Origin of the sequence: Roseivirga pacifica, from assembly GCF_900111145.1 — a bacterium.
GTDB lineage: Bacteria > Bacteroidota > Bacteroidia > Cytophagales > Cyclobacteriaceae > Roseivirga > Roseivirga pacifica.
The window spans coordinates 1211100-1326442 of the sequence record NZ_FOIR01000002.1; the positions used below are offsets into that span (position 1 = coordinate 1211100).

The window sequence follows — 115343 nt, forward strand, 5'->3', positions numbered from 1 at the left end:
TTAGAATATCCATCTTAAATTTTTCGCATAAAAAAAGGTTGTCTCAAAAGTTGCACGCCATTCTGATGCTTGAACCGGAGATACCTGAGTTTTGAATTCCAATGATAACCCCAAAAGTTCAATTTCTGAAATCCCCCACATAATTAGGGGGCAAAATGGCCTACTATCAACCTTTAAGACAACCTTAACGAAGGTTTATCTGTATTAACTTCTCTTATTTATTTCATCTCTAATCTTGGCTGCCTTTTCGTAGTCTTCTGCATTCAATGCCTCGTCTAACATTTCGTTCAGCTTATCTACAGAAAAGTCTTGCAAACGCTCGCCTTCCTTTTCAACCACCACTGGCTCGTTTTCTTCTTCCAAAACCTCTTCATCATCGGTTAGAATAATGCCGGCTTCAGAGAGCACCTTTTCATAAGTATAGAAAGGCACTTCGAAACGAATACCAATCGCAATGGCATCGGATGGACGGGCATCTATTTCAACGTCTTTAATACCATTGGAACAGACAATTTTTGCAAAGAACACACCTTCTTTCAAGTCGGAAATTATGATTTCCTGCACTTCAAAATCAAACCCATGAGCAAACGACTTGAACAAATCATGGGTCATGGGTCTGTTTGGTGTTATCTTTTCAATTTCCAAGGCGATGGCTTGAGCTTCGAACATACCAATAATAATTGGCAGCCTTCTTTCTCCCTCCACTTCGCCTAAAACCAACGCAAACGAACCAGTGGTTTGCGATTGGCTGGAAGACAACCCGAGAATTTCGATTTTAATTTTATTCAAAACTTAAGCGTCTACAACGCCTTTTTTAGCGCCTCGTTTAATTTAGGAACCACATCGAAGGCATCTCCAACCACACCATAGTCTGCGGCTTTAAAGAATGGAGCTTCTTCATCTTTGTTAATCACTACAATATACTTAGAAGAATTGACTCCGGCCAAGTGCTGAATAGCACCTGAAATACCAACTGCGATGTACAAAGAAGGGCTCACTTTTACACCTGTTTGGCCTACGTGCTCATGGTGAGGCCTCCAGTCCATATCAGAAACCGGTTTAGAACAACCTGTAGCTGCACCAAGTGTTTTGGCCAGATCTTCAATCATTCCCCAGTTTTCAGGACCTTTCAATCCACGACCGCCAGATACTACAATGTCAGCTTCAGGCAATAGCACATCACCTTCTGCCTTTTCAGTAGCGGTAATTTTGGCTCCGAACAAAGCATCATCTAGGCTAACAGAAAGTGCCTCTACAGCGGCAGCCCCACCATCTTGCTTTAGGTCGATAGCGTTTTTCTTGATCGCCAATATTTTCTTGTCGGTAGTTACACTCACATTGGCAAATGCTTTACCGGTATAAATACTTCTTTTTACTACAAAACCATTCGAGGTATCGGGTAATGCTACCACGTTAGACACCAAACCGGCACCTGTTTTAGCAGCCACTCTACCTACTACAGCATCGGCCAATGAAGACTTGGCAGTAACCAAAACCTCTGCCCCGGTGCTTTCCATAGCAGCAGCGATTGCCTCTGCATACGGCTGAATCAAACCGGCATTCAATCTATCGTCTGCTACGTGTAGTACTTTTGCGGCACCGTTTTGCCCAGCTGTTGCTAGCTCTTCTTCTGAAACGCTACCAAGCGCCAAAGCGGTAGTTTCACCCAAAGCAGCACCGAAAGAGATTGCCTCGCGAGAAGACTTTTTGATCTTACCTTCTTCTGTCTCAATAAATACTAAAATTGACATATTCTTGCTTTAGAGTGTTTTAGATTACTTTCGCTTCGTTTTTCAACAGATTCACCAACTCGTCTAAGTTGTCGGCATCTACCATTTTAACTGCACCTTTGGCCGGTGGCAACTCATAGTTGCTCAACTCAGCATGTGCTGTATTATCAACTGGGTCTTTCACCTCTAGTGGCTTAGTTCTGGCCGACATGATACCACGCATGTTAGGAATTTTCCACTCTGCAATTGGTTCTTGGCAACCGGCAACAAAAGGAAGTTTCACTTCCAATTTCTCTTTACCGCCTTCAATTTCGCGAGTAAGTTTAGCAGAATCGCCTTCTACTTCAAGCTGCATCACTGGCGAAAAAGAAGGTAAGCCTAAAAGCTCGCCAACCATGCCGTGCACCATACCACCGTTAAAGTCGATTGACTCGCGGCCCATCAAAATCAGGTCATATTCACCTGCTTTAGCAACAGCTGCAATCTGATTCGCCACAAAGAACGAATCTGATGGGAACGCATTGATACGTACCGCCTCATCTGCTCCAATAGCCAGCGCCTTACGAATAGTCGGGTCAGCATCTGCCTCACCTACATTCAACACTGTAATTTTTCCTCCATGTCGTTCCTTCAGCTCAACCGCTCTTGCCAATGCATAGTCATCGTAAGGGCCAATAATAAATTGTACCCCAGTTTTATCGAATTCCGTATTGTTATTGGTAAAAGCAATGCGAGAAGTAGTATCAGGAACATGTGTGATACAAACTAAAATATTCATTCTTGCTTTGCGATTTTTTGTGATATATAGTTCAACTAGTTGCCGGACAAAGGGTTTTAGAAACATTCCCTTTTCGGCTATAAAAAATAGGGAGAAGCCCCTAAATTTGCTCGAAGATAGTTAATAATGAAGGAAATAAAAACGCCTGCAAACGAATGAATACAGCCAGAATTGAACTTCTTAAAAAGTATATTGAAGAAGAGCCGAACGAGCCCTTTAACTACTACGCCTTAGGCTGTGAATTAATGCACGAAGCTGCAGATGAAGCCCTTAACTACTTTGAACATCTGTTAAACAACTTTGCAGACTACCTGCCAACCTACTATCAGGCAGGCTTATTGCAAGCAGAATTTGGCGAAGAAGAAACTGCCCTGATAACTTACGAAAAAGGCATTGAACTCGCCAAAGAGCAGGAGAATCACAAAACCCTTCGCGAACTACAAACGGCTTATCAGAACTTACAGTTTGAAATGGATTAGGTTAGTTCAGGGTTCAATGTTCCTGGTTCATTGAAGTTTAGATGTCCATCCCTAAATAAGATTGACTAATTTACCAATTCACCATTATACTAATTCCCTGAAAGTTGCTTTAACACCCAATGTTTACCCCACTCCTGCTTTTCTTCTTCACTCCATAATTCAGGGAAGAAAATTACTTTTTGAAAACGTGGCGGCAGGTACTTTTGCCAATTGGTTCCACCTGTGGCCGCAATATCTTCAGGGTCGCGCTGCAAATAGCGAACAGCGGTTTTAAAATGCGCCAAAGGCCAATCGACATTCGCCAAAAGGTCGAGTCTTCTCAATTGTTTCACAACCTCCTCTGCACCTTCCAGTGTTTTGTAATGCTTAAGGTATAGCTGATAAAAGTTGGTGGTTTTGGTGTCTTCCGCCAAGTGCAAAAACTCTTTCGAATACTTTTCTTCAAATTGTTCTAACGTAAGTGTTTTCTTACCCGACTTTAACTCCGTAGCTCCGGTTTTCCAGTAAATACAATCGTACAATTGGTCTAAAGAAGAATAATCGTCAAAGTCATCGCGATGCTCCATCCCCACCAAATTGATCATATCTGTTGCTCCAATCTCAATCATTCGGTATTGACCCGACTGGAAGCCAGATGATGGCAAAAGCGACATTCTAAACTGCAGAAACTGCTCCTTCTCCATCCCTTCCGTCATAATCACAAAAGAATGGCAAAGGTGCTCTAGGTAGTTATTAATACGGTTTAAACGTAGCGTAAACTCTTTTACATTGGGATGTTCACCTTCATGCACTTGCTTCATTTCCCACCGAATAAGCTTAAAGTAAAGCTCGGTGATCTGGTGATAGATTATAAAAATCATTTCATCTGGAAAACCTGTTTTGGGTTGTTGCAGCCCAAGCAGCGAATCCAGGTTGATGTAGTCCCAGTATTTCAGATAATCGGCATGCAGTAAGCCATCCAAATAAGAGGCAAGGTCCTGCCCCATAGCATCATACTTATCTGCGAGTTGCTCAATTCTGTCAAGTATCTTTTGGTCGATTTCCGACTTGTTCATACGTTTGCATGGATTAAAAAGTGGTTGCAAATTTGACCACAAAACATTCAGAAACCAAATACCTATGAGCAGCGATAAGGCACCTAACATCCAAAAATCATCGAAACAAGATACTTTTGAGCACCCTGACTTCTATGGCATGGACGCATTGCTAACAGAAGAACACCTTATGATTCGCTCTGCGGTACGCGATTTCGTTAAACGCGAAATCTCTCCTTACATAGAAAGCTGGGCTGAAAACGCCTACTTTCCTTACGACATCGTAAAAAAGTTCGGAGAAATTGGAGCCTTTGGTCCACAGTTGCCAGAAAAATATGGCTGCGGTGGCCTCGACTACATTGCATATGGTCTGATTATGCAGGAGATAGAACGCGGAGATTCCGGAATGCGTTCCACTGCATCGGTACAAGGTTCGCTTGTAATGTACCCTATCTACAAATTCGGCTCTGAAGAGCAACGCATGAAGTACCTTCCGAAGCTTGCTTCGGGCGAATGGCTTGGTTGCTTCGGCCTAACGGAACCAGACCACGGTTCTAACCCAAGTGGCATGACGACCAACTTTAAAGATATGGGCGACCATTATTTATTGAATGGTGCCAAAATGTGGATCTCGAATGCGCCACATGCTGATGTTGCTGTTGTTTGGGCTAAAAACGAAGAAGGTAGGATTCACGGACTGATCGTTGAGCGTGGCATGGAAGGGTTTTCTACCCCAGAAACGCACGGCAAATGGTCGCTAAGAGCAAGTGCCACTGGTGAGTTGGTGTTCGACAACGTAAAAGTGCCGAAAGAAAACTTGCTGCCAGGCAAAAGTGGTTTAGGTGCACCTATGATGTGTCTTGACTCTGCGCGTTATGGCATTGCTTGGGGCGCAATTGGTGCCGCTATGGACTGCTACGAGTCGGCTAGAAGATATACGCTTGAAAGAGAGCAGTTCGATAAGCCAATTGCTTCCTTCCAGTTGCAGCAAAAGAAGTTGGCTGAAATGCTTACGGAGATCACAAAAGCACAGCTCTTAAACTTCCGTTTAGGTCAATTATTTAATGAAGGCAAGGCCACTACCCCACAAATTTCTATGGCCAAAAGAAATGCCGTAGAAGTAGCACTAAACATTGCCAGAGAGGCACGCCAAATGCATGGTGGCATGGGCATTACAGGCGAATATCCAATGATGCGCCATATGGCGAACTTGGAGTCTGTTGTGACTTACGAAGGCACACACGACATTCACCTATTAATTTTAGGTGCCGATATTACGGGTATTCCTGCATTTAAGTAAGCATTCAAAAAGTTTAGATTGAATGAAGCCCTTGCTGAAAAGTGAGGGCTTTTTTGTTCGTATATCTATCAAGCTTAATTATATGTTATGTCATTGAATCAAAAATAATATATGGACTTTGGGTTCATAACTTTTTCAATTCCCTCATTTTTAAGACCGATTTTCAAAGCTTGATGTATCCGTAAAAATGACGGGAGCTCTACTAAACCCTTTTTATCCCTGAGAACCATCGAACGGCATTGAATAATTAAGCTATCCTTAGTACAATTAAAAGGAAACTGGTTCACATCAAAAGTAGGTATGTGCTTTAGATATATCCTTTTCCGTTTTTTAAGCACATTCATAATTGTGCTCACTAACCATCTATCAAGCTCTTTCATTTGCTCTTCATCATTTATCAATGGATAAAAACTCATGATCCCTTTAAAAGACAGCCTTTTGTATGCCCCTGAAATATATCTTTTTAGAGTAACCTCAGTCATATTTCCATATAGATATCTCCTTATTTGCATAATTGCAGTGACAAAATCCTTATCCATATTATTGGCTGGTTTGTTAGAAGCTTTAAAAGGTATTGTCGCAATTGGTTGAATTAAATTCCTATATAAAAGGTAGGAGATTTGGTTCTTGATTTTGTGAACAGATGAATCTTTTATACTAATTGACTTAGTAGATATTTTATACCCTAAAAACTCAATATATCTCTTAGTGGCTAAAAACTCTGATTTCAACTCCTCTCGTTGAAGTATACTTATACCATCTGATTTATTATAGTTAATCTCTATGCCAGTCTCCTTTGAAAAAGAAGTAATTATATCAAATGCTTTAACTATCTGATTATAATCCTTTGACCAAACTATTGTGTCATCTGCGTATCTTGCAAACCTGACACCCTCATCCTCAAACCTCCTGTCCAACTTCCAACAAATAAGATTTGCTATAAATAATGATATAGATGTACCTAAAGGAATTCCAACTTGAAAATCCTTTAAGAACGCTTCTATAACTTGCTTTTCTAGGTCTGAAACAAGAAAAGAATTTTCTTCCAACTGTTCGAAAATGTAATCATGCCTTATAGAGCCAAAGAAATTGCTAAAATCAAACTCCGCCACATATATCCTAGGAACTTCTTTTAGCTCATGAGCTATATCTTGAATAGCAAAGTGTACATTCCTATCATTCCTATATGCATAAGATAGAGAACTAAACCGATGCCTATTTTTTGCAAGTAAGTTAGTATAAAACCTGTCAGAAACCGCAGCGTCAGGTATTTGGTAAATACTTATTTTACGGATTCCACCACCCTTTTTGGGAATTTCCTTTTGAAACGGCTTATTTGGTTTGTACAAACCGTTTAACAACTTGTGAGTTATAGAATTAACAATTTGATTTTTCTTTTTTAGAACATAAAAAGGGTTATGCTTTGGGTCATCGTTCCATTCTAATGGAATCTTTATTTCCTTATCGGGAGCATTATCTAGTCTACGTTGATTACGCTGATACGATATCTCTTGATAATTGTGGTATAAATGAAATCTTCTAGCTTTTTCAGAAGCCTCCTCTATTAGGTCTTGAAGTAATATGTCTTTCATAGTAAAAACAAAAAGCACCAACAAGTGGTGCTCCTCACGTATATCACAATTAAAAATAAGTTTTCATTTTTTAATGATGAGCTGAAAAACTCTTCACTAACCATCTCCAAGCGTCTCAGCCTGGGCGTTGAGATATCCGTTCACCTCCTTAAGGCATACATGCAATTAAAGAAAAATATTTTTAAGGCAAAACAATCTCTTCAATTCGCTACAACTGTATTATCATCTCTCAGGCCAAACCAGTGCCTCAGCCGGGTTATGTTTATTCGCGGTTAAGTCAATCAGGTTATGAAAGGTGCTATTGAGTCTTTTGCGGATTTTTTTGATAATGATACTGTTCAGGTTCAGTAGCATTTTTACATCCTGATAAACCCCGGTATAAGTAACGTCTACATTGTTTCCTGACTGCTCTAACTTCCATTGGGCACAGTAATAATCTACCGGGTCGTAATCTTCGTTGCGTTCATAGTCTTTAACCTGAGTAGACCTTGTTATAAACACTCCATTTTCGTAGAGCACGTCTACTTTAACACGGCCTGTCTTCTTCACAAAAAGCCAGGGAATGTTCACAAAGAAATCGAAAGTGAATGTAGAGTCAGCACGGTTTACCTTCAGCATTTCTGTTTCGCTCTCACCTTCCACCCACTCATAACTATCAACATCGAGTATCAAATTCATCACTTCATAAACGCTGGTATTTTCAATAACAAAAGCACCTTTAAGTACTTCGTAGCCTTCTAGCGAATCGAGCTTGGTAATTGTTACCTCATCATCTACCCATACATTTTGTGCTTGCATGGCATAGGCAAATGGCCAACAAAACAGCAGCATAAGCAAACGTAACCTCATATTGGAGCACTCGGTTAAATGCCGCCAAATACATAGAATTTTAGTTTTTGGTGAGTTAAAGGTTGATAGCATAAATGAAAAAGTGGTAAAAGCTTAATCACACAATATACTAAAACATTGGAAATGGCTTTGGCCTATAAAAAAATAGCCATGCCTACAAGAACAGTTAGGCATGGCTAAGTAATCTTTTTTTCTAAATAATTCTATTGCAGCAACTCCCCTAACAAGGCCTTGAATTCGTTGCTTTGATACATGCCTTGTCCATCGTGGCCGATGCCTTCAACTATGGCTTTGGTCGAATTGTGTTGTCCGGCATACTCCGTTTCCAACCATCGGAAAATATTTTCTCCACGAGAAAAACGACTAGAACCAAGCAACACAGCCGCACAGTTTGTGGTGTTCAAAGCACCGTCTGCTTGGTTTCCATTTCCCAAAAAGTAAGTGAAACTTCTACCCAATAAGTTGGCATCAATTTCAGCATCGGAACTGCTACTTACATAAGCCGGAGCACCTGAGTAACCCATTGGCCACATGTTGTATGTTCCGCAGTCCGTAGGCGTATAGAATTGATTGTTCTGCTCGTCATAACGCTGATTATCCGGATAGTAGAAATACTGGCTGTTCGCCACCACATATTCAAACGAGAGATGCGAATCGGCTTCAACTTTATTAGCTGTACCATAAACCTGCGCGAACAAAGCTCCGGACGAATGCCCAGTAACAATCACTTTTTTAAGGGCTGGAAACGCCTCTTTGTCCGAAAACTGTTGGATTAAAGCATCAATAGCCTCAAAAGAACTGAGTTTTGCAGTACTATTCGAGGCCTGCCCTTCGCGCCAATTGCTGCCCCAGGTTAAGTCAGTAGTACTTCCTCCCTCTTTAAATTCAGGTGCAATCAAGACCGTACTGGTCTGCAATTGCTCCCCACTCAATGTACTCGATAGATAGGTGAAATAATTGTCGGCATCGCGATTAGCACCGTGCACTACAATTATTGCTTGCTCCAAATCTTCCCATTCGGCATTTTCCAAATATATTGGGTAGTTAGCATAAAAGCCCAAATCGCCTGTCGCATTTGCATTATCCTGCAAAGTCACCGTTCGGTAGCAATCTTGAGAGGCGGATGTACAAGGTGCCATGCTTCTAACCACATCATCTTCTTGGGTGGTAAAAGTATAGCTAACATCAGACTGTAAAGCCTGCCCGTTACTGCCAAAGGTACCTGCCCTGACAGCCACCGTGTAGGCGGTATTATAACTTAAGTCTGTAAACTCCACCACCACTTTTGACGAGGCATTAGTGTACGTAATATCATAGGCCGGCTCACCTGCCGAACTCGAAATGCTAAAGCTGCTTTCGAATTTCGTGACATCCAATGCTACCGAAAAAACCAGCTCTACAGTTGACTCTACCGGCACACCTGCAGCTCCATCTACCAAAGTGCCACCATTAATATTGGCTGCTAATAGTGTAATAGCAGGTTTGGGATCATCATTATCTCCACATGCCACAAGGCAAAGTGCCAACATAAGGCACCATATATTTCTCAAATTCTTCACTGCTCAAATTTAATCATCCCAAAATGCTCAAGCACCCAAAGGCACTTGAACAAATCGAGATCTCACGTTACGATCTAAAAAACAATCTTAAAAATCAGTTCCATCCACTTTCTTTCCAGGAGAGAAAGCCAAGCTTGCATTTGCAGTTTCGTGCAAAGTATAGCCACCAGTTATATCAGGTGAGCGGGTAATCGACTGATCTGAACCAAAATCGAGGCCGCTACCATCAACAGCCGTGTCGAAGGTCAGGTATTCATTTCCGGAAGCATCCAGAATAATAATCTTGTCACCAGCATTATTCAAGTTCATGTTACCTGTGGTAGTAACGCCCACCATAGCATTGCCAATTGTAGCAGCGGGTGCTCCACCACCAAAGAGGACGTATACGCCATGTGCCGGAATTACCGTACCAGCTGGAAAAGTGTGTCTCGGTGTATTGATAGCGAAATTATCTTCATCGTACAAGGTGAAACCACTCAAGTCGATCGGGCTATCGCTATCATTAATAAACTCTATGAACTCGTCTTCCGAAGCACTTCTGGTGCCGTCCAAATTTGCATCACCAGCATCGCCAGATGGTGGATCAAAAAGCACTTCGTTTATGATCAAGCCAAGGCCTGTATTACCTCCGCCACCTGCTTCGAAGTTGGTTCCATCGTTCATTTTTCCCGGAGAGAAGGTCAAGCTTGCATTGGCTGTTGTGTGCAAAGTGAAGTCGCCCGTTATATCAGGTGAGCGAGTTACTGACTGGTCAGCACCGAAATCAATTCCAGCACCATCAACCTGCGTATCGAATACCAAAAACTCATTTCCAGTAGCATCTAAGATAATGATCTGGTCATCGGCATTATTCAAATTCATGTTTCCGGTGGTTGAAACGCCCACCATTGCCGTACCAAAGTCTCCGCCAGGATTACCTCCACCAAACAACACATACACACCATGAGCAGGAACAATTGTACCAGCAGGAAAAGTATGGCGCGGAGTATTTGTTTCGAAGTTTGTTGCGTCATATAGCGTAAAACCACTCAAGTCCATCGGCACATCGCTATCATTAACAAACTCTATAAACTCATCTTCCGAAGCACTTCTGGTTCCATCGCCATTGGCATCACCGGCATCGCCAGATGGTGGATCAAACAATACTTCATTGATGATAAAGCCTCTTCCAGCAGAATCATTATCGGTAATGCTCAAGCTAACTTCTTGCGGAGTTGCCTCAATAGCATTCGTAATACTTTCAATGGTTATCAGAATATTTTCGAGGCTTTCAACTTCTACATCATTTACAGCAGTAATGGTAATTGAACCCGTCAGTTCGCCAGCAGGAATAACAAAACTGGTAGCGCTTGCCACAAAATCTGTTGCAGCAGCTGTACCTGCAAAAGCAAGGTTTACGGTTACATCATTATTTACTGGTTCGCTTAAAGTCCCAGTGATAGTGGCTACTTCGCCATCTTCCGAAATGCTCGGTACGTTTTTGGCAAGCGTAACATTTGGCGGCACAAACTCCTTTACGGTAAAAGAAAAGGCAACAGCTTCATCCAGTTCGTTACCTGCTTCACCATAAGCGCCAGGTTCCATGGCAACTGTGTAAACCGTTTCGTAGTCCAGTTCATTTACATTAGTAATGGTTACAATGGAATTAGAGTTGGAATAAGCAAAATTGAGCGCTACTTCTCCGCTACCCGAGCTTACGCTCAAAGCACTTTCAAAGGCAGTTGTATTCAAAGTGTGAGAAAACACAAGCTCTACACTCACCTGTTGTTCGACACCCGTTGGTTCATCCTTCAGGTTTACATCGTTAACCTTGGCTGTAAGCACACGCAAGGCATTAGAAATAGGCATATCATCCTCTTCTTTACAGCCACTGAGTGCCACAAAAATCATTGCTACCAAAAGCAAGGCGGTATTCAGACTTCTGTTTTTCATGATAGTATTTTTAAGTGTTTTTGTCTTCATAGCAGTTTTATTTACCTACCAGGTTAGAATACTGGTCGGGAATAATTCCCCAAACCACTGGCAGCAAAAAGTAAATCATTAGCGTGATGAAGCATATGGAGATAATATTCATCCATACGCCAGATTTCATCATATCCGGAATTCTGAGGTAACCGGAACCAAACACCACCGCATTTGGCGGTGTGGCTACAGGCAACATAAAAGCACAAGATGCCGCCAATGTAGCCGACACCATTAGCATATAGGGGTTCATATTGAAGGCCACGGCCATTGGCGCCAACACTGGCAACAACATGGCTGTGGTAGCCAAATTGGAAGTAAGCTCTGTAAGAAAGTTCACTGAGGCAACCAGCACCAAGATGATCATGATCATGGATATGCCATCAATCATCGATATCTGCGAACCAATCCAGAGTGCTAAACCAGTTGAGCTAAAGCCACCCGCTAGGGCCATTCCTCCACCAAAAAGCAGAATAATACCCCAAGGCATTTTCACGGCTTCTTCCCAATTGATAATTCTTTCTCCCTTTTTACTCGAAGGAATGATAAAGAGCACTACCCCGGCAATAATAGCGATTATGGTATCGTCTAAGGCAGGAATAAATTTCTGCAGAATAAATGAACGGGTGATCCAGCAGAATGCCGTTGCCGCAAAAACGATCAACACGCGCTTTTCTTCCACACTTAGTTTACCAAGCTCTTTTAATAAGCGAGAGATTTCCTGTTTACCACCCGGAAACTCAGTAGCCTTGAGTTTGAAAGCATACTTTGTTAGGTACTTCCAGCAAACAAAAAGCAGCACTACCGAAATTGGCAAACCAAACTTAAACCACTGCAGAAATGATATTTCTACACCGTAGGTTTCTTCAACAATACCCACCAAAACCAAGTTTGGCGGTGTACCAATCAAAGTGGCCATTCCACCAATAGAAGCACTGTAGGCAATGGCCAACATAAGCGCTTTGCCAAATTTGGAAGTAATGCCTTCGTCTACCAAAGCCGACTCCTTAAGCTGACTTACAATGGCCATCCCAATCGGCAGCATCATAACAGAAGTTGCGGTATTAGAAATCCACATGGATAGGAATGCTGTTGCCAGCATAAAGCCAAGAATGATATTGACCATGTTAGTGCCAATGGCGTTGATAATGGTCAAGGCAATACGTTTATGGAGATTCCACTTTTCGATAGCAATGGCTATGATGAAACCGCCCAGGTAGAGGAATACATACTTATGGCCAAAAGATGCCGTGGTAGTGGACAAGTCCATTACCCCGAAAATCGGAAACAAGGCAATTGGTAAAAGTGCAGTTACAGCTATAGGAATAGCTTCTGTAACCCACCAAATAGCAATCCAAAGCGTAATACCCAGTAGTACAAATGCACTTTCGGGCATAGACTCTGGCCCACCAATGGCTTGCAACACTGCAAAAACAGCCGGCCCTAGAATAAGTGGAATTAACTTCTTCTTATCTATCATCTGCCAGCGTTTTCATGTCAAAACTATCAACCAATTGCTGAAAGAAAGTAGCCGTATTAGGATCAATAATGGCTAAATAAAGCTTCTCACCATCTTTATCTACCGTCTGTAGTCTATCCGGAATTTCGCTTGTGGATTTACCTGTAAAGAATCTATAGTAAGCCAAAGCAGTGAGGTAAGTTCCTTCTGGTGAAGGATGGCTACCGTCTTCAAAATACAAATCAATGTCTGGCCTAAGCGCTATGGATTTCATCCAAAGCGGACCGATTGGCACCACATCGGCACCCGTAGCTTTTACTAGCTTTTCATAGCCCTTGGTAATGGTTTCCTGCATCAGCGGATTCCACTTTCGGGCCCAGGTCATGTAAAACACAGGTTGTGCACCGTGCTGCTTAATTAAAGCAACAAACTGTTCTCCGTATTTATCAAAGTCTTCTGGCGTATTTATGGTGCTCATGCTGTGATTATTCATCACCACATAGTCCCAACCACCTTGCTCTATTAGGTCTCTCGATCTTGTTTCTCTTTCTCTATTCCAATGCTCCCCAAGGTGACTACCTCCCACCGTAGATTGGCGGGTAACAATGGCCTTTCCTTGCGACTCTGCCATGGTAGCAACCATTTGCGGCAGGTTGTAAAAATAGGTGTAACTATTCCCCACGAACAAAACCCGTAGTGTATCCTGAGTTTGTGCATAAAGGCTAGCAGGAAGGAAAAGGACAGCCAGCATGAATAACTGGCAAGTCCATTTTCTATAATTAAAACTCATGTATGAAAAGAATTTTCGATTATTGGTTTACTCTTGTCGGCTCGAAGAAATTAGGGATAGGATTTGGCGTATTGCTGTTCCTATCAATTTCCGTTTGTGGGTAGATGAAGCGTTGTGGAAAATCGCTACCCACATTTGGTGTGGTATGAATTCTCACAACTGGCTCATTCTCTGTTCTGCGGGTGTCATTGAAACCTTCAATTTGCCCAAAGAAAGTAACAAACCTTTCCTCCATAATTTCTCTTAGCAAAGCATTGTCCGAAGAGATGTTATCGGGATTTTCAATACCGCCATTGGCGAAATCGCTGGCATCATAAGCATCGTATTGAATGTCTGCAGGGTTGGCGTTCGACAGATAGCCACCTGCATTCATAAATGCTCTGAATTCGTTTAAATGCTGTAATCCTGTGCCGAAACCTCCGTTTCTGAACCCAGATTCAGCTAAAATGAGTAAATTCTCCTCGTAAGTAACTAGCGAAGTTGAAGCGGTTTGCGCGGCAAAACCATCTACTGTATTCGGCTGAATGCCAACTCCGGTAACTGCAAAAAGGTAATTCCAGCGAGCAGTTTCGTCTGTTTTAGCATTCCCTCTGTAGTTGTTAATATCTGGACTCACGGCAGCATCAGAAGCCACCAAACTGGCCATAAAATCAGAGGTTTTTAAATCTGCAGCACGTGAATAAACTGCAAAGAACTGGTAGTTCAGGTTCGACTCGTCCAAGCCTGTTCCATGCGGACCAAAAAGTCCGTTGTCCATTGCGCTTACTCCATTCTGAGCAGCATTGTAAGCACTGGCATATTCACGCGTATGCATGTAGTAACGTGCCTTTAACGTGTAAGCAACCTCGATCCATTTTTGTGGATCACCATCCAAGTAAATATCCGATCCGCTTGGAGGTCTGCCAGTACCCAATTGCAAGTTTGCAATTGCCTGATCTAAAAGCGTCTGTACCTTACCATAAACCACTTCTTGATCTTCGAATTGTGGGTTTTCAACATCAAAACGGGCTTCATCAAAAGGAATATCGCCATAAAGCGAAGTGGCCGTACCGAAAGTCATGGCTTGCAGCACCTGCGTAATGCCTATGCTCACACCTTCAATGCCTTGCTCCACTGCAGCCTCCTCGGCCACACGGGCATTTCTCAGCGTATTCACAAAGGCATCGTCCCAAATGTTATCGAAGTCGCTAGTGGTTACGGTGTATTGGCTAAAGCCCAAATGCTGTCGGTCGATACCCGTATAGTAGCCAGCAAATATTCCTGCCCTACGAGCCGTTTCTCCAGCTTGTAAAATCATATTCCCTACTTCTGCCCCAGTTAAAATATTCTGAAAAGAAGCACTTGTTGGGTTATTAGGATCATTATTTATCCCTTCAAAAATGTCGTCACAAGCGACAGTCAAAAGGCAAATCAGTATGATATATATTGAATTCTTCATTTCGATCTGTGTTTTGTTAGTTTAGAATGTGGCCGATAAAGAGAACACATAAGACTTGGTTCCTGGGTTATTGAAGTAGTCAATTCCTCTGGCTACACTTACCCCTGTCAGGTTGGTATCAGGGTCGTTTCCTTCAAATTCAGTCCATAAGAATAGGTTTCTACCAGTGGCAGAGATTGTGGCTGACTGAATGCCAACCTTGCTTAGCCATTCTGGCTTTAGACTGTAAGAAAGCTTCAACTCTCTCAGCCTAGTCCATGAGCCATCTTCAATATAAAGCTCATCGTTACCTCCACTGAAGTAGCCACCATCGCCATTGTACCAAGGTTCGGTAAGCGCTACTGGCCCAGCACCAAAATCGTAGATGTTACCTCTAAATGGTGTACCCATCGGAATTAGGTTACCGTTGTAGTCCAATAAATTCTGATCAGCAGTCACCTCACGGCCAGTACTCTCCCATCGGCCAAGGTCGGCCAATACCGATTTTGTACCGGCATAAATATCAGCGCCTTGATAAGTTTCGAACAAAGCAGAAAGTGACCAATTCTTGTAGTTCAGTTGGGTAATAAAACTCCCTTGCCAATCTGGGTTAGGATCTCCAATTACACCCTCTGTTTGATCTTGCTCAGGGAAACCGTTCTCATCATAAACAATGTTTCCTTCATCGTCTCTCAAAGTTCTCGATCCCCAAAGCACGCCTAGCGGATAGCCTTCGATAGCACGTGCATTTACTGCTGCCAAACCGCCCAATTCTATTGTTTGCACTCCGGCAAGATCATCTACATTATTCTTATTCGAACTGAAGATCACATTCGCTTGCCATCTGAAATCGCGCTTTTGCATAATAGTATAGCCCAAGTCAATCTCAACTCCTTTGTTGCTTACCTGCGCGCCATTGGCGTAAATTTCATCGTAACCTCTTGAGTTCGCAATCGGGAAATTAAGCAACACATCGCTGGTGGTATTATCATAGTAAGTTGCGCTTAATGAAAGTTTATCATTGATAAACCTCATGTCCAAACCAATTTCTGTCTCCTTTTTACGCTCTGGTTTTAAGCTTGAGTTACCACGGTTGGTACTTGGCACAAAACCTCCGTTTCCGTAAAAGCCAAGCCCTAAACCGCCACCGTACTGGTCGCCATATGTTGGCGATACAAAAACGTTTGTGGTGTTGTATCTGGCAGGCTGCACACCCACCTCGCCATAAGAGAATCTAAGCTTACCGAAACTCATAATATCGTTCTCAAGCGCCTCTAGCTTAGAAAACTGCCATGCAATAGAAGCTGATGGAAAGAAGAACGCATCGTTCGATTCGTCACCAAAAGTTGATGCTTTTTCTGCACGAAGAGTTCCATTAAAGTGAATCATGTCGTAGGCAGAAAAGCTTGCTGAGGTATAAACTGCCGCTGTTCTTTCCTGACCAAAAGTGCTGGTAGCCGTTCTGTTTTCAGGAAAAGCGTTATCAATATCTCTAACCGTACTGGCCGCATCGGTAAAGAGAATAAAGTTGGTTATCTCGTTTCCGCTAGTTTCGCGCTTGGTACCGTTGTAGTTAAAGCCAACCAAAAGCGAGCCGTTAAAATCAACGCCAAATTCTTTGGTTGCAGTGGCTATGTAGTCCATGTTGAAAATGGTGTTCGAAGCCATATTTCTTCCAAACAAACCTGAGCCATAAGCTCCGGCAGCGGAGCCCGGTGTAAAGAACTCTTCTCTTCGTTCTGTGTAATGATCTACACCAACCCTAGCTTTCAAGTTCAACCATTCCAGTGGATCGGCAGAGAAGGTAAAGTTGGAAATGAAACGGTCCGTTACTGCCGTATTCGGCTGTTCGTAAATAGTCCAAAGCGGGTTATTGTAAACAGCGGTATTATCTGCACCAAGTGGCTCTCTGTAAGAACGATGTCTGTTCGAAACCGGAGCGGCCGTACTACTAGCGTAGTAATCGCCTTTATAGCCCGACTGGTCGAAGTCTGGCGCTTGTCTTAAAAGCCCAAGGTAAAAACCCGATGAACTTGCGCCTTTTCGAATTCTATTTGATGTAGTATGCGCATAAGTGGTATTTGCGCTAATACTAATGTTTGGTGAAAGCAGGAATTCGGCATTAATTCTTGCGCTAGACCTTCTGTAGTCAGAGCTATTTTGAATGATACCTTTTTGGTTCAAATCACTCAAACTGAAATAGATTCTGCTGTTATCATTACCTGCAGAAATACTCAGGTTATTCTCCAAAAAGCTACCATCTCTAAATACCTGATCGAAGTTAGAATCATCGTAAATCGTTTGCGAATTCTTAGAAATGATTGGGTAGTAGGTTACTCCATTTTGCCCAACAAAGAACTCCCCAGAGGTGTCAAACTCATCTAACCCTCCTGTTCTATCAGCAATTTTGTCTCCCCAGGAATCTCTAGCAGCTTGGTTGTAAACACCGTTATCGCCCTGCCCATAGGTGGTTTGCAAAGGGTACTTTCTGTTGATTTTATCAATGGAGTAAGTAAGGCCGTAAGAAACACTCAGCTTTTTATTGAAGTCACCCTTTTTGGTTGTAATAAAGATTACTCCACCCAGTGCACGTGTTCCCCAAAGGGCAGCCGCAGAAGCACCTTTCAATACCGAAATGTTCTCAATATCGTTTGGGTTAAGGTCGTTGAGCCTCGACTCTTGTGCTACACCGCTAGAGCCTCCATCGCCACGCACATCATTACTAATTGGCACACCGTCCACTACCACTAGCGGCTGGCTGTCGCGGGTAATACTGGAAAGCCCTCTTATTTGAATAAATGCACCAGCGCCCGGGTCGCCAGAGTTACGCGATATGCGAACGCCCGAAATCTTTCCCGACAAACTGTTGAGTAAAGTTGGCTCACCTGCTTTCTTAATATCCTCTCCGTCTACCGTGGTATTGGCATATCCCAAATTATCTTTTTTAAGCGATTGACCAATGGCCGTTACCACTACGGTTTCCAATTCGGATGCTTCCTCTACCATTGTAATGTTGATGACGGTTTGGTTGCCTACCGTTTGTGTAATGGTTTTGAATCCTAAAAAAGAAAATCGCAGCACGGAAGTCTCGCTTGCAACGGAAATAGAATAAGTACCATCTATTTGCGAAATGGCTCCGTTGCTTGTGCCCTGTTCTAGTATTGAGACCCCGAACATGCCTTCGCCAGTCTCATCCACTATTTTCCCTGTAATGGTTGTCTGCGAAAAGCCTTGAAAGGCCAGCAGGCAGAGGGAAAAAATCATCGATATTTTCAAAGAGTTAATCATGTAGTATTATTTGTTTCTTAAAAAGTTAACCTCATACTTTGATTATAAGTAGCGAGGTGATAAACTGTACTTTACATTTCAAGCACAGAGGCAATCGTTTGCATTATACAAAACATAATTTGGCATTAAATTGATTTATGGAATTATATTCTATTTCAATGAATTTTAACGAATTTCAACAAATGTTCTTTTTAAATAGACTTACTAAATGAATACGAATAATCACCAGGAATTCGTAGGCAAACTGGAAAAACTCTATGGAGCATTTGACCCGGAGATCAAGCGTTTTGCCAAGGCTAGCAACTCGGAAATTTCGAGAAAGCTTGGCTATAGCGATGCTCAGTTTTCCAGGTTGATCAACTCTAGCGCAACCGAAGGAGAGTATGCACGCGCCATTCAGAACACCAATAGAATACTGAAATTATTAGAGCTAGAATCGGCCCTAAAAACCGCCAAGGAGAAACAGCAAAACGGTGCAAACCCAAGCCCAAAAAAGAACACCACCCTACTCTATGCGGTCATTACTTTACTGGCTTTATCAACCGCATTCTTTATTTATAAAAGCGTCAATTTTAAACATGAAATCGTAGGAAGCGAAGAAACCCGCGATGACATGCTCAAGTGGAGTTTTGAAACTCCGTTTGTAAACCCGTTTATTGAATTGGACGACTTACCTGCTGACTGCTCATACCCTTGTTACAAATACCAGGGCAAATGGGAGTTAAAGCAACCTTATAAAATCCCGTTTTTCAGAGAGCAAAATGGGTTTCATTATGTAGCTACCGAGGTGAATATGTATGCCCGCTGCATGAGTGAGAAAAGTGCTGAAGGCAACATTATTGAAGCCTATGAATACCAACGACACGAAATCTGGTACGACAAACGCGAACTTCCGATAGACTCGTTTATGGTAGCAGGCTTTCAGGGACAGCTAACCGAAACCTACCAAAATCAACACTTTGAAGACGATAATAACTTTGTAAAACTTGCGGTCATCCACACCTTTTTCAGGAATGAATTCAACCTTGACTCAGGCGGAATTGAAAGAAGCGGAAAGGTAATTGGCCGCGATGTAGACTTTGTTTCCGAAAGAGAATTGAAAGGTGAGTTTAGCTCTGAAAAGCTTATGCTAGATGCCATGACACAGGTAAATGCCATTATCACCAATAGGCTGGAGGATTTCTCGCGCCCTATTTCATGCGATTTTGCAGCCCTACCTAAAGATGACTATAACCTTGTAATTGAAGGTGATGAAATAAGCTTTGACTGCGAAATGACCACAAGCCGTTTTGCGATTGATTATACCAAGACCTACGTACTAAAAGATCAATTCATCAAGAACACTTGTGTGCCAGACAACACGCTTTAGTGGGCACGACTGTTCCAATAATGCCATACAATCGCATGCGCTTGCTTTTCCTCAAAAACTACTCGCAACTGAAGGCGAAACCCTTAGCTTTGTAGCCTGATGAAACGCAACAGAATCGACCTTACTCAAGGCTCTATCTTAAAAGGGCTACTTGCATTGGCCTTTCCTATTATTGGAGCAAACTTGTTGCAAACGGGCTATCAACTGGTAGATGCATTTTGGGTTGGTCAACTTGGTGCTAATGCAGTTGCGGCCGTTTCTGTCAGCTTTCCCGTTAACTTTCTTCTGATATCATTGAGCTCTGGATTTGCCTTTGCAGGCACCATTTTAGTAGCGCAATATGCAGGAGCCAAAAACTTTAAAATGGTAAGCCATGTAGCGTCTCAAACGCTTACCATGGTGGTTATTATCTCCATTGTTCTATCCGCATTGGCCTATTTAGCCTCTCCGGCTATTCTAAGGCTGTTGGGTGTTGAAGATGTTATTTTCGATGATGCCAACTTCTTTCAGCGTACAATTTTTATTGGCCTGGTTTTCAACTTTAGCTTTATCATGTTTCAATCGCTGCTGCGCGGTATTGGCGAAGTTAGAATCCCCCTATTTATTAACGCAGGAACATTAGCACTCAACTTTGTGCTCGATCCGTTATTTATTTACGGGTGGGGACCGGTAAAAGCCTACGGTGTTACTGGTGCTGCGGTGTCTACGCTCTGCACGCTTTTCCTTTCTTCATTCATAGCTTACTATGTACTGTTAAAAGGTAAAACGGATATCAAACTGTCCTTTAAGAACTTCTCGTTCGATGGCCCATTGCTCAAAAAAGCATTCAAGTTAGGCGCACCATCTTCTATAGAAATATCAGCTCGTGCCTTAGGCCTAACGATTATGACGGGTATTGCCGCTAGATTCGGAACGGAAGTGCTTGCTGCCTATGGCGTTGGCTCAAGGTTGATCAGTTTTGTGGTGATTTTCGGGCTCGGACTGCTACATGCCTCTTCTACTATGGTGGGGCAAAATATGGGTGCGCAAAAGATTGACCGAGCGGAAAAAGGTGCTGCCTATGCTGCGTGGATAGGCTTTGGTGGCCTTACCATCGTAGGTATTATCTTCTACATTTTTGCAGAACCACTGGTTCGCGCCTTCCTCGATGCTTCTGACCATGTGGTAGCCATGGGTACCGATTTTATGAAAATTACTTCCTTAGCCTTTGGCTTTATGGGTGCACAACTGGCGCTTGTTGGCACCTTGCGCGGATCTGGCAATACGGTAGAATCGATGATTCTGGCGATTATTGGTATATGGGTTATTCAGTTTCCATTTGCGTGGATCGTATCAGGCATGGACAGCATGCAAGAACATGGCGTTTGGTGGTCTTTCCCAGTAAGCTATGTTATCCCTTGCATACTCACCGTTATTTGGTTTAAGCGCGGCAAGTGGAAAGAAAAGCGCTTGGTAGACTAAGTCTTCGCTTTAATTATTTCTGCCCTTCAACACATTTACACTTGGGTCGATTGGGTTTCCTGACATTCTTCTGAAGCTTACAATTTGCCCCGTGTGATAAATTGCATCGGCCAGCGGACCGTTAAGCACATTCCAAAAAGGTAACGAATTCCCTCTACCCAAATCCAGTTCAGCATTCGCCAACTTATCGAGCGAAGCACTTCGCAATTCCACAGAAGCCTCCAGAAGCAGCTCAAGTGTTAGCTTTCGCTTTGCAGCAAAGTCCATTTCAGAAAGGTTTTCTATCGGGTAAAAATCTGGGGTTCTGAATGGTCTTAAAACCATTACAGACAAGGTTAAAATATGGTCGATAGTACTTTCTACATCGCGGGCATCCTTTGTTGGTTCGAAGGCTAAATCTTTTGCAGTTAACCCTTCTGTAGCCCAATAATAGCGGTACCCCAAGCCTTCTACCATTCTGGCAACCATCGTTCCTGCAGTATATTTTTCAGCATATTCAGGCATGCTTTTGAAAGGTAAATCTTGCGCATTCGCGTTGACTAATGTAACAACAGCGAATACGAATGTAAGTGAAAGTTTGAAAGCCTTATCCATTTCTTTTTGATTGAATATTCAGACTGCAATAAACTAAAAAAGGTGCTAAGCTTTCGCCCAACACCTTTAATTCCTCCATTCTTAATTCTATAAATCTCGCTTAACCACCAGCCTAATAGTTGCCCAGTAAAAGAGCGCCAGAAAGGCCAATACAGCACCAAGCTCCGGAAACGTAATATAGTCTTGTACCTCTTGAAATACGTATTTAGGGAATGGCACATGGACTAGTTGGTTAATAGATTTAACCGGCAAAACGTAGCCAATCCAGTCATATCCTAAATAAGTCATTCTACCCCAGGCAATGTTTTCCACCACCATTGTCCAGAATATGAGCACACCCATAGCAATGATTGACTTTTTGATAAGCACACCCACGAAAAGTGTAAAGACCAAAAAGGTAAATAGCTGAAGTGCAAAAATCAGTATGAAATACGAATCCTCAAACATTAACCCAAGGCTTATGTCAGAGGTGTAAATAAGCCCTGTAATCATGCCAAGTACAAATAAGAAGGCCGCTGAAGCCAAGCTTAAAAATCCGGCCATTACGATCTTACTTATTATAAATTCCTTCTGACTAAGGCCATCTATTACGTTTTGGCGAATTGTTCTGTAAGAAAATTCATTGGTAACGGAAAAGATTAAGCTAAAGCCAAGTAAAAGCTTAAGGTGAATGGCTACCCAAGTGATGTTTTGCCAAATATCAGGAAACTCATAAAAAGGAATAATGGTAGGGTCAATGCCGTCCATATCGAAATCTTCGAACCTGCTTTTGAGGTACTGCAAAAATGGCATTACCACAACGCAAATCACGAACAAGGCAACCAAATACATACTCGCCAAAACCTTAAATGAGCGGCTTGGACGTACTTTTTGTAATTCTATTCTCAATAAACGCATCATGATTGACCTCCTTCCTGTCCGGCTAAAATCTCAAGGAATTGTTTCTCGAGCGTTTTAGTTTTTACTACCAAATGTTTTGCAGTTATTCCCTGCTTAAATAAGTATTCGTTTACCTGTGCGGCCGAGTAACCATTGTGCATTGTCATGGTGTACTTATCGAGCTCACGCTTTATGTGCGAAGCCATTCCTGAGCCTTCAAGCACTGCCTGAAGGTTCTCTACATCGGCCTTTACCTCCACATTCAAACTACCTTTGCCCACATCTTCTACCAAGCCGGTATGAATGAGTTTACCACGCTGCAACACACAGAAATGCGTACACACTTTTTGTACTTCGTCTAGCAAGTGGCTGGCGAGAATAATGGTTTTGCCACTATTGGCAATTTCAATGATCAAATCTCTGATTTCGGCAATTCCTTGTGGGTCGAGACCATTGGTAGGTTCGTCTAAGATCATCACCTCCGGGTCGCACAAAAGTGCAGAAGCAATGGACAAGCGTTGTTTCATACCAAGTGAATAGGTCTTGAACTTGGAGTCTTTGCGTTCGTCAAGACTCACCACTTTCAGCACCTCTTCCACCCTGCTATAGGGCACCTCCTTTATGTCGCATACAATCTTAAGATTCTGAACACCGGTAAGGTACGGGTAGAATATTGGGTGCTCTAAAATAGCCCCAATTCGCTTACGCGTATTTTGATCTCCCTTTTGACCAAACCACTCGAAAGTACCGCTGGTTTGATTGATAACGTTGAGAATGGTGCCTAAAGTGGTGGTTTTGCCACTGCCGTTTGGGCCAAGAATACCGAAGACATTGCCTCGCTGAACTTCCAGCGACAGATCGTCAACGGCTTTTACCCTCCCATAATGCTTGGAAAGGTTTTTAATTGATAATACTGTATCCAAATCGTGTTGTTTTTGAGTGAATTTCGCCTAGTTGAAGGCATCTTTTAGCGTAAGGTTAGAGGAGCTTTTGTTGATGAATTCTGAAAACTTCAGAATATTGTTTACATCAGGATAACCCTCAATATCGATAATGCTATACCCATCTTCCATCTTAATCAACACCACAAAACCTTCGGGTTCGCCTCTGCGCTCTTTCATTAGCACCTCCATGTTGTTACCGTCAGCCCTAGCCGACATCATGGTTTCGTAGCCCTCGTCTGCTACATCGTGCTTTAGCTGCTTAAATTCATCATCGGCCCCTTCAAAAGTATAATCCTCATACATAAAGAACTTTACCTTTTCAATGCCTTTGATCATTTCGGCTAAAGCTGGCATTTCGCCAAATTCACTATCTAATGATCCGCCCATTCCCTTTAAATCTATTCGGGAAAGCATTTTGAGCGTGCTCTCATAGAAAAAGAGCTTTAGTGTAGGTTTGTTCCTATCTCTGAACCTTTCCACGCTTCGGCTTTGTGCAGTGGCCGATAGCGCGAAAAGGCACAGGAATAGGGTTAAAAAAAGTCGTTTCATACATCCGTTCGTTTTTTGAGTTATTTGACCTTAAGAGGTGGGATTAACCACCTCTTTTATCGTCAAGAAATTCTAGCTCTTCGAATCCATCCATTCCGATTTTTTTCGAAAGCTTGTATAGCATGTTCAAATCGATGCCATCGCCAACAATGCTCAACATACCAAACTCATTGTCGCCACCCATTACCATGAAAAGCTCATCGATTTTATTGTTCTTTTCTTTAATGTAGAATCTGATGTCTTTGTCTTCTTCTCTTACCGACATCAGCTCATCAAAGCCCTTGCCTTTGATCATACTTAATGCCTCTGAGTACATCTTTCTTCCATCAACATTACTGTCTTTGCCTAGTACTTGCACTCGCTTGATCTTACCGAGTGACTCTTCGACCATCTTTTGTTCTTCTGGGTTATCCATTTCCAACTGACTGATCATTTGGAACATTTTACCGCTGAAGTTTACGTGCATAAAGCTTGGATCGTCTACATACTTCTCGAAGTACTTCGAGATGGCATTATCTTGCGCGTTCACTACTGTAGCGAACATCGCTAACATTACTGTTAAAACTACTTTTTTCATATTTGTCTCTTATTCTTTTCTTTAATTCACACTCATTCCACCAAGCATTTGCAAACCACTCTCTGCACTGCTCATGTTGCCAATAGCACCTAATTCATCGGTGGCATCGCCTAGGGCACCAAACTCCGACATGGTGTTATTACCTTTATTCATAAACACCGAAACCATCAACAGCTGCTTTTTCAGCTCAGCATAAGCCTCTTCTGGTGTTTCGAAAGTATCCGTTGAAGTTGGCGCATTCTGTTGTTGGTAAAAGAACACACTACTGATAATGGTAACCAGCACGGCTGCTGCAATGGCCGAATACTTTCTGAAGTAATCGCTGAAGCTCACCACTTTTACCTCTTCTTTTTCCTCTTGAATGATGGCTAAGATTTCTTCATCAAAACTATCATCAAGTTGTTTTTGTGCTGCTTCGTCATGGTGAGCAAACAGTTGTTTAAGCTCGCTTAGCTCGGCAGATTCTGGCGCTTGTTGCACCAATTGCTTCAACTCTTGCTCTTCATCCAAACTCGACTCTGCATTCCAAAATTTCTCTACTAATTCTTCAATTCTAGAGTCCATAAGCATCTACTTTAATTAGACTTTCTTTTATTTTTCTTCTGGCTCTGAACAAATTGGTCTTCACCAGATTGATATCAATGTTTAAATTCTCTGCGATTTCCTTGTAAGAGTACCCCTCAATATCTCGCAGTTGCATTACCTCCCTTTGTCGGTTGGGCAAATCGTCAATCATGGTTTGAATTCTATCCATCAATTCTGATCGTTCTGCCACTACATATGGAGTGTCTTTCTCTTTCCTGGTATCTAGTTCTACTTCAAACAAATCAGTCTTCTTCACATGTTTGCTTCTCAGCTTATCAAGCGATTTATTCTTGGTAATCATCATACACCAAGCTTCCAGATTCTGTATCTGCGCAACATCTTCGCGCTTTTCCCACACTTTAATCAGACATTCTTGTACTACATCTTTCGCCAGTTCATCGTCCTTCACTATGTTTAGTGAAAAGCGATAAAGCTTATTCTTAAGCGGTAGCACCTCTTCTTTAAAGCGTTTTACATCCATAATCAATCAATAGACGAGCAATGATTTCGGTTGGTTAACAGGTGGTATAAAAAAACATAAAAAAAGGGGCAAAAGCCCCTTCTAACATTCGTTTGGCGTACTTATATCTTTCCACAGATTTCTTGATACAAGGCTCTGCCTTCATTTTCGAATCTATCGACTGATTTCTTAAGATACTGGCAAGCCTCATTTTCTTTGCCCTGTTTTGCTAAAGTTGCTCCCCAGTAATAGTCAATCAGCGGCATATCGGCTTCAAACTTAGCGGCTGTCTCAAAACTTCTAATAGCATCTTCATACTTCTCTGTCTTGTAGTAGTAAATACCTTTATTTCTGTAGGCCCATCCATTTTCCGAGTTTGCCACAATCGCCTTATCAATATCTGCCTTGGCTTTATCTAAGTCATCATTTTGTAAGTATAAAAAGCCACGGTTATTCAAGTAGATACCATTGTTTGGTTCAATGGACAGTGCTTGCTGTACGTACTCCATGGCTTTATCATAGTTACCATTGGCAATTTCCATCATGCAATAGGTATTGTAAATATTCGGCTGGTTGGAATCCATGGCCTCAGCCTGCGCTAACTTCGCATAGGCACGCTGCATATCGTTGTTATAGAAATAAGCGTTTGCCGCGTTAATCACAGCTTCAACATTGCTCGAATCCTTAATAAACGAGGTATTAAAAGCCACTACAGAAGATCTATAATCCTTTTCTAAAAAGTACGCCAAACCCTTTTTAAACAGCAAATCTGAAGAATCAGGGAAAAAGTCCTCTACAAAAACTAAGTCTTGCAACGCATCCTTACCACGCCCAACGGCCAAATTTGCATCTACTCTATTTCGTCTGGCATCCCAATGCAAGGCATCCATAGTCATAATCAGCTTAGTGTAGTCGTCAATGGCTTCATAATAATGCCCCAATTTATACTGCGCAACCCCACGATTGTTGTAGGCCGACTCAAATTCTGGGTATTTATCGATAGCCTCTGTATACAATCGAATGGCCTCTCGATAGTCACCATTTTCCAAAGCCATGTTTCCTTTAATAAAGAATCGCTCTGCTTTAGTGGCATCACTCTCGCAACTAAAAATGCTAACAGCTAAAAAAAGAAGGATGATAAGTCTCTGCATGAATAGAAATTTTGGCTAAAATAAAAGTATCGGGCAATTAAGCCTAACTTACCATGGTGAAACCACAGCACAACAAACACAATTTGAATGAGCTACAGAAGTTCAAAGTCGCTTTAAAAGGATTGATGTTGGCTACCAAATCTGAAGCACACTTTCGGTTTCATATCGTGGCGGCCCTAATTATAATTACAGCTGGTTGGCTGATGCGCGTATCCAAAACCGATTGGCTATGGCTAATCGCTGCGATTGGCTTTGTGTTAATTGCTGAATTATTCAACACCGCAATTGAGCACTTGGTTGATTTAGTATCGCCAGAAAAACACCCATTAGCTGGCAAAATAAAAGACATTAGCGCTGGCGCTGTACTCATGGCAAGTATCACTGCTGCAGTCATCGGACTCGTTATTCTCTGGCCTTATTTTTGCTAGATTTTCAACTAAATGAAGCGAATTCTCCTACTTCTAATCATTTCCTCAATTAGTCAATGTGTATTGGCTCAAATCAAGTGTATTTCACCCCTTCTTACAACGGAACCAATAATCATGGTTAGGCATGGGGAACAAACCACAATTTTGAATCAAAAAGAATTAAGCCTCGAGGCTATCGATCTTAAGGCTACTCAATCAATTTACGTTTACCCAAAAGGTAATGCCTTGTTTGGGTTAAAAGGAGAAACGAGTGCTATTATAATAGTCTTAAATGACGACCGTACTGGATCTAAACAATTTGAAAGTATTCAGCGCCTTGAAAATAATCCTTCTTTAAAAGTTGAAGACACCCAAATCAACGCCTACATCAGTAAGCTTCTTTCTGAAAACAAAAGGGTCTATGTAGCCGAAAAAAGGGCGTTAATAAGGAGTCAGAGAGTACTCAAGCTTCTAGAGAATAACAAAATAGATTACATTCAATACTCACCCAACGAAGCATACCCGTTGGCTATTTACAAAAGCAAATAAACCTACTAATATGAAACACTTAACAATACTTATTCTCTTCTTTAGCTTTGGCGTTTGCCTAGCGCAGGAAGCTCCAACCAATGTTGAAAGCAAAACACCGCTATACGTTATTAAATACGGAGAGAAGACCCACTATTTAGACAGTCAAAAAGAAAACTTGGACAACATCTCTCCTGAAGATATACTCACAATTAGTGTTTTGAAAGGTGTAAGTGCAACATCTGTTTATGGAGACGCAGCCAAGGACGGAGCAGTACTTATTTACCTCAAAAACGAAGACTTCTTTAATGGAGAAAGAAACACTAATGATAGTGGTGTTTTAATAAGAGAACCCGGGAACACCTTAAAAACAACAACAAACGGAGTAGTTATCACCACACTGAAAGAACCTGATGTGCACAAATTAGACATGGACATTCAGGATGACGACATAAAAATTTATGGTGAAACTTTCAATGAACAAAGTGTTGCCCTCCACATAAACTTAGAGGGTAAATTGTACGAGGCTGACCTAAACACACTCAAAGACATAGAGGTAAAATCGATTTCAGATATCTCAGTAATTAAAACTCAAGAGGAGCTTAAAGCCCGCAAGTTAGCAGACAAAACGGGGCTTATAATCATTAGTTTGGATACTAGCGAAGAAGCCAAAAAATTAGTTAAAAAGCTTAAAGAGGTTAAGAAGTAAGACCATTCTTACTTCTTAACCATTTAAATCGTTTTTTCTATCTTAGAAGAAACGATTTTTTTATGCCTTCAAAGTCAATAGTTTCTCTAGCACTTTTAGCCTTACTAGCCCTTGCTTGTCAGTCGGAAAAAGAAAGTACTCCGCCTAACATCATCTTTATTTTGGCAGATGATTTAGGGTATGGAGAACTCGGCAGCTATGGCCAGCAGATCATTCAAACACCAAACATTGACCAACTAGCCAGTGAAGGCATGCGCTTTACCAACTTTTACGCTGGCGCACCTGTATGTGCCCCTTCTCGCTATGTTTTTCTTACCGGACTTCACACCGGCCATGCCTACATTCGTGGTAACGATGAATGGGCAGAACGTGGTGCCGTTTGGGACTATAAAGCAGCAGTGGCAGACCCAAGTTTAGAAGGTCAGCGGCCAATTCCTGATTCTACCTTTACCCTAGGCGAAGCCTTGCAAACAGTAGGTTACCAAACGGCTTTGGTAGGCAAATGGGGGCTTGGCGCTCCCAATACCGAAGGCGTACCTAACCAACAGGGCTTCGACTACTTTTATGGTTACAATTGCCAAAGGCAAGCGCACAACCTTTACCCTGCACACGTATGGGAGAATGAGAAAAAAGTTGTTTTAAGAAACGACACAGTACCTCCAGGTACTAAACTGCCTGATGGAGCCGATCCAATGCAGGCACAATCGTACGCTGCATACAGCCAACCCGATTATGGCCCAAAACTGATGCACGACAAGGCTTTAAGCTTCATTAAAACGCGCGATAAAACAGCACCTTTCATGCTTTACTATGCCAGTCCGCTGCCTCATGTCCCACTTCAGGTACCGGAAGAATACGTAACAAAATACCATGAGATCATTGGAGAAGAAGACCCATATCTTGGGCAAAACGGTTATTTCCCGCACCGTTACCCAAAGGCCGCTTATGCAGGCATGATCAGCTATTTGGACGATCAGGTTGGAGAGTTGGTAGCTTTGCTAAAAGCCGAAGGCATTTACGAAAACACCATCATTGTATTTACAAGCGACAATGGACCAACTTATGCGGGCGGGGTTGATGCCGACTATTTCAATAGTGCCAACCCTTTTCCCAACAACTATGGCAGAACAAAAGGCTTTACCTATGAGGGAGGAATACGTGTACCCATGATCGCATCTTGGCCAGGAAAAATTGAAGCCGGAACGACCTCTAACCACATCGGATCATTCTACGATTTCTTTCCAACCTTTACTGAGTTAGCAGGTAGTACGTCCGCCCACAAACTAGACGGAATTAGCCTAACCAACGAGCTATTAGGTAACAGTCCAAGCCAAAAAACGCATGAATACCTCTATTGGGAATTTCCGAGTTATAAAGGCCAACAAGCCGTAAGAATGGGCAAATGGAAAGGCATTCGAACCAATATGCTAGAGGGTAATTTAAGCGTAGAACTTTACGACCTTGATGCAGACCCAACCGAGCAATTCAACATTGCTAATGAGCACCCAGATGTGGTGAAGAAAATTGAACAAATAATGCGTGAAGCCCATACTGAACCCGAAATAGCTAAATTTAGTATACCGGTAATCGCTAATAACTAACCAAAACCTATGGCCAAGAATCAAAACAAAACAACAGAAAACGATGCCAGTGTTGATGACTTTTTGAACACTGTAGCTGACGAAAAGAAAAAAGCCGCAAGCTTTCAGGTGAAAGCAATAATGGAAGAAATAACCGGAGAGCCTGCCAAAATGTGGGGCGGTTCCATTGTTGGCTTTGGCACTTACCATTATAAATATGACAGCGGTCGAGAAGGCGACTTTCTAAAGATTGGTTTCTCTCCTCGTGCTCAAAACCTCACCCTATACATTATGCCTGGTTTTGGGCGATATGAAGAATTAATGGAGAAGCTGGGTAAGTATAAAACTGGTAAGTCTTGCCTATATGTGAAAAAGATGGAAGACATTGACTTAGACATACTGAAAACACTTATCAAAGAGTCGTACGATTATATGACCAACAAGTACGGTTAAACTGATGGACGTTAAAAAACTGATGGGTCTGACCACTGAGCAAACAGAACAGGTTCATCAACTTTGGAATGCAGAATTCCCCAGCGGTTTAGCTCACCGTGACATCAGTGCATTCCAAGCCTTTCTTGCTCCTCTCGGCAATAAAACCCATTACCTGCTACTAGATAAAACTGTGATCCTAGGTTGGGCACTCACATTCGACAGGGACTCAGAGAGGTGGTTTTCCATATTAGTTAATAACAAACAGCATAAAAAAGGCCTAGGAAAGCACCTGATTGAAACCATAAAAGCCGACAACAGGAGCCTAAATGGCTGGGCAGTAGACCATGGCAACGATATCAAATCAGATGGTTCACCATACTCCTCTCCCATCGGCTTTTATCAAAAACTTGGATTCGATATACTTTCAGATGTAAGATTGGAGAAACCCGGACTTTCCTGTGTTAAGATCAGGTGGAACAGTCACCACTCACTTTTTGGTATTCAAACACATATAATTGAGTAATAGACTTTTATGTAGGGTAAACAGTTTTTCAGCCGTACCTTCTACATAAATGCGAAAAACATTCACCTACATTTTTGCTTCCTTGTTGTTTGTTGCCTGCGTATTCAACGAGCAGCTACTACCAGACAACTTGTCTTACAGCATGTTAGGATCTGTAAAACGCAACCTTGACAAAGAAAAATCAGAACTAATCGAAGACATGAAAGTCGTGCTTACCAGCGGACTTTTCTCCATTGAGGTATACAGCACGAGTGGTAAACTCGTGCGTACCATCACTCAACCTGACCAAATAACCAGTGAGTTTAAGCAGTACTTTGCATCAGATGACTTTAAGATCAAAACGATACAAAATCAACCGCTTATGCTTAAAACAGCACTTTACTAAACCGCTACCGCCTTTAGTTCTGGTTTATTCGTTACAACTTTCGCTTTTAGCTCATTCAGAATACTGTATAAACCAAAGTAAGTACGGTTTATATAGAGTCCATCTCTAGCGCCTCTGGCCTTTTCTGACTCCCTGAACTTCTTAGACTTGGAAATAACTTCGCCTAATTCAAAAATTCTTTGGAAGTAGGCATCATCCCCAAAATCGAATTCCTCCTGATGAAAAGGTTTACCAAGTAGTACCATTAACTCTTTTACAACTCCAGAAAAGTAGTCTTTATCCTCTCTTGTATCATCTTCATAAATAAACTGAAGCTGAATAAAAGTCTCTTCAAGTTCGTTGTTGGCCGATAACATTTCCTTTCTCAACAACTTGAAGTAAGGGTTGTAAAACTCATCAGGAATAACCTTTACGCAACCAAAATCTATGATTCCGAGCGTATCATCATTACCAATAATAAAGTTGCCAGGGTGTGGGTCGGCATGGACCTGCCTCAATGTGTGAATTTGATAATCGTAAAAATCCCACATGGCCTGCCCCACTTTATTTCGGGCTTCTTGGCTAGGGTTAGATTTTATAAACTCTTTCAAAACCTTACCATCCAACCAATCCATTGTAATTATTCTGTCTGAAGAAAGTTCGGGGTAGTATTTCGGAAAACGCAAATGCTCGATATGATCACAGGCGGCAGAAATCTCCACCGACCGTTGCACCTCCAAATTGTAGTCAGTCTCCTCCATCAATCGTGTTTCCACTTCCTCCATGTAATGATCCAAATCTTTCTCGTTCAGGTTCATCATTCTTACGGCAAAAGGCCTGACCAATTTTAAGTCGGACTTAACACTCGATGCTACACCCGGATACTGAATTTTAACCGCCAGCTTTTTTCCATTTAAAGTAGCTTGATGCACCTGACCAATGGAGGCCGCATTTACCGCATTTTTAGTAAACGAATCGTAGATTTCCGATGGCGACTGCTTTAGGTATTGCTGAAATGTTTTCACCACCAAAGGATAAGACAATGGGGGAGCACTGTATTGCGCCATAGAAAACTGGTCTTGGTAAGCGGCCGGAAGCATATTTTTATCCATGCTCATCATTTGGGCTACTTTCAAGGCACTTCCCTTCAATTCGCTCAATGAATTATAAATATCCCGTGCATTGTCTGCGTGCAACTCCTCTTTGCCTAAGCTAGGGTTCACAGCTTTTTTAGCATAATGCTTTACGTAATTACCGCCTACTTTGGCTCCTGTTTTTACAAACTTGGCCGCTCGCTGCACCTTCCCAGTAGGTATTTTCGACTGCTCTTTCATACCTATCTGTTTTGGAATAAAAATTTACCAAAATCCACCATGGCATCTAGTGGTCCCGCTCCCATCAGGTCAAAAGCCAAATTCACCGACTTTTCTATGGCAGCATCTGTTTTTTCAAAAGCTTTGCTTTCATCTTTCAGCCAAAAATTCATCACAAACAAAAACTGAATCCAAATGGCATCTTCGTACCTGTTGCTTATGTAAGGGCGATTTTTCACCTCTTCGGTCTCCTTTGCTTCAAGTAATAGTTCGCTTATAAAATCCTTGAACGCTGACCGAATACCTGAGAGATAATAAGGCGTCATCTGTGGCACATGCATCTTAGGTACTGTTAGCAAAATGTAACTGCGATTAACCTTCAACACCTCTATCCATGTAAAGAAAAAGGCCAGCATTTTCTCACGCACAGAATACTCATCAAAAACCTCATCGCTCCTCAGCTTCTCCACCGTTTCATTAAAGAAGTCGAGCCAAACTTGTTTTTCTACGTTTTCAAATGAATTGAATTCCTCGTAGAACACCTCCTCTTTCAACTTGAGTGCCTTTACAAACTTGAAAATTGAAGCCGGTTTGTGTTCATGCTCCAACACATAGGCAATAAATTCAGCCTTAATTTTCTCTTGATTGCTCACTTTTGCTTTAGCCATATCTTGTGTTTGCTTGAATGTACTCGGGTAACATATGTTTTATGTAAAAGGTTGTTGCAAATGATGTAAAATCTTAAGTGCCTTTACTCCTTTTTCTCAACCTTCTGATTTCGCCCCTTTGAATGTTACCTTTTACTAAAGAGGCCTCGTCTACAGTGCATACGATATAAACATGGAACAGTATACAATTGAAACCCATGATTTGGATTTTTACTTTAAGGACTTCAAAGCACTAGACGGAATTAACCTCAGTGTTCCTCAGGGCAGTATTTTTGGTTTTTTGGGACCAAATGGCGCAGGAAAAACCACTACTATTAGAGTTTTACTCGATTTATTTCATGCCAACCATGGCACCATCGAGATTTTTGGAAAGCCGCTAAAGGCACACAAAACAGAGATTTTAGGCCGCGTTGGGGCGCTAATCGAAAACCCATCAATTTACAAACACCTTAGCGGCAGACAGAATCTGGAGATTATTCGGAGAATGCTAAATGCACCCAAAAGCCGAATTGATGAGGTATTGAAAATAGTGCGACTTACCGATAATGCCGACAAAAAAGCAAAGCACTACTCACTCGGTATGTGCCAAAGGCTGGGACTAGCAGCTGCCCTACTTTCCAACCCCGACCTATTGATTTTGGATGAACCAACCAATGGTTTAGACCCTAGCGGTATTATTGAAATGCGTGAACTCATTCTGGAGTTAAACCAACAACACAACAAAACGATCTTTCTTTCGAGCCATTTACTTTCAGAAATAGAAAAACTAGCCACAGATGTAGCAATTGTTGACAGTGGAAAGATCCTATATCAAGGCAATTTAGAAGGGCTTAAAGCGCAAAAACAGGGCATTGAATTAAAGATTGAAGTAAGTGATACTGACAAAGCAGCCCAAGTGCTAAAACAATTGAATTTCACCATATCTGAAAGCACACCCAGCTATGTGAAAGCGCCCATATCTTCTAAAGAAGATGTGGCACGAATCAACACGGCATTGGTTCAAAATGATTTGGATGTATACCAGCTAACCTCTTCTAACGAAAACCTGGAAGAGATTTTTCTAACCCTTACCAAACGACTTGACCAATGAACACTACATTAACTCTAAAACGCGGAATCTCTGCGGAGATATATAAGTTCAGAGGAACCTTTACGCTATGGTTTCTCATTCTTGCGCCAGCATTTGTACCAACCATCAACTTCATCATTTTTATGAGCAAGGGCGAGCAGATAATGGCAAACGGAGGCAATGCTTGGCAGCGCCTGCTCTCCATGAGCCTTGACCCTGCCAATTTCCTATTTGCCTTTTTCGTCATTATTGTGGCGCTATTCGTGCACAACATTGAATACACCTCCAATACATGGAAGCTGATCTATACGCAGCCACTTAACAGAACCACGATTTACCTTTCCAAACTATTGGTGTTTTTCGGCATGTTGTTCTTTAGCTTAATCCTTTTTGGACTGTTTACAGTGGTTTGCGGCTATGCCATCCACTTTTTCAAAACCGATTTAGGCTTTGCCGAAGCATTCGATAAAAGCTTTATTTTCTTAGTTTGCATCAAGCTCTTTTTAGCCACTTTAGGCTTCGCCTCCATTCATTTTATGATTGGGCAGGTTCAAAAGAACCTGATACTGCCATTGGGTATAGGTATAGCAGGAATTATCTCCTTCCTCATCTTAGTTCAAGGCTGGGAATATGCTATTTACCATCCCTACGGCTACCATATGCTTTCGCTACAAAACTGGAAGGCAGAAGGCTTCTCTCTTTGGGCGAATATGCAGCCGGTTTATTTAAGCTTGGGTCTAGCAGCTGCTACACTCATTGGTTGTGGTATTTACAATGCACAAAAAAGAATATTCTAGCCATGAACATTGAAAAGCTCAATAAAACAGGAGTGTTAGGCACCAGAATGTTTCTAGGGCTTATTTTCTTTACCGCTGGCATGTCAAAACTTTATGCTGACCATAAGTTTCCGGGGCTGATTGGCCCTGTATGGTTGGAAGATAGGCTGGCCGAACATGGCTTGGCTATGTACGCGAGGTTTATTGCTTGGAGTCAGGTAGTAGCCGGATTTCTGCTACTTAGCCAACGTTTTGCAAGCCTCGGAGCCATTCTCACCTTCCCTATTATTTTGAACATTTTTATGGTTACGGTTTCTATGGGCTGGAAGGGCACTCCATATGTAAATGCAGTATTCCTTTTAATGAACACCTATTTACTTCTTGCCGACTACCACAAGTTCAAACACATTTTATCCAACAAGTCGGTGCAGGTCAGGCCTATTCCTATTCAAAGAAATAGCATACAAGCGGATTGGATTTGGGGAATTTGCTTAATGATGATCTTAGCCTCGGTTTTTGTATCAAGAGCGAACCTTATAGTCGGTTGGGCGCTGTGTGCTTTGGCATTAGTTACCATTGTTTGGAACCAACTAAGAAAGAAAAGCGAAAATAATTTAAAACAGGCGGAAACATTCCCCGAATAGGTTCGTCTTGTAAGTGTCTCCTAGGTGGGACAACATACATCCAAATCGTGCCCTGGCTGAATTCAGTCGGGGTTTTTTTATGCCTATTTCACCAGTTTATAGCCTACACCATGCACGGTAAGAATATGCTTTGGGTCATTCGGGTTTTCTTCAATTCGCTGGCGCAACCTTAAAATAAAGTTGTCTACAGTTCGGGTAGTCGGCTGGCTATCGTAGCCCCAAACCTTGTTAAGCAAGTCGTATCGGCTTACCACTTCGTTTTGGTTATTTAGCAAAAACTGAAGAATCTCGAATTCTTTATACGACATGCGCACATCCCCCTCATTGTTACTGGCCACATAATGATCGAAGTCTACCGTAAGCCTGCCAATGGTTGCCGTACCTTCATCTTTCGTTACGGTTTCGTGTTGTGTTCTGCGCAGTATTGCCTTCACCCTGGCTATGAGTTCACGCAGACTAAATGGCTTGGTCAAATAATCATCTGCGCCCAATTCCAAACCCAGCACTTTGTCAATTTCTTCGCTCTTGGCGGTAAGAAAAATGATTGGCGTAGTCACTCCCTTTTTGCGAATGGCTTTACAAACCTCAAACCCCGACATTTTGGGCATCATCACATCTAGAATGATCAGATCGAAGGTTGAAGCCTCTATTTTAGTCAAACCTTCGGCACCATCTATTGCCAGTTCAACCGAATAGGATTCAAACTCAAGATTGTCTTTCAATCCGAGCCTCATTGAGGGCTCGTCTTCCACAATTAATATTTTAGCCATGGTGATTTTGTTCTGGTGAGAAAATTAGTTGAAATGTACTGCCTTCTCCTACTTTGCTTTCCACATGTACTGAGCCTTGGTGAGCATCCATAATGTGCTTTACAATGGTTAGGCCCAAGCCCGAACCTTTGGTATTGTGCACATCGCCCTTCGGCACACGATAAAATTTTTCAAATAGCCTTTCCAGCTCATTGGCCGGAATACCAATACCCTTATCTATTACAGAAAGGCAGACCGAACTGCCCTTTAAACCCGTTTGAATGGTTATGTGCTTTTGCCCATCGCTGTATTTTATGCCGTTATCAATCAGGTTGACCAACATTTCGACAACAGCTTCTCTATCGGCCAAAATCTCAGGCAAACCATCAGCCAATTCAAGCGAATGCGTAAACCCATTATTATTAAGGTGGTAACTATAAGTATTGATTACATCCTGAACCAGATCATTCAAGTTAAGTGGTTCTTTGTGGTACTCCCGCTTATCTGCCTCTATTTTAGAAAAGCTTAAAATACGATTGACCATATTGGTAAGCCGGGCCACCTCTTTGGTAATTATATCGTAGTATTCCTGCTTCTTCTCTTCGGTTTTAACCCTGCCCAATTGCAGTGTTTCAGCAAACATACTTATCAGGGCCAAGGGAGTTCTAATTTCGTGCGATACATTCGAAACAAAATCGGCCTTTTTCTGTGCCAGCTCCATTTCTCGCTGAATATTGAAAAACACCAAGGCAATACCAATGATCATTACTACCATTAAAAGCCCCAGTGCCATTAGGTTCTGATTCTTACGCTTGTTCACGGCATCTTCCACAGTTCCGCCTACCCGTGCAATGCCCACCTGATATTTAGGTAAAAGATCGAGTGGCTCGTTTTCAATACTTCCTTGAATCTGATCATCAGTGGAATACACGAGAAAACCATCAGAAATACGGCTACAGGTTAGCACAAAATCTCCTTGCGTAATTTCCTGAAACTTCGGCACAAGTGTCTGTTCTATAAACGAGATGGCATCGTAGATATAGATGCAGAATTTCATTTCGCTACCTGTGCCCACCACAAAAAAGAAGAAATCGTACTCCTTGCCATTGTAAACAAAAGGGGCATCGTTCGACTCGAGTTTTTGAAACTCGCTCTCTTTATAGCGCACAAGACGCCTAACCAACACATCATTCGCCTGATAAAGGCTATCTACCTTTTGTTGAAAGTCATCTCCAAATTTGGCGTTAGGTGAAACATACAACTCATCGAACTCATCGGAAACGCCTTTGGCTGCTAATGCTGCAAAATACCAATGTGTGCCCAACTCCTGCTTAATCTGGTCTGCATTAGAAAAATCGGTGCGCTTATCTAAGCTCGAGGTTATTTCGGACACCTTGCCCTGAGTGTATTGGTTAATAGAAAAAAGGACAGACTCTAGTTGGCGTTCATAAATAGTTTCTAGCTCGCGTTCATCTACGGTTAATGAATTCAACTCAAAAACACCATAGGCAACCACGGGCAGTACCAGTATACAAACCAACAGCAACAGTGTTTTATTAAACCTCTTTTTCAATGAATTAGACTATTTTCGCGCCATGAAAATACGAATTGATTGGCCTGCCAATTAATTCTATGACAATCTTTTACAAGCAGTGGGTTTTAAAAAGAAATTGCATATCTTTGCAGCCCAATTTAAAACAAGTAAAAAATGCTTAAAAATTACGAGACAGTATTCATTTTGAATCCCGTTTTGTCTGATGAACAGATGAAGGATGCTGTCGGCCAGTATGAGCAACTCCTAAAAGAAAATGGAGCTGAGATCATTAACGTAGAGAAGTGGGGCTTGAAAAAGCTAGCTTATGCTATCCAGCATAAATCTACTGGTTTCTACAACCTGATCGAATTCAAAGCAGAGCCGTCAGCTATCGCAAATCTTGAAATCGAGTTCAAACGTGACGAGAGAGTAATGAGATTTTTGACAGTAGCTTTAGACAAGCACGCTGTAGAGTACAACGAGAAGCGCAGAAGCGGTGCATTTAACAAATCTAAAAAGGAGGCTGTATCATGACATTGGTAAACGAACCTGTAAACAGAGAACAACAGAAGAAAAAATACTGTCGTTTCAAAAAGAACGGTATTAAGTATGTTGATTACAAAAACCCTGACTTCTTGCTAAGCTTTGTTAATGAGCAAGGTAAGATTCTTCCTAGAAGATTGACAGGTACTAGCTTGAAATACCAAAAGAAAGTTACTCAGGCTGTAAAAAGAGCAAGACACCTTGCCTTGATGCCTTACGTAGCAGACGGATTGAAGTAATTGTAACCCTTTAATTTTATTAGAGCGATGGAAATAATCTTGAAAACAGATATAAAAGGATTGGGCTACAAAAACGACACCGTTAACGTAAAGCCTGGTTATGCTAGAAACTACTTGATCCCTCAAGGTTTTGCGATTATCGCAAACGGATCAAACAAAAAAATGATCGAAGAGAACATTAAGCAAGCTGCTCACAAAGCAGAAAAGCTTAAAGCAGATGCCGAAGCAATTGCTGAAGGTATTGGCGAAACAGTACTTGAGATCAAAGCTAAAGTTGGTGATAGCGGAAAAATCTTTGGTGCAGTTACTACCCTTCAGATTTCTGATGCTTTGAAAGCTAAAGGATTTGAAGTAGACAGAAAGAAAATCTCTTTCAAGTCGGAAGTAAAAATGGCTGGAGATTACGAAGCAGAAATCGACTTGCACAAAGAAGTGAAAAAAGACGTGAAGTTCTCAGTAGTAGCTGAATAAGCAACTCCTTCACTTAAAATATAGAAAGCCTGCTCAATGAGCAGGCTTTTTTATTGCTGTATTCAGAAATGTAACACAAAAAAACCCGACAGTTGTCGGGCTTCCTTTGGTTGGGGTCGATTTAGTTTGGCAATTGAGTTTTTGACCCTATCGAAAAAATAACCTTTAAAATCTATAGACAAACTCAGTCTAACCAAACTGAGTCTTCGCTCCCTTTAAATCCACAAAAATCAGGGATAGAAAGCTTGCTGCTACACTATACATGCAAACAAAGCAAGCCACCTCATTTCGGCCATCAGATGCGGCCACAAGAATTAACGATACAATGAAGGTAAGCACGCTTACTAGCGCTATCGCATTCACCATTAGTTTAATCGGTTTCATAAGTCTTAGTCTTTAGTTCTGTAATTGATTGGATACACAAACCTACAAAGCTTAACACCTCAATTCCAGTATTTTAGCCCGCTGTCCACGCATTGTCTACGATTAATTTCAAACATGCGAAGACAATCCAGCACACAATCAGTTTTAGCAAACACCTATACATTTAGCAACCGTTTGCGGTACATTCCAATCACCAATGTTTGATTAGCCCATCAATTTTTCATTACTTTCTATAGGCACAGAACCGCCTTATTAAAACCGAACCGAAAAAGAACCAAACCACCCTCTAGCGCTGACTTCTATGAAATCCGGACAAAAAAGAGTCGTTATTGAAAACGTTTCCCCCGAAATAAACTGCGGCAAACACGCAGCCAAAAGAGTTGTTAATCAACGATTTGACGTATCTGCAGACATACTTTGCGATGGCCACGATGTATTAAATGCACATATAAAGTACAAAGCAGCCAGTGCAAAAAAATGGAGCTACTCCCCTATGCACTTAGTTGATAACGATGAGTGGGCAGGCCATTTCACTGTTGAAAAACAAGGAGAATACCAATACACAGTAGAAGCTTGGGTTGACTACCCGCTGACATGGCAGCATAATATTGAGCGTAAAATTGCCGATGGACAAAAGGTAAATGTAGAACTACTTGATGGTATTCAGTATTTACAAACCCTATTGAAGAAAAAGACGGGCGAAGAAGCTTACATAAAAGAGCTCATTGAAGCTTTTAAAGATGAGAGCAAGTACATGTCTGCAATTAATGAAGCGCAATCTGAACGCCTGCACGAACTTTTTCATAACAATCCAAGCAAGCAATTTGCCACTACTTACGACAAAAACTTACCGCTTTATGTAGACAGACAAAAAGCACTCTTCAGTACTTGGTATGAATTTTTTCCACGCTCTACGGCCAAGAAAGAAGGCGAACATGGCACATTTAAAGATTGTGAAGATGTACTGCCTTATGTTTCAGACATGGGCTTTGATGTACTCTACTTCCCTCCTGTTCATCCAATAGGTACCGATTTTAGAAAAGGCAAAAACAACACCACTGAAGCTAAACCAGATGATGTTGGTGTGCCTTGGGCTATAGGCAACACTACTGGAGGCCACAAAGACATTTTGCCAGAACTCGGCACTATAGAAGATTTTAAAAAGCTTATTAAAGCTGCTAAAAAACAGGGAATTGAAATCGCTATGGATTTTGCCCTACAGTGTTCACCAAACCACCCTTATGTGCAAGAGCACCCGGATTGGTTTAAATGGCGACCCGACAATACCGTACAATACGCTGAAAACCCTCCAAAAAAATACCAGGACATATATCCGATATACTTCGAATCGGATGATTGGGAAAACATGTGGCAAGAGTTTATTGGCATAGTACTTTACTGGAACAAGCAGGGAGTTAAAATATTCAGGGTGGACAACCCACACACCAAACCATTTGGTTTTTGGGAGCATTTGATTGCCGAGGTAAAAAAAGTCGATCCAGATGTGCTGTTCCTTTCAGAAGCCTTTACCAAGCCCAAAACCATGCAACGATTGGCTAAAATTGGCTTCTCTCAAGGTTATACCTATTATACTTGGCGCAACAACAAGGCCGAGCTCATAGAGTACATGACTGAGTTGACCGAAGGACCTATGAAGGATTATTTCCGCCCTAACTTTTGGCCAAACACGCCCGACATCAACCCTTGGATCCTTCAAGGAGGCAATGAAACACTCTATATTATTCGCCACATGATGGCCGCAACGCTTAGTTCGAGTTACGGTATGTACGGCCCGGTTTACGAGCAAATAGACAATGCGGCAGTAATCGGAAAGGAAGAATACCTAAACTCAGAAAAGTACGAACTGAGACATTGGGATTGGACAAAAACAAACAAGCTTAAACAGCTTATCACAAGGGTAAATCAAGTGAGAAAGGAGCAACCAGCCTTTCACTTTACCAATAATATTGACTTTTGCCAGATAGATAATGACCAAATACTAGCCTACTTTAAACAAAGCGAAGATGGCGCCAACAACATTCTTTGCGCAGTAAACCTCGACCCATACAACAGACAAAGCGGCTGGGTGCAAGTACCAAGGCACAAAATGGGCTTAGAACCAAACAAACCGCTCCGCATGAAGGACCTAGTAACTGGCAACAGCTACATATGGCACGAAGAGTGGAATTATGTTGAACTCGACCCTCACCAAGTGCCGTATCACATCTTCTCTATAGACTTTTAAACACATGAGCCATGGCGCCAGCTAATCAAAAAATCAAAACTTGGGACGAAACCTTTAATGACGAATCATTTCGCCAGGGCTTTGCAGAGCGTATTTTGCTCAATTATATGATGACCACCCGTTGGTATGCTGCCAAAACCCAAAAGGTAAAAACCATAAAAATTGAGCAGCAAATGCCATTTGAAATGGAAGGCGATGAAACTGTCTATTTCATAACAATTGAGGCCAATTTCGAAGCAGGTTTTACGGAGTACTATTTTATAATGGTTGGCCTAGTTGATGAGGACGTTGAAGTTGACAAGAAGGCCGTGATTTATAACCTTTCGGCCAACGGAGTAAAAGGCCAAGTGATCGACAGCTTATACTACGAACCATTCCGGAAAGCGCTATACAATCAGATTCTCTCTCAAAAACCGCTGTCTGACGATAACAACAAGCTTTTGTTTGATCGCGGAAGGGCACTAAGGTCTAGCCCTCCTTACGAAAATTCCCGCGTACTTGGTTTCGACCAAAGCAACACATCCATTGAGTACAATGGCCAGTATTTCTTCAAAGTTTACCGAAGGCTTTTTAGCGATGCCAACCCCGATTTAGAATTGACCAAATTCCTCTCGGAAGAAGGGCACTTTAACAACAGCCCACGCTATGGTGGCAGTGTAAGCTGGGTAAAGAACGATTTTCAGACCATTTCTCTAGGCATAATGCAAGAGAAAATCGAGAACATTGGCGAAGCCTGGAACCACACAGTTGATATGATAAAGGGCTATTTCGAGCGAATTGAAGCCACCGATGCCCCAATTGACGATATTCAGGATGTACCGAGTTTTGCCTTTGTGTCGCCTGAAGAACTGAAGTCTGATTTTAGACTCTTGATTGCCGATGATGTGCTAACCAAAGTGGAAAAAATGGCCCAGCGTGTGGCCGAAATGCACATAGCGCTATTCAGCAATCGGGTAGAAACGCAGTTCAACCCAATTCCTTTTAATGGAGATTACACGGTTTGGCTCAAAAACAGAATTATTTACCAACTCAATGCCCGGTTTATTCTGGTAGATGAGAACATTGAAAAGCTCACAGGGCTCGCCCAGGAGTATGCGCAACTGTTTGTAAACCATCGTGCTGATATCACCAATCGCTTTTTGGCCTTTGAAGAAAACAGGTTGAACAGCTGCCGCATCCGAATTCATGGCGACCTACACTTGGGTCAAATTCTAATGACAGAGGACGATGATTTCTACATTATTGATTACGAAGGTGAGCCTGAAAGTACCATTAGAGATAGAAAAGTAAAGCAAACGCCATTGAAGGATGTAGCTGGAATGCTTCGCTCCTTTCATTATGCAGTGTATGCTGTTATTTTCGATAAAAACAACAAATTCCAACTCTCGCAAGAAGCGCTTTTTGAAGCCGGAGAAAAATACTACCGCGCCATTGCAGCGGTGTTTTTGAACAAGTATGTAACCACTGCCATGTCCGAAAATTTGGACATCGGTTACGAATCTGAAATAAAATATCTACTGAAGTACCACTTGCTTGAAAAAGCAGTATACGAGATCGGATACGAACTCAAATCGCGCCCCGACTGGGTAATTATTCCCCTCACCGGAATTAAACAAATATTTGAAGACTAAGCACTATGGATCAACACCAACATGTTAAAACCCACTCGTTATTAAGCGAATTTGATGGCGAGCTTTTCAAGTCTGGCAAGCATTTTAAACTTTACGAAGTGCTCGGCTCTCACCTCATTGAAAAGGAGGGCAAAAAAGGCACCCAATTCGCTGTTTGGGCACCAAACGCCAACAAAGTGCAGCTTATTGGCGACTTTAACTTTTGGAATGGTGAAGGCTACGAGCTTTATCCACGGTGGGACGGATCGGGAATTTGGGAAGGCTTTGTCGAAGGCATAGAAAAAGGCACCGTTTACAAATACAAGATCCATTCGAACAACAACGGCCAAATTTTAGAAAAAGGTGACCCATTCGCCATGCACTGGGAAGTACCACCCAAAACGGCCTCTATTGTTTGGGAAATCGACTACAAGTGGAAAGACAGCAAGTGGCTTAAAAACCGCAACCAACACAACGACCTGAACAAACCTTATTCGGTTTACGAAGTACACCTAGGTTCGTGGAAGCGCAATAAAGACGGCACCTCCCTAAGCTACCGTCAACTGGCCAAAGACCTAGTGAAGTACACTAAGGAAATGGGTTATACGCACATTGAGTTTCTTCCGGTTATGGAGCACCCGTTTTTTGGTTCATGGGGCTATCAATGTACTGGGTATTTCGCACCTTCATCTCGCTACGGAACACCAGAAGACTTCTTCTATATGATAGATGCTTTTCACAAAGCAGAAATCGGAGTGATTTTGGACTGGGTACCTTCCCACTTCCCGAGCGATGCACACGGGCTGTTCAACTTTGACGGAACACACCTTTACGAACATGCCGATCCACGCCAAGGCTATCACCCCGACTGGAACTCTTACATCTTCAATTACGGCCGAAATGAAATCAGAGCCTTCCTCATTTCGAGCGCCATGTTTTGGCTAGACGTTTGCCATGCTGATGGTTTGCGTGTTGATGCAGTCGCCTCAATGCTCTATTTAGATTATAGCCGAAAAGAAGGCGAGTGGATTCCTAATCAATATGGTGGAAGAGAGAACTTAGAAGCACTCGGATTCTTAAAAGAATTGAACGAAACTGTTTATGGCAACCTTGAAGGCGTACAAACCATAGCGGAAGAATCGACCGCATGGCCAGGCGTTTCTCGCCCTACGTATTTGGGAGGTCTAGGCTTTGGCATGAAGTGGATGATGGGCTGGATGCATGACACCCTAGAGTACTTTAAAAAGGATCCGTACTATCGTCAGCACCACCACAACGACATTACCTTCAGTTTAAACTATGCCTTCTCTGAAAACTTTATGTTACCACTTTCTCACGATGAAGTGGTACACGGAAAAGGGCCACTAATTGACAGAATGCCAGGAGACGAATGGCAGCGATTTGCCAACCTGAGATTGCTTTACGGCTACATGTATGCCCACCCAGGTGTCAATTTAGTGTTCATGGGCGGAGAAATCGGCCAAACAACCGAATGGAAACACGATTACTCTTTAGATTGGCATTTGCTTGATTTCGCACCGCACAAAGGCATTCAAGCGCTTACTAAGGGGCTAAATAATATTTATAAGTCAGAACCAGCACTTTACGAAAACTCTTTTACTGCAGAAGGATTTGAGTGGATTGAACTAAACGACCATAAGAATTCGGTGTTGAGCTTTATAAGAAAAGGCAAAGACCCGAAAGATGATATTATAGTTGTTTGTAACTTCACCCCAGTAGTGAGAGAAAACTACCAAATAGGTGTAAATGAAGGAGTTTGGAAGGAAGTATTCAACTCTGACGACACACTTTACTGGGGTAGCGGAATTGGCAATAAAGAAAGCCTGAAAGCCGCAAAAAAACCAATGCATGGTAGAAACATGTCATTAAAACTGACGGTTCCGCCATTGGCTACCATCATGCTCAAAAGAGTACCTGATGAGTCTAAAAAAGCCTCCAAGGCAAAGAAAAAGTAGAAACAGCAGATGCAACGATATTTATGTATTCATGGGCACTTTTATCAGCCGCCCAGAGAAAATGCGTGGTTAGAAAAAATTGAAATTCAACCTTCAGCATTTCCGTATCACGATTGGAACGAGCGCATTACCAGAGAATGCTATTACCCAAACGCCTTTTCAAGAGTGCTCAACGATGAAGGCAAGATCATCGACATTGTAGATAATTACGCCAAGGTCAGCTTTAACTTTGGGCCTACCCTCCTATCGTGGATGGAGCAGCACGCCCCGGTTACTTACCAAGCGATTCTCGATTCTGACAAACAGAGTGTTCAGAATTTTGGAGGTCATGGTTCTGCCATGGCGCAGGTTTACAACCACATGATTATGCCATTGGCCAATACCCGAGATAAGGAAACGCAAATTATTTGGGGTATTGAAGATTTTAAAGCCCGATTTGGGCGCGATCCCGAAGGCATGTGGCTTGGGGAAGCTGCCGTAGATACCGAAACCCTAGATTTAATGACCAAGCACGGTATTAAATTCACCCTACTTGCTCCTAGGCAGGCTGCTAGGTTTAGAAAAATAGGCACCGAAAGCTGGACTGAAGGGATTGACTCCAACAAACATTACCAATACAAATTACCCAGTGGGCGTAAAATAACACTCTACTTCTACGATGGAGAGCGCTCTCAGGGCGTGGCCTTTAAAGGTGTTTTACAAAATGGAAAGCGTTTTGCCGAAGACCTAATGACGGGTTTTAGAGGCCAGTACGACAACGAATTTATGCATGTGGCTACAGATGGCGAAAGCTACGGTCATCACCACAAAAATGGCGATATGGCGCTGGCTTACTGCCTCCGCTACATCGAAGAGAACAACCTTGCCAAAATCACCAATTACGCAGAATATTTGGCACTACATGAACCTACTCACGAGGTTCAGATTCACGAGAACAGCTCTTGGAGTTGCGTGCACGGTGTAGAACGCTGGCGAAGCAATTGTGGCTGCCACACCGGTGGCGAAGCACATTGGAACCAGAAGTGGCGGGCTCCTCTTCGAAATGCGCTGGACAATGCGCGTGAAACCATGATTGAGATCTATGAAAACAGTATGAAAGATTACTGCAATGATCCATGGGCTGTTCGCAATGAATACATCAAACTGGTAATGAAAAGGTCGAAAACTAACTTGCAGAAGTTTTTGGCCAAACACATTAACAAAGAACTGAACAGTAAGGAAACCACGCATGTTATGCGTTTGCTCGAAATGCAGCGCAATGCCATGCTTATGTACACCAGCTGCGGTTGGTTCTTCAATGACATTTCAGGTATTGAAACGCTTCAGGTACTGCAATACGCCTGTCGCGCCATTCAATTGGGCGAAAGTGAAAGTGCTTATAAGTTTGAAGAGCAGTTTATTGAAGACCTAAGCGGTGCACAAAGCAATGTACCCGAGCACGGCACAGGTAAAGATATTTACCTAAAACACATCAAACCTTTTATGCTCAGCCTTACGCAAGTAGGTATGCATTATGCAGTAGCATCCATTTTTGCTGATCGGCCTGAGTCGCTCACTGTACTAAACTACGATTGCAAAAGTATCTTCTTCGATAGAAAGAGTGCTGGTATGCAAAAGCTCGCCTTCGGCACCACTGTGGTAAACTCAAAAGTGACCACTTCTACCAAAGAGTTTAGCTTTGTGGTACTCTACTTGGGCCAGCACCATATTATTGGCGGAACCAGCAAAAGGCTTTCAACCAAAGAATTCAAGCCAATCTCAGATGCGCTTTGCGAAGCTTTTGATGCAAGTAACATTGCCAGGGTATTGGTTATTATTCAAAAGAATTTTAAAGCCCACACTTTCTCATTCTTTGGCATGTTTAGAGATGAGCAAATGAAGCTTGTAGATCAATACCTCTCGCAAAGTGAAGAATTAGCTTACGATTCAATGCGTAAGATCTACGATCGTAACTACAACATTCTCAATGTAATGCGCCAAACTGGTTTGCAAATACCAACTACTCTAAGGCAGAACATTAGCAATGTGATCAACATTGAGTTTAAAGAGCTGTTTACCAACGGTAACTTTAGCTTGCAGAAAATGGATGAGTTGGTAGATGAGGTGAAAAAGTGGAACATTGCACTCGATAGGGAACTACTAGACGCAAAGATCAATGACAAGCTTGATGAAATGTTTGAGCGGTTTTTAGTTGACCACGCGCGCTTCGATCTGCTAACGGATATTTTGAACACCATTAAGCTTTACAAAAAAGTAGACCTGCATCCCTTGCTAGTCAACCTTCAAAATAATGTTTTCAACCTGAGCAAAGAATTGTTATCGGGCACTAAATCGCCAATTGATGGCAACTCTAGAATATTGGATTTGCTGGAACAAATCGCCAGCGAAATTAATATTGACTTAAGTTCGATGAAGCGCCAATTGGCCACCAGATAAAACAAAAGCCCTTCGATTGAAGGGCTTTTTAATTTCATTAAAAGTGACCGCCAAGGCAGCGGCCACTTTGTTCTCAACGAGAACTCACCTATGGAATCTTTATGTTACAGAACAACTACTGAGTTGTCCTCGAACGTCAAGTTGTTTGGCACATACTTGTCCGCTTCCCAGTCATTTTCCCAAGCCTCGCCATCAATCAAGTAACGGAACTGATATTCGTTACCCGCATCAAGCTTTACAGTGGCCTTAAATGCACCGGTCTTTAATTTCTTCATTTCAATAGCCGAAGTATCCCAACCGTTGAACTCCCCAACAAGGTTTACTTTCTCTGCTCCTTCTGCCGCTTCCTTCCCTAGCGTGAAAGTTACGTTGGCAACCGGCTTTGTCTTTAAGAATTGCTTTTTGATCATGTCTTCAACAATTTCTAAAACAAAGATTCCGACAAACCAATCGGTTAGCAATAATTTTGTAGAAAAACAGGTGAAACGTTTGCACAAAATCGCGTCAAACATTTAACCAAGCATTCATGTTTTTTAGGTTTAAAGGCCAAAACGAAATCAATTTCGCATGCACATCGTTTGCATAAAACACTTTTTGATAATCATTTAGATTAAAATTGAACCGCCAGCGTAGTCTCACAAAACAATTTCACTAAAGCAGCCATTTTCTGAAAGTGACTAGCCAGTCACGTTTACTTCACCCGTTTAAGCTATCTTTGAATATGTTCCGAACCCCAATTGCACCTTTCAATTCGCGCTTTAAAATCAACCACCAAAACTCATTGCTGGCCATTGGTTCTTGCTTTAGCGAAACCATTGGTAGCAGGTTAAAAAACAACAAGTTCGATATTGCGATCAATCCTTACGGAACACTCTTTAATCCTCTTTCTATTTTCAATGTGCTGGAAATGGGGCTCACAGAAAGCATGCTGCCAGAACACACCATTGTAAAGCAAAACGATGTTTTTTTGAGTCATTCGCTGCACTCCTCTATAAAGGCCGAATCTGTTAAGGCACTGCAGGAACAAGTGCAACAAACTAATGCTTCGGTCAGTGCCAGGTTAAAAACAGCCGATGTACTTATCCTCACGCTGGGGTCGGCTTGGGTTTACGAAATGAAAACGACCGATCAATTGGTTGCCAACTGTCACAAAGTACCTCAAAAGCAGTTCAACAAGCGCTTGCTGAATATTGAAGAAGTAGTCGCAGCATTCTTTGATATTAAGGAACAAATTGAGGCGGTTAACCCAAAAATTCAATTTGTTTTCACCGTTAGTCCTGTAAGACACACTAAAGACACTTTGCCACTCAATACAGTAAGCAAATCTACCCTAAGATTGATTTGCCACTATTTAGAAGAAATGACCGAGAATGTAAGCTACTACCCTTCATTCGAAATTATGATGGAAGATTTACGCGACTATCGTTTCTTCGAAAAAGACATGATTCACCCCAATGAGCAAGCAATAGACTACATTTGGGAGCATTTCGGCAACGCCTTTTTTACCAAGCAAACCCAAACACTGATAAAAAAGTGGGCTAAACTCCAACAGGCGCTTAGCCATAAGCCCTTCAACCCAGAAAGCGCAAGTCATCAAAAGTTTGTACAGAAAACCATTCAAAAATTAGAAGCTATCAGCGGGAACCTTCCTGTTTCTAAAGAAATTGAACAGCTAAAGCAGCAGCTTATATGAGTGACAAGAAATTCACCAATAAACTGGCAGAAACCAGTTCTCCGTACCTTTTACAACACGCCCACAATCCGGTTGACTGGCTGCCTTGGGGCCCTGAGGCCCTAACAAAGGCGAAACAAGAAGACAAACCCATTATTGTGAGCATTGGCTATTCTGCCTGCCATTGGTGCCATGTAATGGAGCGGGAAAGCTTCGAAAATGAAGACATTGCTGCCATTATGAACGCACACTTTGTATGCATTAAAGTTGACAGAGAAGAGCGTCCAGATGTGGACCAGGTATATATGGAAGCAGTGCATGCTATGGGGCTGCAAGGAGGCTGGCCGCTCAATGTGTTCCTTTTGCCAGATCAGCGTCCGTTTTATGGTGGTACTTACTTTCCGCCCAAAGGCTGGGCGCAGCTTTGCAACCAAATAGGCCGAGTGTTCAAAGAACAAAGAGCCGAGCTGGAAAAGTCGGCTGAAGGTTTTATGCGTAGCCTTGGGCAAGCAGAAGCTGAAAAGTACGGACTAACAGCCAACGACAGAAAGTTCACGAAGGCGCAACTCAACCAAATGTTTGCCAAGCATGCTGAGAACTTCGATTTAGTGAAAGGTGGAAACAATCGTGCACCCAAATTCCCAATGCCTTCGGTTTATAGATTTCTGCTTTTTGAAGGGCACTTAAACGATAATACGAAGGCAACTAACCATGCCCTCAACACACTTGATCAAATGGCTTGGGGTGGAATTTACGACCAAATTGGTGGTGGATTTACCCGTTATTCAACTGACATGGATTGGTTCGTTCCGCACTTTGAAAAGATGCTGTACGACAATGGGCAGCTTGTTACACTCTACTGCGAGGCTTATCAAAAAACTCAAAACCCACTTTACAAAAACACCATCTACCAAACCATTGACTGGCTAGCCAGAGAATTAACCGACAAATCTGGAGGGTTTTACTCGGCCTTAGATGCCGATAGCGAAGGCGAGGAAGGCAAGTTTTACCTATGGACAATGGAGGAGTTTGAGCAAATTTTAGGGCTCGATGCCGAACTGCTGATTGAGTACTACAACTTAACAGCCGGTAACTGGGAACCTGGCAAGAACATTCCATATCGAGCCATATCTGACGAAGAATTTGCCAAAATCCATCAGCTGGATTTGGAAGAACTGGATGACATTGTTCAGTCAGCGCACATTCGACTAATGGCGGTAAGAGACCAGCGTGTTCGCCCCGGCCTAGACGACAAAATACTAGCTGGCTGGAATGGCCTAATGCTTAAAGGACTTTGCGGTGCTTATGCCCTATTTGGCGAAGAAAAGTTCATCACTTTGGCCCGAAGTAATGCACACTTTCTTTGCGAGCAAATGATAAGTGATGATGGTCAGCTTTTCCGCACTCACAAAAATGGAAAAAGCACGATTGACGGGTACTTAGAGGACTATACCAGCGTAATTCAAGGCCTCACAGCCCTTTATCAAATCACATTCGACATACATTGGTTGCATATCGCAGAGAAGCTTACCGAAATTGCAGTTGACCAGTTTTACGATAACGCAGATGGGTTTTTCTTCTTTACTTCTAGCAAAAGCGAAAAACTCATTGCCCGAAAGAAAGAGATATTCGACAATGTAATTCCATCTTCGAATGCTATGATGGCCGAGGCCCTACTCGACTTGGGTATTCTTTTAGACAAAGAAGTGTGGGTTGAAATGGCCAAAGACATGACCAATCGAATGGACAGGATTTTGAACTTGGCTCCGCAAGACGTTTCCAATTGGTCGCGCGTAGCTGGGCGGCTGACTTACCCGACAGCAGAGATTGTAATTGTAGGCGATAAGCCTCAAGAAGAAGTACAAAAACTGGCCAAGCATTATATACCCAACAAAGTAGTTGCTGGTATGAAACCTGGTGAAAAATCCTCTCTGCCACTACTTGAAGGACGTACGGCAATTGATGGTCAACCCACCTTTTATTTGTGTTACAATAAAGCCTGCCAACTGCCCGTAAACAGTATTGATGCATTAATTGAACAAATCCGTTTGAGCGAGTCGCAATGACTCATTAAATTGCCCGAATAGCCCAAAAACTTGAGTTCATTACAGCTAAATCTTGATGCCCCAGAGAACGATGCAACGCTATTTGTAGATGTAGCGCTCCCTATTCCCATTCCGCAGTTGTACACCTACCGCGTGCCTGCTGAGTTTGAAGAATTGGCAAAGACGGGCATCCGCTGTATTGTGCAGTTTGGTCGCCAAAAGGTTGTTACGGGTGTAATTATGAAGGTGCATCATAAAGCACCAGAAATTTACACCGCCAAACCATTGCTCGATATTATGGATGCCGAGCCTGTACTTACTGAAACGCAGATTAAGTTTATGCAATGGCTGGCCAAATATTACATGGCCACTTTTGGCGAAGTTTTGAACGCTGCACTCCCTTCTGGGCTTAAGCTCAGTTCTGAATCGAGAATTCAGCTGCACCCAGATAATGACTGGAACGATAGCGACTACCCATTTGATGACAAGGAGTTGGTTTTACTCAATGCCTTAGAGTCGAACGACTCGCTGACCTATCGCGAGGCAGCCGATGCCCTAGAACTGAAAAGTGCTTACAAGTACATTAAGTCGCTGGTGCAAAAAGAAGTAATCATTATTTACGAAGAGCTCAAAGAAAAATACAAACCAAAAAAGGTTAAGAAAATCCGTCTGGTGGCTGAGCTCACCACTAACTCAGAAGACCTTGAAGCGGTTTTTCAGGCTTTGGAAAAAAAGCCAAAGCAAACAGATATTCTTCTTAAATATTTGCAGGAAGTTCCGGTTTATCAAAAGCCTGAACTGAATGAGTTTGGGATAGAAAAATCAGTTTTCACAGATGCTGGCTTCTCTACTTCATCGCTAAACACGCTGATCAAAAACAACATTCTCGAAGCCTTCGAAGTGATTGTTTCCCGTTTTGACGAGGCTTCCTCGCAAACACTAAAAACCATTAACCTAAGCGAACGCCAAGAACAAGCCAAAGCTGAAATACTAGCTCAGTTCGAAGAGAAAAGCACTGTGCTGCTCCATGGGGTTACCGGCAGTGGTAAAACGGAAATATACATTCAGCTGATAAAAGAAGTGGTAGACAGCGGCCAACAGGCCCTCTATCTACTACCAGAAATTGCCATAACAGCACAGATTGTAAATCGGCTTAAGGCAGTTTTTGGTGACCGAATGGGCGTTTTTCACTCCAAATTCTCAGACAATGAGCGCGTTGAAGTATGGCAAGGTTTACTCGATGGTCGATTCGATTTCATTATCGGTGTTCGCAGCGCTATTTTCTTGCCTTTCGCTCAACTGGGCTTAATTGTGGTTGACGAGGAGCATGAAAACTCCTACAAACAGTTCGATCCTGCACCTCGCTACCATGCACGAGACGCAGCATTGGTACTTGGGCACTTTCACCATGCTAAAACCATTTTGGGGAGTGCCACGCCTTCCATTGAGAGTTTTACCAATGCAAAACAAGACAAGTATGGCTTGGTAACGATAGCCGAGCGCTTTCATAATGCTGGTTTGCCAGAAATTAAAATTGCTGACATTGCCGAGGAAAAGAAGAAGAAAAAGGCTTTTGGTGACTTTACATCGGTGCTTATCAACGAACTGCGCGAAGTGCTGGAGCGAAAAGAACAAGCCATTATTTTCCAAAACCGCAGGGGCTATTCTAGCTATGTGAATTGCGATGATTGTGGCTATATTCCTACTTGTCATCGATGCGATGTTAGTCTTACTTACCACCAGTACAAGAATCAAGTTATCTGCCACTACTGTGGTCATAAAGAGGTGGTTCCTGTTACCTGCCCGGCTTGTGGCAGTACCAACATTCGTACAGTAGGCATAGGTACCGAAAAAATCGAGGAGGAACTAAAACTGCTTCTTCCAGAAGCGAAAATTCAGCGAATGGATTTGGAAACCACTCGCTCAAAGTACGCCTACCAAAACATTATTCACGACTTTGAAAAAGGCGAAATAGACATTTTGGTGGGCACCCAAATGGTAAGCAAAGGCCTAGACTTTGATAAAGTGAGTTTGGTTGGAGTCTTTGATATCGATCGGATGATTCATTTCCCAGACTTTCGTTCTCAGGAGCGCACTTTCCAACTGGTTACACAAGTGAGTGGCCGTGCCGGACGTAGGGAGAAAAAAGGTACCGTGGTTATTCAAACCCGCAACCCAGACCTACGCATTCTCGAGTGGATATGGGCGCACGATTACCATACCTTTTACAAGGCCGAAATGGAGGAACGAAACAGCTACAACTACCCTCCTTTTACCCGTATGATTCACCTACTGGTACGCAGCAAAGACAAGCAAAACACCCATATTGCCGCGGGCAAATTAGCGAATATGCTAAAGGAAGATATTGGTGGAAAAAGAGTTCTGGGACCTCAAGAGCCTATTATCAGCAAAATTCGAGACAAATACTTAATGGATATCTTTCTTAAGATTGAAAAGAAGTACAACATAGAATTCGTAAAAGAACGCATTGAAAACGCCAAGCTTGAATTGCTCAAGGATAAAGAGCTGAAAACAGTGGAAATCATTCCAGATGTAGACCCGAGTTAATCGGATTCAGCTATTCTCCCCCAACAATTACAACCTTAAAATGTGCTTAAAAAAGCATTAGTCCTTCTTCGGCTGATCATCTTCTAGTTCGTCTGAATCCTCCTCTTTAGGTTCATTCTCGGGCTCATCATTCATGCCTAAACCAGACTCCGCTTTCTTCCTTTCCGAATCCTCATGCTCTGCCAATTCATCCAGTATAGAAGGCCCATGGTCTTCCTCCTCTTCAGAACCGTCCTCATCGTCTCCCTCTCTTTGCAAGAAGTAAGAAATTTCACTATCACCTTCCGCTGAAATTGCAGGTTCAACTTCTTTCTTAGCCTCTTTATCATCACCAAACTTCACCAAGCCAATCGTCATCATGATACTCGTAACCACAATTACAATCAATATGATATCTGGCTGAAAAAGGTCAGACTGTATTTCTGCCGGAATGGAAAAGAAGAGTAGAATGGTAATCAAACCACGCGGTGTGATAAAAAATTCAGGTAGAATGGAATCCTCCTTGGTGTAAAATATCTTCAGCAGAATAAACCTAACGGCAAAGAAAACGGCAACAATACCAAGACTTATACCCAGTACCTGCAAGTTTAATAGTGCCTGAAGGTCGATAGTAGAACCGAAAACCACAAAGAAGAAGGTACGCACCACAAAGGCCGTTTCCCGCGTGACTAAGTGTAAATCTTTCAGGATTCCATTAATCGTTGACTGATCGATCCATTCCTTCATTTTCCCCACAAAAAACAGCTGGTTGTTGTTCAGTATAAGTCCAAAGATCAGGATGATTACCAAGGAAGAAAGGTGCAATTGCTTACCAATGGCGTACATCAAAACCAGCACTGCAATTAGCATAAATAGCTTCACATCCCCCTTTAGCCTTTGGAACATTAAGATCAACCCATAACCAAGGGCAATAGATACAATAATGGTGATCACGATATTACCTATCACACTATAGATCACCGCATTCGCATTTGTAGTATCTACATTTTCAACTACAAAGTAGAAGAACATGATACCCAGAATATCAGAAAAAGTACTCTCATAGATCATGAACTCCTTCTTCTTATTCACCAAATTCCCCACACTAGGAATCACGATAGCACTACTCACAATAGAAAGCGGAACAGCATACAACAAGGAGATCACGGGATCTTCGCGATAAAACTGGTTAATGATTAAGGAGATGATAAACGCACACCCAACCAGCGATATGAGCGCCATAAGGAATGACTTCCATATTATGGGCCACTTTTCCTTTGTCAACTCTAAGTCAATGGCCGCTTCCAGCACAATCATAATTAGCCCTACAATCCCGAGCACCTCCAACGTGCCCATTACATAACTATCTATCTTGAAGCCATATAGTTGCAATCCAAAATTGATACCCACACCCAGAATAATCAGTAAGATTACGCTCGGTACATTCGTTCGCTTAGAGATAAAATTGAAAATGTGTGAAAATATGATCACACATGAAAGGGCTATTATAATGTTATAAGCGTTCATTCAGTTCTTTAAAAAATGGAAAGAATCAGGCGTTTTCCGAGCCCAATTCTTTTAGTAATTTATCCACGTATAGCCAATCAAGCTTGTGAACCTCGTAATAGTTCAACATTTCTGTTAACCCAAAACGATCCATGATGTAATCGAGTCCCTCCTTAAACGTGGTATACTCAGAAAGCGTTTCTCCTTCTTTTAAATGGTCATGGTTGGCCAAATAATCAGCCATTAGCCCAATATGTTGCTCACTAAAAATCGGATAAACGGTAGGCTTATGGCTGTTGCAATACTCAGAGGCAAACTCCAAAAGTACTCGATCTTTTCCTCTGTAATGAAAATGAGCAATATTATTTACCACCTGAAGGTCTCCAACACCCAAATGCTCATCAATGTTCAATGACAGAATATGGTCTATGATCTCTTCGTGGCAAGCAAGGTCGTGAATCTGATAATGATTAAGCACACTAACCTTCTGTCGAACAGCTTCTTCAGTATTATTAAAAGCATGCTCGGCAAAGTACTCCAACTGCTTAACATCGCCTGTAAAAAAATCTTCACGGGCCTTTAAGCGTTGGGCGTATTCCTGTATTTTCTCACGAAAAGTGCTCATAGGTGCGGGTAAAATACAGATTACTAACCGAAAAAATCGACCATTAAAAAGAATTAATTTTAATCTAATGTGGTTATGCCGTTGCGATTTCTAAACAAAGCGAATAAATCGTACTTTTGCCAAACTTTTCTAAAACCTAGCGGTCTGTAGTAAAGTAGATATTGAAAAATCAAGAAATGGAAGATAAGTCAACTAAGATTTCAGAAGAATTATTGAAAGAAGTAGATGAGATTGGAGACAACCACATCATGACTTCCATAGAGACGCCAATGCGACCTGATGCCTTCGAAATGAGTAACGAAGAGAAGATCGAGAAGATTGAAAGTTATTTTGAAAAAATAATGCACACATTAGGCCTAGACCTAACTGACGATAGTTTAAAAGGCACTCCTAAAAGAGTGGCCAAATTATACATTAAAGACTTATTTAAGGGCTTAGACCCAGCCAATAAACCTTCAATGTCTACTTTCGAGAACAAGTATAACTACAACCAAATGCTGGTTGAAAAGAACATTACTTTGTACTCAAATTGTGAGCACCACTTTTTACCAATTGTGGGTAAAGCACACGTTGCCTACATTCCAAACGGCAGGGTAATTGGCCTATCTAAGATTAACAGAATTGTAGATTACTACGCCCGCAGACCGCAGGTACAAGAGCGCCTTGCACTGCAAGTGCTGAACGATCTAAAGCAAGCGCTTAACACGGAAGATGTTGCCGTTTACGTAGATGCAGAACACATGTGTATTAGCTCTCGTGGAGTATCGGACCAACACTCCTCTACCGTTACTGTTGAATACAGTGGCAAATTCAAAGAAGAAAATACCAAAAACGAATTCCTAACCTACATCAACGCACCGCTTAAATGAGCCTTTACGAACAGTACCCAATAAGTCTGTACAATAACCTAACAAAAGAAAAGGTAAAGTTTGAACCACTAACACCCGGCCGTGTAGGCATGTATGTGTGTGGACCAACCGTTTACAGCGATGTGCACTTGGGGAATGTTCGTACGTTTATGTCATTCGATGTGGTGTTTCGCTACCTGGCCTACCTTGGTTACAAGGTGCGCTATGTAAGAAACATTACAGATGTGGGTCACTTGGTGGGCGATGCTGACGAAGGTGAGGATAAGATTGCGAAAAAAGCGCGTCTAGAAGCCCTAGAGCCAATGGAGGTAGTACAAAAGTACACCAACGGCTTTCACGATGTAATGCGCCTCTTCAATATTTTGGAGCCGAGCATCGAGCCGACCGCTACCGGCCACATTGTAGAACAAATAGAATTCATTAAACAGATCATCGATAACGGCTATGCTTACGAAGCCAATGGCAATGTTTATTTCGATGTGAAAAAATATAACGAGGATCATCCTTACGGAGAGCTCTCTGGTAGAAATACAGAGGAGATGCTCTCGAATACACGCGAATTATCTGGTCAAGATGAAAAGCGTAATGGGCTTGATTTTGCCCTTTGGAAGAAAGCTGATGCAGGTCACCTTATGCGCTGGCCTTCACCTTGGGGAATTGGTTTCCCTGGCTGGCATCTGGAGTGCTCCGTAATGAGTACCAAGTACTTAGGAGAAAAATTTGACATTCACGGTGGTGGTATGGATTTAAAGTTCCCTCACCATGAAGCAGAAATTGCCCAGAATAAAGGCTGCTGCGGAAAAGGTGGAGCCAATTACTGGATTCACGGCAACATGCTCACTGTAAATGGTCGCAAAATGGCCAAAAGTGAAGGCAATGGGTTTACGCCAGAGCAACTGCTGACTGGCGATCATAAACTGTTGGAACGCGGTTATTCATCAATGACGGTTCGTTTCTTCATGCTTATGAGCCACTATGCCAGCACACTGGACTTCTCTAATGAGGCACTTCAGGCAGCAGAAAAAGGCTATAAAAGGTTAATGGCAAGCATTAATCTAATCGATAAATTGCCTGAAGCTGGTACTGGTAAAATTGACGAAGCAAAAACCGCTGAATTAAAAGCAAGCATTGAGAAGGCATTTGCGGATTTAAGCGATGACTTTAACACCGCAAAAGCAATTGCCTCATTGTTCGAAATCAGTACCTCAATCAATACGTTCTATCAAAATCCAAATCAATTAGCGGTAATAGACAAAGCTACTTTCGACTATGTGATCCAACATTTTAAAGGCATCATTTTCGATATATTGGGCTTGCAAAACGAAACTTCTGGCGGCCAAAATGCTGAGCTACTTGATGGCGTGATGAAAGTGGTGATAGAAATGCGTAAACAAGCCAAATTCGCTAAAAACTATGGCCTTTCTGACCAAATCAGAGACGATATGAAGGCGATTGGCATTCAAATTAAAGACGAAAAAGGGGGCGAAATGTCCTACAGCATAGACTAATTTTTTATGATTCTTTCAGGAAGAGAAATCAAGCGTGAAATGGGTAAAGGCATCAATATTGAGCCTTTTAACGAAACGCAAGTAAACCCAAACAGCTACAACCTTAAGCTCCACAACGAGCTAATGGTGTACACCAACCCCGTGTTGGACATGAAGCAGCCCAATCCGGTTGAAAGCCTTGTGATTCCTGAAGAAGGACTATTGCTGGAAACCAACAAACTATACTTGGGCAGAACCGTTGAAAAGACCGAAACCTCTAAGTACGTTCCGATGCTGGAAGGCCGCTCTTCTATCGGTCGTCTGGGCTTGTTCATCCACGTAACTGCCGGCTTTGGCGACATTGGTTTTAACGGCTACTGGACGCTTGAAATCTTCTGCGTGCAGCCTATCCGCATTTATGCAGGAGTTGACATCTGCCAGATATTCTACCACACCATTGAAGGAGACTTCGATACTTACTCAAGCGGCAAATACCAAAACAACGAAGGCATTCAAGCCAGTATGTTGTATAAGGACTTTAAGTGAGAAGTCTAGAAGTTCATGGTTCATAGGGTTTCCTATATCCGCTCTCTTTTTACCCTGAGCGCAGCCGAAGGGTCGACCAAGTGGCTTAGTTATCAGTAAACCAGTTCATTGTTCGAAGTGAACAAACCAGCATTGAACCATGAACTTAAATACTTCCCCCAGCCCTAAAGGGTGAATTCGTTAAACTCAAACCAACATTGAACTATGAACCATGAACCGGCCTACTAACCAATCCTATCCACAATTTCGCGGATGCGGTTAGCGCGGTTCATAAAGTCTTTCATGCCTTGTTGGTCTTTCGTTTTCAATAGCTTTTGAAACTGCTGTAGCTCTTCAATATAGGTTGAAAGACCTTCCAACAAATGCTTTCTATTCTGGGTGAAAATAGGCGCCCACATATCTGGTGAACTTTTAGCCAAACGTACGGTAGAAGCAAATCCGGATCCGGCCATTTCGAAAATATGCCGCTCCGACTTTTCCTTTCGCATTACGGCATTACTGAGTGCGAACGAAGTAATATGGCTTAAATGAGAAACGAAAGCCAAATGCAAGTCGTGCTCTGCTGGTGTCATGTAGGACACACCCATGTTCAGCACATCGCAAAGCCGCAAGAACAGGCTCTTATGCTCCTCTCCTGTTTTATCAGCTTCGCAAATGATCATTCGCTTTTGCTGAAAGAGTTCGGCAAAGGCTGCCTCCGGACCAGAATATTCCGTACCGGCAATTGGGTGCGCGGCCAGAAAACTTTTACGCATTGGATGCTCAGCAACGGCCTCGCAGATCGCCTCTTTTGTAGAACCAAAATCTACGATTAAACTGTTTTCCTTAGCGTAATCAAGCACCTCAGGCACGAGTCGAGTCAGTGCATCTACAGGGATTCCGAGCACTACCACATCAGCCCATTCCGTGGCTTCCTTTATGGACTTAGCCATATCAATCATGCCAATCTCTTGTGCTTTGCTAAGCGCTACCTCGGAGATATCTACACCGCAAACTTCAATGGTTTCATCCAAAGCCTTTTTTAAACCTAAAGCAAAAGAACCCGAGATCAGACCAACACCAACTAACGTTATTTTCATCTTAAATTCTTGAAATCGCCTCGTCTAGAATAGCTTCTGTACTACAAAGTGATATGCGCACATAATTTGCACCTTTTTCACCAAATATCACCCCTGGCGTTATGAAAACATTCTTTTCGTAAAGCAAGTCATCAACCAAAGCTTTGGCACTTTCAAACTTTTCTGGAATATGCGCCCAAATGAACATTCCCTGCTGATCAGTGCTATAGGTACAACCAATTTTATCGAGCAATTCGTAAGCCTTTACTCTTCTCGATTCATAAACAGCGTTCAATTCATCGAACCATTCTTGCCTCAGCTTTAGCGCTTCTGTGGCGGCAAGCATCATTGGTTTGAACATACCCGAATCTACATTGCTTTTCACCTTCAAAATAGTTTTGATGTAATCGGCCCTACCTGCAACCCAGCCCATGCGCCAGCCCGCCATATTGAACGATTTACTGAGTGAATTGAGCTCCAAAGCCACCTCTTTCGCTCCATTTACAGCGAGTAAACTCAGTGGTTGAGCCTTTGGCAAAATCATACTATACGGATTGTCATGACAAAGCAGTACACCACGCGCTTTTGCAAAGGCTACCAAACGTTCAAAAGTCTCCAATTGTGCTGAAGCTCCTGTTGGCATATGCGGATAATTGAGCCACATCAACTTCACTTTATCAGTATTCAGTTCTTCAAGAAAACGCCAGTCCGGTTGGTAGTTATTCATTTCGTCAAGTGGGTAAGTCACCACTTTGGCTTTGATCATTTGCGCAACGGCCGAATATGCCGGATAAGCCAATTCAGGCACCAACACCTCATCTCCTTCATCTAAAAAAGCCAATGAAATATGCGTAATCCCCTCCTTTGAGCCAATTAATGGTAACACCTCTTGTTCGGCATCTAAGTCTATTCCGTAAGCCCAATTATTCCATTCGGCAATGGCCTGTTTAAGCTCAGGAATCCCCACATACGACTGGTAACCGTGTACATCCGTTAATCCCGTAGTTTCCTTTAGCTTTTGTAGCACCTGCGGGGACGGCATACCATCGGGGTTACCAATACCCAAATTGAGCACCGGTTTGCCTTCAGCCATCATTTGGCGAATCTCCGCCAACTTCTCTGAGAAGTAATATTCCTTAACCGTATTAAGCCTTGATGAAGGTTGAATAATCATGCACTAAAGATTGGAAGGAATTGGCTGAGTTGAAAGACTCAAACTTAGTTTTGTTAAGCACTTCTTATATTTAAGCTTCAAAACAATTGCATGCAAACGATCACCCACAAAATCAACAATAGCACCTTCGTTGAGGTCTTGTCTGACGAACTAGTCATCAACACTATCGAAGATGGTACTGACCTTTTGGCAAACCTCTATTACCAAGGATTTGATGGCGTGATTTTTCATCAGCAAAATGTTACACCTACCTTCTTCGACCTGAAAACAAAAATGGCAGGTGAGCTACTACAAAAGGCTTCCAACTTCCGCATGCGTGTTATCATTATTGGTGATTTTGAACAAGTAGAAAGCAAAAGCTTACAGGACTTTATAAGAGAAAGTAATCGAGGAAACTTGGTGAATTTTGTGAGTAGTTTGAGTGAGGTTACCACCCCGCCCCACTCCTAAAACAGGAGGGGAATTAGAAAAAATAAAGACTAGCATGATAATTTAGCCAACCAAAATTCAAAGAAAATGCAACTCAAAAAAGTCCATCATATCGCCATTATTTGTAGCGACTATGCCATATCAAAGCATTTCTATACCGAAATACTAGGCTTGGAAGTGATTCGTGAAGTATACAGGAAGGAACGCGACTCTTACAAGCTTGACCTGGCACTCAATGGTGAGTATGTGATCGAACTATTTTCTTTTCCTGACCCGCCCAAACGGCCATCAAGACCTGAGGCACAAGGCCTTAGACACCTGGCCTTTGAGGTTAAAAACATTGAAAACGCCATAGAAGAACTGTCTTCAAAAGGTGTAGCACTAGAGCCTATCAGAGTGGATGAGTTTACTGGCAAGCGCTTCACCTTCTTTAGCGACCCTGATGATTTGCCGTTGGAGCTTTACGAGATATAGACTTTGGTAAAACCACCCCTAACCCCTCCTGAATCAGGAGGGGAATAAAGTTTTGGAGCATCACAGCAAAAGTATATCGCAATTAACCTTTGGTCACTTTACCTCTTCTTCACCCATTACTTATTAAATTACAACACTAAATATCATATCACCTCATGTCTTTCAAAACAGTAGCTCAATCGCAAATCACACTTACACAGTTAATGCTTCCATCGCACTCTAATTTTAGTGGAAAAATTCACGGTGGCTTTATCCTCAACCTAATGGACCAAGTGGCATTTGCCTGTGCGTCTAAGCATTCAGAGAACTACTGTGTAACGGCCTCTGTAAACCGAGTGGACTTCTTAAACCCGATTGAAGTTGGTGAGTTGGTTACCCTAAAGGCTTCTATTAACTACACCGGAAGAACCTCAATGGTAGTTGGCGTTCGTGTAGAATCAGAAAACATTCAGACCGGAAAAATCAAGCATTGTAACTCATCGTATTTTACCATGGTAGCCAAAGGCGATGACGGTAAAAACGTGCCTGTCCCTGGCCTAATTCTATTGGACGATGACAGTATAAGACGCTATGCTCGCAGTATTACCAGGCAAGAGCACGCCCGAGAACGAGGTGCAAGCTTTACACCTGAGGAGTTTGTTGCCAGCGAGCATCTTGAAATTATTGCGCAGCATAATGCTAAGATTGTTCGTGAAAACTAAACTGCAATAAAGAATAATTGACTAATTTCAGTCGACTCAATTCTAAACAGGCCGTTTAGCAACTCCCCTATTTTTACACATGAAAAAACTATTACTCATCCTTGCAGTTTGTGCATGCACTAAACTATATGCCCAAGAGAACAGCGACTACATCATCACATTAGCTTCGGACACCATTTATGGCGAGATTTTAAATGAAGATTGGGCTTCACTATCGAAGAAGATCACTTTTTATGACCAAGAGAGTAACGAATATAAATACACCTCAGATGACATCAAGGGCTATAATATCCAGGGTTACACCTTCGAACCTATTAATTATAGCGGATTCAACCTGCTTATTATGTCTAGCTTACCGAAGAGACACTTTATGCTAAAACTTGTGGATGGCAAAGCTAAACTTTATGCTCATTTCCCACTTACTACCGGTTCGAGCCCAAATGATGGAGAAGAACAGCTCCATCAGATCTTTGACTTGGATGAAGACAACTTCTACCTGGTATATGGTCATGAGGCAAGCGTTCGCATTTACAATGAAGAAGTCATTGATTATGAACGCCAGGTACTGTTTACTGATTGGCCAGATATACTTTCAGAAATCCCGAACAACTCCAGGTATCCAATTATAGATATGGTGAAATTATACAACTCTACGCCAGAAAAGAGGTATGACTTCAGTGAAATTAATAACCAAACCGACTCTGTTGATATTTATATTTTTAGAAACTTCAGAAACGAGGATGACCCTGTTGATCTTAAACTAAAAATAGGAAAACAAAGGCTACCTGATATTGGCAAGAAAGAGTACCTCCATGTCAGTCTCCCTGATACTTGGAGCTATTATTTGGATATAAAAGGTAAGCGCGTAAAAGGTTATTTGGAGTTCTTCGCCCGTAAAGACTCTCCGATTCTTTTAGAAATTGACGCTTACATTTTTGGAGAACCACACATTCGAGTAATTACGCCAGAGGAAGCATTGGAATACTACCTTCCTGAAGCGACAGAAATAAGGGTTAAGGATTAGAAGGGAAAAGAGGTGACTAAAGCACCGTCACTCCTTGGGTAGGAATGACGGTTCAAAAGTATTAGTCTCTAAAAACTCTCTCTTAGCTCGAAAGTCTTATTCATTTGATGAATCAGCTTATTCGATTCTGGAAAATTCAACGTTTGCTGACCATCAGAATAAGCTTCTTCCGGCTTTTCATGCGTTTCGTAAATCACGCCATCGGCACCAGCCATAATACTGGCCAAAGCGATTGGCGCCACATGGTGACGGATTCCGATACCGTGCGATGGATCGGCAATTACCGGCAAGTGTGTTTTCTCCTTTAACACGGCAATGGCATTCAGATCCATGGTATTTCGCGTAGCCTTTTCGTAAGTACGAATACCACGCTCACAAAGCAAAAGCCTTTCGTTACCTGCGCTAAACACATATTCAGCAGAATACAATAGCTCATCGATCGTACCTGAAATACCGCGTTTGATCATCACTGGTTTGTCAGTATTTTTACCCAATTCATCGAGCAAGTTGAAGTTTTGGGTATTACGCGCCCCCACCTGATAGATATCTACATATGGATCCATTTCTTCGATTTGCGATACTTGCATCACCTCGGTGATGATCTTAATACCAGCTTCTTTGGCCAGTTCGTACCACAGTTTAAGCCCATCGATGCCCATACCACGGAAAGAATAAGGTGAACTTCTCGGCTTGTAAACACCTCCACGCATAATTGAAATACCGTTCTCTTTCAGGTGCGCCAAAGTCTTTCTTATCTGGTCTTCACCTTCGATAGAACATGGCCCCGCCATGATCTGAAAACCACCTTCTTGGATCTTGATGCCATCACCTAAATCGATGTAGGTAGGATTCACCTTCCACTTACGCGATACTAATTTGTAATCGTCCGACACAATATGGATGTCTTTGATGCCATCCATGTAGCCGATAGCTCTGATATCAAAGTCCTTTTTACCAATACCAATCAGGTAATCGCCCTTCTGCGTCTTCACCTCAGTTGGCTTATACTTAAGCCCTTTCACGCGATTAATGATCGCTTCTTTTTGGCTGCTTGCTATTTCTTTTTCGAATTGTATTATCACTTTATTATAGTTATTCGTTGTTCGTTAATCGTTTAATGGATCGTTGTGAAGAGATTATCTATCACATAAGTTTCTAAAAGAAATACTTCTGATAGCTGTTATGAATTCTTCCTTAGTCCTCTTACTTAATTCAGTTCCATAAAAACCGAACTTTGTCACACCGTTGTCAGAAACGTTAATACTGTCAATATACACCCCGGTAAAAAGTCCAAGACTATCTATTGGAGTCACTAATTTGGCTTTAAAGCAGTCAATATCTACAGTTTCATAAGTATGCTTTATGTTGATTCTTCTTTCGAATAAGGAATCTATATCCGCTTCTTGATCAGCCTTCAGACCCTCCATATACACAAGGTTGTATTGAAACTCAACGTCTTCCTCCTCGGGATCAAAGGTATACCAACCTAAGTCATATACTAAAGTATCCCCCTCAGACGTAATAAGTCCCCCTACATCACTATCAATACCCTGCATTGATAAAGCCTTCCAGTCACTAGGCACATTGATCTGAAACTCACCATAATCAATATAGTGGGAATTCGAGCATGAGCCTAAAATGAGCAATGCTAAAGGCAACATCAACAGAAAGCGATTAACCAATAACCCCATTTACAAACTCATTTATATTTTTATCCAAATCCCCTTCCTGAGCAATGGCTTTGATAAAAGCCGAGCCGATAATGGCACCATTGGCGTTTGCGCAGGCTTTGTCGAAAGTTTCTTTGTTCGAAATTCCAAAACCAATCAAGGTTGGATTCTTCAAACTCATGGCTTTTACTCTGGCAAAGTAGGCCTCCTGATCGGTACTGATGCCCGTTTTAGCACCGGTTGTGCTTGCTGAAGAAACCATGTAAATAAAGCCTTTGGAGTTATTATCAATCTCTCGAATTCGTGCTTCTGAAGTCTGTGGCGTAATCAAAAAGATGTTCAACAAACCATGTGCATCGAATACCGGCTTATATACTTCCATGTACTCGAACATTGGTAGGTCGGGCAAAATGAGTCCATCTACGCCAACCTCTTGGCACCTTTTGCAAAATGCTTCCACACCGTATTGAACTATTGGGTTGATGTAGCCCATTAGCACCACAGGAATGTTTACCGTCTGGCGCAATTCAGCCAATTGCTCAAAGAGCAACTTCACCGTCATGCCATTGGCTAGTGCTACGCCATTGCTTTCCTGAATGGTCGGTCCATCAGCCACAGGGTCGGAAAACGGAATTCCCACCTCGATCAGGTCAGCGCCAGATTTTTCCAGCGACTGCATAATACCGAGTGTGTCGTCTAGCTTTGGATAACCAGCCGTAAAATACACATTCAGTACGCGCTCGGGCTTGGTTTCAAAAAGTTTTTCTATTCTGTTCATTATCGTATTTCTTCTTTAATCGGTCATTCGTTTTGTGAATGACTTTCATGGGCCTCATCCCTGCCTTCCGTCAGGCAGGCCTGCCTTCTCCAAAAGGAGAAGGAGTTAATGGTGTTCACAAAACCGAATAAATTCACCTAAGTGTCTCAATACTCAGTACTCGATACCCAATACTTTTTAGTATTTCCCCCATTTAATGTACGTCTCCAAGTCTTTGTCGCCACGACCAGAAAGGTTCACCACCACAACATCGCTTGGCTTAAACTCCATTTTCTCTAGTGCCGCAAAAGCGTGTGCCGACTCAATAGCTGGAATAATGCCTTCCAATCGGCTCAACTCTACACCTGCCACCATGGCTTCTTCATCGGTTACGCTATGGAACTGCGCCCGTCCCGACTCGAACAAATGTGCATGCACAGGGCCAATCCCAGGATAATCGAGCCCGGCAGAAATAGAATATGGCTCTACCACCTGACCGTCTTCAGTTTGCATCAAAAGAGTTTTGCTACCGTGTAGTACGCCAGGCTTTCCTAAAACCGTAGTCGCTGCTGACTCGCCAGAGTCGTTACCCAAACCTGCTGCTTCAACCGCAACCAGATTCACATCGTTATCCTCATAAAAGTTATAGAAAGCTCCCGCTGCGTTGCTTCCACCGCCCACACAGGCAATCACATAATCTGGCAGTTCAGTGCCTTCCTTTTCTAACAATTGCTTTCTTATCTCGGCACTGATAACCGACTGAAAACGAGCAACCATTTCTGGATAAGGATGCGGTCCCACCACCGAACCGATGATGTAATGCGTATCGCTCGGGTTGTTGATCCAGTGACGCATAGCTTCGTTGGTAGCATCTTTCAAAGTTTTGCTACCCGACTTGGCCGGACGCACCTCAGCACCTAAAATGCGCATGCGTTCCACATTTGGCTTTTGGCGTGCCATGTCGATTTCGCCCATATAAACGATGCACTCCACGCCCATTAAAGCACAAACCGTGGCGGTTGCTACACCATGTTGGCCCGCTCCGGTTTCGGCTATAATTTTCTTTTTACCCAAACGCTGGGCTAGTAAGATCTGCCCGATGGTGTTGTTCACTTTATGCGCACCTGTGTGGCATAGGTCTTCGCGCTTCAGGTAAATCTTCGCACCATATTTATCGGAAAGACGCTCAGCATGATACAATGGCGTTGGCCTGCCTACATAGTCCTTTAACAGTTGTTGAAACTGCTTTTGGAATACAGCATCTTCGGTGATTTGCTCGTAATTCTCCCGAAGCTCCTCAATATTTGGGTAAAGCATTTCGGGGATGTAAGCACCTCCGAAATTTCCGTAATACCCGTTTTTATCAACTTTTACGTTCATATTCTATTTCTTTAAGTCGTGATGCGACTATTAAAATCCTCCCTGTAGTCCCTCCAGAGGGACATACTAGATTTCCCGTTTTTAGGCTATAGCCTTTTTCAGTTCTCTCACCCGTTCAACATCCTTAAGTCCTGGCTCCAACTCAAATTTGGAGTTTACATCTATGGCATGAAGATTCATTCCCTTCAATTCATCCAGTTTTTCGATGTTCTCCAAATCGATTCCTCCGCTAAGTAAAAACGGAACTGACTGATCATACGCCTCAAGTACTTTCCAGTCGAAAGTGATGCCATTTCCTCCTCTTTCTTTTCCCTTCGTATCGAATAGAAAGAAGTCGACAAAGGATTTATATGGCTTCAACTGGCTGAAATCAAAGGCTTCATTTCCCACAGAAAACACCTTGATCACTTTGATACCATCGGCATACAGTTCTCCCACATACTCTACCGACTCATCGCCATGCAACTGTACATAATCGAGCTTGTACTTGCGCACAATAGCCCTTAGCGAATCGAGCGGTTCATTCACAAAAACGCCAACCTTTTGAGTGGTTTCAGGGAAACTCAATAAAAGCTGCACATCTAAGTCGTTGCCCACATTTCGTGGCGACTTTTCAAAAAAGATAAAGCCCATATAATCCGGTTGGAGTTTTAGCAACTCACGGATGTTTTGGGAATCTCTCATGCCGCAAACCTTTAATTTCATCAGTTATCAGTTTATCGGAGAATCGGAAAACAGTTCGCCCTGTTTAACCGATTTCCAGTTTCTGTTTTTCTATCTTTTCAATAAACTCCGCTGCTGCTCTTTCTGGTCGGCTCGATTTCATAAAGGTTTCGCCAATCAAAAAGCCTTGAAAACCGCATGCTTTTAAGTCGATAATGGTTTCTGGATCGCTAATACCGCTTTCCGATATCTTCACGAATTCATTCGGAATCTTATCCACCAATGCTTTAGAAGTTTCAATTGTAGTTTCGAAAGTTTTGAGGTTTCTATTATTCACTCCAACTACATCCAAATGTTCATTCAGGTTGTTTTCCAACTCAGCCTCGTTATGCACTTCCATTAGCACCTCTAAACCAAAAGACTTGGCGAATGCAGCCAGCTCCTTCAATCGCTTTGGCTCTAAAGCAGCCGCGATAAGCAAAATGGCATCAGCACCAATAGACTTTGCCTCCACGATCTGGTATTCGTCTATAATGAAGTCTTTGCGCAGCACTGGGCAGAAGTTAAATTTTCTGGCGGTACTTAAGTCTTCATTCGAACCACCGAAGAACTCTTTATCGGTAAGTACAGAAAGTGCCGAAGCGCCAGCCTGCATGTAGCCGATGGTTGTGCGCTCTACCTTAGCATGTGCGTTGATAACACCCTTTGATGGCGACTGACGCTTGAATTCAGCAATAATACCCGACTTATCCTCGCGTGTAATGTATCGCTTAAGTGAAATGGTTCGCCCTTCGAAATAAGTGCTTTTCTCAAGCAATTTTTCAGGATAAAGCGACTGTTTGTCAGCTACTTCCTTTTCCTTTTGAGCGATGATTTTTTGTAGTATATCCATGTTTTGTCAATGGTCAATAGTCAATGGACAATCGACTCGTTTATAATTCCAATATTCTTCTAAATGTTTTTAATGCTTTGCCACTTTTGAGGGCTTCTTTGGCCATGCCAATGGCATCATCGGTGCTTACGCCTTTGCCACACTGAATGGCCATAGCTGCATTGGCTATCACCACTTCATTCTGTGGCTTTGTTCCTTCACCCTTCAATATGTTTTCGAAAATCTTGGCCGACTCTTCTACAGTTTGTCCACCGAAAATTTCTTCAGCCTTTATAGTTGAAAGGCCAATCCGTTCAGGACTTATGATTTCTTCCTGACCGTTACTAATTTTCTTAAATGAACCGGTCAGCGATATCTCATCGTAACCATCCAGTGCATGGAGGATCACGAATTTCTTATCTGTTTTTTGGTACAGGTAACCGTAAAGCCTTGCTAGTTCCAAACTAAAAACGCCTACCAATTGCTTCTTCGGGAATGATGGGTTTACCATCGGCCCAAGCATGTTAAAGAAGGTTTTCACACCCAATTCTCTACGAATCGGTGCTACATTCTTCATGGCTGGGTGAAATAATGGCGCGTGTAAAAAGCATAGCCCACATTCATCAAGGCTCTTCTTGATTTTGTCAATATCGCTGGTGAATTGATAGCCGAAATGCGCCATTAGGTTAGAAGAACCCGACACTGAAGAAACGCCATTGTTTCCGTGCTTAGCCACATGCTGTCCGGCTGCAGCCACAATAAATGAAGACAGCGTAGAGATGTTGAAGGTATTCTTTCCGTCACCGCCAGTTCCGCAAAGGTCTATTGCATCGTATTCAGGAATTTCTACCGGAATACAAAGGTCGAGCATGGCATCGCGAAAGCCTTCCAATTCTTCTACCGTGATGCTACGCATAAGGTACACGGTAAGGAAAGATGCTACCTGACTTTGGTTGTATTTTCCTTGCGCCAGATTGATCAGAATCTCCTTTGCAGTGCCCTTTTCCAGCGTTTTATATTCAATAAGTTGGTTTAGTATTTCTTTCATTTCTTTAGTTTCATGCTTTAATAGCTAAACTTAAAATTAGAGCTCACCTCATTCATAAAGCCCCCATCTCTTATCTTCCCCCAGGGAGGAAGACGATACCCGCTACAAGATTTTTGCAGACTTTGTCCACACTTGCAGTTGGCTAAGCCCCTCTCCTTGGAGAGGGGTTTGGGGTGAGGCTTTTAAAAGTATTTCTTTCATTTCTTTAGTTATCAGTTATTCGGGGTTACGAATAACCATTAACTATTCACCCATTAACCAGTTTTTAAGTAATTGATGCCCATGCTCTGTCATGATAGATTCTGGATGGAACTGCACACCTTTTACGTCATATTCTTTGTGGCTAATCGCCATGATCTCTCCGAATTCATCTACAGCAGTAACTAACAAGTCATCTCCCAAATTTGCTTTGTCAACATTCCAACTATGGTAGTGGCAAATGGTGTATTCTTCAGGAATATGCTTGAACAAACGATCTCCTTTTTCTGTCACTTTCACCTGGCTAGAAACACCATGCAAGACTTCAGGCATATTGTAAAGCTTAGAGCCATACACTTCGCTAATCGCCTGATGCCCGAGGCAAACACCTAGAATACTCTTTGTAGGCCCGTAGGTTTTGATCACCTCTAGCAGTATACCTGCCTCCTCCGGAATTCCTGGCCCGGGCGACAGTAATATCTTGTCGTACTTGGCTACATCTTCCAGTGCAATTTGGTCGTTGCGGTAAACATCCATTTCCGCAGCATGCCCAAGCTCCTTAAGGTAGTGCACCAAGTTATAGGTGAATGAATCGTAATTATCTAGTACTAATATTTTCATTGTTTCGCTTTGCTCTGGTTATCAGTTAATCGGCAATCAGAAATCAGTTAAATAGATTACCGCTTGGCTGAATTCTTTCAACTTCTATCCTATATCCTCTGCCATTGACAGTGCCTTTCTCAAAGCAGCCACTTTGTTATTCACTTCTTGCAGTTCCGATTCACGGTTAGACTTGGCTACTACACCTGCGCCAGCTTGATAGAACAAACTGCCGTTCTTACTCAAGAATGAACGAATCATAATCGCATGATTGAAGTCGCCATTGAAGCCCATAAAACCGATGGCGCCACCGTAAAAGCCTCTTCGGGTTTGCTCATACTCATTGATCAACTGCATGGCGCGTACTTTTGGTGCTCCGCTAAGTGTACCTGCTGGGAATGTATCGGCCACCATTTTGGTCGGCTCTACATTATCGTCAAGTGTACCTGTAACTTTCGAAACCAAGTGAATCACGTGCGAATAATATTGCACCTCTTTGTAGGTCTCCACCTCCACATTAGAGCCGGCACGACTCAGATCATTTCTGGCCAAGTCTACCAACATTACGTGCTCCGAATTCTCTTTTGGATCAGCATGCAGTTTACGCGCTAGTTCGGCATCGGCCGCATCGTTTCCTGTACGTTTAAAGGTGCCTGCAATTGGGTGAATCGTAGCCTTTCTATCCTGAATAACCAACTGTGCCTCTGGGCTGGATCCGAAGATCTTATAACTACCAAAATCGAAGTAAAATAAATAAGGAGATGGGTTAATGGAGCGTAACGCTCGATATACATTAAACTCATCTCCTTTAAAGTTCTTTTGGAATCTGCGCGAGAGCACAATCTGAAAAACGTCTCCTCTAAAGCAGTGCTTCATTCCCTTATCAATAATCTCCAGGAACTGCTCGTCATTGTAGTTCGAAAGCTCATCTCCTTCTGTGCTGAATGCGTAAGAAGGAAAGTTCTTATTGTTCACCAAGTTGCGCAGCGGGGCAATGCCTTTCGCTTCGGTACCTTCTGGGAAATGCTCAAAAACGTAAAGCTCATTTTTGAAATGGTCGATGGCAATTACGTAACGATATACGTGGTATAGCATGTCAGGAATTCCGTACTGATCTTCCTTCGAATCAGCTACCGGAATATTCTCGAAGTACTGCACCGCATCGTAACCGATGTATCCAAAAAGCCCATTATTAATGAATTTAAAAGGGTTTTCGTCCGTTTCGAAAAGGTTGCTGAATTGATTGAGCAGCTTATGTGCTTCGTTATTCGCTACGGTTCCTTCCTCTGTCTCATTAGGCAAAGTCATTTTATAATGACCTGACTTTACCTCTAGGCTAGCAATCGGGTCGCAGCAGATGTACGAGAAGCTGTTGTCGCTGCCATGGTAGTCTGAGCTTTCCAGCAGAATTGGTTTTTCGTACCTGTCGCGCAGCTTTAGATAAATGCTCACAGGTGTAACCGTGTCTGCTAGCAGCTTTTGGTAATCGGTATTTAGTTTAATCTTGTTCATTTCCTTTTGTCGCTTTGACTCAATCCTTATTTGCCGAGTCGGTCATTCTTCTTTTCCAAAAGTCCCTTTTCAGGATTTAAAAGGCATTTTTAAAAAGCCCTAAAACGAAAAAAGCCCGCATGAACTGCGGGCTTTTAAATATTATATAGGTACAAAGCACTAGTCCACGTGAACGGAATTCGTTACGTGCCACCACCATGCGTTATGTACTGTACTGTTTCTCATTGTTGGCTCAAATGTAGAAAAGGAATTTTTGAAAGCAAACGGAAAATTAACTTTTTGATTTAAATGGGAAATACACCTGACAAATACCACTTTAATGATTTAACCAATGTGAGAAAGTATAAACCGCTTAATATCACCTCTTGCCAAAATCGGTGTCCTCACCGATTTACTCTGAGTCTTTATTCTTTGGTGGAGACACCAAAGGAGTCGTATTCCGATTGTAAATCGATCATACATCCTAGTTGCAAACGATGATGAGTATTCCTGCAATCAGTTGTTTTACTCGCTTCAATACTCAAACACTTCATCTCAATACCATTCGACCGTTTTTATGAGGAAATACGCCAAATGATCTTTAAACTCGAAGACTCAAATTCAACGATCAAGAACCTACTTTTATGAAACTCAAAAAGTCACTTTTCACACTCTGCTTGTCATTTTTATCGCTTGCAGCATTTGCTTTTCAAGAAGGCGCCAAGCCTGACCAAGTAGCCATATTGGCAAAACTTACCGGTCACGAGGCGATTGAAGGAAGCACAAAATTGAAAGACCGATTTACTCAGGAGTCGAGGAAAATAGCAGCCAGCTACCTAAAAGAACAGCTCGCTCCATTCTGCGATAAAGCTGAAATTGAAAACTATAGCGAAACCGGCAACAATGTAGTAGGCACCATTATGGCAACGAGCAAAACCGACAAATGGATAGTACTTGGCGCACATTACGATAGCGTTGAAAACTGCCCTGGCGCAAATGATAACGCCTCTGGTGTCGCTCTGGCTTACTCAGTTGCAAAGCACATTGCTTCCCTACCAAATAGAAAATACAACATGAAAATCGTGTTTTTTGATGAAGAAGAACGCGGACTGATTGGCAGCAAAGCTTATGCTCAAAAACTAGTAGACGAAAAACTCGATGTGGTTTCTGTACACACCATCGATCAATTGGCTTGGGACAATGACGGGGACAAAGGCATTGAACTAGAAATGCCAACTGAGGAAATTAAGAACCACTATTTAAAAGTGGCTAAGCAATTCAATTATGACTTCCCTATTCAAATGTCGGATGTTACATCTACAGACCACCGTTCATTCAGAAGGCTCGGTTTTGCCGCTACAGGCATTACAGAGGAATATAAAAACGGTGATACCACACCGCATTACCACAAGCCAACCGACACTTTTGAAACAGTAAACTTTGAATACCTTACTACCATTACTGATTATGTTCAGCAGGTTTTTGAGGACTTGATGAAGTAAACGTCTACACTTGCCTACAAAGGCAAAAAAGCCCTTAAGTGACACTTAAGGGCTTTTTTTAATCCATTTACAATTTCTTAGTTAGCACTTAGGCTAATGATTACCGGACGGTGATCAGACACCGCATCAGAATAATCAACTGAACAGCCACCTGGCTTAATGGTCGTAGTATAAATTTCGTTATCGAAAAGCTCATTGCTGATCAAAATCTGATCGATTTGGCTTGGCCAACTTGGGTAGGACCATTCACTTGAAGGCCCCTGTGCCAAGGGCATTGTAGCGAACTTGAAATTATCCGCATCATCAATAAAGTTCTGGAAAACATTGTCTGTTTGATCAACAATTTCATCATTAAAATCGCCAAGCACCACAACATTATCAGTACTTAGGTTATCGTCTATGTATGCTTTAATAAGTTCAGAAGCACTTCTTCTTCTATCTTCAGAGCCATTGCAACACTTTAGATGAACCGTAATTAGGTCCAACACAGTACCGCTTGTGTGCTCTACTCGCATATACAAAGGTCTTCTTACAGAAGTAAAAGCATCGTCATATTCCTCAGTGCTTTCCTCAAAAAGGTTCATTGGAGCGGTTACCACGGTAATTTCACTCTCTTTATATAGGTAACCCAGTCTTTGCGAGCTTCCACTTACATGCTCTACATGACCAGACCAACCATCAAGGGCTTCAATCAAATCTGCAAAATCATCTAAAGACTTTATTTCCTGTACAGCAATAACATCTGCATCATAAGATTCAATTATCTCTTCTACCCTTTCAACTGTGCTTCCCAATTGCGGAAAGTTCTCAATGTTCCAAGTCACCAACTCAATTGTATTGTCGGAAACTTCGACCAAACAGTCTTCATAAGGGTTCTCTACCGGTTCCGGATCCGGGTCTGGATCGGGTGTCGGGTTAGGATCGTCACTACCTCCTCCACAAGCTGTTGCGAGAAGAAAAACTAATGTAAATAGCCAGTATTTCTTTTGCATCCCCAAAAGTACGGTTGATTTGACACTCAGAGCAACAAAAGCCTTTGAAATTAAAATGACGTGAATGTTAACTTTCGTTCTTTCAGCACCAAACGTAGTCCCAATAGACTAATCAAAAGTGCCACAATAAGAATAATCCACTGGTTTACGCCCGAAAAACTAAATGTTCCTCCAACAACAAAATAACCAGCCTTAAACATATTGAGCAAACCCAAAATAGAAGTTACAAAAAGCGTAAATGCCATACCCAAATTGAGCAGTAGTCCGTTTGTTTCTGCTTTTACCAAGTCGCGATTGTTAACCACAACCCATATAGAAAGTGTTAGTAAGGGAAGAATAAATCCGTTGGCTGCCTGGGCCGCGACAATTACCGGTATAGGCTTAATGCCTGAAACCCCGAAAGCAAAACCAACCAATACAACCGAAAACCAAAGCAACCTAAATTGTTTAGATGTATCGCTCCACACCGCTCCTTTGGGGTGAATGCTGCGAATGGTGATTGCCCCCGCCAACGCAGCCGTAATGGTAGAAGTAAAGCCAGCCCCGAATAAGCCAAAGGCAAACAGAAAGCCCATTGACTTGCCGTGATTTTGAACGAGCATATTATATAATGCTTCAAAGCTGAAGTCTTCAGCCAAAGCCGCACCTACCAATATCACAGCAATGGAAATTAGGCCGCCAATCATTATGGATGGTATTAACCCCGAACGCACCGTTTTCAAATCCTTACCCTGTGCCAAGCCAGAGCCTAAAAATATATTGTAAGGCACTATGGTGGTTCCAATCAACCCAAGTACAATCAAAGTTCCTCCCTCGGGAATTCTTGGTGTTACAAAACCCTTTGCCATTGCCGATACATCAAGTTCAACGCTAAAAGCGGCATAGAATAGCCCGATACCCATTACCGCTACCAAAGCACCCAAAATGTTCGGCACCAACTTAGTTTTGCCCGCATAAAGCAACACCAAAGAGCAAACAACTATTACTGTGGTAAAAACCCACTGCGGAATATCAAAATTGAGCAAAGCCAAACCAGAAATAGCACCTAGAATATTACCAGCTTCATAAGCAATACAGCCTAAAAAAATGGCTATACCAATCAACCAAACGTAGCCTTTAGCAGTAAACCGATGTTTTATTGCTTCACCCAAACTGTTGCCGCTCATTACGGTAATTCTGGCTGCTGCTTCTTGTAAGAGCATGCAAGCCACAATGCTAAATACCATGGCCCAAAGCAACTGATATTGATATCCGGCACCGGCCGAGGCTGCAGTGGTTACCGTACCGGGTCCAATGAATGCGGCAGCTATTACCAGCCAGAATAAGTAGTTGAGTAGTTTGGACTTCATTTCGGAAGATAATAATTCCGAATAAATGCTACCCCAACAAATAACCTAACTGGCTAGGCTTGTTTAGCAACCATCCGGTAAGACTGTAGCGGCTCACGTTGGTTTTCAGTACCTCATGCGGTACATCCATGCTCTTAAAAAGCACCAGCCTGGCGCCTATTGGCTCAACATCAAAAGTGGAATCTTCTTTAAAAATGCGGATCTCGCCCCCATCGCCCGGCTGCCAGCCAACGTTCAAATAAAGTACGAATGAAATTATGCGGTTACCCCTCCCTTTAAACTGATCGATATGCTTTTGGTAAAAAGTACCTTTTGGGTAATGCGCCAAATGGAATTCATAGTCGCTCAAACTCAAAAAGCAGTAGCGGTTCAAATACCCCATTAACTCCTCTGCGTAAGCAAATGCAAAATCAATAGAAGTATCGCGGGCTTTGGCCAGCCAATAGATAAAGTCACCACGGATTTCCTTATCAATGGTATGCTGAAAAACCGAACCAATTCCGGCTTTTTCAAATTCATTTTCTTCATTTCTTTCATGAAGAAAACCACGCAATTGCTGAAGTTCATCTTGGGCAATAAAATCATCTATCACCACATAATCTTCAGCAGCCAGTCGATCAACCCAGTCAATCCACTGCTCCTCCGAATAACGAGCGCTCAATAAATCAAAGAATAGGGCGGCAAAATTCATCAAAAAGTTGAATAAAATCACCAAGACTATATGAAATTTATCGCCCTTTATCGTTCTTCAAATATTAATTCAAAGCACATGTCGAAACAAAACGTGGCCATCATTTTTGGAGGTAAATCTACAGAACATGAAATCTCCAAACTTTCCACCAAAAGCATTCTTAAACACATTGATAAAGAGAAATATAACCTTTCGCTTATCAAAATTGCCATTGATGGCACCTGGTATTTACTACCCGAATTAGACATTGATGCAACGGAAAATGCTCCGGCCATCACCCTTACCAATAGAGGTGCTGAAGTACACGCCATTAATTCGCAGACTGGCCAAAGCATTCAAACCTTAGACCTAGTATTTCCGGTGCTTCACGGAGCTTTTGGAGAAGACGGCACCATACAAGGTTACTTCCGAATGCTCAACTTGGCCTTTGTAGGTTGCGATGTACTGGCTTCTGCGGCATGCATGGACAAAGACATTACCAAGCGCTTGCTACGCGATGCGGGTATTAACATAGCCCCTTATTTAATGGCTACCCCTCAGCACAAACCAAGTTTTGACGAAGCACAAAACACCCTTGGCATCCCTATGTTTTTAAAACCCGCTAATCTGGGGTCATCCGTTGGGGTGTACAAAGTGAGCACCGAAGCCGACTACAATAAATACTTGGCAGAAGGCTTAAAACTTGACCACAAAGTATTGATTGAAAAATCGATTAAAGGCAGGGAAATAGAATGCGCTGTTTTGGGCAACGAATCGCCAAAGGCATCGCTGCCGGGCGAAATCGTAATGACTTCCGACTTTTACGACTTCGAATCTAAGTATGTAGACTCAAACGCGTCAAGCACCGTAATTCCGGCAGAAATTACAGAAGGCCAAGTTCAAGGCATTCGCGATACGGCCGTAAAAGCCTTCCAAACATTGGGTTGTGAAGGATTGGCAAGAGTGGACTTCTTCCTTACCGAAGATGGTGAATTGATGATCAATGAGATCAACACATTGCCGGGCTTTACCAATATTAGCATGTACCCTAAAATGTGGGAGGCGACCGGCATTACTTATGCAGAGTTGCTAGATATTCTGATTGAGTTGGCAACAGACAAACACAAAAGGGATCAAGCACTAAACTTTTTTGCCAAGCAAGTTTCTTAATGGAAGTCCAAAACCTTCAGCACTCAGTTATTCCCGAGGCACTCATGCTCAAAGCCGAGTACCTAATTCGTGCTACTTGGCCAGAAGCCTACGCAGAAAAAGCAACCGAGGCAGAGATGCTTAATGCGTTTAAGAGTAGAACTCCCAATAAGGTTTGTCACTTTATTATTGAAGAAGATAAAGTGATTGGGTATGCCGAGTCTTTCCCTCGAAAAATTACAACAAGCAAAGGCGAGCGAACCATACTTGGGCTAGGTGCAGTATGTGTGGACACCGCCCAGCGAGGCCGAGGTTTGGGCGCACTCGTAGTTACGCAAGCTTTTAACCGACTTCCCGAAGGAGAAATTGATACTTGCCTATTTCAAACAGGCGTACCACAGTTTTATAAAAAGTTAAACTGTAGGTTAATTAACAATCAGATTGTGAACTCTTTGAACCAAGAAAAGCCCGAAGCAAACCCCTTCTGGGATGATTACATAATGATTTTCCCAAAAGAAATCAGTTGGCCAAAAGGTAAAATCGATCTTTTGGGCAAAGGCTACTAGTCTTTTAATAATTGATAATCAACCAATTAGTAATTCCATCTTTAAAAAATTCATATTAAATTCATTTCGATAGATTGACTTTATCAAGAATTCGAAGATATTTCCGCTTTAATTGAATGAAATGAGTACACCTTCTTCAAAACCGCGTGTTATTAAAGATTTTGAAAAGCTTGAAAAAGCGATTCAAGAACAAATTAAACTCGAGTATCCTGATGGATTTGAGGACAACCTAATTCGATTTACCAACAAAGAAGGCAAGCTTGTTTCTGCACTTCCGTTTGAGGCAGAAGACAAGTATTATTTGGTAAGAATGACGATTGCTGAAGCACAACAAATCATTGAGGACGATGACGACTACGATGATGATGGAACGCTAAAATCCTCCATTAGAGAAGAGTATGAAGAGAAGCACGGGGACGACTTGGATGATGATGAGGACGATGACAGCGATCCTTACGGAGATGATGATGACGAAGATGACGATTAACGGGTTCGAAAAAACCTGTATCTTCAACATATGAAAATCGGCATACTTGGTGGCTCAGGACTTTTAGGCCACCACATTGCTATTCAGGCTTTATTGCACCAGCACGAGCTGGTGCTTATTCACCGAGCCAACACCGACCAATCTAAAATAGCAGACCTTACTTATGAAAGCCGCATTGCCGACCTCAATGATCGCGGCAGCTTAATTCGGGCTTTTGCAGGCCTTGATGCTGTAGTAAATGCCGCGGCCTACTACCCCACTATTCCAAAACCATTGGCCCAGGAGGTAAAAACTGCACGGCTTCAAATGAAGTTTTTTTTAGATGCCCTCTCGGAAAACAAAATTGCTAAGGCGCTTTATGTCGGAGGCAGTATAGCCATACCAAAAAGAACTGACCGACAAGCCAACGAAGGCGACATCTATACCAAAGTACCAGAACTCAACTCGGCCTATTTGCATGTAAAATACCTTATGGATGAAATGGCGCGCGAGGCAGGAAAAGATGGCATTCCTATTGTTGTTGGCATTCCTACCATGACCTTTGGCGAATACGATTTCGGTCCGTCCACTGGCCGGCTAATCACCGCTGTGGCCAACCAAAAACTGCCTGCTTACATTCATGGAGAAAGAAACGTGGTTTTTGGACGAGATGCTGGCAGAGGGCTGTTGTACGCATTGGAAAAAGGTACAGCTGGAGAACGCTACATTATTGGCGGACACAATACCGACATTAAAACATTGGTGGAGTTGATTTGCCAAAAAGCTGAAATTCCGTTGTTGGAAAAAACAATGCCGCTTAGGCTAGCAAAAATCATCTCTAAATTTCAGGAAACCCGCTATGCACTCTTTCGAGGCGAACTCCCAACCCTTAGCGATACGGCTATAACGGTGCTTTCGCAAGGGCAGCATTTAAACATGGTAAAAGCAAAAAAAGAACTGGGCTATGAACCGGAGCTGGACTTGCAAGACACCATAAACCTTACCTACAACTGGTTTAAAAAAGTGGGCTATGTTTAAGCCGCTGCTCATTCCAACCAAAGGCTGGCCCAATTGTGTCTAACTCATTACAAAGCCCAAAGACATGAACAAACTCAAAATACTTTTCGCAACCGTTTTGACACTCACAATTATGGCTTGCGAAGAAGAAGACTGCTGCGTTTACCCTGACGAATGCCCAACGAACATTGGTTGTACTGAAGAATACCGGTCTCTGCTTTTTCAGCCAACCAAAGATGGACAAGCCGTTTTACTCGATAGCTATTATGTGAAAAATCTGGACAACGATAACATCTACAACTTCACCAACAACGATACCCACGACCGATTAGCAGCCTACATAGTAGCAACTGATAGCCAGTTGGAGGAGGTTAAAAAGAGTGGCTCTACCCTTCGGTTTGTTGGCTCCGCGAATAATGAAGTTGTAATAGAGCAAGACTTTGTGGTTGGCCACGACTGCTGCCATATTGTAGGAATTGACGGTCCGTTTTATGGAGGGAATTAAGCCAATGAAAAAGTTGCTTTTATCACTGCTCATTTGTCTGTTTTATGCCTGTGATACCGAAGACACTCCATTTGATGAGCTTGAATACTCGAAATACAAGTCAAACACATCTGTTGATGAAGAAATTCTATTCATGCCAGTCGAAAACTATGACTCCAACGAAACTCAAACCCCAGTTTTAAGGCTAAAACTCGAAACTGCCGAAATATTTCCTTGCTACAACTTCGGTATTGCTACTACTCAATTCACCTTGGGCAATGAGTTAATCATAAGGCTGGAAAAAATTTCAAAATCGACACTTTGCCTAACTGCCCTAGGCCCTGCAAGAGCACAAATCGACCTTCCTGAAAGTGTTGAAAAACTAACATTTATTAATGGAAACCGAATTGATCAATATGATGTAAAAATAAGCGAAGAGAAAGTTTCCATCAAAGCACTTAAAGACTCCTTTACCCAATCCCTCTATTCGAATACCTTCAGGCTACCTGAAAATTCATTTGCCTTTGTTTGTGGTACAAACACTGATAATCAACACATCTACAATGATTTTCTGAATATTCTAAAAGCAAACCCCAATTTACAGGAGTTCAATTTTGAAGGAGAAGGCAGAATACCTTACCCTGAGTCTTCTGATGGCCATTGGGTCAACCACCCATCGAAATACTTTAAGTACACCAGTACTGAAGTATTTAACGATCTATCAGATGTGCTTGCAACATTTACATCAGCAAACATCGAAAAGAACTCAGGAGTAAGCATTGCTCTTTATGGCTGGAACAATAGCAAGCACTATAGTTGGATAGACAATTGATTAATTAGATTATCAAGTCAGCTCCCCAAACGGGCAAATAACTTCATTCCTTTTACTAACTTAGTCCGAATGGGACTAACTAAATCCATCGACATTAACTGCGATATGGGCGAAAGCTATGGTAACTACCATATTGGTAACGATACCGCCCTAATGCCTTACATTAATTCAGCCAATATTGCCTGCGGCATGCACGGTGGCGACCCTGTGCACATTGAACGCACCATTTGCCTTGCCTTAGAACACAATGTAAGAATTGGTGCTCACCCGGGCTACCCCGACCTACAAGGTTTCGGCCGCAGGGTAATCGCCATGAAACCCGAAGAATTAGCATCATTTATTAAGTATCAGGTAGCTGCACTTAAGGGCTTGGTTGAAGCCAATGGCGGAAAACTGGCTTATGTAAAGCCGCACGGAGCCCTTTACAATCACATAGCACAAAACAAAGCCGATGCTCAGGTTGTTATCCAAGCTATTAGATCAATAGATTCGTCCCTTTCAATTATGGGTTTGGCAGGTAGCCATATGAAAACCCTTGTAGAAGAAGCAGGCAGTACCTTTATCGCTGAAGCCTTTGCAGATCGCAGGTACGAAATAGACGGAAAACTAAGATCAAGAAGTCTACCAGAAGCACTCATTACCAACCCGAAAGATGCTTGTGAACAGGTTTTATCAATCGCCAACGCACTTTTTACACAAACACTGGCCGGTGACAAAGTTTCCCTAGTAGCCGACAGCTTTTGTATTCACGGAGATAACCCAGCAGCATTGGCAATTGCCAAAAGCCTAAAAGAGCAAATTAAGGACAATTCATGATGAAGCTGCAACCATATGGCGACAGCGCTTTACTGGTCAGCTTTGAAAAACGCATTGACCCAGCAATTAGTCAGCAAGTTATTGCGCTACACAAGGCCTTAAAAGACCACGCAGGAATAACATTTTCTATTCCTGCTTACCAATCGCTCACCTTGGGCTTCAACAGTACCTACCTGAACTATAACGGTCTTGAAAAATTGGTAAAAGCAACCTTTGACCAACTCGATGAAATCACCACAAACTCGGGTAGAAAAGTTACTATCCCGGTCTGTTACGATGACACTTATGCGCCAGATATGAGTGAAGTTACTGGCCTAACAGGTTGTTCAAAACAAGAGATTGTTCAACTACACACTAGCCACGAATACCACGTTTATATGCTGGGATTTGTGGCAGGTTTTGCATACATGGGCACCCTACCCGAGGCTTTAAAAAGCCCTAGAAAAGAAACACCAAGATTAAAAGTGCACCAAGGTGCAGTGGGTTTAGCTGGCTTACAAACAGGCATTTACCCTGCCGAAGCCCCTGGAGGCTGGCAAATTATTGGCACCACGCCAATGAAAATGTTCGACCCTGAAAAAGAAAAACCGAACTTTCTTGAAGCTGGCGACAAGGTAAAGTTCAGAGCGATTTCAGAAGATGAGTACAAGATCATTCAGCTGAAAATTGAAACAGAAATTTTTGAACCAGAAATAAGCAATGGCTGAAGAACTAAGGCTGCATTTTAAAAAGGCTGGCTTCTTTACCAGCATTCAAGACTTTGGGCGTTTTGGACAGCAAGACATTGGTATTCCAATAAGTGGCGCCATGGACAAAGAGTCTATGCAAATGGCCAATTATTTGGTAGGGAATTCAGACGACACACCTGTCATAGAAATTACTTTGTTAGGGCCGGAAATTGAAATTGAAGGCAATGGCCAAATCGCCTTCGCAGGAGCTCAATTTGCTGGCAAATTGAATAAATCTCCGCTCCCACTTTTTGAAACAATTGAAGTAAAAACTGGGGATACCATTAAGTTAAAAGGAACAAGTGCAGGCTGCAGAATTTTTCTGGCTGCTGGCGGAAAAACCACGGAACCAGCTTGGCTGGGCAGCCATAGTGCACCATCAGACTACGTAAAGCACACTGGCATGGTGAGCCATTTCTCCGATGGTGACACACTAACTTTTCATCCGCACAAGCCAATTGAAAAACGAATAATTGATGAGGCAAAAAGGCCCATTTACACTAGCTGCACAATTTTACGTGTGGTTACAGGCCCTGACTTCGAACAGTTTGAGTTGGAGGTAATTCAGGAGTTTTTTGAAAAAACCTTTAGTATTTCGAGCGACTCGAACAGGATGGGTTACCGGCTGAATGAAACCCTAGCGCAGTACAAAGCAAAAGGCGAAGAGATATCTTCTGGTGTAATACCAGGCACTGTGCAAATTACAGGCTCGGGCAAACCAATAATACTTACTGCCGATGCCCAAACAACAGGTGGCTACCCGCGGATAACCAATGTAGTTACTGAAGACCTAGATTTAGTAGGGCAGATGAAACCCGGAGACGAGCTCAGGTTTATGCTGGTTTCGTTAGAAGATATTAATTAGGCCAGCCCCCTATAAATGTGATAAGGTGACCTCCGTACGAAATCACCTTAATCAACCTTAAACTAAAACTACTAACTAGTGAAATATCTTGTAATACTTTGCGCTACCCATGGTAGTCAAAAGTTTTGCTTGTCTTAGCAATGTTTGTTGCTCCGAATCCATTTCTTCTGCGGAACCGTCAAACACCAATTCGTCTTGCGCATTGTATAGCTTAACTTGTGCTGGCATTTCAAACTCAGCATCGTCAAATGATGCCATATAATCTGCTACAAATTCGTTGAGTGCCGGGTTGGCAAGACTTACATGCTCCTCAGTTTTAGGAGCTGCAGTTGCTGAAGTGATAATCAGCCCTGCCATAACTACTGCAAGGCTGAATGAGATGTTCTTTTTTGTAATGAGTTTCATGTTGTTTGATATTTTGAGTTCCGCCATATGGCGGAAATTTGACCTAAAATTTGACCGTTGTTTTTGACCTGCCAATTAATAGCCAATCCGTATGCCAAAAACAATAAGAACCTATCTATCAAACAGTTACAAACAAACAATCCGCCATACCAAAACAAAAGTGTACGCTTTCGTGCATTAGAGTGAACACTTTCGTCACACTGTATCCTTTTACAGGTTTGTTCGTAGGCGTTCAAATCACTTTTTTTGCATCGTATTAAAGGAAAAATCTTGCCCTTGAATCAGGAAAATGCACCCGATAATTTATCGCTTTTGGTTTACGACCTACCCGAAGAGCGAATAGCCAAACACCCGCTGGACCAACGAGACAGCAGTCAGCTGTTGGTTTATAGAGATGGTGAGATCAAAGACAGTACTTTCAGTAAGATAGGGAGTGAGCTTCCGGCAAACACCACACTGTTTTTCAACAATACCAAGGTTATTCCTGCCCGACTTTTCTTTCACAAAGACACAGGCGCACTTATCGAAATTTTTCTACTAAAACCACTTCAACCTTCTGAAGTAATAAGCCAAGTAATGGAGGCTACGGATGCCGTTACTTGGGAGTGTATGGTGGGCAACTTTAAAAAGTGGAAAGATGGGCAAACATTAAAGCTAAGCCTTAATGATGGCACAGTTGACATTACGCTTACTGCCTCGATTGAAAACCGAAGCGAAATGTGCATATCCTTTACTTGGGACAATACCAATTACTCATTTGCCGAGATTGTTGAGCTAGCCGGAAAGGTACCACTTCCACCCTACCTGAACCGAGAGGCTATTGATGCAGATAAAGAGCGCTACCAAACTGTTTATTCTGAAAAAGAAGGAGCAGTAGCTGCCCCAACAGCTGGCCTCCACTTTACTGATAAGGTATTAGAAGAGCTCGCCAACAACGGAGTAAAAGAGAGTTTTTTAACCCTGCATGTAAGCGCTGGTACCTTTCAGCCCATAAAGGTTAAAAACCCTAAAGACCACCCCATGCATTCGGAGCAAATGGCGGTTGAAAAACAAGCCATTGAAGATGTGATCAATAGTGAATTCGTTATTCCTGTCGGCACTACCTCTATGCGTACTTTGGAAAGCTTGTACTGGTTTGGTGTGCGTTTACTGAACGGCAACGAATCTTTCGACATTCAAAAACTGGAGATTTACAACAACAGCGAAAATTTACCTGCTAGAAAAGAATCTTTCCAGGCCATTTTAAATTGGATGAACAAAGGCGATATAAGTCAGTTGATAGGGAAAACTGAAATATTTATTATGCCGGGATATCAATTTAGAGTTTGTAACGGACTGATAACCAACTTTCACCAACCGGGAAGCACCTTACTACTTTTGGTGAGTGCCTTTTTGAAAGGAAACTGGAAAAAAGTGTACAATCATGCGTTGGAAAATAATTATCGCTTTTTGAGCTATGGAGATTCGTCTCTCTTGCTCCCTTAATTAACCAAAGTTTTTATATTGGCACAATGGAAGAGGCTTTCTCGTTCTACGATAAGCTGATCGAATTTATTAACTCAGAATTGCCGGCTCTCGGTGAAGGTTTTCAGGTTATGGGCTTTGAGCTCACCTTAACTGAAATAATTCTACCAATTGTCTTCATGTTTTTGGTAAATCTGCTGGGCAACCTGGTTCGATCGGTACTGATAAACCGCATATTAGAGCGCTACGTTCACGATAGAAAAACTGTACTTTCTATTGGCAATACCACTAAGTACATCATTCTAGTACTAGGTCTGGTTGTCATTCTATCGAACATTGGTTTTAATAGATTCAATTTCGATATATCAGCCAATAAGGAGAACCCAATTACATTCTTCGATATATTACGGGTACTCTTCTTCTTTATCCTTTTAGTATTCTTCAGCGGCAAGCTCAAAACCATTTTTGTAAAGCAGATACTTAGCCGCTACTCTGACGATATAGGTGTAAGCCAGTCTATTGGCACCATTATTCAATATATGGCCATTTTACTAGGTGGACTGTTGATCATTCAAAACACTATTAACCTAGGTTCGCTCAATGTACTGGCGGGTGCTCTTGGTGTTGGTTTAGGTTTTGGGCTTCAAAACATTGCCAACAACTTTGTTTCGGGTCTAATTATTCTCTTTGAGCGCCCCATTAAAGTGGGCGATAGAATTGAAGTAGGCAATGTTTCTGGCGATGTAGTAAAAGTTTCTTCCCGTGCTACCACGGTAAACACCAACGATAATATTTCCATCATCATCCCAAATTCTGAGTTCATCAGCAAACAGGTGATCAACTGGAGCCATAATGATAGAAACATTCGCTTTCATATTCCGGTTGGGGTATCGTACAATGAAGATCCGGCACAGATAAAGAAGCTATTGATGGAAGTTGCAGAAAAGCACCCCGATGTACTTAAGCGACCAAAGCCCGATGTGCTTTTCACAGAATATGCTGATAGTTCGCTTAATTTCGACCTAATGGTTTGGACAAGCTCTTACATCAGCAAGCCAATAGTACTCAAAAGTCAGTTGTATTATCTGATTTTTGAGAAGTTTAAAGAACACAACATAGAAATCCCTTTCCCACAGCGCGATCTCCACATCAAGTCGGGGTGGCCCAACAAGGAAAAGTTAAATTAATCGTTTTCAATACATTAGCATGAAAACACGATACATCAGAACATTTTTATATAATTTTGCCACCATAAGTAGAAGGAGCATATGAGAGTAATCATAGCAGGCGTTGGAAATGTGGGGTATCACTTAGCCAAGCTACTTTGTGAAGAAGGTCAGGATATTGTACTGATTGACAAAGCAGCTGAAAAACTTAAACAAGCAGCAAATCAGGTAGATGCGGGAACAATTAGAGGTAACTCTACCTCCTACTCTGTGCTAGAAGAAGCAGGAGTTTCCGAGGCAGACCTACTCATTGCTGTAACCAATTCGGAAGACGCGAATATTGCCACGGCCATTATTGCCAAGCACCTTGGTGCCAAAAGAACGGTGGCAAGAATTTCTAATACAGAATTTCTATACAAGAAGGATAAGCTCAACCTAAAGCACTTAGGAATAGACGATATTATTTCGCCCGAATCTTTGGCAGCGCGCGAGATCAAAAGACTTTTAAAAGAGGTAGCAATAACCGATAGTTTTGAGTTTCAAAAAGGTTTGTTGCAGCTAATGGGCGTAAACATCGATGCGAAAAGTCCGCTAAAAGGCAAAACCATGCTAGACGTGGCCAAGCTAAACCCAGACCAGACATTTATGACGGTTGCCATTCTCCGAGATAATGAAACCATCATTCCTTATGGCAACACACACTTTGAAGAAAACGACCACGCTTACTTTATTGCCCAACCCGAAGGAGTCGAAAAACTGCTCTTTTTAAGTGGGAAGAAAAAAGAAGGCGTAAAAAGCATCTTAATCTTGGGTGGTTCGCGTGTGGGCTACCATGCAGCAAGATTGTTGAGTGCTCGCTACAATGTGAAAATAATTGAGCGCGATGCACAAAAGTGTTTCGAGTTGGCCGATCAGCTACCGGATGCCATGGTAATTAATGGCGATGGCCGAAATATGGAATTGCTAGAAGAAGAGAATATTCAAGACATTGACGCATTCATTGCCGTAACTGGTGACTCTGAAACCAACATAATCACTTGCTTGGTGGCTAAGAAATCCGGGGTAAAGAAAACCATTGCCATGGTAGAAAACATGGACTACATACACCTATCGCAAAGCATTGGTGTTGATACCATGATTAACAAAAAGCTCATAGCGGCAAACTTTATCTTCCGTCATATTCGTCAGGGTGAAATTCACTCAATTACGAGTATTCACGGTGTTGATGCCGAGATCTTGGAATTCGAAGTGCAGGAAGACTCTAAGATTACCCAGCATCAGCTGCGTAACTTACAATTTCCGAAATCAGCTATTATTGGAGGCGTAATTCGCGATGGGCACGGACTTACCACCCCAGGCGATTTCCGTTTTCAGCCAAAAGACAGAGTAGTTGTGCTCTCCAAAAAAGAATGCATTAAGAAAGTAGAAGACTACTTTATCTAGCAATGAAGTTCAATATTCCGGTTATCGCCCAAATTCTTGGCCTATTATTGCTAATTAACGCAGTATTTATGCTTTTGTGCCTTCCAGTTTCTATTTACAACTGGGAAGCAGACATTCTACCACTTACAGGGGCAGCAGCCATTACAGGCCTTTCGGGTTTTGCATTGAGGTTTGCTACCCGCAAAAACAAGAACAAGGAGCTTAAAAGAAAAGATGGATACCTAGTAGTTTCTCTAGGCTGGATCTTTATGTCGCTATTTGGCTGTTTGCCTTACTTACTCAGCGGTGCCATACCTAACCTTACCGATGCGTTTTTCGAAACCATGTCGGGTTATACCACTACGGGTGCCTCCATTCTGAACGATATTGAAGCAGTACCGAAAGGCATATTGCTCTGGAGAAGTTTAACACAATGGATTGGCGGAATGGGTATTATCGTGCTAGCAGTGGCCATTCTTCCATTTTTAGGCATTGGTGGTATGCAGCTATTTGTGGCCGAAGCGCCAGGAATTACACCAGATAAACTACAGCCTAGAATTCAAGAAACAGCCAAAAGGTTGTGGCTGCTTTATGTAGGCCTAACAGTAGCCGAAGCACTGGCACTTTGGGCAGCCGGAATGACGCTGTACGATGCTGTTAACCACTCGCTTACCACCATGGCAACTGGCGGATTCTCTACAAAGAATGCCAGTATAATGCATTACAGTTCTCCGCTTATTCAATACATAATTATCGTGTTTATGTTCTTGGCGGGTACCAGTTTTACGTTAACGTATTTCGGCTTAAAAAGAAACTTCCAAAAAGTAATTAAGAATGAAGAGTTTGTGGTTTACACGCTCTTTACGGTAGCCATTACCATTATTGTTACCCTTACATTGTTAATAGTGAAGGACTACGGCTTTGAGCGCTCATTCCGCGACTCGTTGTTCCAAGTTGTTTCCATAATCACAACAACGGGCTTCGTTTCGGCAGACTACACGTCATGGGCTTCATTCCTTTCGGTAGTATTCTTTATTCTTTTATTTGTAGGTGGTTCTGCGGGCTCAACAGCTGGTGGTGTAAAAGTGATCAGGCACATTGTGCTATTTAAAAACTCGTTTTTAGAGTTGAAAAGGCAACTTCACCCATCTGCCGTTATGCCAGTAAGAATTAGCGGCAAAGCTATTGAACAGAACATTGTATTCAATGTACTTGCCTTTATCATGATCTACATTCTGGTTTTTATTGTGGGCGTAATCATGCTCTCTTCTATGAATGTGGATTTCTCTACCGCATTTGGTGCCGTAGCCACCTCTTTGGGCAATGTTGGCCCAGGAATTGGCGAAGTAGGCCCGGTAGACAACTTTGCTGGCATGCCAGCAGCAGGTAAATGGTTATTGGCCATTCTTATGCTACTGGGCAGGCTCGAGTTGTTTACTGTGTTGATGCTACTTTCCCCACATTTTTGGAGAAAGCGCTAAACCTTATAGTTTTAACCAACTTATAGCATGGAGATATTCTCTTTTGTTATATTTCGGGAATACTTTAAAATCTAACCTTGAATTTCAAAGAACTTAACTTACACCCAGACGTTCTCACCAGCATTGAGGCAATGGGCTATGAAAAGCCAACCCCAATCCAAGAGCAGGCAATTCCTGTGATTGTTGAAGGGAAAGACCTGATTGGCTGTGCCCAAACAGGTACGGGTAAAACAGCAGCTTTTCTACTTCCGCTGCTTCATAAAATTTGCTCGGGCGATAGAGATTCTGACGATATAAATGCCCTAATAATTTGCCCAACGAGAGAGTTGGCGCTACAAATAGACCAACAGCTAGAAGGCTTTAGCTACTTTACCGGCATTAGTTCAATTGCTATTTATGGTGGTGGCGATGGAGAAGGCTTTGCGCGCGAAAAGTCTGCCCTTTCTCAAGGTGTAAACGTAGTGGTTGGCACACCGGGCAAAATCATCTCGCATCTTAACTTAGGCTATGTAAAGGTTAAAAACCTTCAGCACCTTATTTTAGATGAAGCTGATAGAATGCTCGACATGGGCTTCTATGAAGACATTACAAAGATTATTAGCTTTCTACCTAAGGAAAGACAAACACTGCTCTTTTCGGCCACCATGCCTCCTAAGATCAGAACGCTATCTAAGGAGATTTTGAAGGAGCCCGAGGAGATCAGTATCTCCATTTCCAAGCCAGCCGAAAAAGTAGTGCAAGTAGCTTTCTGCGCTTACGACAGCCAAAAGATCGATTTGGTAAAGCACCTACTGCGATTCAATGATATTCCATGTCTCATTATTTTCGCTTCCACCAAATCTAAGGTGCGCTCGCTTACCAAAGAGCTAAAAGCCGAAGGCATGAATGCAGCGGGTATTTCCAGCGATTTGGAGCAAGCTGAACGCGAAAAGACATTGAGCCAGTTTAAACACCGCAGCCTACAAATACTTGTTGCTACGGATGTGATTTCACGAGGTATCGATATCGACAATATCGACATGGTGATAAACTATGACGTACCTAACGACCCAGAGGACTACATCCACAGAATTGGTAGAACGGCACGTGCATCTTCCGAAGGCGAAGCGGTAACATTTATCAATGAAGATGACCAGCAGAAGTTTGCCCGAATTGAGCAAATGATGGAGCGCGAGGTTAGAAAAATCGATTTACCAGAACACATTGGTACTGGCCCTGAATACAATCCTAAGCAGTTCAAAAGAAGTAAAAGGCCGAATTTTAGAAAAAGTAAAACAAAACGTAGATAGTTTGTAATAAAACCATTCACTATTTATATCTTGGGGATTAACCGAAACTAAATCGACCTAATTAATGACTGCAAAGACTACCCTAAGGGTCTTTGGTAAGCACAAATTTTATAGTGCCATAAACATACTCGGGCTAAGTACTGGCTTCGCCTTGTGTATGGTCATATTCTTAATTCTCTCTTACGATTACAATCACGATAGGCTACTACCTGCAGCCGACAGAACCTATAAATTAAATGCTAAATATGTAACTCCAGATAAGTCTGAGTTATACGCGATAACCTCACGATTTTTAGGACCAAAACTAACGGAAGAAATACCCGAGGTTGAAGCTTACGGCCGTTTCTCGCGTACAAGAAGAAGAATTGTAAAGGTTGATGAAAACTACTTTTTCGAACACGAGCTACTCTACTCAGACCAAGAAAGCATTCGCCTTTTTGAACCAAAGTTTTTGCTAGGTAGCGCCAACCGGGCATTAACCAAAGCAAATGAATTGGTACTCACTGCATCAAAAGCCATTCAATGGTTTGGCAGCGTAACGCAAGCACATAACGCCTCCATTTTTGTCGATGGAAAACCCTTTCAGGTGGTAGGAATTATTGAAGACCTCGCCCCTAACCTTCACTTGCAATTTAAAGGACTACTTTCCCACAAAACCCTCGACAATCAATTTGAGAGGCACTCTGCAGCAAACTATTTGGAAGAACTATGGGCTGCGGAATACTTTACTTACGTTCGTTTTGCCGAAAACACTATTCACCATGAGGTGCAAGCCAAAAGTCAGAACTTTCTAGAAGAAAAAGTTTACCCACTTATAAGGCAAAGAGGAATTGAGGAAGAAGACTTGGTACTGGATTTTGTGCCGGTTACCGACAGTCACTTCGAAACAGAGTCGGCTTACAACATGCCTACGGGTGATAAAGACTTTTTTAAGATCACACTCATCATTGGCGCGATCATCTTGATAATTATCTCGATCAACTATGCCAACCTTTCTATGGCGCTTTTGAGCACACGTACCAAAGAGTTGGGTATGAAAAAAGTGCTTGGCGCTACTAAAAGTCAAATAACCGCACAACTTATTTTCGAATCGGTACTATACGTGATTATTAGCTTACTGCTGGCTTATGGCCTAACCTACCTGATTATTGACAGCAGAGTTTTAGAGTCTATAATTAACAGACCACTAAAGTACAATGCGCTACTACAACCAATTACATTACTGGTAAGTCTAATACTGGCCATAACCCTTGCCATACTCAGTTCTTTCTACCCTGCTTTTAAGTATGCAAAAGTGAAACTGCACGAAGTGGCATATGCCAAAAAACAGTCGAATATGCTGCGAAGCCTTCTCATTACGGTACAGTTTATGGCTTCCCTTCTGGTAATCACTAGTATGCTTATGATGAAGCTGCAGCTTAACCTAGTGAACAGCCAAAGCATTGGCATTACAGAAGATCCTATGCTGATTGTTGACATGACCGACAACAGAATGGCAAGCCAAGCAGAAGAGATTAAGCAAAAACTATCTACACTTAGCTCAGTAGCGCGCATTACCGATGTAAAGCTGAGCAGCGCCAAACACCTGATTGGTAGCTACTCCATTAACATGGAGGTTCAGCAGAATACTGGCGACTTTAAAGAGCAGATTGTGCAAAGCGCTTTTGTTTCGAACAACTTTAGTAACACTTTCGATATTTCGCTGGTTGAAGGCCGCGACTTCAGTGCTGATATACTTTCTGACACCTCAAAAGTTCTGGTAAACCAATCATTTGTACAGCACATGAGTTGGGATACAGCCATCGGCAAAAAGGTGATTCATAGAGGGCGCCAATACGAAGTGGTTGGAGTAATTAAAGACTTCTATTTCAAATCATTAAAACAAAAAATTGAGCCACTAATTCTTTACAAAAAAGCTGTATTCTCAGGCTCATCGCAAAACCTAACCCGAACCAGCTTTCATATAGTAGTAGTCCCAGGGCTGGAAAATCGCGCAGCAAGCGAAATTGAAGAGGTCTTTCAAAGCTTTTACCCCGAAATACCATTTGAATTTACTGCCATGGAAGATAGAATTGGCAATATGTACATGGACGACAGGAAGGAGTCTCAACTAATTGCCATCTTAGGATACATTGCGGTGCTCATTGCTATACTCGGCTTAGTGGGACTCTCCTCTTTCGAGGTAAACCAAAGGATGAAAGAAATTAGCATTCGCAAGGTGCTAGGAGCAAGTCCTTCCACATTATTTATTAACCTTAGCCTTAAACAAATTAAGCTTATAGTAATAGCCGGCATAATTGCCACTCCGCTGTGTTACATGTTTATCTCCAATTGGTTGAATGAATACGCCTACCGAATTGAACTTTCTACCAACCTCATTTTTGCCGCATTAATCAGCCTAATAGCAGTTAGCATTTTGGGTGTGGTTGCCATATCGGCCAAAATAATTGAAGCAGGAAGAGCGAACCCCGCACAAACTTTACGCACCGATTAATTGGATTGACGTATAACAGCGCACTTAATCATATGCTTGTTTAATCTTGCTAGGAGTCTGGCACTTAGTCAATTCTTCAACCACACAACCCCAAAATTGCATCACTCTTCATTTTTGGACTAAGTAAGCAACTATTTTTTTCAACATTCACATTGTCAGAACCCAGCAGCAATGCCTTTACTGACAGCGCAAACAGGTCAACTCAAAACCAAACACTATGAAAAACATCGCATACGCGTTTCGCGTGCTCCTCAAAAACAAGTTCTATGCTTTTCTCAACATCTTTGGTCTAGCATTAGGGCTTGCGGTTAGTATTATTATCCTGCTCTATGTTCAGAGTGATTTAACTTTTGATAAGTCGCATGAAAAATGGGATCAAGTTTATCGCTTGGAATCCAAATTCTTCATTCCTCCTAAAAACGATGAGTTTGCTCTTACCTCAATGGCACTTGCCGAAACCATGCAAATGGAGTATCCTGAAATTCAGCACTTCACCAGAGTAATGAACGCAGGACAAGTGTTGTTTAGAATAGAAGACAGCAACTTTTATGTGGACGACATGTACTTTGCAGACTCGGCCATGTTTAAAATGTTCACCCATAAATTTATTCAAGGTGACCCAGAAACTGCATTGGTTGAGCCTCGCAGTCTAGTGCTCACAGAAAGCACCGCAAAGCGGCTATTCGGGAATAAGAACCCCATGAATGAGCTGGTAAAAACAGATGCAAACACCTTTACAGTAAAAGGAATTATTGAGGATTTACCAGACAATGTGCACCTTAGGTTTAACGGACTCTTTTCGTTTGCAACAGTAACCTCTGGTCAGCCACCAATGAACGCCCAACAAAGAATGAGTCAATTGTGGAATGTTGGCACCTATTCCTATGTAATGTTGCCAAAGAACTATAATGTAAACTCCATTTATGAAAGGTTCCCCGAGCTTTTCGACCAATACATGGCGCCAATCAGGCAGTTTGCCCCTTCCCTAAGAGAAGCCAGTTTCGAACCGAGATTGGTTCCTTTAAATGAAGTTCACTTTAACTCAAAAGTGCAATACGATTTGGCTACGGGCAACAAAGCCTACACGCAAGCATTTATCGCCATTGGTTTATTTGTACTGATATTGGCCAGCATTAACTATATGAATCTGGCCACGGCCCGAGCAACCAAACGCTCCAAAGAGGTTGGCATTAAAAAAGTGCTAGGCTCCACCAAATCGAAACTGGTAGCTCAATTTCTAAGCGAATCTATCCTAATTACCACTTGTTCACTCATTCTAGCCATAGGGCTTGTTTATTTGGTGCTTTACGGTACCAACGTAAACGATATGCTTGGCAAAAACTTAAGCCTAAACTGGTTAGACAACCCACTACTGTTATTTGGTTCTATCGGCATTACAGCGTTATTAGGCGTGCTCTCAGGGCTCTACCCTGCATTCTATCTATCGGCTATCTCGGTAATTACTGCCATGAAAGGCTCGGTGAAATCTGGCCCAGGCAGCATGTTCTTAAGAAAAGTATTAGTGGCATTTCAATTCTTTGTATCCATTGGCGTAGTTATCTCTACCCTGTTAATGAGCAACCAGATAAGCTTTATGAGAAATAAAGATTTGGGCTTTAATAAAGACAATGTCATCATTATTCCAACTCGCGATACACTTGTGAGCAGAAGGCTTGATGTCATTCAAAATGAGCTGAGAGAGAATCCCAATATAATTGATGTAACAACATCTACGGGGCTAAGTGCCAGCAACGCCAATGCCGTGGGTAACCGATTAATTGGCGGTGGCCGTCAAGTAATGATGGTAGAAGAAGCCGACACACTCATGAAAACAGACACTTATAATGTCATGTTCATTGGTGAGAACTTTGTAAAAGCCATGGAAATGGAAATTATAGCAGGCAGGGATTTTGATGAAACAATTCCTACCGATGTAAGTGCTGGGGTTTTGGTAAACGAAGCCATGGTAGAATATCTTGGTTGGCCAGACGCTGAAAGCGCTATAGGCAAAAAAGTACAGAATGCATCGGCTCAGGCAACACCAAGCCGTGTAATCGGTGTAGTAAAAGACTTTAATGCATTCTCGCTTCATGTTAAGGTAGAACCTACAATCATTCTTCGTTACGAGATTTTTGGTACAATTACCCAAGTCAACCCATCTGTTGTAGTACATGCAAAAGCAGGCACCTTAAAAGCTACCCTCAGTTATTTAGAGGAAAAGTACGATGAGCTAGACCCTAGCCATCCGTTTGAATATGGATTGTTAGATACGCAAGCAGAAAACCTTTACAAATCTGATATGCGACAGAACAAGCTAACCGCCTCCCTTTCTTACATCTGTATACTGATTAGTTGCCTTGGCTTGTTGGGGCTTTCAAGCTTTACTACTGCCACTAGGATTAAAGAAATAGGTGTGAGAAAAGTACTTGGTGCCACGGTTCCACAACTCGTTTATTTAATCTTTAAAGACATCATGCTCTTAGTGATTATTGGCTTTGTAATAGCAGCACCAGTATCTTATTACTTAATTGAAGACTGGCTGCAGGTATTTCAATACACCATCGATTTATCAACTGTAATCATCGGTGCGGCAGCCATAGCGGGCATATTAGCGCTTTTAATAGCCTTCTTAACCGTAAGCTTCCATTCACTAAAAGCAGCACAGCAAAACCCTGTAAAAGCGCTTAGGTACGAGTAAGAGGTAAATCTATATTGATAAGAGAAGCGCCATCCTAGGATGGCGTTTTTTTATGGTCGTGACACACTAGTGATAAAAACAAAAAAGGCCTTGCAGCAATGCTACAAGGCCGATTTGCGGAGAGAGGGGGATTCGAACCCCCGGTACGGTTTCCCGTACGCATGTTTAGCAAACATGTGGTTTCAGCCACTCACCCACCTCTCCAGTGCGATGCCTCGCTAAACGGACTGCAAATATAAGCGAATGCCTTTAATTTCAATGCCCGATGGTTCAAAAATTCGAAAAACTATTTCAAGCCAATAAACCTCTTAGTAGCCACCTCAAAATAGCCCATTCATTTACAGGTACTTAATATGGAATAGTTGTAAAAACTATTTTTTTCTACAGCAGAAAAGAATTCCTCTAAGTACCGTTTCATAGCTGTTTTCTCCTTGCTATTTAGGTATTCGAATGCATCTATCACTTCAAACAGCTCCGGCTTCTTGGCCTTTAAACCAACCACTGCTTCTTCTATTTCAGCTTCGGTCTTACAAGCACCCAAGAAATATCTTTCTTTAACACTATCAATCCCTAGTTGATCGCCAGGCACTGCGTAACCTGCATCAACCAAGCCACTATAATCAAAATCGTAAGGCACAGGAACCCCTTCTTGTTCCATTACATCCTTCGATCTAATTACCTTCATGTTATGCCTACCCTGCACCGAATAGTCAGCATTGCCAATCATATACTGAAATAGATCTAATGTTGTCATTATTGACCTATCCATAAGCTCATCCCGTAGGTTATCAGACTTTACATTGAGCATATCCAGTCTTTCAGCCATTACACCTATAGGTTCTATCAAAAATGCCCATGTGTCAATGTTTTTTCCACGTTTTCCGGTATCAATGTATTCCATTTGCACTAGCCTGACTCTAAAACTGTAAGGGCTTACTACCTGATATAGCTTGTAAGCCAAGTATTCTTTCAATAGATACCTTTTATTCACAAGAGCACTATTACAATGCGTAACCAGCTTTATCGTCTTGGTTTCCGATAAATAATCATTTTTCACATCGGCCTTTCTAATATTGAGCTTAATTGGTGGGAAGAAACACTTTTGGCACCTAGAGTTACCCCTCGCTTTAATGCGCACCTGTTTTACAACAGCTTCATTAATGCTATCCAACTTGTAACTGAGTTCAGCCGGTAAATATTTATCGGTATACTTTGCCTTCTTAAAAGCCTTCACATCCATTTTAAGGCTGATTTTGGCAGGTGCCTCAAAAGCAAAAATATCAGAATGAATAAGTAGTGAATCCACCAAACCATCCTCCTCCTGAGCCATAACAATCTTACAACTAAGAGAGAGTACGCCACAGAGAATTAAGCAGTATTTTCGCATAGCAAACTTTTAGTTATTCCTAATTTACAGTAAGTTAACAAAAGCAACAGGAGTTAACGTACTCAAAAACATGGAACTAGCTGTACGACCGGAATTCTACTTGAACTTTGCTAAATTTTTCTACACTACAATTGTTGTGTTGGTGTTTAGCCACTTTCTATACCTACCAAAAAACGGCAAAAAGGAATACCTACTCACCAATGTTATGTTATCGGCCATCATATTTATGATTTGCGCCTTTATTCGCAACGTGCAGCTAGGTTTAGGCTTTGCCATTGGTATTTTCGCCATCTTCGGAATAATTCGCTACAGAACTGTTACAATCTCTGCCCGAGAAATGACCTACCTATTTTTAAGCGTGGGCATTGCAGCAAAAAATGCCTTGGTACCATCGGACTTTAACTACTTTACTGTAGTGCTTAGCGATACAATACTCGTACTGCTTTTATGGGGTATCGAGGCTATGCTCAGCAGAACTTCCACCATGGTTCGAAAGCTAATTACTTATGACAACGTAGACCTGATTACCCCAGAAAAAGAGACAGAACTTAAGGCAGACCTATCGACCAAACTTGGAATCACTCAGATTGAAAAAATAAAAGTGGGCAAAGTGAATTTAAAGGAAAGCACTGCTCGGCTCGAAATCTACTTTATAGACAAAGACGAAAGACACATCACAACACAAGAGTAAAATACCCAAACATAGACCCAAAGCTAGCTTAACGAAATAAGAACTTTCGAGTCATGGAATCGAGTCATATAAAAGCAAAAAACCGCATCAGATTGCTCTAATGCGGTTTTTGTGGTCGGGGTGGCAGGATTCGAACCTGCGACCTCCTCGTCCCAAACGAGGCGCGATAACCGGGCTACGCTACACCCCGAGCCCTGTTTTTCGGAATGTTACTCCCGAATTGGACTGCAAATATAGAGGGTCTTTTTCTTTATACAATAGCCGAGTAAAAATAAATTGAAAAAATATTTACCCACAAAAAAGCCGGCATTCTAGCCGGCTCATATCTTAATAGCTTATCTATCTACTCCTCAGGTTTTTCCGTGTCACGCAACATCACTTCACCCCTGATAGTAAGCACCACTTGCTGGTTGTCTTTCATATTTGTAATCAGGGTGACCGTTTTATTTTGCATACCTCGCTTTCCAGCACTCTTAAAGCGTACAAATACCTCACCCTTTTCTCCCGGTGCAATTGGATCTTTAGAATACTTAGGTACCGTACAACCACACGAACCTCTTGCTGAAAGGATTTTCAAGGGTTCTGTACCAACATTTTCAAAGGTAAAGGTATGTTCAACTGTATCTCCTTGAATTATATTCTCAAACTTAAAAAGTGTCTCTTCAAACTTTATTTGTGGACCTGTAGCCACCACCTGCTCCTGCGCAGCAGCCACCTGCAGCACACAAAACGCCACTAGGCTGAATAATATCTTTTTCATATCTAATGCTATTTTCGTTCAATTTAGTAAACGCACATCATTCAAGAAAGCCTCCATCTGTAATTGCTACATTGATAAAGTCGAGCATATGCACCACAGCCTTATAACTACTCACTACCAGTTCAGAAAAGTCATCAGACAGAAAGTCCACCCTATTAATAGGCCTAAAGACTGCCAGGCTTTTCATTTTCAATAATTCAATTTGCGGATGATTCTTGTCAAACCCTTTTGGTGCATTGGTTAATTTATCTTCGTGATACAATTGAAAATGCGTATTAAAATACTCTTCTTCTAAAACACCCTGCAGCCGATCTCCTTCATAATCTATCTCCATCCTCAACTTTTTCAATTTATCTGTTGGCGGGTGCCATAGACCTCCAGCAATCAAGAGTTCATCAACCCCTAGGTGGATATAAAAATCTGCCAAACCCTTTCCGTAACCAAACCCAATACCGAAGTGATCTTTATAGGTTGGCCGGTCAGGATGAAACATCAAGTTATTGTTTATTCTATTGAGGGACTTTCTAGCCGTAGGCTGAACAATTCTTGGATCAAAAGACTTTAGCTCATCCAGAATCGGGTCGAAAACCTTTACCACCTCCTGCTTAGCCGACTCATACCAAGCCCTATTTTGATCCATCCATTCCTTGGAATTATTCGCAACTAGTGCTTCTAGAAAACTAAAAATCTCTTGTCTCGCCATAGGTATTTTAATCAATTATTGAACGACCGTTTAAGTCAGTTGTAAGGTACTCGGTCATCACATCAAAGAAGGGTCTCAACGCCAAAAATGTTTTAATCGTCTCATCAAAAAACGACTCCTTTAAAACCTCTTGATCCTTGAACTCTCTGAACACATACATCGATTTATACCGTAGCAAATCTATCGCCTCATGCTCTTTATCAAAACCCTTTGGAGCAGTCTTTACTTGATTTCCTTTTAGCACTCCAAACATAGATTTAAAAGCCTTATCATTTAGTACTTTTCTAAGTGGCTCATCATCCTGCGCTATCTGGTTTCGAAGTAATTTCAAGTCATCTGAATTCGGTCCATAAAAGCCACCACCAACCACGGTTTCACCTGGCTTGAAAGAGAAGAAGTAACCACCTCTTAACTGAGGTTTAACCCTGGAGAAACTTCCAGCAAAACGAGGCTTATATGGGGTCTTATCTTTAGAGAATCTTGTATCTCTATAAATCCTCATCAGACTCTTTTTCCCACTCTCGGTTTGTAACTGATCGTGCGCCTGCATCGAGCTCAACATAGCATCGGCAAATACTATGACAGCCGCATGCTCTTGCTCGTACCACGCCTTATTTTCATTGAACCACTCTCGCTCATTATTTTGATTCAACTTAGACAAAAACTCAAAGGTAGATTTTGGAATAACAGGGTTCATTAATCATAATTTTATATTGAATTGAAAAAGAACTTACGCTTTAACACTTACACAAAAACGTAAGCCGTAGGTCAAGTAAAATTCAAAGTCACTAAGTTCTATTATTAAACAAAAGCCAAGCTACTACTGAACCAGAAAAGTAATCTTGCATCACCTGACTTTACAGAAACAAACCAAACCATCAATCAGTTTGAAATCTTATGATTTTCATATTTATTTGGCTTTAGCAAATTCGTTAATTGAGCGAGTTCCTCGTGAGACAATTGCTCAGCTCCATGAAACGACAAAGCATCTTGTAGATGCGCTTGGGTTCTAATTCCAAGCACTACGGATGTAACCTTCTCATTTGCGAGAACCCACTGCAGCATCACATCAAAAACTGATCTTTTCTCATTTGAGAATAACAAAACCATATCTCTCAATGAATCAATTGATTTACTATCATAATCTAAGTAGTTACTTAAATCATTTTTAAGCAATTTACCCTTAGCAAAAGCACCTCGCACCATCACACCTACCCCTGCCTCTGCCAAAATATTTAACACCTCCTCTTCAGGTCTTCTATCCAACAAACTATACTGAAGCATATCACTCACTATATCAGAATGCCCTACAAAACGAGCAATCACATTGGGCCTAATGGAAGATAGTCCATAATACTTAATCTTACCTTTCTCTTTTAAAAGTTCAAAAGCTTCAACCGTGTCTTCAAAAGGATCCTCAATCGTTCCGCCATGTAATTGGCAAATATCAATCTGCTCAACAGCTAAGCGTTTCAGACTTCTATCTACTGTTTTCAAAATGTACTCCTTAGATGGATTCCATCTCCAACCCTCACCGTTTGGATTTGGTTCATTACCAACTTTTGTAGCAACAATCACCTCATTTCTAAAAGCTGAAATAGCCTTACCTAAGGTGATTTCATTCATTCCGTTTTGGTAAATGTCAGCTGTATCAAAGTAATTAACACCACCCTCATATGCCTGATGAATTAGGCGAGAATTCACCTGATGATCCAACCCCAAAGACATACAACCGAAAGCAATTTCAGACACTTTAAGTCCAGCCTTTTTCAATACCCTATACTTCATTATTCGTCTTCAAAATCCCGCTCAAGTTCTTCAATATTTCCATTCTCTGTAAGCATAATTGCCACCCCTTTGGTTGAAGGAAACTGCGCACAAATAATAATAATTACTGAGACAATAGGCACGGATAGAATCATACCTAAAACACCCCAGATAGAACCCCATAAAGAGAGCGCTATTATTACTACAAGAGGACTTAGATTTAGGGACTTCCCCATTACTTTCGGCTCTATATAATTACCCACTATAATTTGTACTAATTCAACACAGACCAACACATAAACGAAAGGCCAAAACGAGGCAAATTGAAAGACTGAAAAGATTGCTGGAAGTAGTGTAGCCACCAACGAACCGATGTAGGGAATGTAGTTTAAAATGAAAATTATGAAGGCCCAAAGCACAGGAAAATCAACCCCAAGAATTAGCAACACAACGTAACTAATTACAGCAGTTAGTAAACTCATTTCAGTCTTAACAGTGAAGTATTTATTAACCGCTAAACTGATGCGCTGGATGGTCTGCATAACATGGCGCCTTCTGTGCTGGGCATGAAACACACCGTTAAGTTTTTGATCGAAATAGTTCTCTTCGAAAATGAAGAAGATCACGTAAACTATTACCAAAGCAAAGTTACCAAGCGTGGAACTCACCGAGCTAAACACACCAGAAACTATACTCTTATAATCAAGTTCGGCTATCCACTTTTCGATCTGCGGAAATAGCTCCCCAAAAAAATCATACTCCTTGAATTTACTTAAGAACACAGTCAGGTTTTCATCGTACTTACTGGCGTTTTCCGAGATTAGATTAATATTGAGTGAAATTACCTGAACTATTCCAAACAGCACGAACAAGGTGAGCAAAAAGGCCATTAGACGCTGAAGCCACAACGGCAAATACTTACCATTTACTTGAAGCTTACCAATGTATTTTCTGGCAGTTCTGATGAGGTACCAAATGACCATAGCTAAAACTATCGGCTCCAGAAAACTCCTGAAATAGATTAGAAAGATTGAGATACCGGTAATGATAATGATCCAATACGCTGCACTTTGCAGGTTTCTCTCGGTTAAGTCAGTTTTCATAAGGTTTTTCGATTATCGGAAGATACAACATTTCCTAAAAGCCTAAACCTCCCATCCCCTAAACAACTGACGCACAACAAGAATTGATTTCAAGCAAAAAAAGAAGAACAAAACATCAATATTTTTTCGCTGTTCACTTGATGTTCAAAAATCATTTTCCGTATATTTGCACTCGCTTTTACAAAAGCACGTTGGTCTGCTAGCTCAACTGGATAGAGCAACTGCCTTCTAAGCAGTAGGTTTCAGGTTCGAGTCCTGAGCGGATCACCCAGACCAAATGGAAAGCCTCAGCAGAAATGTTGAGGCTTTTTTCATTAAAAAAGGCATGACTCTCGCCATGCCCTTTCTTCACACTAAACGTGTAACAACACCCTATTTTTTTGGTAGCACAAGCTTAAATGTTGCTCCTTCGCCTTCCTTACTCTCAAAACTAAGCTCACCACCTAGCTTGTCCGTAACTATCTTTGCAATACTTAGTCCTACACCAAGTCCTTTCGAAATACTCACATTAGAAGCCCTGAAAAATGGCTCAAAAATCTTCTTTTGCTCTTCCTCTGGTATCCCGACCCCAATATCTTTCACCCTAAACACAACCTTATCTTCGGTCTCCTTACAGTCGATTTTCACCTCAGAAGAAAAATTACTGTAAGCCAAGGCATTATACACCAACACATCCATAATAGTCTTGACCAATTGAATTGGCTTCTCTAGAATCAAGGCGGGATTATCTATGCAAAAACTCACCCTTTTATTTTTGTTCAGTTGACTAAAGTCATCCGTGCTGATCTCTTCTAGGAAATTCATAGCTTCCACATTACCACCTTCTGGCAATTCATCGTTCTGAACTTGCTCGTAGATTCCGGCATTTTCTGCCACTCTTTTTAACCCCAAAAGCGAGTGCTTGATTTTTGAAAGGTTAGAGCTTAAAGAAATAGACTGAGACACCCCAAGCGGCATATGCTTGTTCAGCTCCTCAAGCTTACCAGTCGCCTCAACAGTTACCTCCACGGTTTCTTTCAACTCCTTCACGGTACTATTAAGTAGCAACTTGGTTGCCTTTTCGCTCTCCTCCAATGCTTTCAACTTGGCTTTTAAGCCATCTATTTCCTTCTGCTTGGCGGAAATCTCTTTTTTACCCGTGTACTCTACTTTATACTTAAGATCTTTCGATTGCAGCTTAAGAAAGCCAGACAGGTCGTTATACATTAGGCGCGACTGCAATTGATTCATCACCAAGTGTGAGAGTGACTGCAAGGAAGATAGCTGAGCTTCCGAAAAGTCCTTCTTATTGGAATCGAAAACACAAAGCACTCCCAAAGCTCTTCCATTTCGATCTACGATTGGTGCACCGGCATAGCTCTTAATTTCTGGCCCCTCAACAACTAATGGATTATCTTTAAAACGCTCATCGTCCGAGGTGTCTGCCACCACCATAACCGACTCTGGTGCATGGATGGCATGCCCACAAAAAGACACACTGCGCGATGTCTCGGTAGCATTCAAGCCCAACACAGACTTAAACCACTGCCGTTCTATATCAATTAATGTAATGGCGGCCATATTGGTTTCGCAAATATTGGCGGCCAACTGAGTTATTTCATCAAATTCCTTCTCAGGTTTTGTATCAAGGATTTGATAAGCTTGTAATGCTTGGATTCTCTCCAATTCGTTAGTTGTAGGTGTTGCTTCGATCATCTTCTTAAAATTTCACACGCTTTTCTTAATTCACACACACAAATCGTTAGAACGAAATCAGTTTTACATTTGCCTTTAGGCTAAAGAAAGGGTAACCATCACTTCGGCTAACACCAGACTGAATGGCTACTCTTTGATTTACATTCCAACGCATTGATAATTCTGGCAGCAAGGCAACGAACTGATTGTCGAATAGCCCAAGATTTAAACCTGCCAGCACCTGAAACTTTTTGTAAGGATTGAAAATGTAAGATACATTTCCACCATGGTGCACTTTGCTTGCGGTAACTTCTCCTACTGAAGAAAGATAGTAGTAGCTAACCTCCATTCTATCTTTATAGCCAATACCGGCCGATACGCCTGTTTTCCACCCCCTGATTGAACGGGTGGTAAAACTTGAGGCAGTAACCGACATTGCACTACGCTGATTCCTTTGTTTATAGAAGGATTGGGCGCTAAGATTAGCCACCCCAAGAATCATTAATAGTATGGTAAAATACACCTTCATGGTTTTAGTTATTGTTCATTAGCTAAATTATATAACTACTTACATGGATTCTTAAGCAGAATTCGGAATTGCATTTCTAAGCGTTACACTTAGAAGCCTAGGCGATAGCGCAAAAGGCTTTTACTAAATAAATATTGTGAGGTAGTTATCGGCCTGGGTTGAAAAAAGAAAGAGACACCCTAACGAATGCCTCTTTATTGAACAACACCAAAACCATTACTGGCTTGACCTTTATTCAGCGTTGCTGAACATCTCTTTTATATAAATGCTTATATCGTGCGGAGCGGCTTCGTTTCCGCCAAAGTATGGGTAGAGCAAGTAGTAAACACCCAACTTGTCCTCAACACCTCTTTCCATGGTAATTCTTGCCTCGCTCCCCACACTCATCAAAAACTCATTTTCAAACATTGCTATACTATAAGTAACCGTTTCGCCTATGGGCACATTTGTTATCGACACAAACTTGCGCTTGCCCGCCAGATACTGGTAGCCAAATATTTCTACCATATCCCTCTCTTGATTGTACCGCCAACCAAAGCGGATACTGTAGTCGTGATGCGTTTTATTAGCTTCTGAAAAGCCCATCAGTTTATTTATGTCGTCTTGATTCTTGTTTCCTAAGTCGTACCTAGCCGAACCGTCAAATCTGGCGGTGAATGTCAGTTCCGACTGCTTAAGCGTTCTCATTTTATCAGTAGGCCAGCCTCCAACAAGCTTACTTTCATGTGCTCCGGCTGCGATTCTATACTCTTGCTCTGGCACCACATACAAATCGCTACACGATACCAGACTTAGCAAAGTCAATATTGCCATTAAGATTAATCCGAGTTTTAGATTTTTCATGACAGCAGCGTTTAGTAAATATTCCAAATCAACTTTAAGCTGCCACCGGCCTTTTCACCCATCCCATATTCAAAACCCAGCTTGGTGTTCCAACCTAGATCTACCCTGAGCTCTGCCCCGACAAAAACCTTCTTCCATTCACCATTGAAGGTATTGAGCCTTACAGCCGGACCAAGGTCGAAACAATCGTTTATCGGGAATACCATAGCAGCATACAGCCCTGCCCATCGGTTATCCATATAAGTTTCTGAGAAATCGTAGTCGCGGGTATGGAAGTAACTTAGATTGAAACGCTCGTTGACATTTACGCCTATACTAGCACCGATTAACATGCTGTTATCGTAATTAGCTACAGTTGGCGCCACCTGAAAAGAAACATTCTTAGGACTTTGATTTCTGTAGTAATAAGATTGTGAGAATGCCCAGTTCGCACATAACATTAGGGCTGCGGAAATAATTAGCTTTTTCATGATTTTAGTGTTTGATGAAGTTCTTTGTTCACATACCAAAGTTGCTCATGAAAAAGCTCGTATAGGTGAGGAGAACACGGCTATAAAAAAAGCGGCATTTCACACACAAAAACCAGTAAAAGTGCTAGTGGAAAGCAGTAGAAAATTCACCTAGTTGGCCAGTAGGTAATTAACCTATAACACTAGGTATTTGAGCAATAAGGAAAGCACCAAAAGCAGGAGACTCCAAAACAAAAAAAGCCCAACAGCACAGCCATTGGGTCTTCTACCAAGTGTTTAAACACTAAATATCATCGAACAGGCGCTTTTCCAGCGCCCATATTGCTAAGCCTGCCATATTTTTATGACCAGTTTTTTCAAGTAAGTTTCTTTTATGGGCTTCTACAGTTCTTACCGAAATGAAGAGTTTTTCGGCAATTTCCCCATTGGAAAACTCTTTAATAATTAAATGGAGTACTTCCTTTTCTCTTTTTGTAAGTGGAATATCGAGCGAAACAGCGCTTTTAGTTTGTTTACCGCCTCGCAAATGATCCATTATGGTATTGGTTACCTCAGGGCTGTAATAGTTTCTACCTTCATAAACCTCCAATATGGCTTTTACTATCTCTTCTTGCGAAGCTGACTTTAAAACGTAGCCATTAACACCATAATTGAGCATTTTCTTGATATGCTGTGTTTCACTGAGCATAGTAAGCGCGACTATCTTAACACTTAACCCTTCTTCTTTTAGCTGCTTTACTAATTCAATACCATCCATAGAGGGCATTACTATATCGGTAAGCAGCACATCAAAGTCAGCGCCTGCTTTAATCATATTAAGTGCTTCCTGACCATGGTTGGCCTGACCAACCACCGTAAAACGCCCATCATCTTCCAGATAAGAATCGATAGCGTCACGAATCATTTTATGATCATCAACTAAAAACACTTTAATTTCACTCATATCAATAATATTTCTTGAGAAAAGGGGAATTCAACCATTACGGTTGTACCATGCCCTGGTTGACTATCAATATACAAACTTGCTGATATATTTGAAGCCCTATTTTTCATACTAGCCAAACCAAAGCCGGAATCAGCATCTATTGTATTCACCTCACTAAAGCCTACACCATCATCTTCTACGGTAAGCTGAATGGTGTCTCCGGTTTTTAAATACTGTATAACCACAGAAGAAGCCTTAGCATGCTTTAAAATATTATTAGTAGCCTCTTGCACCATTTTATACAAATTATTCTCAATAGGTATTTTCAACCTATGCTCCCTCATGTTAGTTACAAACTCAAACTCTACATCCCCGCTCGCACTTAAGTCACTCACCAAGTCTTGCAACACAGGCACTAACCCAAAGTCTTCAATAGCCTTTGGCATTAACCTATGCGCTATCCCCCTAGAATCATTTAGCGACTTTTTGAGGTACTCCCAGCCAGTTTCCAGCTTAGCTTGCACGCGCTCACTCAAAACACCTTTCTCCCTCTTAACAAACTCCAAGTTGAGCGAGGCTATGGTAAGTGTTTGCTGCAAACTATCATGAATCTCTTTAGATATTCTTGCTTTTTCAGCATCCGAGGCCTCCATCATGGCATTAATTATACGCTCTTCGGACTTCACTCTTTCGGTTACATCATACACAAAGCCCTCCAAAATCACTCTTCCATTTTCTTGCCGAACAACCTTTCCCTTATTAAAGGTCCACATAACATCTCCCTTGCGCGTAACCATACGCATTGTTAAGGTAAATGAGGTTTTGTTGGCTACAATTTCCGCCAACTTTGCCCGCACGAGTTCATAGTCTTGCGGATGTACGATTTTCTTAAGGTAGTCTTTGGAGCATTTGCGCAAAATCTCCTCCTTCTTATAGCCAAACATCTCCTCATATGAGTCGCTAACGTAGCGCATTTTAACAGATGGTAACTCTAACCTAAACACCACCCCAGGCAAAGACTCTACAATATTTTGAAACTGCTCGGACTTCTCACGAATCAACAGCTGATTCAACTTTGTTTCTGTTATGTCTTGAGAAACACCAAGTACCACACCCTTCTTCCCTGCTTCTCTTATTAATTTGGCTCGTACAAATAGATAACGAATCTCCCCCAAAGTATTAACTATGCGATGTTCTTGCTCAAAGCTACCTTCTTTCCCAATCTCGAGCACTTTTCGTTCTACCTCTTCCCTATCCTCAGGGTACACATAAGCCAAAAATTCTTTCTTAGGAATTGTTCGCCCTTTGGTTAACCCAAAGATCTCGTACATCATATCGCTCCACCAAATCTCGTCTTTATCAAAGTCGTAGCGCCATGCACCTAGCCTCCCTACTTGCTGAGATTGCTCCAATACATCCAAGGCCTCTTCATGCGCTTGCTTAATCGCATTTTTTGTCAGAAGGGAATAGAACAGGTTCACATAATTAACAACAAGCTCTTTTTCCAGCTCGGTATAGTTACTCCCCTTATCGGTAATACTTATAAACCCACAAACCTTGGCATGCTCAAATATTGGCACGTACAACATGCGCTCATACTCACTATACCCTGTAGCCAACATATTTTGCAAGGCTACAGGCGCCTTTGCTTTATCGTTAATTATCCGAGGTTTGCTAAGCGCTTTAGGAAAAGATTTCAGTCCACCTCCTTTACCGTAAGCTCCTGTTCCGATTATTTCTAACTGACCATGATCAACATTGAGCACACGAATACTTGCAACCGGATCAGCATTTCGGTTTTCATAAAAGCCCACCTTTTTAGAGTTGGTCATTGACATTAGCTCTGTCATTCCTACCCTACAAAGTTCGTCATAACCCAAGTCGGCATATTCATAAAGCCTAATGCTAGACTCCATATAGCTTTTCATCTGCTGACCATTCGTTACATCTCGGAAAGTGCTTTCAACAAGCCATGGCTCTGCCTCATTGGTAATTAACCGCTTGTTGAACTCGAGGACCTTAGTATCACCTTTGTTAGTTTTTATTAAGACAAGACTCTCCTGTACCACACCATCCTTCATAAGCAAATCGTTGGAGCGAACAACCTCTTCTTGATCCACTATATAATCCTGAATCTTTACACCAACAGCATCCTCTGCACTATCAAAACCTAGGATATTAGCCCCGGCTGGATTTAACGAAAGCATGTTTCCATCAAAATCTCTGAGCATATAACCCTCTTGCATATTTTGGAAGATGTTTCGATACTCTTCTTCACTAGCTCTGAGGGCTTGCTGGGCAGCCTTTTCATCAGTAACATCTCGCACAAAAATCATAGCAACCGGCTCATTCTTTATCACCACAGTACTCAGGTGAATTTCGGCCTCGATTACCCCTGCTCCTCTGGTATGAAACTGCCAACCAAAATGCATAGAGTGCATCTCTTCCAAGTCATTCATGTACTGACCAAACAACTTAGCTGACTCACGACCATCGACCTGATACTTTGGAGAAAGCGAAACAGGCCTTTTACCAATAAACTCTTTCCGATCTAGCTTGAACAAATCCAGCATGGTAGCATTGCACTCTATAAACTTGCCCATTTTAAGCAAGCCAATGCCCACTACCGCATTATCGAAAATGGCCGAAAGTCGTTTTTCATTTTCAATAATCTCTTTAGTTCCTTCAAAGTTTCTAATCAGTAGCACTATGTTCTCCTGAATGGTCCGGAGCATATTAACCTCTATTCTATTAAAGGTTATTCTGTTTCCGTCTTCCGATTTGGTAGGAGCCGATACTTTTACACTCCCCACCACATTATTATCAATTTTAAGCTCCATGGTAATGGAATTCCTAAAACTGTGTGGCTTATTTTCATATACCTTTTTCTTATAGTCAATTCGTGCGAAAGTCTCTTTTTCGTTCTCAAAGCCAGAAGGTATGATCTGAACCACTTTTTCAAGCAACTCATCAAGCGTGGTGATATCTGTTTGGGTAAGGTGCGCTATTTTGTAAAGACAGGCCGCTTCGCGAACACGTGCATCAAGCTTCTTTACAAGGTCTTGATTTTCGACCCTAGCCCTCACCTTAGCATCCACATCGGTAGAAGTACCAATCCAATAAATTACTTCTTTATTTTTATCGAGTAATGGGTTAGCCGTTACCGTCAACCATTTATACTCTCCATCGCTATTTTTATGGCGCTCCGTTATCTCGTAACTCTTTTTGCCTTTAATCGCATCATTCCAAAGTCGTTCCGATTTTTCTCGATCATCTGGATGAATAATTCCATCCCAATCACCATTAACAACCTTGCTTACATCAGTACCATAGAAATCTCTACCCCTGCCATTTATGTACTTTATTTGCCCACGATTATCTGCAGTCCACAGAATATGGGGTAAAAATTCAGACTGGATTTTAAATCGCTCCTCACTTTCCGCCAATGCGAGGGCCGCCTTTTTCATTTCGGTAATGTTCCTTACCAAAGCTGTCACCCCTTCAAAAGGCCCTTCTGGTTTTAAAGGAGTTAGTCGGCAGTTAAACCACATCAACTGATCGTTTATCTCCAACTCATAATCAAAGCTCTGAATATCTCCGGTTTCTTTTAAGCCACCTACCGCTTTCACTAATTGGCTAGCAACCTCAGGAGGAAGCACTTGACTAACGCGTTTCCCGATAAACTCTGCCGGATCAGTCAACAATATGCTTTTATCTGACCCTACAAAAAACTCCTTAAACCTATTTTCGGCATCTATTACAAACAGGTGATCATCGAGAGAGGCAACAATAGCCCTTAGTTTTTCGGAAGACTGTTGCCTTTCCAGCTCCAAGAGCTTACGTTCTGTAACATCGTGTATTACACCATAAATCCTTGTAGGAGCACCATTCTTATCTCTAACAATCTTCCAGTTATCTTCAACATAAAGCAGCTTTCCAGAGCCAACCACTATTCTATAATCTGCCAGTTTTTGGTTCCGAGATTTCATAGCACCCTCCAACTCGGCCATTACTCGTGCTTTATCTTCGGCATGAATAAAACTCATCCAAGCATCAAAAGTAGGCTTATGCTTATCTGGGGTTGTTTGAAAAAGCCCATACAACTCTTCGCTCCACTCCCCAAACTCTTCTCCCACATTCCAATTCCATGCACCAAACCTAGCCACCCGTTGCACTTCGCGCAATTTTTCTACTGTGGACTGTAAAGCGGACTGAGACTCCTGCAGGGGCGTAATATCATGAAGCACACCCAGTAACCTGCAAGGCTTACCCGAATCATCAGCAAAACACTCCCAATAAGACTCTACAAACTTAACCTTCCCTTTTCCGGTGTACACCCTATGCTCGAGTCTTGCTTTTCCGGGCTTACTTTTAAGTCTCTCAAATTGCTCGGCCACATAGGTAGCATCCTCTTCGAAAACTACACTGCTAAAGCTGGGCAATCCCTCATCAACCGGGTACTCTAATAGGTCGTACAACTGCTCTGACCAGAAATATTCATCATCTTCGAAGTAGTACTCCCAGTACCCTAAACTCGATATGCGTTGAGCGGTCTCCAAGCGAGACTTTTGAGCAAGAATTTCTTCTTCCTGACGCCTTTTCTCCGTTACATCTTCTGAAGACAACAGGTAATAAATTACCTTACCTAATTCATCTTTAATACCACTCACTTTGGTTTTCATCCAAAGCTGAGTTCCATTCTTTCTTCTATTCCTGATTGTTTTCTTCCAAACCCCACCACTTGAAACCACACCAATGATTTCTTCAACCAACTCCTTAGCATTCTCCTCAGCAGTAAGCATTCTAACAGGGCTATTCACAATCTCCACCCTGCTATAGCCCATCAACTTTTCAAAGTACTTGTTGACATATAAAATTTCGCTCGCCCTGTTCGTTATGATTATGGCATTGGTAGACTGCTCTATTGCCAAAGACAGTTTTAGGAGTTCGTTCTTTTGCTCATCTAGTTTATTGTACAGTGCCCGTCTTTCGGCAGCACACAAAATACTTTTACTTATAGCATATGGTGTTAATTCTTGGGTAACCAAATAGTCTTGAGCTCCTAAACGAATGGCCTCATTTCCTTTATCGAAATTCTCCTCGTTAACTATTGCTATAATGTTCAAACTTGCGTTTAACGATTTAAGCTCGCTTATTCCGTGTACCCCCTCATTACACTGCTGTTCTACATTGAAAAAAACTACATCGAAAGATGCCGTTTCCATTGCGCGCTGTGCCATCTCCAACGAATCCACCTGAACATGTTCAAACTCCATTGAAACGATTTTATCGAGCGACACTGAAAAAGATTCAGCACTCTTTTGATCGCACTCAACATGTAACAAACGGATCAACTTCATATTAAATCACCAGTTAGAAATGGTTTGAAATTCTTAATTGGACTTTACCCATACACTAAAAACAAAAGGACAACAATCGATATTAATATAATGAGAAATTCTCTAGTTATTTTATGAAAAAGGCTTTCCCGTATGGAAAGCCTTTAAACCAAAACAATTTTCACACTGTAATACCTTAATCACCAATTGGAATTCAAGTAAAACCTTTATTCAAAGGTACTTACCCCAACAACTATTGAACACCGTTATTTACCAACTTACCTAAATAGGTGAAACACGTAGGTGATGATTTCCATCAGATTAACAATCTTTAACGGCATCTTTCCGTAAGGATTGATGAACGGACACCCAAAAGTTTAGTGGATGTTTATATTTGTGGGTTAGTAACCGAGAGAAATGACCTGGTTTAAAAGTTTAGGAAATACAGAAATCATCTTTATCGCGCTGTTTTTAGTAGCATATGCGGTATATATCATAAGACTGTTGCGTATATCTAAGCGACTGAACACCTCGTTTCGTCCGCTCTTCTTTAAGATATTCTTGCGCACAAGTGCCATTGTTTTAATGATCATCGCACTACTTGGGCCTTCTTTTGGCGAAACCACCAAGGAAGTAAAGTCCGAAGGCAAAGATATTTTTATTGCAGTAGACTTATCACAGTCTATGAATGCATTCGACATTGCGCCAACTAGGCTAGAGAAGGTAAAGTTTGAGCTCTCTAAAATAGTAGAGGCATTTAGTTCTGATAGAATTGGACTCATCATCTTCTCTTCAGAAGCATTTGTGCAATGCCCACTAACTTACGATCAAAGTGCTCTAAACCTTTTTATTAGCACGTTAAACACCAGCTTAGTACCAAATGCAGGTACAGATTTTGGCGCACCGCTAAATATTGCGCTTGAGAAAATGGAGCAAACCGAAGCGCCCGTAACCCAGCAAAAAGCACAGATAATTTTAATGGTAAGCGATGGCGAAGACTTTGGTGACGAAACTGATGAATCGGCCAAAAAAGTTGTGAAATCAGGGATTCAGCTATTCACACTTGGCGTTGGCACCGAAGCTGGCTCAAAAATTCGCCAAGCACGCGGGTTTAAGCGCGACAGAGAAGGCAATGAGGTGGTAACCAAACTAAACTCAAAATCGCTCAGAAAACTTGCTGTTGATACTGGTGGCAAGTATTTTGAAATAAACAAAGAGCAAAACGATGTAAGCCGATTGATCAGAGCGATTAATGAAGTAGAAGGCGAAGTGCGTGATGCACGCATGATCGATGCTTCGGCCAACAAGTTTTACTTTTTCCTATTGGGTGCCCTAATACTTTTGGCACTCGATGCGTTAATTAGAAGAAAGACACTAAGAATATGAAGTACTTACTAAGCATAGTATTACTTTTTGCAGGAATTAATACAGACCCGGTTACTAAAATTGCCAAGTCGAATAAATACAAGCGCTTAGCCGAAAACGCTTATGAAGAAGGCCATTATCATACGGCAGTAGAAAACTACAAGCTGTTGTTAGACTCTCTACAAGTTCCTGACGATAAAGCACGTCTAAACCTCGCCAATGCAGCCTACCTACTCTCTTACGATGGAGACAACATGGGTTTGCTTAGCGACATAACTTCAGGCAAAAAGAAAGTTCAAGACAGCGCTTCGCTGAACGCCATTAGTTCAGAGCTTGAGTTTTTCACCCTGGCCGATAATAGCTACAAAAAAGTAACAGAGTCAGCCAATAAGTCCATTGCCTCTATGGCGCATAATCAGCTGGGCATTATTGCTTACAAACGTGGAGAGCAGTCGCCAGACGAGAAAGAATCGTTTATGCAGTCTGCGCTATCTAACTTTAAGAACGCACTAATTAAGAACCCAGGCAACGAGCAAGCGCGCTACAACTATGAATTGTTGAAGAAGCTAAAGCAACAGCAAGATCAGCAGGAGCAACAAGACCAAAAACAGGATCAGAAACAAGACGAACAACAGCAGCAGGACCAGGAACAAAAAGACAAAGACCAAAAGCAAGATCAGAAAAACGAGCAACAGCAGGACGAACAACAGGAACAAGAGCAGCAGGAGCAGCAGCAAGAACAAGATCAGAAGGATCAAAAAGACAAAAACGAGCAGCAGCAAGATCCTGAGCAAGAGGAACAACCTAAAGAGGATGACCCTATGCAAAAGCTAATGGACAAGCTGAAGGAAATGAATATTCCGCTGGAAAAAGCCCAAATGATTCTGGAGGCCATGAAAAACAACGAGATCCAATACGTTCAGCAGAAAAAGCGCAAAGCTTCCAAGCCAAAAGAATCTGACAAACCAGATTGGTAGAAATGAAACGAAAGAGGGCTTTAGGAAACGATGTAAACAAACTCCTAAAGCCTTAGCCTTTTTTAACTTCAAAATTTATAACCACTCACATAATCTATTTCTGGTGCATAC

Annotated in this window: 107 protein-coding genes and 3 tRNA genes (1 of these 110 only partly in view); 52 read left to right on the plus strand and 58 right to left on the minus strand. The window is 42.0% G+C overall.

What is annotated here, in order from left to right; genetic code table 11:
• From BMW98_RS13985 to BMW98_RS14000, 4 genes are all read right to left on the minus strand, one after another.
• Window positions 1–13 carry the start of a NupC/NupG family nucleoside CNT transporter gene (locus BMW98_RS13985; protein ID WP_090259199.1) on the minus strand. Its footprint begins 1295 nt before the window's first position, so the window shows 13 of its 1308 coding nt (coding positions 1–13); its start codon is at window positions 11–13; its stop codon lies beyond the left edge, outside the window.
• 191 nt (window positions 14–204) lie between these two features.
• Window positions 205–789: a bifunctional nuclease family protein gene (locus tag BMW98_RS13990; RefSeq protein WP_090259200.1), complete on the minus strand. Its 585-nt coding sequence runs from the start codon at window positions 787–789 to the stop codon at window positions 205–207.
• An 11-nt stretch (window positions 790–800) separates the two neighbouring features.
• On the minus strand, window positions 801–1751 hold the full coding sequence (locus BMW98_RS13995; protein ID WP_090259201.1) for an electron transfer flavoprotein subunit alpha/FixB family protein: 951 nt from the start codon (window positions 1749–1751) through the stop codon (window positions 801–803).
• Window positions 1752–1770: 19 nt separating this feature from the next.
• Window positions 1771–2508 (minus strand): electron transfer flavoprotein subunit beta/FixA family protein, encoded by a 738-nt coding sequence (locus tag BMW98_RS14000; RefSeq protein WP_090259203.1) that lies wholly within the window; start codon window positions 2506–2508, stop codon window positions 1771–1773.
• A gap of 155 nt (window positions 2509–2663) precedes the next feature.
• Between BMW98_RS14000 and BMW98_RS14005 the strand changes: the two genes are divergently transcribed.
• On the plus strand, window positions 2664–2987 hold the full coding sequence (locus BMW98_RS14005; RefSeq protein ID WP_090259204.1) for a hypothetical protein: 324 nt from the start codon (window positions 2664–2666) through the stop codon (window positions 2985–2987).
• Between the two features lie 89 nt (window positions 2988–3076).
• Here the strand turns inward: BMW98_RS14005 and BMW98_RS14010 are convergent, their stop codons facing one another.
• Complete coding sequence (locus BMW98_RS14010; RefSeq protein ID WP_090259472.1) at window positions 3077–4042, minus strand: tryptophan 2,3-dioxygenase family protein; 966 nt, start codon at window positions 4040–4042, stop codon at window positions 3077–3079.
• A 64-nt stretch (window positions 4043–4106) separates the two neighbouring features.
• Between BMW98_RS14010 and BMW98_RS14015 the strand changes: the two genes are divergently transcribed.
• Window positions 4107–5321 carry an acyl-CoA dehydrogenase family protein gene (locus tag BMW98_RS14015; RefSeq protein ID WP_090259205.1) on the plus strand — a complete coding sequence of 405 codons (1215 nt, stop codon included), beginning with the start codon at window positions 4107–4109 and terminating at the stop codon, window positions 5319–5321.
• A gap of 98 nt (window positions 5322–5419) precedes the next feature.
• Here the strand turns inward: BMW98_RS14015 and BMW98_RS14020 are convergent, their stop codons facing one another.
• The 8 genes from BMW98_RS14020 to BMW98_RS14055 all read right to left on the minus strand — a co-directional run bounded on the left by BMW98_RS14020 (window position 5420) and on the right by BMW98_RS14055 (window position 18213).
• Complete coding sequence (locus BMW98_RS14020) at window positions 5420–6913, minus strand: reverse transcriptase domain-containing protein (protein WP_090259206.1); 1494 nt, start codon at window positions 6911–6913, stop codon at window positions 5420–5422.
• Between the two features lie 222 nt (window positions 6914–7135).
• Entirely contained in the window at window positions 7136–7762 is a 627-nt protein-coding gene (locus BMW98_RS14025) for a hypothetical protein (RefSeq protein WP_121505252.1), read from the minus strand.
• Window positions 7763–7965: 203 nt separating this feature from the next.
• Complete coding sequence (locus BMW98_RS14030; RefSeq protein ID WP_139177579.1) at window positions 7966–9321, minus strand: Ig-like domain-containing domain; 1356 nt, start codon at window positions 9319–9321, stop codon at window positions 7966–7968.
• Between the two features lie 87 nt (window positions 9322–9408).
• A complete protein-coding gene (locus tag BMW98_RS14035) occupies window positions 9409–11253 on the minus strand; it encodes a lamin tail domain-containing protein (RefSeq protein ID WP_162844719.1) in 1845 nt (614 codons plus the stop codon).
• A gap of 37 nt (window positions 11254–11290) precedes the next feature.
• A complete protein-coding gene (locus BMW98_RS14040) occupies window positions 11291–12763 on the minus strand; it encodes an SLC13 family permease (protein WP_090259210.1) in 1473 nt (490 codons plus the stop codon).
• Window positions 12753–13532: an SGNH/GDSL hydrolase family protein gene (locus tag BMW98_RS14045; RefSeq protein ID WP_090259211.1), complete on the minus strand. Its 780-nt coding sequence runs from the start codon at window positions 13530–13532 to the stop codon at window positions 12753–12755. The genes BMW98_RS14040 and BMW98_RS14045 overlap by 11 nt, the downstream gene beginning before the upstream one ends.
• Before the next feature lie 19 nt (window positions 13533–13551).
• Window positions 13552–14970, minus strand: a complete 1419-nt coding sequence (locus tag BMW98_RS14050; protein WP_090259213.1) for a SusD/RagB family nutrient-binding outer membrane lipoprotein — start codon at window positions 14968–14970, stop codon at window positions 13552–13554.
• A gap of 21 nt (window positions 14971–14991) precedes the next feature.
• Window positions 14992–18213, minus strand: coding sequence for a SusC/RagA family TonB-linked outer membrane protein (locus BMW98_RS14055; protein ID WP_090259473.1), 3222 nt, complete (start codon window positions 18211–18213; stop codon window positions 14992–14994).
• 232 nt (window positions 18214–18445) lie between these two features.
• On the opposite strand from BMW98_RS14055, the gene BMW98_RS14060 reads away from it, so the two are divergent.
• Window positions 18446–19606 carry a hypothetical protein gene (locus BMW98_RS14060; protein WP_090259214.1) on the plus strand — a complete coding sequence of 387 codons (1161 nt, stop codon included), beginning with the start codon at window positions 18446–18448 and terminating at the stop codon, window positions 19604–19606.
• Window positions 19607–19705: 99 nt separating this feature from the next.
• On the plus strand, window positions 19706–21067 hold the full coding sequence (locus BMW98_RS14065) for an MATE family efflux transporter (RefSeq protein ID WP_090259215.1): 1362 nt from the start codon (window positions 19706–19708) through the stop codon (window positions 21065–21067).
• A gap of 9 nt (window positions 21068–21076) precedes the next feature.
• Here BMW98_RS14065 and BMW98_RS14070 read toward each other — a convergent pair whose 3' ends face one another.
• From BMW98_RS14070 to BMW98_RS14105, 8 genes are all read right to left on the minus strand, one after another.
• Window positions 21077–21661, minus strand: coding sequence for a hypothetical protein (locus tag BMW98_RS14070; protein WP_090259216.1), 585 nt, complete (start codon window positions 21659–21661; stop codon window positions 21077–21079).
• An 87-nt stretch (window positions 21662–21748) separates the two neighbouring features.
• Window positions 21749–22561, minus strand: a complete 813-nt coding sequence (locus BMW98_RS14075) for an ABC transporter permease (RefSeq protein ID WP_090259217.1) — start codon at window positions 22559–22561, stop codon at window positions 21749–21751.
• Window positions 22558–23463 (minus strand): ABC transporter ATP-binding protein, encoded by a 906-nt coding sequence (locus tag BMW98_RS14080; protein ID WP_090259218.1) that lies wholly within the window; start codon window positions 23461–23463, stop codon window positions 22558–22560. Before BMW98_RS14080 ends, BMW98_RS14075 begins: the two co-directional genes overlap by 4 nt.
• 27 nt (window positions 23464–23490) lie before the next feature.
• A complete protein-coding gene (locus BMW98_RS14085; protein ID WP_090259219.1) occupies window positions 23491–24033 on the minus strand; it encodes a DUF4252 domain-containing protein in 543 nt (180 codons plus the stop codon).
• Between the two features lie 43 nt (window positions 24034–24076).
• Entirely contained in the window at window positions 24077–24610 is a 534-nt protein-coding gene (locus tag BMW98_RS14090; RefSeq protein ID WP_090259220.1) for a DUF4252 domain-containing protein, read from the minus strand.
• A 21-nt stretch (window positions 24611–24631) separates the two neighbouring features.
• Complete coding sequence (locus BMW98_RS14095; RefSeq protein WP_090259221.1) at window positions 24632–25174, minus strand: hypothetical protein; 543 nt, start codon at window positions 25172–25174, stop codon at window positions 24632–24634.
• Window positions 25164–25676, minus strand: coding sequence for an RNA polymerase sigma factor (locus BMW98_RS14100; RefSeq protein WP_090259222.1), 513 nt, complete (start codon window positions 25674–25676; stop codon window positions 25164–25166). Before BMW98_RS14100 ends, BMW98_RS14095 begins: the two co-directional genes overlap by 11 nt.
• A gap of 101 nt (window positions 25677–25777) precedes the next feature.
• The gene (locus tag BMW98_RS14105; RefSeq protein ID WP_090259223.1) at window positions 25778–26806 is read right to left on the minus strand and encodes a tetratricopeptide repeat protein; all 1029 of its coding nucleotides are present in this window, start codon (window positions 26804–26806) and stop codon (window positions 25778–25780) included.
• A gap of 53 nt (window positions 26807–26859) precedes the next feature.
• Here BMW98_RS14105 and BMW98_RS14110 point away from each other — a divergent pair, with 53 nt between their 5' ends.
• From BMW98_RS14110 to BMW98_RS14140, 7 genes are all read left to right on the plus strand, one after another.
• Entirely contained in the window at window positions 26860–27234 is a 375-nt protein-coding gene (locus tag BMW98_RS14110) for a diacylglycerol kinase family protein (RefSeq protein ID WP_090259225.1), read from the plus strand.
• A gap of 63 nt (window positions 27235–27297) precedes the next feature.
• Window positions 27298–27762 (plus strand): hypothetical protein, encoded by a 465-nt coding sequence (locus tag BMW98_RS14115; protein ID WP_139177581.1) that lies wholly within the window; start codon window positions 27298–27300, stop codon window positions 27760–27762.
• Window positions 27763–27772: 10 nt separating this feature from the next.
• Entirely contained in the window at window positions 27773–28450 is a 678-nt protein-coding gene (locus tag BMW98_RS14120) for a hypothetical protein (RefSeq protein WP_090259227.1), read from the plus strand.
• A gap of 62 nt (window positions 28451–28512) precedes the next feature.
• On the plus strand, window positions 28513–30051 hold the full coding sequence (locus BMW98_RS14125; protein ID WP_090259228.1) for an arylsulfatase: 1539 nt from the start codon (window positions 28513–28515) through the stop codon (window positions 30049–30051).
• A gap of 9 nt (window positions 30052–30060) precedes the next feature.
• A complete protein-coding gene (locus BMW98_RS14130) occupies window positions 30061–30483 on the plus strand; it encodes a DUF1801 domain-containing protein (RefSeq protein ID WP_090259229.1) in 423 nt (140 codons plus the stop codon).
• A gap of 4 nt (window positions 30484–30487) precedes the next feature.
• Window positions 30488–30988 (plus strand): GNAT family N-acetyltransferase, encoded by a 501-nt coding sequence (locus BMW98_RS14135; RefSeq protein WP_090259230.1) that lies wholly within the window; start codon window positions 30488–30490, stop codon window positions 30986–30988.
• 49 nt (window positions 30989–31037) lie between these two features.
• The gene (locus BMW98_RS14140) at window positions 31038–31373 is read left to right on the plus strand and encodes a hypothetical protein (protein ID WP_090259231.1); all 336 of its coding nucleotides are present in this window, start codon (window positions 31038–31040) and stop codon (window positions 31371–31373) included.
• Here the strand turns inward: BMW98_RS14140 and BMW98_RS14145 are convergent.
• A complete protein-coding gene (locus tag BMW98_RS14145) occupies window positions 31370–32686 on the minus strand; it encodes an ABC1 kinase family protein (RefSeq protein ID WP_090259232.1) in 1317 nt (438 codons plus the stop codon). The genes BMW98_RS14140 and BMW98_RS14145 overlap by 4 nt on opposite strands.
• Before the next feature lie 2 nt (window positions 32687–32688).
• Window positions 32689–33333: a TetR family transcriptional regulator C-terminal domain-containing protein gene (locus BMW98_RS14150; RefSeq protein WP_090259233.1), complete on the minus strand. Its 645-nt coding sequence runs from the start codon at window positions 33331–33333 to the stop codon at window positions 32689–32691.
• Between the two features lie 172 nt (window positions 33334–33505).
• Between BMW98_RS14150 and BMW98_RS14155 the strand changes: the two genes are divergently transcribed.
• Genes BMW98_RS14155 through BMW98_RS14165 form a run of 3 tightly spaced genes read left to right on the plus strand, consistent with a single transcriptional unit; the run spans window position 33506 to window position 35822 of the window.
• Window positions 33506–34423 (plus strand): ABC transporter ATP-binding protein, encoded by a 918-nt coding sequence (locus BMW98_RS14155; protein WP_090259235.1) that lies wholly within the window; start codon window positions 33506–33508, stop codon window positions 34421–34423.
• Window positions 34420–35199, plus strand: coding sequence for an ABC transporter permease (locus BMW98_RS14160; RefSeq protein ID WP_090259236.1), 780 nt, complete (start codon window positions 34420–34422; stop codon window positions 35197–35199). The genes BMW98_RS14155 and BMW98_RS14160 overlap by 4 nt, the downstream gene beginning before the upstream one ends.
• 2 nt (window positions 35200–35201) lie before the next feature.
• Window positions 35202–35822 (plus strand): hypothetical protein, encoded by a 621-nt coding sequence (locus BMW98_RS14165; RefSeq protein ID WP_090259237.1) that lies wholly within the window; start codon window positions 35202–35204, stop codon window positions 35820–35822.
• 83 nt (window positions 35823–35905) lie between these two features.
• Here BMW98_RS14165 and BMW98_RS14170 read toward each other — a convergent pair whose 3' ends face one another.
• Together BMW98_RS14170 and BMW98_RS14175 are read right to left on the minus strand one after the other, a co-directional pair.
• On the minus strand, window positions 35906–36592 hold the full coding sequence (locus BMW98_RS14170; RefSeq protein ID WP_090259238.1) for a response regulator transcription factor: 687 nt from the start codon (window positions 36590–36592) through the stop codon (window positions 35906–35908).
• Window positions 36585–38144 (minus strand): sensor histidine kinase, encoded by a 1560-nt coding sequence (locus BMW98_RS14175; RefSeq protein WP_090259239.1) that lies wholly within the window; start codon window positions 38142–38144, stop codon window positions 36585–36587. Before BMW98_RS14175 ends, BMW98_RS14170 begins: the two co-directional genes overlap by 8 nt.
• Before the next feature lie 135 nt (window positions 38145–38279).
• Here BMW98_RS14175 and rpsF point away from each other — a divergent pair, with 135 nt between their 5' ends.
• Genes rpsF through rplI form a run of 3 tightly spaced genes read left to right on the plus strand, consistent with a single transcriptional unit; the run spans window position 38280 to window position 39358 of the window.
• Window positions 38280–38639, plus strand: a complete 360-nt coding sequence (gene rpsF / locus BMW98_RS14180) for a 30S ribosomal protein S6 (RefSeq protein ID WP_090259240.1) — start codon at window positions 38280–38282, stop codon at window positions 38637–38639.
• Entirely contained in the window at window positions 38636–38887 is a 252-nt protein-coding gene (gene rpsR, locus BMW98_RS14185) for a 30S ribosomal protein S18 (RefSeq protein WP_090259241.1), read from the plus strand. The genes rpsF and rpsR overlap by 4 nt, the downstream gene beginning before the upstream one ends.
• Before the next feature lie 27 nt (window positions 38888–38914).
• Window positions 38915–39358 carry a 50S ribosomal protein L9 gene (gene rplI, locus BMW98_RS14190; protein WP_090259243.1) on the plus strand — a complete coding sequence of 148 codons (444 nt, stop codon included), beginning with the start codon at window positions 38915–38917 and terminating at the stop codon, window positions 39356–39358.
• Between the two features lie 189 nt (window positions 39359–39547).
• Here the strand turns inward: rplI and BMW98_RS14195 are convergent, their stop codons facing one another.
• The gene (locus BMW98_RS14195; RefSeq protein ID WP_090259244.1) at window positions 39548–39742 is read right to left on the minus strand and encodes a hypothetical protein; all 195 of its coding nucleotides are present in this window, start codon (window positions 39740–39742) and stop codon (window positions 39548–39550) included.
• Between the two features lie 301 nt (window positions 39743–40043).
• Here BMW98_RS14195 and BMW98_RS14200 point away from each other — a divergent pair, with 301 nt between their 5' ends.
• From BMW98_RS14200 to BMW98_RS14215, 4 genes are read left to right on the plus strand one after another with little or no spacing between them, the layout of a single operon-like run.
• Window positions 40044–41987: an alpha-1,4-glucan--maltose-1-phosphate maltosyltransferase gene (locus tag BMW98_RS14200; protein WP_090259246.1), complete on the plus strand. Its 1944-nt coding sequence runs from the start codon at window positions 40044–40046 to the stop codon at window positions 41985–41987.
• An 11-nt stretch (window positions 41988–41998) separates the two neighbouring features.
• Window positions 41999–43618 (plus strand): maltokinase N-terminal cap-like domain-containing protein, encoded by a 1620-nt coding sequence (locus BMW98_RS14205; RefSeq protein WP_090259247.1) that lies wholly within the window; start codon window positions 41999–42001, stop codon window positions 43616–43618.
• 5 nt (window positions 43619–43623) lie between these two features.
• Window positions 43624–45573, plus strand: a complete 1950-nt coding sequence (gene glgB / locus BMW98_RS14210) for a 1,4-alpha-glucan branching protein GlgB (RefSeq protein WP_090259248.1) — start codon at window positions 43624–43626, stop codon at window positions 45571–45573.
• Window positions 45574–45582: 9 nt separating this feature from the next.
• Window positions 45583–48009, plus strand: a complete 2427-nt coding sequence (locus tag BMW98_RS14215; RefSeq protein ID WP_090259249.1) for a DUF3536 domain-containing protein — start codon at window positions 45583–45585, stop codon at window positions 48007–48009.
• Window positions 48010–48113: 104 nt separating this feature from the next.
• On the opposite strand, the gene BMW98_RS14220 is transcribed toward BMW98_RS14215, so the two are convergent.
• Window positions 48114–48419, minus strand: a complete 306-nt coding sequence (locus BMW98_RS14220) for an isoamylase early set domain-containing protein (protein WP_090259474.1) — start codon at window positions 48417–48419, stop codon at window positions 48114–48116.
• 311 nt (window positions 48420–48730) lie between these two features.
• Between BMW98_RS14220 and BMW98_RS14225 the strand changes: the two genes are divergently transcribed.
• Genes BMW98_RS14225 through priA form a run of 3 tightly spaced genes read left to right on the plus strand, consistent with a single transcriptional unit; the run spans window position 48731 to window position 54294 of the window.
• Complete coding sequence (locus BMW98_RS14225; RefSeq protein WP_090259251.1) at window positions 48731–49702, plus strand: GSCFA domain-containing protein; 972 nt, start codon at window positions 48731–48733, stop codon at window positions 49700–49702.
• Complete coding sequence (locus tag BMW98_RS14230; RefSeq protein ID WP_090259252.1) at window positions 49699–51747, plus strand: thioredoxin domain-containing protein; 2049 nt, start codon at window positions 49699–49701, stop codon at window positions 51745–51747. The genes BMW98_RS14225 and BMW98_RS14230 overlap by 4 nt, the downstream gene beginning before the upstream one ends.
• A gap of 30 nt (window positions 51748–51777) precedes the next feature.
• Window positions 51778–54294: a replication restart helicase PriA gene (priA, locus tag BMW98_RS14235; RefSeq protein ID WP_090259253.1), complete on the plus strand. Its 2517-nt coding sequence runs from the start codon at window positions 51778–51780 to the stop codon at window positions 54292–54294.
• A gap of 57 nt (window positions 54295–54351) precedes the next feature.
• Here priA and BMW98_RS14240 read toward each other — a convergent pair whose 3' ends face one another.
• Both BMW98_RS14240 and BMW98_RS14245 read right to left on the minus strand, forming a co-directional pair.
• Entirely contained in the window at window positions 54352–55800 is a 1449-nt protein-coding gene (locus tag BMW98_RS14240) for a cation:proton antiporter domain-containing protein (RefSeq protein WP_090259254.1), read from the minus strand.
• 25 nt (window positions 55801–55825) lie between these two features.
• A complete protein-coding gene (locus BMW98_RS14245) occupies window positions 55826–56404 on the minus strand; it encodes a hypothetical protein (protein WP_090259255.1) in 579 nt (192 codons plus the stop codon).
• Window positions 56405–56580: 176 nt separating this feature from the next.
• On the opposite strand from BMW98_RS14245, the gene folE reads away from it, so the two are divergent.
• Genes folE through dcd form a run of 3 tightly spaced genes read left to right on the plus strand, consistent with a single transcriptional unit; the run spans window position 56581 to window position 59306 of the window.
• Window positions 56581–57273 (plus strand): GTP cyclohydrolase I FolE, encoded by a 693-nt coding sequence (folE, locus tag BMW98_RS14250; RefSeq protein WP_090259475.1) that lies wholly within the window; start codon window positions 56581–56583, stop codon window positions 57271–57273.
• Window positions 57270–58781 (plus strand): cysteine--tRNA ligase, encoded by a 1512-nt coding sequence (gene cysS / locus BMW98_RS14255; RefSeq protein WP_090259257.1) that lies wholly within the window; start codon window positions 57270–57272, stop codon window positions 58779–58781. Before folE ends, cysS begins: the two co-directional genes overlap by 4 nt.
• A 6-nt stretch (window positions 58782–58787) precedes the next feature.
• Window positions 58788–59306, plus strand: coding sequence for a dCTP deaminase (gene dcd / locus BMW98_RS14260; RefSeq protein ID WP_090259258.1), 519 nt, complete (start codon window positions 58788–58790; stop codon window positions 59304–59306).
• Window positions 59307–59530: 224 nt separating this feature from the next.
• On the opposite strand, the gene BMW98_RS14265 is transcribed toward dcd, so the two are convergent.
• Both BMW98_RS14265 and BMW98_RS14270 read right to left on the minus strand, forming a co-directional pair.
• Window positions 59531–60385: a prephenate dehydrogenase gene (locus BMW98_RS14265; protein WP_090259260.1), complete on the minus strand. Its 855-nt coding sequence runs from the start codon at window positions 60383–60385 to the stop codon at window positions 59531–59533.
• Between the two features lies 1 nt (window position 60386).
• Window positions 60387–61538 (minus strand): pyridoxal phosphate-dependent aminotransferase, encoded by a 1152-nt coding sequence (locus BMW98_RS14270; protein WP_090259261.1) that lies wholly within the window; start codon window positions 61536–61538, stop codon window positions 60387–60389.
• Between the two features lie 90 nt (window positions 61539–61628).
• On the opposite strand from BMW98_RS14270, the gene BMW98_RS14275 reads away from it, so the two are divergent.
• From BMW98_RS14275 to BMW98_RS14290, 4 genes are all read left to right on the plus strand, one after another.
• Window positions 61629–61988, plus strand: coding sequence for a DUF4180 domain-containing protein (locus BMW98_RS14275; RefSeq protein WP_090259262.1), 360 nt, complete (start codon window positions 61629–61631; stop codon window positions 61986–61988).
• Between the two features lie 66 nt (window positions 61989–62054).
• The gene (gene gloA2 / locus BMW98_RS14280; protein WP_090259263.1) at window positions 62055–62441 is read left to right on the plus strand and encodes an SMU1112c/YaeR family gloxylase I-like metalloprotein; all 387 of its coding nucleotides are present in this window, start codon (window positions 62055–62057) and stop codon (window positions 62439–62441) included.
• Window positions 62442–62596: 155 nt separating this feature from the next.
• A complete protein-coding gene (locus BMW98_RS14285) occupies window positions 62597–63142 on the plus strand; it encodes an acyl-CoA thioesterase (protein WP_090259264.1) in 546 nt (181 codons plus the stop codon).
• Window positions 63143–63221: 79 nt separating this feature from the next.
• Window positions 63222–64166, plus strand: coding sequence for a hypothetical protein (locus BMW98_RS14290; RefSeq protein ID WP_090259265.1), 945 nt, complete (start codon window positions 63222–63224; stop codon window positions 64164–64166).
• A gap of 68 nt (window positions 64167–64234) precedes the next feature.
• Here the strand turns inward: BMW98_RS14290 and aroF are convergent, their stop codons facing one another.
• From aroF to BMW98_RS14335, 9 genes are all read right to left on the minus strand, one after another.
• The gene (gene aroF / locus BMW98_RS14295) at window positions 64235–65248 is read right to left on the minus strand and encodes a 3-deoxy-7-phosphoheptulonate synthase (protein ID WP_090259266.1); all 1014 of its coding nucleotides are present in this window, start codon (window positions 65246–65248) and stop codon (window positions 64235–64237) included.
• Window positions 65249–65302: 54 nt separating this feature from the next.
• Window positions 65303–65857 carry a hypothetical protein gene (locus BMW98_RS14300; protein WP_090259267.1) on the minus strand — a complete coding sequence of 185 codons (555 nt, stop codon included), beginning with the start codon at window positions 65855–65857 and terminating at the stop codon, window positions 65303–65305.
• A complete protein-coding gene (gene trpA / locus BMW98_RS14305) occupies window positions 65841–66614 on the minus strand; it encodes a tryptophan synthase subunit alpha (RefSeq protein ID WP_090259269.1) in 774 nt (257 codons plus the stop codon). Before trpA ends, BMW98_RS14300 begins: the two co-directional genes overlap by 17 nt.
• 177 nt (window positions 66615–66791) lie before the next feature.
• Window positions 66792–67973 carry a tryptophan synthase subunit beta gene (gene trpB / locus BMW98_RS14310; protein ID WP_090259270.1) on the minus strand — a complete coding sequence of 394 codons (1182 nt, stop codon included), beginning with the start codon at window positions 67971–67973 and terminating at the stop codon, window positions 66792–66794.
• Window positions 67974–68054: 81 nt separating this feature from the next.
• Complete coding sequence (locus BMW98_RS14315; RefSeq protein ID WP_090259271.1) at window positions 68055–68678, minus strand: phosphoribosylanthranilate isomerase; 624 nt, start codon at window positions 68676–68678, stop codon at window positions 68055–68057.
• A 43-nt stretch (window positions 68679–68721) separates the two neighbouring features.
• Window positions 68722–69528, minus strand: coding sequence for an indole-3-glycerol phosphate synthase TrpC (gene trpC, locus BMW98_RS14320; protein ID WP_090259272.1), 807 nt, complete (start codon window positions 69526–69528; stop codon window positions 68722–68724).
• Window positions 69529–69568: 40 nt separating this feature from the next.
• The gene (gene trpD / locus BMW98_RS14325) at window positions 69569–70555 is read right to left on the minus strand and encodes an anthranilate phosphoribosyltransferase (RefSeq protein ID WP_090259273.1); all 987 of its coding nucleotides are present in this window, start codon (window positions 70553–70555) and stop codon (window positions 69569–69571) included.
• Window positions 70556–70798: 243 nt separating this feature from the next.
• On the minus strand, window positions 70799–71374 hold the full coding sequence (locus BMW98_RS14330; protein ID WP_090259274.1) for an anthranilate synthase component II: 576 nt from the start codon (window positions 71372–71374) through the stop codon (window positions 70799–70801).
• 84 nt (window positions 71375–71458) lie between these two features.
• Entirely contained in the window at window positions 71459–72865 is a 1407-nt protein-coding gene (locus BMW98_RS14335) for an anthranilate synthase component I family protein (RefSeq protein ID WP_090259275.1), read from the minus strand.
• Window positions 72866–73488: 623 nt separating this feature from the next.
• On the opposite strand from BMW98_RS14335, the gene BMW98_RS14340 reads away from it, so the two are divergent.
• Window positions 73489–74346: a M28 family metallopeptidase gene (locus BMW98_RS14340; protein WP_090259276.1), complete on the plus strand. Its 858-nt coding sequence runs from the start codon at window positions 73489–73491 to the stop codon at window positions 74344–74346.
• 77 nt (window positions 74347–74423) lie between these two features.
• Here BMW98_RS14340 and BMW98_RS14345 read toward each other — a convergent pair whose 3' ends face one another.
• Genes BMW98_RS14345 through BMW98_RS14355 form a run of 3 tightly spaced genes read right to left on the minus strand, consistent with a single transcriptional unit; the run spans window position 74424 to window position 77378 of the window.
• Window positions 74424–75338: an endonuclease/exonuclease/phosphatase family protein gene (locus BMW98_RS14345; protein ID WP_090259277.1), complete on the minus strand. Its 915-nt coding sequence runs from the start codon at window positions 75336–75338 to the stop codon at window positions 74424–74426.
• Window positions 75339–75388: 50 nt separating this feature from the next.
• Window positions 75389–76687, minus strand: coding sequence for an Nramp family divalent metal transporter (locus BMW98_RS14350; RefSeq protein ID WP_090259278.1), 1299 nt, complete (start codon window positions 76685–76687; stop codon window positions 75389–75391).
• A 28-nt stretch (window positions 76688–76715) separates the two neighbouring features.
• Complete coding sequence (locus tag BMW98_RS14355; protein WP_090259279.1) at window positions 76716–77378, minus strand: 2OG-Fe(II) oxygenase; 663 nt, start codon at window positions 77376–77378, stop codon at window positions 76716–76718.
• A gap of 78 nt (window positions 77379–77456) precedes the next feature.
• Between BMW98_RS14355 and ddlA the strand changes: the two genes are divergently transcribed.
• The 9 genes from ddlA to BMW98_RS14400 all read left to right on the plus strand — a co-directional run bounded on the left by ddlA (window position 77457) and on the right by BMW98_RS14400 (window position 84280).
• Window positions 77457–78527, plus strand: coding sequence for a D-alanine--D-alanine ligase (gene ddlA, locus BMW98_RS14360; protein ID WP_090259280.1), 1071 nt, complete (start codon window positions 77457–77459; stop codon window positions 78525–78527).
• Complete coding sequence (locus BMW98_RS14365; protein ID WP_090259281.1) at window positions 78527–79072, plus strand: GNAT family N-acetyltransferase; 546 nt, start codon at window positions 78527–78529, stop codon at window positions 79070–79072. The genes ddlA and BMW98_RS14365 overlap by 1 nt, the downstream gene beginning before the upstream one ends.
• Before the next feature lie 121 nt (window positions 79073–79193).
• A complete protein-coding gene (locus BMW98_RS14370; protein WP_090259282.1) occupies window positions 79194–79559 on the plus strand; it encodes a hypothetical protein in 366 nt (121 codons plus the stop codon).
• Between the two features lie 30 nt (window positions 79560–79589).
• Window positions 79590–80576, plus strand: coding sequence for an NAD-dependent epimerase/dehydratase family protein (locus tag BMW98_RS14375; RefSeq protein WP_090259283.1), 987 nt, complete (start codon window positions 79590–79592; stop codon window positions 80574–80576).
• Window positions 80577–80640: 64 nt separating this feature from the next.
• Window positions 80641–81060 (plus strand): hypothetical protein, encoded by a 420-nt coding sequence (locus tag BMW98_RS14380; RefSeq protein ID WP_121505250.1) that lies wholly within the window; start codon window positions 80641–80643, stop codon window positions 81058–81060.
• Between the two features lie 4 nt (window positions 81061–81064).
• On the plus strand, window positions 81065–81871 hold the full coding sequence (locus BMW98_RS14385; protein WP_090259476.1) for a hypothetical protein: 807 nt from the start codon (window positions 81065–81067) through the stop codon (window positions 81869–81871).
• 69 nt (window positions 81872–81940) lie between these two features.
• Window positions 81941–82687 carry a 5-oxoprolinase subunit PxpA gene (locus tag BMW98_RS14390; protein WP_090259285.1) on the plus strand — a complete coding sequence of 249 codons (747 nt, stop codon included), beginning with the start codon at window positions 81941–81943 and terminating at the stop codon, window positions 82685–82687.
• A complete protein-coding gene (gene pxpB / locus BMW98_RS14395) occupies window positions 82684–83394 on the plus strand; it encodes a 5-oxoprolinase subunit PxpB (protein ID WP_090259286.1) in 711 nt (236 codons plus the stop codon). The genes BMW98_RS14390 and pxpB overlap by 4 nt, the downstream gene beginning before the upstream one ends.
• On the plus strand, window positions 83387–84280 hold the full coding sequence (locus BMW98_RS14400; protein ID WP_090259287.1) for a 5-oxoprolinase subunit C family protein: 894 nt from the start codon (window positions 83387–83389) through the stop codon (window positions 84278–84280). The genes pxpB and BMW98_RS14400 overlap by 8 nt, the downstream gene beginning before the upstream one ends.
• Before the next feature lie 75 nt (window positions 84281–84355).
• Here the strand turns inward: BMW98_RS14400 and BMW98_RS14405 are convergent, their stop codons facing one another.
• Window positions 84356–84685, minus strand: coding sequence for a hypothetical protein (locus tag BMW98_RS14405; RefSeq protein ID WP_139177583.1), 330 nt, complete (start codon window positions 84683–84685; stop codon window positions 84356–84358).
• 246 nt (window positions 84686–84931) lie between these two features.
• On the opposite strand from BMW98_RS14405, the gene BMW98_RS14410 reads away from it, so the two are divergent.
• The 7 genes from BMW98_RS14410 (at window position 84932) to BMW98_RS14440 (ending at window position 96699) form a co-directional block, all read left to right on the plus strand.
• Complete coding sequence (locus BMW98_RS14410; RefSeq protein WP_338060838.1) at window positions 84932–86170, plus strand: S-adenosylmethionine:tRNA ribosyltransferase-isomerase; 1239 nt, start codon at window positions 84932–84934, stop codon at window positions 86168–86170.
• Between the two features lie 26 nt (window positions 86171–86196).
• Window positions 86197–87336 carry a mechanosensitive ion channel family protein gene (locus tag BMW98_RS14415; protein ID WP_338060839.1) on the plus strand — a complete coding sequence of 380 codons (1140 nt, stop codon included), beginning with the start codon at window positions 86197–86199 and terminating at the stop codon, window positions 87334–87336.
• An 81-nt stretch (window positions 87337–87417) separates the two neighbouring features.
• Window positions 87418–88758, plus strand: coding sequence for a Trk system potassium transporter TrkA (trkA, locus tag BMW98_RS14420; RefSeq protein ID WP_090259289.1), 1341 nt, complete (start codon window positions 87418–87420; stop codon window positions 88756–88758).
• A gap of 2 nt (window positions 88759–88760) precedes the next feature.
• A complete protein-coding gene (locus BMW98_RS14425; RefSeq protein ID WP_090259290.1) occupies window positions 88761–90218 on the plus strand; it encodes a TrkH family potassium uptake protein in 1458 nt (485 codons plus the stop codon).
• A gap of 77 nt (window positions 90219–90295) precedes the next feature.
• Entirely contained in the window at window positions 90296–91507 is a 1212-nt protein-coding gene (locus tag BMW98_RS14430; protein ID WP_222843648.1) for a DEAD/DEAH box helicase, read from the plus strand.
• A gap of 64 nt (window positions 91508–91571) precedes the next feature.
• Window positions 91572–94001: an ABC transporter permease gene (locus BMW98_RS14435; protein ID WP_090259291.1), complete on the plus strand. Its 2430-nt coding sequence runs from the start codon at window positions 91572–91574 to the stop codon at window positions 93999–94001.
• Between the two features lie 217 nt (window positions 94002–94218).
• Window positions 94219–96699 (plus strand): ABC transporter permease, encoded by a 2481-nt coding sequence (locus BMW98_RS14440; protein WP_090259292.1) that lies wholly within the window; start codon window positions 94219–94221, stop codon window positions 96697–96699.
• Between the two features lie 117 nt (window positions 96700–96816).
• On the opposite strand, the gene BMW98_RS14445 is transcribed toward BMW98_RS14440, so the two are convergent.
• Together BMW98_RS14445 and BMW98_RS14450 are read right to left on the minus strand one after the other, a co-directional pair.
• Window positions 96817–96903 (minus strand) — tRNA-Ser (locus BMW98_RS14445).
• Between the two features lie 130 nt (window positions 96904–97033).
• Window positions 97034–98086 carry a hypothetical protein gene (locus tag BMW98_RS14450; RefSeq protein ID WP_139177585.1) on the minus strand — a complete coding sequence of 351 codons (1053 nt, stop codon included), beginning with the start codon at window positions 98084–98086 and terminating at the stop codon, window positions 97034–97036.
• Window positions 98087–98156: 70 nt separating this feature from the next.
• Between BMW98_RS14450 and BMW98_RS14455 the strand changes: the two genes are divergently transcribed.
• On the plus strand, window positions 98157–98777 hold the full coding sequence (locus tag BMW98_RS14455; protein WP_090259294.1) for a DUF4956 domain-containing protein: 621 nt from the start codon (window positions 98157–98159) through the stop codon (window positions 98775–98777).
• Between the two features lie 112 nt (window positions 98778–98889).
• On the opposite strand, the gene BMW98_RS14460 is transcribed toward BMW98_RS14455, so the two are convergent.
• From BMW98_RS14460 to BMW98_RS14485, 6 genes are all read right to left on the minus strand, one after another.
• A tRNA-Pro gene (locus tag BMW98_RS14460) sits at window positions 98890–98967 on the minus strand.
• A 153-nt stretch (window positions 98968–99120) separates the two neighbouring features.
• Entirely contained in the window at window positions 99121–99537 is a 417-nt protein-coding gene (locus tag BMW98_RS14465) for a DUF1573 domain-containing protein (RefSeq protein ID WP_090259295.1), read from the minus strand.
• Window positions 99538–99574: 37 nt separating this feature from the next.
• Window positions 99575–100240: a DUF2461 domain-containing protein gene (locus tag BMW98_RS14470; RefSeq protein ID WP_090259296.1), complete on the minus strand. Its 666-nt coding sequence runs from the start codon at window positions 100238–100240 to the stop codon at window positions 99575–99577.
• A gap of 7 nt (window positions 100241–100247) precedes the next feature.
• Window positions 100248–100937 (minus strand): DUF2461 domain-containing protein, encoded by a 690-nt coding sequence (locus tag BMW98_RS14475; RefSeq protein WP_090259297.1) that lies wholly within the window; start codon window positions 100935–100937, stop codon window positions 100248–100250.
• Between the two features lie 185 nt (window positions 100938–101122).
• Entirely contained in the window at window positions 101123–102013 is an 891-nt protein-coding gene (locus tag BMW98_RS14480; protein WP_245733599.1) for an aldo/keto reductase, read from the minus strand.
• 14 nt (window positions 102014–102027) lie between these two features.
• Complete coding sequence (locus BMW98_RS14485; protein ID WP_090259299.1) at window positions 102028–103110, minus strand: AI-2E family transporter; 1083 nt, start codon at window positions 103108–103110, stop codon at window positions 102028–102030.
• 192 nt (window positions 103111–103302) lie between these two features.
• Between BMW98_RS14485 and BMW98_RS14490 the strand changes: the two genes are divergently transcribed.
• A tRNA-Arg gene (locus tag BMW98_RS14490) sits at window positions 103303–103381 on the plus strand.
• A 101-nt stretch (window positions 103382–103482) separates the two neighbouring features.
• Here BMW98_RS14490 and BMW98_RS14495 read toward each other — a convergent pair.
• From BMW98_RS14495 to BMW98_RS14520, 6 genes are all read right to left on the minus strand, one after another.
• Window positions 103483–104805 (minus strand): GAF domain-containing sensor histidine kinase, encoded by a 1323-nt coding sequence (locus tag BMW98_RS14495; protein ID WP_090259300.1) that lies wholly within the window; start codon window positions 104803–104805, stop codon window positions 103483–103485.
• Window positions 104806–104851: 46 nt separating this feature from the next.
• Window positions 104852–105313, minus strand: a complete 462-nt coding sequence (locus tag BMW98_RS14500; protein WP_090259301.1) for a hypothetical protein — start codon at window positions 105311–105313, stop codon at window positions 104852–104854.
• Between the two features lie 231 nt (window positions 105314–105544).
• Window positions 105545–106156: a hypothetical protein gene (locus tag BMW98_RS14505; protein WP_139177587.1), complete on the minus strand. Its 612-nt coding sequence runs from the start codon at window positions 106154–106156 to the stop codon at window positions 105545–105547.
• A gap of 11 nt (window positions 106157–106167) precedes the next feature.
• On the minus strand, window positions 106168–106626 hold the full coding sequence (locus BMW98_RS14510) for a hypothetical protein (protein WP_090259303.1): 459 nt from the start codon (window positions 106624–106626) through the stop codon (window positions 106168–106170).
• Between the two features lie 283 nt (window positions 106627–106909).
• A complete protein-coding gene (locus tag BMW98_RS14515) occupies window positions 106910–107569 on the minus strand; it encodes a response regulator (protein WP_090259304.1) in 660 nt (219 codons plus the stop codon).
• A complete protein-coding gene (locus BMW98_RS14520; RefSeq protein ID WP_170836519.1) occupies window positions 107566–112827 on the minus strand; it encodes a PAS domain S-box protein in 5262 nt (1753 codons plus the stop codon). Before BMW98_RS14520 ends, BMW98_RS14515 begins: the two co-directional genes overlap by 4 nt.
• A gap of 480 nt (window positions 112828–113307) precedes the next feature.
• Between BMW98_RS14520 and BMW98_RS14525 the strand changes: the two genes are divergently transcribed.
• Both BMW98_RS14525 and BMW98_RS20345 read left to right on the plus strand, forming a co-directional pair.
• Window positions 113308–114276 (plus strand): vWA domain-containing protein, encoded by a 969-nt coding sequence (locus BMW98_RS14525; protein WP_090259306.1) that lies wholly within the window; start codon window positions 113308–113310, stop codon window positions 114274–114276.
• Window positions 114273–115232: a hypothetical protein gene (locus BMW98_RS20345; protein ID WP_121505249.1), complete on the plus strand. Its 960-nt coding sequence runs from the start codon at window positions 114273–114275 to the stop codon at window positions 115230–115232. The genes BMW98_RS14525 and BMW98_RS20345 overlap by 4 nt, the downstream gene beginning before the upstream one ends.
• Window positions 115233–115343 lie beyond the last annotated feature (111 nt).

Bases quoted from the DNA above. Each gene is read 5' to 3' on its own strand.
- BMW98_RS13995 (WP_090259201.1), bottom strand. From the start codon at position 1,751: ATGTCAATTTTAGTATTTATTGAGACAGAAGAAGGTAAGATCAAAAAG.
- BMW98_RS14000 (WP_090259203.1), bottom strand. From the start codon at position 2,508: ATGAATATTTTAGTTTGTATCACACATGTTCCTGATACTACTTCTCGC.
- BMW98_RS14005 (WP_090259204.1), top strand. From the start codon at position 2,664: ATGAATACAGCCAGAATTGAACTTCTTAAAAAGTATATTGAAGAAGAG.
- BMW98_RS14010 (WP_090259472.1), bottom strand. From the start codon at position 4,042: ATGAACAAGTCGGAAATCGACCAAAAGATACTTGACAGAATTGAGCAA.
- BMW98_RS14015 (WP_090259205.1), top strand. From the start codon at position 4,107: ATGAGCAGCGATAAGGCACCTAACATCCAAAAATCATCGAAACAAGAT.
- BMW98_RS14020 (WP_090259206.1), bottom strand. From the start codon at position 6,913: ATGAAAGACATATTACTTCAAGACCTAATAGAGGAGGCTTCTGAAAAA.
- BMW98_RS14025 (WP_121505252.1), bottom strand. From the start codon at position 7,762: ATGAGGTTACGTTTGCTTATGCTGCTGTTTTGTTGGCCATTTGCCTAT.
- BMW98_RS14035 (WP_162844719.1), bottom strand. From the start codon at position 11,253: ATGAAAAACAGAAGTCTGAATACCGCCTTGCTTTTGGTAGCAATGATT.
- BMW98_RS14040 (WP_090259210.1), bottom strand. From the start codon at position 12,763: ATGATAGATAAGAAGAAGTTAATTCCACTTATTCTAGGGCCGGCTGTT.
- BMW98_RS14045 (WP_090259211.1), bottom strand. From the start codon at position 13,532: ATGAGTTTTAATTATAGAAAATGGACTTGCCAGTTATTCATGCTGGCT.
- BMW98_RS14050 (WP_090259213.1), bottom strand. From the start codon at position 14,970: ATGAAGAATTCAATATATATCATACTGATTTGCCTTTTGACTGTCGCT.
- BMW98_RS14055 (WP_090259473.1), bottom strand. From the start codon at position 18,213: ATGATTTTTTCCCTCTGCCTGCTGGCCTTTCAAGGCTTTTCGCAGACA.
- BMW98_RS14060 (WP_090259214.1), top strand. From the start codon at position 18,446: ATGAATACGAATAATCACCAGGAATTCGTAGGCAAACTGGAAAAACTC.
- BMW98_RS14065 (WP_090259215.1), top strand. From the start codon at position 19,706: ATGAAACGCAACAGAATCGACCTTACTCAAGGCTCTATCTTAAAAGGG.
- BMW98_RS14070 (WP_090259216.1), bottom strand. From the start codon at position 21,661: ATGGATAAGGCTTTCAAACTTTCACTTACATTCGTATTCGCTGTTGTT.
- BMW98_RS14075 (WP_090259217.1), bottom strand. From the start codon at position 22,561: ATGATGCGTTTATTGAGAATAGAATTACAAAAAGTACGTCCAAGCCGC.
- BMW98_RS14085 (WP_090259219.1), bottom strand. From the start codon at position 24,033: ATGAAACGACTTTTTTTAACCCTATTCCTGTGCCTTTTCGCGCTATCG.
- BMW98_RS14090 (WP_090259220.1), bottom strand. From the start codon at position 24,610: ATGAAAAAAGTAGTTTTAACAGTAATGTTAGCGATGTTCGCTACAGTA.
- BMW98_RS14095 (WP_090259221.1), bottom strand. From the start codon at position 25,174: ATGGACTCTAGAATTGAAGAATTAGTAGAGAAATTTTGGAATGCAGAG.
- BMW98_RS14100 (WP_090259222.1), bottom strand. From the start codon at position 25,676: ATGGATGTAAAACGCTTTAAAGAAGAGGTGCTACCGCTTAAGAATAAG.
- BMW98_RS14105 (WP_090259223.1), bottom strand. From the start codon at position 26,806: ATGCAGAGACTTATCATCCTTCTTTTTTTAGCTGTTAGCATTTTTAGT.
- BMW98_RS14110 (WP_090259225.1), top strand. From the start codon at position 26,860: ATGGTGAAACCACAGCACAACAAACACAATTTGAATGAGCTACAGAAG.
- BMW98_RS14120 (WP_090259227.1), top strand. From the start codon at position 27,773: ATGAAACACTTAACAATACTTATTCTCTTCTTTAGCTTTGGCGTTTGC.
- BMW98_RS14125 (WP_090259228.1), top strand. From the start codon at position 28,513: ATGCCTTCAAAGTCAATAGTTTCTCTAGCACTTTTAGCCTTACTAGCC.
- BMW98_RS14130 (WP_090259229.1), top strand. From the start codon at position 30,061: ATGGCCAAGAATCAAAACAAAACAACAGAAAACGATGCCAGTGTTGAT.
- BMW98_RS14135 (WP_090259230.1), top strand. From the start codon at position 30,488: ATGGACGTTAAAAAACTGATGGGTCTGACCACTGAGCAAACAGAACAG.
- BMW98_RS14140 (WP_090259231.1), top strand. From the start codon at position 31,038: ATGCGAAAAACATTCACCTACATTTTTGCTTCCTTGTTGTTTGTTGCC.
- BMW98_RS14145 (WP_090259232.1), bottom strand. From the start codon at position 32,686: ATGAAAGAGCAGTCGAAAATACCTACTGGGAAGGTGCAGCGAGCGGCC.
- BMW98_RS14150 (WP_090259233.1), bottom strand. From the start codon at position 33,333: ATGGCTAAAGCAAAAGTGAGCAATCAAGAGAAAATTAAGGCTGAATTT.
- BMW98_RS14155 (WP_090259235.1), top strand. From the start codon at position 33,506: ATGGAACAGTATACAATTGAAACCCATGATTTGGATTTTTACTTTAAG.
- BMW98_RS14160 (WP_090259236.1), top strand. From the start codon at position 34,420: ATGAACACTACATTAACTCTAAAACGCGGAATCTCTGCGGAGATATAT.
- BMW98_RS14165 (WP_090259237.1), top strand. From the start codon at position 35,202: ATGAACATTGAAAAGCTCAATAAAACAGGAGTGTTAGGCACCAGAATG.
- BMW98_RS14170 (WP_090259238.1), bottom strand. From the start codon at position 36,592: ATGGCTAAAATATTAATTGTGGAAGACGAGCCCTCAATGAGGCTCGGA.
- rpsF (WP_090259240.1), top strand. From the start codon at position 38,280: ATGCTTAAAAATTACGAGACAGTATTCATTTTGAATCCCGTTTTGTCT.
- rpsR (WP_090259241.1), top strand. From the start codon at position 38,636: ATGACATTGGTAAACGAACCTGTAAACAGAGAACAACAGAAGAAAAAA.
- rplI (WP_090259243.1), top strand. From the start codon at position 38,915: ATGGAAATAATCTTGAAAACAGATATAAAAGGATTGGGCTACAAAAAC.
- BMW98_RS14195 (WP_090259244.1), bottom strand. From the start codon at position 39,742: ATGAAACCGATTAAACTAATGGTGAATGCGATAGCGCTAGTAAGCGTG.
- BMW98_RS14200 (WP_090259246.1), top strand. From the start codon at position 40,044: ATGAAATCCGGACAAAAAAGAGTCGTTATTGAAAACGTTTCCCCCGAA.
- BMW98_RS14205 (WP_090259247.1), top strand. From the start codon at position 41,999: ATGGCGCCAGCTAATCAAAAAATCAAAACTTGGGACGAAACCTTTAAT.
- glgB (WP_090259248.1), top strand. From the start codon at position 43,624: ATGGATCAACACCAACATGTTAAAACCCACTCGTTATTAAGCGAATTT.
- BMW98_RS14215 (WP_090259249.1), top strand. From the start codon at position 45,583: ATGCAACGATATTTATGTATTCATGGGCACTTTTATCAGCCGCCCAGA.
- BMW98_RS14220 (WP_090259474.1), bottom strand. From the start codon at position 48,419: ATGATCAAAAAGCAATTCTTAAAGACAAAGCCGGTTGCCAACGTAACT.
- BMW98_RS14225 (WP_090259251.1), top strand. From the start codon at position 48,731: ATGTTCCGAACCCCAATTGCACCTTTCAATTCGCGCTTTAAAATCAAC.
- BMW98_RS14230 (WP_090259252.1), top strand. From the start codon at position 49,699: ATGAGTGACAAGAAATTCACCAATAAACTGGCAGAAACCAGTTCTCCG.
- BMW98_RS14240 (WP_090259254.1), bottom strand. From the start codon at position 55,800: ATGAACGCTTATAACATTATAATAGCCCTTTCATGTGTGATCATATTT.
- BMW98_RS14245 (WP_090259255.1), bottom strand. From the start codon at position 56,404: ATGAGCACTTTTCGTGAGAAAATACAGGAATACGCCCAACGCTTAAAG.
- folE (WP_090259475.1), top strand. From the start codon at position 56,581: ATGGAAGATAAGTCAACTAAGATTTCAGAAGAATTATTGAAAGAAGTA.
- cysS (WP_090259257.1), top strand. From the start codon at position 57,270: ATGAGCCTTTACGAACAGTACCCAATAAGTCTGTACAATAACCTAACA.
- dcd (WP_090259258.1), top strand. From the start codon at position 58,788: ATGATTCTTTCAGGAAGAGAAATCAAGCGTGAAATGGGTAAAGGCATC.
- BMW98_RS14265 (WP_090259260.1), bottom strand. From the start codon at position 60,385: ATGAAAATAACGTTAGTTGGTGTTGGTCTGATCTCGGGTTCTTTTGCT.
- BMW98_RS14270 (WP_090259261.1), bottom strand. From the start codon at position 61,538: ATGATTATTCAACCTTCATCAAGGCTTAATACGGTTAAGGAATATTAC.
- BMW98_RS14275 (WP_090259262.1), top strand. From the start codon at position 61,629: ATGCAAACGATCACCCACAAAATCAACAATAGCACCTTCGTTGAGGTC.
- gloA2 (WP_090259263.1), top strand. From the start codon at position 62,055: ATGCAACTCAAAAAAGTCCATCATATCGCCATTATTTGTAGCGACTAT.
- BMW98_RS14285 (WP_090259264.1), top strand. From the start codon at position 62,597: ATGTCTTTCAAAACAGTAGCTCAATCGCAAATCACACTTACACAGTTA.
- BMW98_RS14290 (WP_090259265.1), top strand. From the start codon at position 63,222: ATGAAAAAACTATTACTCATCCTTGCAGTTTGTGCATGCACTAAACTA.
- BMW98_RS14300 (WP_090259267.1), bottom strand. From the start codon at position 65,857: ATGGGGTTATTGGTTAATCGCTTTCTGTTGATGTTGCCTTTAGCATTG.
- trpA (WP_090259269.1), bottom strand. From the start codon at position 66,614: ATGAACAGAATAGAAAAACTTTTTGAAACCAAGCCCGAGCGCGTACTG.
- trpB (WP_090259270.1), bottom strand. From the start codon at position 67,973: ATGAACGTAAAAGTTGATAAAAACGGGTATTACGGAAATTTCGGAGGT.
- BMW98_RS14315 (WP_090259271.1), bottom strand. From the start codon at position 68,678: ATGAAATTAAAGGTTTGCGGCATGAGAGATTCCCAAAACATCCGTGAG.
- trpC (WP_090259272.1), bottom strand. From the start codon at position 69,528: ATGGATATACTACAAAAAATCATCGCTCAAAAGGAAAAGGAAGTAGCT.
- trpD (WP_090259273.1), bottom strand. From the start codon at position 70,555: ATGAAAGAAATACTAAACCAACTTATTGAATATAAAACGCTGGAAAAG.
- BMW98_RS14330 (WP_090259274.1), bottom strand. From the start codon at position 71,374: ATGAAAATATTAGTACTAGATAATTACGATTCATTCACCTATAACTTG.
- BMW98_RS14335 (WP_090259275.1), bottom strand. From the start codon at position 72,865: ATGAACAAGATTAAACTAAATACCGATTACCAAAAGCTGCTAGCAGAC.
- BMW98_RS14340 (WP_090259276.1), top strand. From the start codon at position 73,489: ATGAAACTCAAAAAGTCACTTTTCACACTCTGCTTGTCATTTTTATCG.
- BMW98_RS14345 (WP_090259277.1), bottom strand. From the start codon at position 75,338: ATGCAAAAGAAATACTGGCTATTTACATTAGTTTTTCTTCTCGCAACA.
- BMW98_RS14350 (WP_090259278.1), bottom strand. From the start codon at position 76,687: ATGAAGTCCAAACTACTCAACTACTTATTCTGGCTGGTAATAGCTGCC.
- BMW98_RS14355 (WP_090259279.1), bottom strand. From the start codon at position 77,378: ATGAATTTTGCCGCCCTATTCTTTGATTTATTGAGCGCTCGTTATTCG.
- ddlA (WP_090259280.1), top strand. From the start codon at position 77,457: ATGTCGAAACAAAACGTGGCCATCATTTTTGGAGGTAAATCTACAGAA.
- BMW98_RS14365 (WP_090259281.1), top strand. From the start codon at position 78,527: ATGGAAGTCCAAAACCTTCAGCACTCAGTTATTCCCGAGGCACTCATG.
- BMW98_RS14370 (WP_090259282.1), top strand. From the start codon at position 79,194: ATGAGTACACCTTCTTCAAAACCGCGTGTTATTAAAGATTTTGAAAAG.
- BMW98_RS14375 (WP_090259283.1), top strand. From the start codon at position 79,590: ATGAAAATCGGCATACTTGGTGGCTCAGGACTTTTAGGCCACCACATT.
- BMW98_RS14380 (WP_121505250.1), top strand. From the start codon at position 80,641: ATGAACAAACTCAAAATACTTTTCGCAACCGTTTTGACACTCACAATT.
- BMW98_RS14385 (WP_090259476.1), top strand. From the start codon at position 81,065: ATGAAAAAGTTGCTTTTATCACTGCTCATTTGTCTGTTTTATGCCTGT.
- BMW98_RS14390 (WP_090259285.1), top strand. From the start codon at position 81,941: ATGGGACTAACTAAATCCATCGACATTAACTGCGATATGGGCGAAAGC.
- pxpB (WP_090259286.1), top strand. From the start codon at position 82,684: ATGATGAAGCTGCAACCATATGGCGACAGCGCTTTACTGGTCAGCTTT.
- BMW98_RS14400 (WP_090259287.1), top strand. From the start codon at position 83,387: ATGGCTGAAGAACTAAGGCTGCATTTTAAAAAGGCTGGCTTCTTTACC.
- BMW98_RS14405 (WP_139177583.1), bottom strand. From the start codon at position 84,685: ATGAAACTCATTACAAAAAAGAACATCTCATTCAGCCTTGCAGTAGTT.
- BMW98_RS14415 (WP_338060839.1), top strand. From the start codon at position 86,197: ATGGAAGAGGCTTTCTCGTTCTACGATAAGCTGATCGAATTTATTAAC.
- trkA (WP_090259289.1), top strand. From the start codon at position 87,418: ATGAGAGTAATCATAGCAGGCGTTGGAAATGTGGGGTATCACTTAGCC.
- BMW98_RS14425 (WP_090259290.1), top strand. From the start codon at position 88,761: ATGAAGTTCAATATTCCGGTTATCGCCCAAATTCTTGGCCTATTATTG.
- BMW98_RS14435 (WP_090259291.1), top strand. From the start codon at position 91,572: ATGACTGCAAAGACTACCCTAAGGGTCTTTGGTAAGCACAAATTTTAT.
- BMW98_RS14440 (WP_090259292.1), top strand. From the start codon at position 94,219: ATGAAAAACATCGCATACGCGTTTCGCGTGCTCCTCAAAAACAAGTTC.
- BMW98_RS14450 (WP_139177585.1), bottom strand. From the start codon at position 98,086: ATGCGAAAATACTGCTTAATTCTCTGTGGCGTACTCTCTCTTAGTTGT.
- BMW98_RS14455 (WP_090259294.1), top strand. From the start codon at position 98,157: ATGGAACTAGCTGTACGACCGGAATTCTACTTGAACTTTGCTAAATTT.
- BMW98_RS14465 (WP_090259295.1), bottom strand. From the start codon at position 99,537: ATGAAAAAGATATTATTCAGCCTAGTGGCGTTTTGTGTGCTGCAGGTG.
- BMW98_RS14470 (WP_090259296.1), bottom strand. From the start codon at position 100,240: ATGGCGAGACAAGAGATTTTTAGTTTTCTAGAAGCACTAGTTGCGAAT.
- BMW98_RS14475 (WP_090259297.1), bottom strand. From the start codon at position 100,937: ATGAACCCTGTTATTCCAAAATCTACCTTTGAGTTTTTGTCTAAGTTG.
- BMW98_RS14485 (WP_090259299.1), bottom strand. From the start codon at position 103,110: ATGAAAACTGACTTAACCGAGAGAAACCTGCAAAGTGCAGCGTATTGG.
- BMW98_RS14495 (WP_090259300.1), bottom strand. From the start codon at position 104,805: ATGATCGAAGCAACACCTACAACTAACGAATTGGAGAGAATCCAAGCA.
- BMW98_RS14500 (WP_090259301.1), bottom strand. From the start codon at position 105,313: ATGAAGGTGTATTTTACCATACTATTAATGATTCTTGGGGTGGCTAAT.
- BMW98_RS14505 (WP_139177587.1), bottom strand. From the start codon at position 106,156: ATGAAAAATCTAAAACTCGGATTAATCTTAATGGCAATATTGACTTTG.
- BMW98_RS14510 (WP_090259303.1), bottom strand. From the start codon at position 106,626: ATGAAAAAGCTAATTATTTCCGCAGCCCTAATGTTATGTGCGAACTGG.
- BMW98_RS14515 (WP_090259304.1), bottom strand. From the start codon at position 107,569: ATGAGTGAAATTAAAGTGTTTTTAGTTGATGATCATAAAATGATTCGT.
- BMW98_RS14520 (WP_170836519.1), bottom strand. From the start codon at position 112,827: ATGGAGTTTGAACATGTTCAGGTGGATTCGTTGGAGATGGCACAGCGC.
- BMW98_RS14525 (WP_090259306.1), top strand. From the start codon at position 113,308: ATGACCTGGTTTAAAAGTTTAGGAAATACAGAAATCATCTTTATCGCG.
- BMW98_RS20345 (WP_121505249.1), top strand. From the start codon at position 114,273: ATGAAGTACTTACTAAGCATAGTATTACTTTTTGCAGGAATTAATACA.